Here is a 113,033-nt window from a genome sequence, read left to right on the forward strand (position 1 = left end):
CGCCAACGACGCCGCCCAGTTCGCCGAGCTGGACACCCTCGCCGAGCTGACGGAGCGGGCGTGGGCGTACGACGTCCAGGTGATGGTGGAGGGCCCCGGCCACATCCCGCTGCACCTGGTGCGGGAGAACGTGGAGCGCCAGCAGGAGCTGTGCAAGGGTGCCCCGTTCTACACGCTCGGCCCCCTCGTCACGGACATCGCCCCGGCGTACGACCACATCACCTCGGCCATCGGCGCCACCGAGATCGCCCGCTACGGCACCGCGATGCTCTGCTACGTCACGCCCAAGGAGCATCTGGGCCTGCCGAACCGGGACGACGTGAAGACGGGCGTGATCACCTACAAGATCGCCGCGCACGCCGCCGACGTCGCCAAGGGCCACCCCGGCGCCCGCGACCGCGACGACGCGCTGTCCAAGGCGCGCTTCGAGTTCCGCTGGCGCGACCAGTTCGGCCTCGGCCTGGACCCCCAGCTCGCCGAGGAGTACCACGACGAGACGCTGCCGGCCGAGCCCGCCAAGACCGCCCACTTCTGCTCGATGTGCGGTCCGAAGTTCTGCTCCATGCGCATCAGCCAGGACATCCGCAGCGAGTTCGGCGGCGCGTCCGAGCAGGCGCGGATCGCCGAGGCTGGCATGGCCGCCAAGTCCGCGGAGTTCCGGGCCGCGGGCGGGTCCGTGTACCTGCCGGAGCCGAGCCTGCGCCGGCCTGAGGGGGACGCGGTGCTCGCGAGGGACTGAGCGGTCCGTGCCGCTTCGCTGGCCGGCCTGCCCTGGGCGTGCTCCCGGATGGCGTCGCCCCGACCGCGGTCGTCCCCAGCATCTCCTCCTTCGCCGCACGTGCCGCTGCGGGCCGGGCGGCTCGAGTGACGAGGTCCGGCCGTGCCTCCTGCACAGGTGTCCGCAGACGGCGTGGCGTCCCCGGGCGTCGCGTTCCGGCTCCGGATGTCCGGGGCCGCTCCTAGGCTCGGTGCATGAGCGCGCACCACGCCGACGACGGCCTCCCCACCCCCGTCTCCACCCTCGCCGAGGATCCACCGGTGGGCGGGCGACAGGCGCCGCCGAGTGGCGTCGTCGTGGGCGAGGACGGGCGAGCCCGCCCGCCGTGGGCGGCACGGGATCCGCTGCTGCGGGAGTACTACGACACGGAGTGGGGCCTGCCCGTCATGGACGACCAGGGCCTGTTCGAGCGCCTCGTGCTCGAGGCGTTCCAGTCGGGCCTGAGCTGGCGGACCGTCCTGGCCAAGCGGCCGCGGTTCCGGGAGGTGTTCGCGGGCTTCGACCCGGACGCCGTCGCGGCGTTCGGGGACGCGGAGGTCGAGGCGCTGCTGGCGGACCCCGGCATCATCCGGAACCGGCGCAAGATCGAGGCCGCGGTCGCGAACGCACAAGCCGTCGTCGAGATGCGCGGCGAGCGGTTCGCCCCGCTGCACCCGGGCTCCCCCGGCGCGGGCCCCGCCTGGCACGGCGACGGCGACCGGCCGGCCACCGGCCTGCCGGGGCTGGTCTGGGCTCACCAGCCTGCCGCGACCCCCCGGCCGGAGACGGTGGCGCAGGTCCCCTCGGCCTCGGACGAGTCGCGCGCGCTCGCGAGGGCGCTGAAGGCGCACGGCTGCCGCTTCGTGGGACCGACCACGTGCTTCGCCCTGATGGAGGCCGCCGGGATCGTGGACACCCACCTTCTCGGCTCGTGGCGAAGAGGGGCGTCCGGGATCTGGGAGTGAACGGGGGCCTCCGGCAGGATGGGGAGCTCAACGCAGGACGTCCACACGAAAGGGTGACGACTGATGACCACCACCTCCGCCTCTCAGGGCTACCGCACGATCAACCCGGCCACCGGGGAGCTGCTGAAGTCCTTCGACAACGCCACGGATCAGCAGATCGCCGACGCCCTCGACGCGTCGCAGGCCGCCTACGAGCAGTGGTCCCAGAAGTCGGTGGCCGAGCGCGCCGCCGTCGTGAAGCGGATCTCCGAGCTGCTGGCCGAGCGCTCCAAGGACATCGCCGCGCTGATCACCATGGAGATGGGCAAGTCCCTCGGCGCTGCAGTCGGCGAGGTGCGCTACGGCGCCCAGATCTTCGGGTACTACGCGGACGAGGCCGAGGAGCTGCTCGCGGACCAGCCGATCAAGCAGTTCTCCGGGCAGGAGGCGTTCGTCCAGCGGCTGCCGATCGGCCCGCTGCTGGGGATCATGCCGTGGAACTTCCCGGTGTATCAGGTGGCCCGATTCGTGGCGCCGAACCTCGTGCTCGGCAACACCATCCTGCTCAAGCACGCCGAGATCAACCCGCAGGTGGCGCAGCTGCTGGAAGAGCTCTTCACCGAGGCCGGACTGCCGGAGGGCGTCTACCAGAACCTGTTCGCCACCCACGACCAGATCTCCACGATCATCGCCGATCCGCGCGTGCAGGGCGTGTCCCTCACCGGTTCGGAGCGGGCCGGCGCCGCCGTCGCCGAGCAGGCCGGCCGGCACCTCAAGAAGGTCGTCCTCGAGCTCGGCGGCTCCGATCCGTACATCGTGCTCTCCGCACCGGACGCCCGCGCCGCCGCCCGCGACGCACTGGCCACCCGGCTGGGCAACTGGGGCCAGGCCTGCAACTCGAACAAGCGCATGATCGTCATGGAGGACCTCTACGACGACTTCGTGGACGAGCTGGTCCAGCGCTCCTCGGCGATGAAGCCCGGTGACCCGACCTCGCGCGACGCCGACGTCTACGGCCCGCTGTCCTCCGAGTCCGCGGCCGACGGGCTCGCCGAGCAGATCGCCGCGGCCAAGGAGGCCGGCGCCACCGTCCACGTGGGCGGCGAGCGCGTCTCCGCCCCCGAGGGCGAGGGCTTCTACGTCTCCCCGGCCGTGATCACGGACGTGGACCAGGAGAACCCCGCCTACTCGCAGGAGCTGTTCGGCATGGCCTCCGTGGTCTACAAGGTGTCCTCGGCCGAGGAGGCCGTGGCCCTGGCCAACGACTCGCAGTACGGTCTCGGCGGCGCCGTGTTCTCCACGGACCTGGACGAGGCCAAGCGCGTGGCCGACCAGCTCGAGGTGGGCATGGCGAACGTGAACCTCGCCTCCGCCGCCGGTGCGAACCTGCCGTTCGGCGGCGTGAAGCGCTCGGGCTTCGGCCGCGAGCTCGGCCCCCTGGCCCTGGACGAGTTCGCCAACAAGCGCCTGTACGCGGTGCAGGGCCCGCTGGAGGGCTGACCCCGGGTCGGCCGGACGGGTCCCCCGCTCCGGCCGACCCGCCGGCCGCCTGAGGCACACCGAGTGGTCACGACATGCCGTCACCGGAGTCCGGTGGCGGCATGTCGTGACCACTCTGCTCGTTCGGGCCTGCTCGTCGGCCCCTCAGCCGCGCAGCGGGACGGTCGCCAGCACCTCGTGCAGCGGCCCGCCGGAGCGGCCCTCGCCGAGCCGGGACGCCACGACCTCGACCTCGTCGGCGGTCCACTGCGGCCCGCGGTACACCGTGAGCGCGTGCACGGCCTCGGCCAGCAGGACGGTGGCCGGTGCCGGCGGACGGGGCTCGCCCCGCCTCCGACCCCGAGGTCGGGGCGCGGCGCCCGAGACCCGCGCCACGGTGAGGTGGGCACGCCGGCGGTCCCGGCCGTCGTCGTCGGCGAGCCAGGGCTCCGCCAGGAGCGCGCCGAGCTGCCGGACCTGCCCGCCCACCCCCACCCAGAGTGTGCGGTGGGAGAACTCCCCCGCCCCGGCCAGGTGCAGGTCCAGCGGGGCGTGTCCCGCCGCGATGCGGCCGGCGTCGGCGACGACGCCGTCCACGGCCCCGGCGGGCACTTCCGGGTGGAACGCCAGCGTCAGGTGCCGCTGCTCCGGCTCGGTCCAGCGCAGCGCGCGTCCGGCTGGGTCCCGGACGCCGTCGAGGGCCGGCTCGAGGTGGTCGAGCGCGGCCCTCGGCGGACGGATCGCGAGGAAGAGCCTCACACCTGCGTGTGCGGATCCGCGGCGGCTGCGGTCGAGCCCCCGGCGGCGTTCCGCGTCATGGCGGCCGGGGCCACGTCCGGGTGCGGCTCGCGGCCGGCCACGATGTCGATCGCGCCGGTGAACTCGGCGTCGATCCGCCGCTGCACCCGGCGCGAGCGCTGGGTCACGAGGGACACCACCACACCCACCACGAGGGCGGCGACGAAGCCCGGCAGCAGCTCGTACAGGCCGAACCACTCCCACGTCTCGGCACTGGCCTCGGACCAGACCCAGGCGACGGCGGCACCGGTGACCATGGCGGCCATCGCCCCCCACGAGGTGAACCGCGGCCAGTACAGGGCGAGCAGGATCACGGGGCCGAAGGCGGCACCGAAGCCGGCCCACGCGAAGGAGACGAGCTCGAGCACGGAGGAGTCCGGGTTGAGGGCGAGCAGACCCGCCACGAGCGCCACCACCAGTACGCCGATGCGGCCGAGCCACAGGGTGAACCTCGGGGACCCGGTGCGCCCGCGCAGCATGTAGAGGTCCTCCACCAGGGCGGAGGAGCACACGATCAGCTGCGAGGAGAGCGTGGACATGATCGCGGCGAGGACGGCGGCCAGCACCAGGCCGGCCACGAACGGGTGGAACAGGATCGAGGCCAGCACGAGGAATACGGTCTCCGGGTCCTCGAGCGTGGTGCCGGGGTTGGCCTGGAAGTAGGCGATGCCCACAAGGGCCACCATCACGGCGCCGAACACGGACAGCGCCATCCAGCCGATGCCGACGCGCCGGGCGACGGCCGCGTCGTGCGGGGTGCGCAGGGCCATGAAGCGGACGATGATGTGCGGCTGGCCGAAGTAGCCCAGGCCCCAGGCGAGGGAGGACAGGACGCCGATCAGTGTCGCGTTCTCGAACATCGAGAAGTGGTTCACTCCGCCGCCGGCGGCGTCGGCGGCGCGGATGCCCTCGACGACGGCGTCCCAGCCGCCCATGGTCAGGACCACCACGATGGGCACGAGCAGCAGGGAGAGGAACATGAGGATGCCCTGGGCCACGTCCGTCAGCGAGGCGCCGAGGAAGCCGCCGAACAGGGTGTAGAGCACCGTGATGCCCGCGACCACCACCATGCCGGTGAGGTAGTTGATGCTGATGCCCTGGGCGTAGAAGGAGTCGGGACCGAACGTGGACTCGACGAACTTGCCGCCGGCCACCATGCCCGATGAGACGTAGAAGGTGAAGAACACGAGGATGATCAGGCCGGCCACGATCCGCAGGACGTGGGTGCGGTCCTGGAACCGGTGCTCCAGGAAGGACGGGATGGTGATCGAGTCGCCCGCGATTTCCGTGTAGGCGCGCAGACGCGGGGCCACGACCTTCCAGTTGACCCACGCGCCCACGGTCAGGCCGACGGCCATCCAGCCCTCGACGAGCCCGGAGGCGTAGATCGCCCCGGGCAGGCCCATCAGCAGCCAGCCGGACATGTCCGAGGCGCCGGCGGACAGGGCCGCCACGGACGGCTTCATGTCGCGGCCCGCGAGCATGTAGTCGTCCAGGTCCGCGTTCTTGCGGGCGGCGTAGAGGCCGATCGCGATCATCGCCGCGAAGTAGAGCCCGATCGCCACGATCAGGAAGGAGGTGTTCTGGTCCATGCGGACCAGGGAACCACACCGGACCGCCGTTCGCCGCCGACCACTAGGCTGGTCCGCGACATGACGCAGACTCCTCCGCCCGCGGCCGCGCCCTCCCCGGAGGCCGGCGCCGCTCCCGCCATCACCTTCCCCGAGCACCTGCCGGTCGCCGAGCGCCGCGACGAGATCATGGCGGCGGTCCGCGATCACCAGGTGGTGATCGTGGCCGGCGAGACCGGCTCCGGCAAGACCACCCAGCTGCCCAAGATGCTGCTGGCCCTCGGCCTGGGCGAGGCCGGCGTGATCGGCCACACCCAGCCCCGGCGCCTGGCCGCGCGCTCGGTGGCCGAGCGCATCGCCGAGGAGCTGGGCCAGGGCATCGGCGAGACCGTCGGCTACCAGGTGCGGTTCACGGCGGAGACCTCGAGGGCCACGCGCGTGAAGGTGATGACGGACGGCATCCTGCTGGCCGAGATCCCCCACGACCCGGACCTGCGGCGCTACTCGGCGATCATCATCGACGAGGCCCACGAGCGCAGCCTCAACATCGACTTCCTCCTGGGCTACCTCAAGCGGCTGCTCCCCCGCCGCCCGGACCTCAAGGTGATCATCACCTCGGCCACCATCGACCCGGAGCGCTTCGCCCGGCACTTCGGCCGGCCCCTGGCCGAGGGTGAGGAGCACGCGGACGCGGTGGAGGCCGACGACGGCGGCCGCGTGGTGCCCGCCCCGATCATCGAGGTCTCCGGGCGCACCTACCCCGTGGAGATCCGCTACCGGCCGCTGACCGCCGAGCCCGAGCCGGATGACCCGGACGACGACGCCGACGACAACGCGGAGACCCGCGACCCGCTCGAGGCCGTCGGGGACGCGGTGCTCGAGCTCGCCGGCGAGGCGCCCGGCGACATCCTGGTGTTCTTCCCGGGCGAGCGGGAGATCCGCGACGCCGCCGACCACCTGGCCGGCGTCGTCGCCTCCTCCCCGCGCCTGGCGGGCACGGAGATCCTGCCGCTGTTCGGCCGGCTGTCCATGGCCGAGCAGCATCGCGTGTTCGGCCGGGCCCAGTCCGGCGTGCGGCGGCGGATCGTGCTGGCCACCAACGTGGCCGAGACCTCGCTGACGGTGCCGGGCATCAGGTACGTGATCGACACGGGCACGGCCCGCATCTCGCGCTACTCGCACCGCACCAAGGTCCAGCGCCTGCCGATCGAGCGGATCTCCCAGGCCAGCGCCAACCAGCGCTCGGGCCGCTCGGGCCGCACGAGCCCGGGCATCGCCATCCGGCTGTACTCGGAGGAGGACTTCCTCTCCCGCCCCGAGTTCACGGACCCGGAGATCCTGCGCACGTCGCTGGCGTCCGTGATCCTGCAGATGCTCTCCCTGGGCGTGGCGGAGACGCCGCGCGAGGTGATGGACTTCCCGTTCGTGCAGCCGCCGGACCGCCGCCAGGTGACCGACGGCGCCGCCACCCTCACCGAGCTCGGCGCGCTCCACGCCGACGGGTCCGGGCCGCGCACGAAGTCCGGGGGCCGCGCGGCGGCCGCGGGCACCATCACGACGATCGGTCGGCGCCTGGCGCGCCTGCCCGTGGACCCCCGCCTGGGCCGCATGATCCTGGAGTCCGGCGAGCGGGGCTGCACGCGCGAGGTCATGGTGCTGGCCGCGGCCCTGACCATCCAGGACCCCCGCGAGCGCCCCACCGAGCAGCGTCAGGCCGCGGACGAGATGCACGCCCGGTTCGCGGACGACCGCTCCGACTTCTCCGCCTACCTCAACCTCTGGCAGTACCTGCGCGAACGGCAGAAGGAGCTCTCCGGCTCCCAGTTCCGCAAGATGTGCCGCCGCGAGCACATCAACTGGCTGCGCGTGCACGAGTGGCAGGACCTGGTCCGCCAGCTGCGCCAGCTCGCCAAGGACGTCGGCGTGTCCGTGCAGGCCGGCCCGGTGGACCCCGTGGGCCAGCACGACGCCGTCCACAAGGCCCTGCTGACGGGCCTGCTCTCCCAGATCGGCGCGTACGACGAGCGCCGGCGGGACTACCAGGGCGCCCGCGGCACCCGGTTCGCGGTGTTCCCCGGCTCGGCGCTGTTCAAGAAGCGCCACCCCTTCGTCATGGCCGCCGAGCTCGTGGAGACCTCCCGGCTGTGGGCGCGCACGGTGGCGCGCGTCGAGCCGGAGTGGCTCGAGGAGGTCGCCGGGGGCCTGGTGACCCGCTCGTACAGCGAGCCGCACTGGTCCCGGAACGCGGGCGCCGCCGTCGCGAAGGAGAAGGTGACGCTGTTCGGGGTGACGATCGTCCCCGAGCGCACCGTGCGGTACGGGCGGATCGACCCGGTGCTCTCCCGCGAGCTGTTCCTGCGCCACGCCCTCGTGGAGGGCGACTGGCGCACCCGCCACCGGTTCTTCGCCCGGAACCGGAAGGCCCTCGAGGAGGTCGACGCCCTCGAGACGCGCCTGCGCCGGCGCGACCTGAGGATCGGGGACGAGGACCTCTACGCGTTCTACGACGCGCGGGTCCCCGCGAACGTGGTCTCCGAGCGGCACTTCGACGCGTGGTGGAAGAAGGCGCGCCACGAGACGCCGGACCTGCTCGACCTGGACGTCGAGTCGCTGCTCACCGAGGACGCGGACCAGCTGGACACGGACGCGTTCCCCACCGCGTTCCGCCACCCGATGTCCGGGGGGGACGTGGACCTGCACCTGGACTACACGTACGACCCCACGGGCGCCTCCGGCACGGACGGCATCACGGTGTCCGTTCCCGTGCTCCTGCTGGGCGAGGTGGACCCGGACCGGTTCGCGTGGCTCGTGCCCGGGCTGCGCGTCGAGCTGGTGACGGCCCTGATCAAGGCCCTCCCGAAGGCCGTGCGCAAGACCCTCGTCCCCGCCCCGGACGTGGCCCGCGCGCTCGTGGCCGACCTCGACTCCCACGCCGATCCGCTGCGGGACGACCTCCCCCAGGCGCTGTCCGCGGCGGTGCGTCGCGTGCGCGGCACCGTGGTCGAACCCGAGCTGTGGCGGCCGCAGGACGTGCCGGACCACCTGCGCATGGACTACCGCGTGGTGGACGCCCGCGGCGCCGTCATGGGCGCCGGGCAGGACCTCGCGGTGCTGCAGACCCGGCTGGCCCAGGCCAACCGCTCGGCGATCGCCGCGCGCCTGGCCGGCGACGACGACCCCGCGAACGCCCGCCCGGGCCCCGCCCGCGGACGCGGCCGGGGCAGGGGTCGCGGTCAGGGGTCCGACGACGCCGGTCGCGCCGCGCCCGCGGCGGCCCCCGCCGCGGGGCCCGGCGGCTTCCGCGAGCGCCACGGGCTGACCTCGTGGTCGGTCGGTGAGGTCCCCCGGAAGATCACCACGGATCCCTCCAGCCGCGGCCCGGCCATCACCGGCTACCCCGCCCTGGTGCCGGAGACCACGCCGGACGGCGCGCCGGCGGCGGGCCTCGTCGTCGCGCGCTCGGCCGAGGACCAGGCCGCGTGGCACCGGGCGGGCGTGATCTCCCTGCTCATGGCCACCCTGCCCAGCACCCACCGCTACGTGGTGGACCACCTGGACAACCGGGAGAAGCTGACCTTCACGCAGAATCCGCACGGGTCGGTCGAGTCGCTCGTGCGGGACAGCACGCACGCGGCCGTGGACCGGCTGGTGGGCCCGGAGCTGCCCTTCACGGAGGCGGAGTTCCGCGCCCTGTTCGACCGGGTCCGCGCGGACCTGATCGACACGGTGTTCGCCGTGACCGCGCTCGTGGCGCAGGTGCTCGGCGGCGCCGCCGAGGTGCGCCGCCGCCTCAAGGGCACCGTGTCCCTCGCGGTGGCCCCGGCGATGTCGGACGTGAAGGCGCACCTCGAGCAGCTCGTCTTCGACGGGTTCGTGGCCGCCACGGGCTGGCAGCAGCTGCAGCACCTGCCCCGCTACGTGCAGGGCATGCTCACGCGGCTGGACCGGCTCGACGCCGGCGGCCACCTCCAGCGCGACGGCCAGGCCATGGCCGTGGTGCAGGGCCTCGAGGACGAGTTCGACGCCGCCGTGGCCGCGCACCGCGCCCGCTTCCCGGACACGCCGGTGCCCGCCGAGCTCGACCGGGTGCGCTGGCTGATCGAGGAGCTGCGGGTGTCCTTCTTCGCCCAGGAGCTGGGCACGGCCGTGTCCGTCTCGGAGAAGCGGGTCCGCCAGGCGCTGCAGCGCGCCGCCGCCGCCCGCTGAGGCGGACGACGGCGGCGGCGGTCGGGGCGGACGGGTCAGGCGGCGGGCACGCGCTCGCCGTGGCCGTCCTCGCGCAGGCCGGCGCGGAGGGCCTCGGCGGCCGCGTCCATCTCGTCCGCCTCCGGGGAGTTGTCCACGCGGGACATGTCGAAGTCGGACATCGAGTTGGACGGCCACACGTGCACGTGCAGGTGCGGGATCTCGTAGCCGGCCACCATCAGGCCGGCGCGGGACGCGCCGAACGCGCGGACCTGGACGCGGCCGATCGCCTGGGCCACCCGGGTCAGATGGGCCACCAGGTCCGGATCGGCGTCCACCCACTGGTCGACCTCCTCCCGGGGCACCACGAGGGTGTGGCCCGTGGCGAGCGGGCCGGCGGAGAGGAACGCCACACAGCGCTCGTCCTGCCACACGAAGCGTGCGGGCAGCTCTCCGGCGATGATCCTGCTGAACACGGTGGCCATGGTCTCCTCCTGGGGGGTGGGGTCGAGGGGGGCGGCTCGGAGCCTCAGCGGCCGCCGGGCTCGGGTCCGGTGGCCACGGGGTTGTCCGGGTCCTGGATCCATGCTGACCACGAACCCGGGTAGAGCGCCACACCGTGGCGACCCGCCGCGGCGAGCGTGAGGATCTGATGGGCCGCGGTGACGCCGGAGCCGCAGTACACGGCGGCGGGGACGTCGTCCGTCAGGCCCACCGCCTCGAAGCGTGCGGCGATCTCGTCCACCGGGCGCAGGCGTCCGTCCGGGCCGACGCTCTCCGCAGTGGGCAGGCTGCGCGCCCCCGGGATGTGGCCGGCCACCGGGTCCAGGGGCTCGACCTCGCCGCAGTAGCGCTCCGCCGCGCGGGCGTCGAGCAGCAGCCCGCCGGCGGCGATCGCCTCGGCTCCGGCGGAGTCCACCACCGGCATGCGCCCCCACGAGGGACGGGCCGTGCCCGGCACGGGGATCACCTCCCCCGGCTGCAGCGGGAGTCCGGCCTCCCGCCACGCGCCGAGGCCGCCGTCGAGCAGGACGGAGTCCCGGATGCCGGCATGGCGCAGCAGCCACCAGGCGCGGGCGGCGGCGAGTCCGCGGTCGTCGTCGTACACCACCACCGTGTCCCCGTCGTCCACGCCCCACAGGCGCACCGACTCCGCGAACTGGTCCGGGGCGGGCAGGGGGTGCCGGCCCTGGCGCGGCCCGGCGTGGCCGGCGAGCTGGTTGGGCAGGGAGACGAAGACGGCGCCGGGCAGGTGGCCGTGGAGGTACTCCTCGTGCCCGGACCCGCCGCCGGCCATCGAGTACCGCACGTCCAGCAGCACGAGACGGCCGGGGTCCTTCCGGGCGTCGAAGGCGGGGGCGGGCTGGCCGGCGTCGGCGTCCGGGCCGGCGGCGAGGCCGAGCCAGCGGGCCAGCACGTCGACGGCGACCAGCGAGGGCGGTTCCGCGGCGGCCGGATCGGGACCGTCACCGGAGGGGTCCGGCTCCACGGCCGCGGGGCCCACGGCCGCACGGGCGGCGCGCTCGGCGGGGTCCTCGACGGGCTCGCGGGAGCCCTCACGCCGGGGGGATGTGTCCGGTCCTGGGGTCTGCACGGGCCCCACCCTACTGGCCGCGTCGGCGGGACGGGGCGCTGATAGCCTGGAGCACCAGGCACCGGGGCCCACGGGTCCCGCACGGCCGACCGCCCCCGGACCCCGCCAGAAGGAGCACCCCAGCGTGAGCAGCCCCTCTCCTGAGGCCGCGGGCTCCCCCGCCCCCCGCGTGCGCAGCACGCGGCAGAAGGCCGCGGTGGACGCGGCGCTGGAGCGGATCGAGGACTTCGTCAGCGCCCAGGAGCTGCATGCTCACCTGAAGGAGGCCGGGGAGCGCGTGTCCCTGGCCACGGTCTACCGGACCCTGCAGCAGCGGCTCGAGGACGGCGATGTGGACACCCTGCGTCGCGAGGACGGCGAGGCCGTGTACCGGCGGTGCGCCGTGGACGCGCACCACCACCACCTGGTGTGCCGCGTGTGCTGGACGGCCGTGGAGGTCACCGCGGACCCGGTCGAGGACTGGGCCGCCCGCGTGGCCGCGGAGCACGGCTTCTCCTCCCCCCGGCACACGGTGGAGGTCACGGGCGTGTGCGCCGACTGCGCCGCGGCCGGCCGGGCCTGAACCCTGCCCTCAGCGGCGGCCCGCCCCGTCCACCGGGTCGTCCAGGAACGGCACGGCGGCCCCCGCGGACGGCGTCGCCGGCCGGTGCAGGGCGCCCCGTCCGTACGCCGTCTCCAGGTGGGCCTCCGTGAGCACCTCCGCGGGGGTCCCGGAGGCCACCACGCGGCCGGCCATCAGCACCACGTGGTCCGCCGCGGCGGCCTCGTCGAGGTCATGGGTGGTGTACACCACGGACACCCCGCGCTCCGGCTCCTCGTGCAGCAGGTGGTCGATCGTCCGCGCGGAGACCAGGTCCAGGCCCGTGACCGGCTCGTCCAGCAGCAGGACGTCGTGCTCCTGGGCGATCCCCTGGGCCACGTAGGCCCGCTGGCGCTGACCGCCGGACAGCTCGTCCAGGTGGCGCCCGGCCAGGTCCGTCACGTCCATCCGGTCCATCGCGGCCTGCACGGCCGCCCGGTCCGCGGCACGCATCCGGCGGAACCAGCCGGTGCTGGGGTAGCGCCCCATGGTGACGACGTCGCGCACCGTGAGCGGCACACCGCGCGGCACCTCCACGGTCTGCATGACGAAGGCCGTGCGCCGGGCGTGCCGTGCGGGCGACTCGCCCCGCACGGTGAGGGTCCCGGCGCTGGGGGGCAGCGTGCCGGCGAGGGCGTGGAGCAGCGTGGACTTGCCGGACCCGTTGGGGCCGATCACGGCCACCAGCCGGCCGGCCGGCAGGGTCAGGTCCGAGGCCGCGACGGCGAGGTGGGTGCCGCGGCGCAGCTCGAGGCCGCGGGCCTCCGCGAGGGGGGCGGCGCCGGGGCCGCCGGTCCGCGGCTCGGCGGGCGGGGCGGGACGGGAGGTCATCGGGGCAGGCCCCCCTCGGCGTCGTGCCCGTGGTGGGCGTGCGGGCCGTCCACGGCGGGCACGGCGCGGACGTGCCGGCCGCGGGCGGCCTGCAGACCCGCGCGGACCAGCAGGACGGTGAAGAAGAGGACGATCGGCACCAGCGCCATGGTGGCCGAGCCGGCGGTCCCCCAGTGGAAGCTCAGCATCAGGCCCACCACCACGGACGCGGCGCCCAGCAGCGCGGCCACGGCCATCATCCGGGGCACGGTGCGGGTGACCAGCGCCGCGGTGGCCGGCGGCCCCACGAGCAGGCCGAACACCAGGACGGTGCCCACGGCCTGGAAGGAGCCGATCACGGCCGCGCCGATCATGACCAGCAGCAGGGTGTGGGTCAGGCGGGGCCGCATGCCCAGCACGCCGGCCTTGGCCTCGGAGAAGCTCAGCGCCAGCAGCGGGCGGTACAGCACGAGCGCCAACAGGACCACCACGACGGCGATCGCGGCCTGCACGCGCAGGCCCTCCGTGCTCACGCCCAGCACGTCGCCGAAGAGGATCGCCGTGAGCGAGCCCGTGTAGGAGTCGGACAGGGAGATGATCACCACGCCCAGGGCCATCATCCCCACGAAGAGCAGTCCGATGGCCGTGTCCTCCTTCAGGGTGGTGGCCCGGTGCACCAGGGAGATGCCGGCCATCATGACGACCGCCGCGACCGCGGCGCCGACGTGGGGACTGCCGCCGAGCACCACCGCGAGGGCGATGCCCGGCAGCACGCCGTGCACGAAGGCGTCGCCGAAGAAGCTCATGCCGCGCAGCACCAGCCAGGTGCCCACCACGGAGCACATCACGGCCGCGATCAGTCCGCCGATCAGGGCGCGCTGCTGGAAGCCCAGCAGGAAGGGGTCGGTCAGCCAGTCCACGGCGGGCTCAGTCCGTCAGCGCGTCGGCGAGCGTGCGGGCGTTGTGGAGCATGGCCTCGGCGTAGTCCGCCTCGGGCGTGCCGGCCGGGCCCACGCCGGACTCGTAGAGCTCGACGACGGCGACGTCCCCGGCCTCGCCGGCCACGGTCTCCACGAGGGCGTTCTGCGAGGCCACGGACGTCACGATCGCATCCACGCCGTCCTCGCGCATGCCGCGGGCCAGGTCCGCGAGCTCCTGCGAGGAGGGCTCGGCGTCCGTGGATCCGCCCGGGATGACCACGCCGGACACCTCGAACCCGTAGGCGTCGGCGAAGTAGCCGTAGGCGTCGTGGTCCGCCACCAGGGTCCGGCGATCCTCGGGGACCTCCGCCAGGATCCGCTGGATCTCGGCGTCCGTGGCGTCCAGCTCCTGCTGGACGGTGCGGCCGCACTCGGCGTACCGCTGCTCGCCGGTGTGCTCGGCCAGGGACTGCCCCATGAGGGCGGCGGCGTCGGCCATGCGGGCGACGTCCATCCACACGTGGGGGTCCAGGGAGCCGTGGTCGTGCCCGGCGTGCTCCTCGGCGGTCTCCCCCTCGTGGTCGTCGTGCGCGCCCGCGCCGAAGGGCAGGGGGTCGAGCTCGGGGGCGACCTCGACCACCTCGGCGCCGTCCTGCTGCGCGTTGGCCAGGGCCGACTCCATGCCGCCCTCGAGGCCGAGGCCGTTGGCGAAGACCAGGCCGGAGCGGACCATCTGGGCCACCTGCTCGGAGGAGGCCGAGAAGTCGTGGGGGTCGTCGCCGGGGCCCATGACGGACACCGCGGCGCCGCCGGCGCACCGGGCCACGCGGTCCAGGACCGCGCCGAGCTGCGTGGTGGCGGCCACCGCCACCACGGGGGCGTCCGCGTCCGCCGCGGAGCCGGCGGGCGCGGAGGATCCGGCCGGCGCCGAGTCGTCCCCCGCCGAGCAGCCGGTGATCGCGAGCACCAGGGCGGCGGAGAGGGCGGCCGGGGCGGCGAGGCGGTGCGGACGGGGCATGGAGGGTCCTCCTGGGGCGGTGCGGCACGGACGCGCTCGCCCGTCAGATGCTAACGATTCTCACTCTAGCACCCGAACCGCACGGCCCCGCCGGAACGGGTCAGCGACTGGGCGTCTGCACCACCGGACCCCCGGACCCGCCCGTCCCGGCGGCGTGCGATCCGGCCACGGAGCGCTGGCGGCGCGGGGACTGGGTGACGTCGTTGATCTCGCCCACCAGCTCCTCCAGCACGTCCTCGAGGAAGAGCACGCCCACCGTGGCGCCGTCGTCCGCGATCACGCGCGCGAGGTGCGAACCGGTGCGCTGCATGAGCGCGAGGGCGTCCTCCACCTCGTCGCCGGTGCGGACGTTGGCGAGCGAGCGGACCCGGGTGACGGGCACCGGCTCCGTGTAGCGGGTGGCGCCCATGGCGAGCACGTCCTTGAGATGCAGGTAGCCGGCATAGCCGCCCTGCGGGTCGTCCACCACGAACCGCGAGTAGCCCGTGCGTCCCACGGCCCACTCCACCTGCTGCGGCGTGACGTCCTCGGGGACGGTCACCACGGCGTCGACCGGCACCATGACGTCGCCGGCGGTGTAGGCGGAGAACTCGAGCGCCGAGTGGAGCACGCCCGACTCGTCCTCGAGGGTGCCCGAGCGCGTGGACTCGGCGACGATGGACTGCACCTCCTCGAGGGTGAACGAGGACGCGACCTCGTCCTTGGGCTCGAACCCGAAGGCGCGCAGCACCAGGTTCGCGATCCAGTTCAGGCTCACGATGATGGGGTGCAGCAGCCGGGAGAGCCACACGAGCGGCTGGGCGAGGAGCATGACGGCACGGTCCGCGAAGGACACCGCGGCGTTCTTCGGCACCATCTCGCCCAAGGTGACGTGCAGGAAGGTCACCACGAGCAGCGCCAGCATGAACGCCACCACGTCCGCGACCGCCACGGACAGCCCGAGGGCCTCCATGGGGACCACCAGCAGGTGGTGCAGCGCGGGCTCGGAGACGTTGAGGATCAGCAGGGAGCACACGGTGATGCCCAGCTGGCACACCGCGAGCATGTCCGAGACGTGCTCCATCGCGAACAGCGCCACGCGGGCCCGCCGGGACCCGGCCTCGGCGCGCGGCTCGATCTGGGAGCGGCGCGCACCCATGACGGCGAACTCGCCCGCCACGAAGAACGCGTTGGCCGCCAGGAGCACGACCAGCCACAGCAGTCCGACGACGTCCTCGCTCATGCGATCGCCTCCTTCCGATCCGCGGGGGCCGGGTCGAAGCGCACGCGCTCCACCCGGCGCCCGTCCATGCGCTCGACCGAGATCCGGCCGCCGTCGACGTCCACGACGTCCCCGACGGCGGGGATCCGGCCGAGCCGGGCCATGACGAAGCCGCCGATGGTCTCGTACGCGCCGTCCTCGGGCACGTCGAGCGTGCCGATCTGGGCGTGCGCCTCGTCCGGTCGCAGGTCCGCCGGCAGGTACCAGCGGCCGGAGGCGGTCTGGAGGACGCCCGGGGTCACCCGGTCGTGCTCGTCGGCCACCTCGCCCACGATCTCCTCGACCACGTCCTCGAGCGTCACGACGCCGGCCGTGCCGCCGTACTCGTCCACCACGATGGCGAGCTGCAGGTTCGCCTCGCGCAGCTCGGCCAGGAGCTGGTCGAGGTGCACGGTCTCGGGGACCCGGATCACCTCGGACTTCAGGGCGCCCGCCGAGAGGTCGGCCCGGCGCTCGAGGGGCACCGCCACGACCTTCTTCAGGTGGACGACGCCCAGGACGTCGTCCGGGGACTCGCCGATCACGGGGAAGCGGGAGTAGCCGGTGCGGCGGGCGAGCTCCACCACCTCGGGCAGCGGCTCGTCCTCCCCCACGGTCTCCATGCGGATGCGGGGGGTCATCACGTCCACCGCGGTGCGCTCGGAGAAGCGCAGGGTGCGGTCCAGGAACGTGGCGGTCTGCTCGTCCAGCGTGCCCATCTGGGCGGAGCGGCGGACCAGGGAGGACAGCTCCTCCGGGCTGCGGGCGCCGGAGATCTCCTCCTTGGCCTCCAGGCCCATGCGGTGCAGCAGGCCGTTGGAGAATCCGTTGAGCACCACGATGGCCGGCTTGAACACGGCCGAGAACAGGAGCATGGGGCGGGCCAGCGCGCGCCCCAGGCGCAGGGGCTCGGCGATCGCCATGTTCTTCGGGATCAGCTCACCGATCAGCATGGACAGCAGCGTCGCCAGCGCCATGGCCAGGACCAGGGAGAGGCTGTCAGCCGCGCCCTCGGACATCCCCCACGTGATGAGCAGGGGGTCGACGAGCCGGCCGATGGCCGGGTCCATCACGTAGCCGGTCAGGAGTGTGGTCAGGGTGATGCCGAGCTGGCACGCGGAGAGCTGCGTGGAGAGGGACTTGAGGCACTTGAGCAGCGGATCCGCACCGCGGTCCCCCGAGTCCACCATGCGCTGCACGGTGGGCACGTCGATCGCGATCATGGAGAACTCCACCATCACGAAGAAGCCCGTGCCCAGGATCAGGAGCAGCCCGACGATCAGCAGGAGCCACTCCACGCGGTGTCACCCCCCGCCGCGCGGCGACGGCCGCACGGGCCGGTCAGGGGACGGGGACTGGAGGGCTCCGATCCGGCCACGTCCGCACGGGCGGACGGGCGATCTGGCACAGCAGTGTCAGCGTGGTCCATAGTCCGGTCAGTATACGGAGGCCCCCGCCTCACCAGGACCGGGAGACCGCCCGCCCCTCCGCGTACCCGGCGGCGGACTGCAGCCCCACCACGGCCCGCTCGCGGAACCCCGCGAGGTCCTCGGCGCCCGCGTAGGCCAGCGAGGAGCGCACGCCGGCGGCGATGGAGTCGACCAGGTCCGCCACCGAGGGTCGGTCCGGGTCCAGGTACATGCGGGCCCCGGACACGCCCTCCTCGAACATCGCCTTGCGGGCGCGCTCGAACGCGTCCTCGTGCCGGGTGCGCTGCTCCACGGCACGGGCCGAGGCCATCCCGAAGCTCTCCTTGTACCGTCGCCCGTCGGAGCCCTGGACCAGGTCCCCCGGGGACTCGAGCGTCCCCGCGAACCAGGACCCGACCATCACCTGGCTCGCCCCGGCCGCGAGCGCGAGCGCCACGTCCCGGGGATGCTTCACGCCGCCGTCGGCCCAGACCCGCGCCCCGAGGCGCCGCGCCTCCGCGGCGCACTCCAGGACGGCGGAGAACTGGGGCCGGCCCACGGCGGTCTGCATGCGCGTGGTGCACATGGCACCGGGGCCCACGCCCACCTTCACGACGTCGGCGCCGGCCGCCACGAGGTCCCGCACCCCCTCCGCGGTCACCACGTTGCCCGCCACCACGGGCACGTCCGGGCCGAGGGCGCGGACCGCCTCGAGCGCGTCGAGCATCCGTCGCTGGTGCCCGTGCGCGGTGTCCACCACGAGCACGTCCACCCCGGCCTCGAGGAGGGCGCGGGCGCGCCCGGTGACGTCCCCGTTGATCCCGATGGCGGCCCCCACCTGCAGACGGCCTCGCGGGTCCACGGCCGGCGCGTCCAGGGCGGCGCGCACGAGCCCGGCGGCCGTGGCGACGCCCACGAGGACGCCGTCCTCCACCACCGGCGCCGCCGCGCAGCGCACCTCGTGCAGGCGGGCATGGGCGAGGCGGGGACCGTCGGGGCCGGCCAGCTCCGCCGGCGTGAGCGTCACCGCGGGCGGACGGAGCACCGAGACGGCGGAGGCGAACCGGTCCACGTCACCGCAGTCCTCGGGGCCCACCACTCCCAGGAGGGCGCCGGCGTCGTCCACCACGCACACCATCCCGTGGGCGCGCCGGTCCACGCGGTGCAGCACGTCCAGGACGGTGGCCTGCGGCCCGACCGTGACGGCGGTGTCCCGGTCGACGGGGGCCGCCTTGACGTCGGACACCACCCCGGTCATCACCTCGAGGGGCAGGTCCTGCGGCAGGACGCCGAGGCCGCCGCGCCGCGCGATCGTCTCCGCCATCCGGCGCCCGGTCACCGCCGTCATGTTCGCGGCCACCACCGGAAGGGAGCCGTGGGTGCCGTCGTCGGGCGCCAGGCGCACGTCCGCGCGGCTGGCCACCTCGGAGCGGGCGGGCACGAGGAACACGTCGTCGTAGGTGAGGTCCACGGTGGGCCGGCTGAGCAGTCGCATGCCGCCAGTCTCGCAGAGCGGCAGGACCCGGGCGTGCCCCGCGTCACAGCGGGCGGCATCCGAGCACCCCCTGAGCCTGCCGCCGACAGGCCCGAACGCCTATGCTGTCCTGAGGCGTTCCCGCGCCCGCGCAGACCCGTGCGCGGACGTGCACCCGCTCGGAGGCCCGGGCGACGGGGCGCGCAGTCCTCGGCGGGGTCGCCACCGCCCGCGGCGGCCCCGCGGCCCATCGCTCACCCAAGGTTCAGGAAGAGGCGTTTCACAGTGCCAGAACTCACGTCCGACCGGCTCTCGCAGGAGTTCCCGGGCAACGAACAGCTCGTCGCCGAGATCTACCGGAAGTACCGCGAGGACAAGGGCGCCGTCGACCGGCAGTGGGCCCAGATCTTCGCCCGCCTCGAGGCCTCGCAGCCGGAGACGGCCCCCGCGGCCCCGGCGAAGAGGGAGGAGACGGCGGCGCCGCAGGCCCCCGCGACGACGTCCCCCGCCGCCCCGGCGAAGGGCACCGGCGGCCCCGTGAAGGAGACCGTCACCGAGCGTCCCGTCGAGCCGGGCGAGCCGAAGGCCGCCAAGAGGTCCGCCGCGCCGAAGTCCGCCGACCCCAAGGCCGCGCGCTCCCACGCCGCCGCCGTGCCCTCCGAGCCGGCCGCCGCGGACGAGGCCGCCGCCGAGGAGAAGAAGGAGAAGGCCACCGTCCTCAAGGGCATGGCCAAGGCGGTCGCCACGAACATGGACGCCTCGCTGTCCATGCCCACGGCCACCACCGTGCGCGACCTGCCGGCCAAGGTGCTGATCGACAACCGCACCGTGATCAACTCCCACCTGGCCCGCACCCGCGGCGGCAAGGTCTCCTTCACCCACCTGATCGGCTACGCCGTGGTGAAGGCCCTCACGGCGATGCCCGCCATGAACACCACGTACGAGGAGCGCGACGGCAAGCCCACCATGGTGGAGCCCGCCCACGTGAACTTCGGCCTGGCCATCGACCTGCCCAAGCCGGACGGCACCCGCGCCCTCGTGGTGCCGAACATCAAGGCCGCCGAGACCCTGTCCTTCCGCGGCTTCTGGGAGGCCTACGACGACCTCGTCAAGCGCGCCCGGGACAACAAGCTCACGATGGACGACTACGCCGGCACCACCGTCTCCCTGACGAACCCGGGCGGCATCGGCACCGTCCACTCCGTGCCGCGCCTGTCCAAGGGCCAGGCCTCCATCATCGGCGTCGGCGCGCTGACCTACCCCGCGGCCTTCCAGGGCGCGGCCGAGACCACGCTGAACGATCTGGCGATCTCCAAGACCATCACGCTGACCTCCACGTACGACCACCGCGTGATCCAGGGCGCCGCCTCCGGCGAGTTCCTGAAGATCGTGCACGGCCTGCTGCTGGGCGAGGGAGACTTCTACGACGAGGTCTTCCGCGACCTGCGCATCCCCTACGAGCCCGTGCGCTGGGCCCAGGACGTGCAGGTCAATCCGGACGAGCAGGTGGGCAAGGTCGCCCGCATCCAGCAGCTCATCCACGCCTACCGCGACCGCGGCCACCTGCTGGCGGACGTGGACCCGCTGGAGTACCGGATGCCCTACCACCCGGACCTCGACATCCGCGAGCACGGCCTGACCCTGTGGGACCTGGACCGCCAGTGGCCCACGGGCGGCTTCGGCGGCGAGACCACGCTGAGCCTGCGCCGGATCCTGGGCGTGCTCCGCGACGCCTACTGCCGCACCGTGGGCATCGAGTACATGCATATCCAGAACCCGGCCGAGCGCGCCTGGTTCCAGGAGAAGCTGGAGCGCCCCTACAACAAGCCGACCCGTGAGGAGCAGCTGCGCGTGCTCGGCCGCCTCAACGCCGCCGAGGCGTTCGAGACGTTCCTGCAGACCAAGTACATCGGTCAGAAGCGCTTCTCCCTCGAGGGCGGCGAGTCCCTGATCCCGCTGCTCGACTCGATCATCGGCGACGCCGCGGACGAGGGCCTCGACGAGGTCACCATCGGCATGGCCCACCGCGGCCGCCTGAACGTGCTGACGAACATCGCCGGCAAGACCTACAGCCAGGTCTTCCGCGAGTTCGAGGGAGCCACCCCCGGCGGCGCCTCCGGCTCCGGCGACGTGAAGTACCACATGGGCACCGAGGGCACGTTCGTGTCCGACGCCGGCAACTCCACGCGGGTGTACCTCGCGGCCAACCCCTCGCACCTCGAGGCCGTGGACCCGGTCCTCGAGGGCGTCACCCGCGCTAAGCAGGACCGCCTGGCGGGCGAGGGCGACGGCGGCGAGTCCTTCCCCGTGCTGCCGATCCTGGTGCACGGCGACGCCGCGTTCGCCGGTCAGGGCGTGGTGACCGAGGTCCTGATGCTCTCGCAGCTGCCCGGCTACCGCACCGGCGGCACGATCCACGTCATCGTGAACAACCAGGTCGGCTTCACCACGTCCCCGGCGGACGCGCGCTCCTCCGTCTACGCCACGGACGTGGCCAAGACGACCCAGTCGCCGATCCTCCACGTCAACGGCGACGACCCCGAGTCGGTGCTGCGCGTGGCGCAGCTGGCGTACGAGTACCGCCAGCGGTTCCACAAGGACATCGTCATCGACCTGATCTGCTACCGCCGCCGCGGGCACAACGAGGGCGACGACCCCTCGATGACCCAGCCGCGCATGTACACGCTGATCGAGCAGAAGCGCTCCACCCGCAAGCTGTACGTCGAGTCCCTGGTGGGCCGCGGCGATATCACGCAGGAGGAGGCGGACTCCGCGCTCAAGGACTACCAGCAGCAGCTGGAGCGCGTCTTCGCGGAGATCCACGCGGCCGAGTCCGGCAAGGGCGAGCAGGGCGGCGGCCTCGAGCCGGCGGCCGCGCGCGACCGCGCGCTCCAGGCCCCGGAGGGCACGGCGATCTCCTCGGAGACCCTGCGCCGGATCGGCGACGCCCACCTCGCCGTGCCGGAGGACTTCACCGTCCACCCCAAGCTGGAGCAGCTCCTCGAGCGCCGCGCCAAGATGGCCGTCGACGGCGGCATCGACTGGGGCTTCGCCGAGCTGGCCGCCTTCGGCTCCCTCCTCATGGAGGGCGTGCCGGTGCGCCTGTCCGGCCAGGACTCGCAGCGCGGCACGTTCACCCAGCGCCACTCGGTGTTCCACGACCGGGTCACGGATCAGACCTGGACCCCGCTCGAGCACCTGTCCGAGGACGAGGCCCCGTTCTGGGTCTACAACTCGCTGCTCTCCGAGTACGCCGCCCTCGGCTTCGAGTACGGCTATTCCGTGGAGCGCTCGGACGCGCTGGTCCTGTGGGAGGCGCAGTTCGGAGACTTCGTCAACGGCGCGCAGACCATGATCGACGAGTTCATCTCCTCGGCCGAGCAGAAGTGGTCGCAGAACTCGTCCGTGGTGCTGCTGCTGCCCCACGGCTACGAGGGCCAGGGTCCGGACCACTCCTCCGCCCGCATCGAGCGCTTCCTGCAGCTGTGCGCCGAGGACAACATGCGCGTGGTGAACCCGTCCAACGGCGCCAACCACTTCCACCTGCTGCGCGAGCAGGCCTACGCCCGTCCGCGCAAGCCGCTGATCGTCTTCACCCCGAAGCAGCTGCTGCGCCTGAAGGCCGCCGCCAACGCGGTGGAGGACTTCACGCAGGGCCGCTTCCAGCCGGTGATCCCGGACGCCTCGGTGCAGGCCTCGGACGTGCAGCGCGTGCTGCTGGTCTCCGGCCGTCTGTACTACGACCTGGCCGCCCGCCGGGACAAGACGGGGGACACCTCGACCGCGATCGTGCGCGTGGAGCAGCTGTACCCGCTGCCCACGGATGAGGTCCGCGAGCAGCTGGCGCAGTACCCCGACGCCGAGGTGCTGTGGGTGCAGGACGAGCCCGCCAACCAGGGTCCGTGGCCCTTCATGGCGCTCAACCTCCTCCCGGAGCTGGACCGCGAGGTTCGCCTCGTGTCCCGCCCGGCGCTCGCGGCCACGTCCGCGGGCACCAAGGGCCGTCACGACCAGGAGCTGGCCACCCTGCTGGACCAGGCGTTCGGCGCCTGACACCGCGGGTGAGGAACGGGTCCGCGGCGGCGGCATGCCGCCGCGGGCCCGGCGCCTCCCGACGAAAGGATTCACCGTGCAGAACCGCCAGATCCGGATCGCCGCCGTCGGCGACCACATCCTGGCCGGGGCGGGCGACCCCCGCGCCGTCGGCTGGTGGGGTCGGGTCCTGGCCCGCACCTCCGCGCCGGACGTGGCCCTCGAGAACTACGTCCTCGCCGTGCCCCACGAGACCACGGAGGAGCTCGGGGCCCGCTGGTGGGGCGAGGCCTCCCGGCGCTTCTCGGAGTCCGGCGAGAACCGCCTCGTGGTGGCCCTCTCCGACGCCGACCTGGACCTCGACGCGTCCTCCAGCGCCCGCTCCCGCCTGAACCTGGCCAACGTGCTGGACACGGCGTCCCAGCGGGGCATCCCCGTGCTGGTGCTCGGCCCGACCCCCTCGCTGGACGAGTCCCGCAACCAGCGCCTGGCCGAGCTCAACGCGGCATACCTGGACGTGGCGGACCGCCGCGGTCAGGTCTACGTGGACGCGTTCACCCCGCTGCGGGACCACGAGCAGTGGCGCGCGGACCTGGCCGCCGGCGGGGGCCTGCCGGGCCAGGCGGGCCACGGGCTGATCGCCTGGCTGGTGCTCCACCGCGGCTGGTACCAGTGGCTCGGCGTGCCCGAGCCGACCGCCTGATGTGACAGAATGGCTCACTGACCATCGTCCGCTTCCCCGGAGAGGAGACGCCCATGAGCAAGCGTGCCCGCAAGCGCCGCGACCGCAAGAAGGGCGGCGCGAACCACGGCAAGCGTCCCAACGCCTGAGCCCCGCTCAGCGTGGCGACACGCCGGGTTCAGCACCCGCAGACACGACGACGGGCCGGTCCCCCCGGGGGGACCGGCCCGTCGTCGCGCGCGGCGTCGGTCAGCCGCGGCGGACGGTGGTGGAGATCTGGGTGATGCGGGTCATGATGGTGGCCCGCAGCTGCGCGGGGGCCTTCTCCTGGCAGGAACGACGCACGGCGGAGCGGATGAGCAGCTCGAGCTCCTGCTGGTGGTGGCAGTCGGGGCACTCGGCCACATGAGCGCGGACCTGCTCGATGTCCTCGGCCGTCAGCGCGCCGTCGAGGTACCGGTAGAGCTGCTCGAGGCGCTCTCCGCCGTCCGAGCAGTCGGGGCAGTCCTGGTCCGTGGTCATCGGCCGGCCTCCTTCGTGGTCTGCTCCTGTGCCGCGCGGCCCTTGGGACCCATGCCGCGCTCCCCCGCGTAGTCCGTCAGCCGCTCCCGCAGCTGCTTGCGGCCGCGGTGCAGCCGGGACATGACGGTGCCGATCGGGATGTCGAGGATCTCAGCGATCTCCTTGTAGGCGTAGCCCTCGACGTCCGCGAAGTACACCGCCAGGCGGAACTCCTCCGGGATCGCCTGGAGGGCCTCCTTCACCTCGGAGTCCGGCAGGTGGTCCAGGGCCTCGGTCTCGGCGGAGCGCAGCCCGGTGGAGGTGTGCTCGGCCGCGCGGGCCATCTGCCAGTCCTCCACCTGGTCCGTGTCCGCCTCGAGGGGCTGGCGCTGCCGCTTGCGGTACAGGTTGATGTACGTGTTCGTGAGGATGCGGTACAGCCACGCCTTGAGGTTCGTGCCCGGCCGGTACTGGTGGAAGGAGGAGTACGCCTTGGTGTACGCCTCCTGGACCAGGTCCTCCGCGTCCTGCGGGTTGCGCGTCATGCGCATGGCCGCCGAGTAGAGCTGGTCCACGAACTCGAGCGCGTCCCGTTCGAACCGGGCCCGACGCTCCGTCTCGCTCTCCCCCTCGACGTCGATGCCGGGCAGGTCGTGCTCAGGGGCGTCCGCGGGCCGGGCGATCTCCGGCATGCTGTTCTGAGTGCTCATCGTCGGCCAGTCTACGGGGGCGGGACGCACGTCCAGCAGGGTCGCCGTCATGGTCGATCCGCCTCCTCCGCTCGGCAGTGCACTGCGTGGCCCGGCGGCCGTCGAGGCCGCCGACGGGGCGTTCCGCCCGCACCGCTCACAGCGCCCGCCTCGTGCCGGGTATTCCCCGCCGTGGCCCCCGGGGACCTCGGTAGGCTGGGCGGATGACCGCGCACCGCACCCCCAGGACGACGCCGGCCGCCGCCTCCCGGCCCGCGCCCGCCGACCCGTGGCCCGCGCCCGCGGCCGCCGGGCCGGTCCGGGGGACCGTGCGGCTGCCCGGCTCGAAGTCCCTGACGAACCGGCTCCTCGTGCTGGCCGCCGTGGCGGACGGCCCGTGCGTGCTGCACGGCGCCCTGGCCTCCCGGGACACCGCGCTGATGCGCGGGGCGCTCGAGGCGCTCGGCGCCCGGTGCGAGGACCGCGCGGACGGAGCCCTCATGGTGACCCCGCTGCCCGTGGGCGAGCCGCTGACGGGCGAGGTCCCTGTGGACTGCGGCCTCGCGGGGACCGTGATGCGGTTCGTGCCGGCCCTGGCGGCGCTGCGGCCCGGCGTCGTGGTGGTGGACGGGGACCCGGGCGCGCGGGTCCGGCCGATGGCCCCGCTGCTGGCGGGCCTGGAGCAGACCGGCACGCGCGTGGAGCACCTGGGCGAGCCCGGATTCCTGCCGGTGCGGCTGACGACCGGCGGCGCGCTCGGGGACACGGCCGCCGTGGACGCCTCGGGCTCCTCCCAGTTCCTCTCCGGCCTGCTGCTCACCGCCGCCCGGCGCCCCGACGGACTCACCGTCCGCCACACGGGCGAGCGCGTGCCCAGCCCAGAGCACGTGGCCATGACCGTGGCGTTCCTGCGCGGACATGGGGTGCGGGTGGACGAGCCCGCCCCGGGCGTGTGGCGGGTGCACCCGGGGCCGGTGCCCGCGTTCGAGGCGCACGTGGAGCCGGACCTGTCCAACGCCGGGCCCTTCCTGGCGGCGGCCGCGGTGACCGGCGGCGAGGTGTCCGTGCCGGACTGGCCCGCGTCGACCACGCAGATCGGGGACCGCTGGCGCCGGATCCTGCCGGCCTTCGGCGCGGAGGTGACCTTCTCCCCCGATCCCGGCGACCCCGCGCGGGGCACGCTGACGGTGACCGGCGGCGTCGACGGCGGGGGCCGCCCCCGGGTAGCCGGCGCCGGGGAGGTGGCGGACACCGCCGAGCTCGCCCCCACGGTGGCCGCGCTCGCGCTGCTGGCGGCGGGGCCCACGCGCCTGAGCGGCATCGGGCACCTGCGGGGGCACGAGACGGACCGGCTCGCCGCGCTGGCCGCCGAGGCGGCGCGGTTCGGGGTGGACGTGGCCGAGGGACCGGACGCCCTGGACTTCCCCGGCACCGCCGCCGGCGGGGCGCCGTCCGCCGCCCAGGCGCACACGTACGAGGACCACCGGATGGCCACCTTCGCCGCCGTCGTGGGGCTGTGCGCCCCCGGCACCACGGTGCGGGACGTGGCCACCACCGCCAAGACCATGCCGGACTTCCCCGCGCTGTGGGAGGGGCTCGTGGCCCCGTCCGCGGGCGCGGCCGACCGAGGAGAGGACGCCTGATGGGACGACGAGTGGACCCCTCGGCCTGGGACGAGTCGGACGTGCGCGTGCGCCCGTCCAAGCGCGGCACCCGGCCGCGCACCAAGGAGCGCCCCAAGCACGCGGACGCGCAGACCGGCCTGGTGACCACGGTGGACCGCGGCCGGTACACCGTGGTGCTGCCCGGGCGCACGGACGCCCCCGTCACCGCCATGCGCGCCCGCGAGCTGCGTCGCACGCCGATCGCCACCGGGGACCGCGTGGACGTGGTCGGCGACCTCTCCGGGGACGAGGGCACCCTGGGCCGGATCGTGCGCGTCCGGGAGCGGGACACCGTGCTGCGCCGCTCCGCCGACGACTCGGACGAGGTGGAGCGCGTGGTGGTGGCCAACGCGGACACCCTCGTGGTGATGGTGGCCGCCGCCAACCCCGAGCCGCGCACCGGCTTCATCGACCGCGCCCTCGTCGCCTGCTACGACGCCGGCATCCACCCCGTCCTGCTGATCACCAAGACGGACCTGCGGGACCCCGCGGACCTCGTGGCCCACTACGAGGCCCTGGACCTCGAGGTGATGACCTCGGGGGCCGCGCGCTTCGAGGCCGCAAGCGGGGACACGGACCTGGACGGCGGACTCGTGGACCGCGTGGCCGACCGCCTGGCCGGGCACACCGCCGCGTTCGTCGGCCCCTCCGGTGTGGGCAAGTCCACGCTGCTCAACGCGCTCACCGGCGCCGAGCGCGCCACGGGCCACGTCAACGCCGTCACCGGCCGCGGCCGCCACACCTCGTCCTCCGCGCTGGCCATGCCGTTGCCCGGTCCCGACGGCGATCCCCTCCCGGACACGTGGGTGATGGACACCCCCGGCATCCGCTCCTTCGGGCTGGGCTGGGTGGAGCCGGACCGCGTGGTGGAGGCGTTCGAGGACCTCGCCGGCGCCCTCGCCGACTGCCCCCGCGGGTGCACCCACCTGGCCGACTCCCCCGGCTGCGGGCTCGACGCATGGGTGACGCAGGGGCACGCCGGCGACGCCGGTCCCGCGCGCCTGGCGTCCCTGCGGCGACTGCTCGGCAACCGCACGGCCGCGGAGGCGGGCGGCTCGGCGTCGTCGGAGGACTGACCGGCCGCGCCCGGTATAGCGTGAGCCCCATGGAGCCCACCGAGCACGCCGAGCCCACGCCCAGCACCGCCCCCGCCGACGACGCCGCCCGCCGCCCCGCCCGCGACCTCACCGAGGACCTGCGGCTGGCGCACATGCTCGCGGACAACGTGGACTCCCTCACGATGGCCCGCTTCAAGGCGCAGGACCTCGAGGTGAGCACGAAGCCGGACCTCACCCCCGTCTCCGACGCCGACCGGGCCGCCGAGGAGTCCATCCGCGGCACCCTGTCCCGCGCACGGGCGCGCGACCGGATCTTGGGCGAGGAGTTCGGCGGGGAGCTCACCCGGTCCGGCCGCCAGTGGGTGGTGGACCCGATCGACGGGACCAAGAACTTCGTGCGGGGCGTGCCGGTGTGGGCCACCCTGATCGCGCTGCTGATCGACGGCGATCCGGTGGTCGGCGTCGTCTCCGCCCCCGCCCTGCACCGCCGGTGGTGGGCCGCGGCGGGCCAGGGCGCGTTCGCGGGGACGTCCCTGACGCGCGCCCAGCGGATCGGGGTCTCGCAGGTGGACCGCGTGGCGGACGCCTCCCTGTCCTTCTCCTCGATCGAGGGATGGCGCGAACGCGGGAACATCCGGGAGTTCCTGCAGCTGACCTCGGACGTGTGGCGGGTGCGCGGGTTCGGCGACTTCTGGTCCTACATGCTCGTGGCGGAGGGCGCGGTGGACGTGGCGTGCGAGCCCGAGCTGGCGCTGCACGACATGGCGGCGCTCGTGCCGATCGTCCGGGAGGCCGGCGGCCGGTTCACCTCCCTCGACGGCGAGGACGGGCCCTTCGGCGGCAATGCCCTGGCCACCAACGGGCTCCTGCACGACGAGGTCCTCGAGCGGCTGACCCCGCGTCGGGGCTGACCCCGTGGCGGCCGAGCGGGCGGGAGCGGGCGAGGTCCCGGCGAGGGGCCCTGCCGTGGTGCCGTGGGTGGCGCTCGGCGGCGCCGCCGGTGCCGCGACCGGCTGGCTGGTGCTGACCGCGGGCGCGGTCCTCGTGGGGCCCTGGATCAGGGGTGGGGACGGCGGCGACTGGTTCCTGGGCGAGGTCCTGCCGCTGCTGCCCCTGGTGGCGGTGAACACGCTCGGCGCGTTCCTGCTCGGCCTGCTGTGGGGCGCGTCCCGGGCGGCCGCGGCGGATCCGTCGCGGCGCACGTGGGATCCGCGGTGGGTGCCCGCCCTGGGCACCGGCTTCCTGGGCTCGTTCACCTCGATCAGCCTGGCGCTGGTGTGGACGGCGGAGGTGCCCACGTGGCTCGGCTCGGGCGGGCTCCGGAGCGGACTCAGCCCGTTCGGGACGGCGGTGGACGTGCTGGTGCACGTCTCCCCCGGGCTGACCGTGCTCGCGGCCATGATCCTGCTCGGCACGGCCGCCGCTGCTGCGGGTCTGAGAACGGGGGCGCGACGGTGAACCTCGTCCCCCTGGTCGTGGTCCTGGTGGCGGTCGGCGGCGCCCTGGGTGCGACCGTCCGGCACATGGTGGACGTCCGCGTGCCTCGCTGCCGCGGCGTGCTGACCGCCAACGTGCTGGCCTGCCTGCTGTCGGGACTGCTGGTCGGCTCCGGGCTGGTCGCGGCCACACCGGTGCTCGGCGCACTGCTGATCTCCGCCGGGGGGTTCACCCTCGGCCTGGGCACGTGGTCCACCGTGGCCGCGCGCGCCGCCGACGCCGTCCTCGCGGGGCGGTGGGCGCGGGCCGCGGCCGTGTGGGGGGCGCACGTGGGCGGGGGCCTCGTGGCGGCCGTCGTGGGCGGCGTGGCCGGCCTCGCGCTGGCGAGGTGATCGGCGGCGGGGGCTCCTGAGCCGCATCCGCGTGCCGAGTGTGCGCCTGCGGGCGGAAAGCGACGCACGCGCGCGCTGCTTTCCGCCCGCTTCAGCACACTCGCCGGGCGCGACCGCGGGCACCTGTGTGCGGGCCGCGGCCGGGCGGGACCGTCAGGCGAAGATGGCCTCCAGGCGCTCGCGCACCTGCGTGGTCACCAGCTCGATCACGTCCAGGGCCTTCAGGTTCTCCTGGACCTGGTCCACGCTCGAGGCCCCGAGGATCACGGTGGAGACATGCGGGTTCGACGCCGTCCACGCCAACGCCAGCTGCGCCGGGGTCACGTCCAGCTCGGCGGCCAGGTCCACGAGCTGACGGACCTTCGCGGTGATCTCCTGGTCGGCGATCGAGTCCTTCACGAAGTCGTAGCCCTCCAGCGCGCCGCGGGAGCCCTCCGGGATGCCGTCCACATACTTGCCGGAGAGGATGCCGGAGGCCAGCGGGCTCCAGGTGGTCAGGCCCAGGCCGATGTCCTCGTAGAGGCGGGCGAACTCCTTCTCCACCTTGGTCCGGTGCAGGAGGTTGTACTGCGGCTGCTCCATCACGGGCTTGTGCAGGTGGTGGCGCTCGGCGATGTTCCAGGCGGCACGGATCTCGTCCGCACTCCACTCGGAGGTGCCCCAGTACAGGGCCTTGCCCTGGCTGATCATGTCGCTCATCGCCCACACGGTCTCCTCGATCGGCGTGTGCGGGTCCGGGCGATGGCAGAACACCAGGTCCACGAAGTCCAGGCCCAGCCGCTCGAGGGAGCCGTCGATGCCCTGCATCAGGTACTTGCGGTTCAGGGTGTTCTTCATGTTCACCATGTCGCCGTTGATGCCCCAGAACAGCTTCGTGGAGACGACGTACTCGTGGCGCTTCCAGCCGAGCTCGGAGATGGCACGGCCCATGATGGACTCGGACTCGCCGCCGGCGTACACCTCGGCGTTGTCGAAGAAGTTGACCCCGCCCTCCTTGGCGGCGGCCAGCTGGTCCTTGGCCAGGCCCACGTCGACCTGGTTGCCGAAGGTCACCCAGGAGCCGAAGCTGAACTGTGAGACCTGGAGGCCGGAGGATCCGAGACGGTTGTAGATCATGTCGCTCATGGCTCCACGCTACTACCGCGGGGCGCCGCCACGGCTGTCATGAGCGCCTCACGCACGACGACGCCCCGGCGCCCTCCGTGAGGAGGGCGCCGGGGCGTCGTCGTGGTGTGGTGAGTGGAGCCGGCGGGAATTGAACCCGCGTCCGATGTGGTGTTGCCAGGTCTTCTCCGGGCGCAGTCTGCTGTGGGTGTTGCTCGGCCCTGTCCGTCCCGCAGACGGGCGGACAACCCGGGCCCAGCCGGATTGATGTCGGCATCACGACCCCCGGCGAGGGTGATGCCCAGTGGCTATCTAGCTGACGCCACGGTCCGGGGCGACAGCGACCCCGGGGTGACGGACTCGATCACTGATCAGGCAGCGAGAGCGAAGTCAGTGCGCTTGGATTCGGCACTTATTGGTGTGCAGAGAGCGTTTGACGAGATGACTCTGCATCCTCGGCCCGCTTCTCCTGTCGCGACTCACATCGTCGAAACCGATCGGCCCCTGGAGGGGTCGACACACTCACTATGAGGTTGTCAATCACCACGGCAGGCGGAGGGCGTGCGCCCGCCGGTCCTGGAACCGGCCCTGCGAGGAGTCCAACCTACCAGAGCCGCGGGCTATTCCCCAGGGGCGGGCCTGCGGCGCGGGCGGCTCAGACGACGCCGGCGCGGCGGTTGCGGATGCGCATGGCGCGCTGGGCCTCGCGGTTGTCCTGCTTCTCCCGGAGCTTGTGGCGCTTGTCGTACTCGCGGTTGCCGCGGGCGACGCCGATCTCCACCTTCACGCGCCCGTTCAGGAAGTACAGGGACAGCGGGACGATGGTCAGACCCGGGTCCTGGATCTGACGGCTGATCTTGACCAGCTCCGCGCGGTGCAGCAGCAGCTTGCGGCGCCGCCGGGCGGCGTGGTTGGTCCACGAGCCGTTGAGGTACTCCGGGATGTAGATCTGCTCGAGCCACAGCTCGTCCCGGTAGAACACGGCGAACCCGTCCACGAGGGACGCCTTGCCCTCGCGCAGCGACTTCACCTCCGTGCCCTGCAGGACCAGGCCGGCCTCGTAGGTGTCGAGGATCGTGTAGTCGTGCCGCGCCTTCTTGTTGTTGGCGATCACCATGCGCTCGCCGGGGGCCGGCTGCTTGGCCGTCTTGTCCTTCGCGTTCTTCCCCATGGTGCTCGCTCCTTCCGTCCTCGATCCGCGCTCAGCACAGGATGCACCATCCTACGCGACGGCCGGCCCGCCCGCGCGGGGAGCGGGGGCGGACCGGCCTCGGTCGACGGCGCGGCGGGAGGCGTCGTCGTGGTGGGCGGGCTCAGGCGAGCGGGGCGCCGGTGAGCGCCCGGACCTGCTCCTCACTGACGCCCGGGGCGCACTCGACGAGCCGCAGGGCGGGCTCCTCCGGGGTGCCGACGACGTCGATCACCGCCAGGTCCGTGATGATCCGGTCCACCACGGCGCGGCCCGTCAGCGGCAGCGTGCACCGCTCGACGATCTTGGGGGTGCCGTCTTTGGAGACGTGGTCCATCATGACGATCACGCGGCCGGCGCCGTGGACGAGGTCCATGGCCCCGCCCATGCCCTTGACCATCTTCCCCGGCACCATCCAGTTGGCCAGGTCACCGGCGGCGGAGACCTCCATGCCGCCGAGGACGGCGACGTCGATCTTCCCGCCGCGGATCATGCCGAAGCTCAGCGCCGAGTCGAAGAAGGACGCCCCCGGGTTCACGGTGACGGTCTCCTTGCCGGCGTTGATCAGGTCCGGGTCCACCTGGTCCTCGGCGGGGTGCGGGCCGGTGCCGAGGATGCCGTTCTCCGACTGGAGCACCACGGTGCGCCCGGCCGGGATGTGGTTGGGGATCAGCGTAGGCATGCCGATGCCGAGGTTCACGTAGGCGCCGTCCGGCAGCTCCTGGGCGGCGCGGGCCGCCATCTGGTCGCGGGTGAGGCCCTGCGGGGCCTCGGCGGTCCGGGTGCTGGTCTGCTCGCTCATCGGGACTCCTCCCCCGCCGCGCGGAAGGAGCGCTTCTCGATCCGCTTCTCGATGTCCGGGCCCACCTCGAGGACCCGGTGGACGAACACGCCGGGCAGGTGCACCTCGTCCGGGTCCAGCTCGCCGGGCTCCACGAGGTGCTCCACCTGGGCGATGCACACGCGGCCCGCCATGGCGGCCGGCGGGGAGAACTGGCGGGTGGCCTTGCGGAACACAAGGTTGCCGTGCCGGTCGCCCTTCCAGGCGTGCACGAGGGAGAAGTCCGTGACGATCGACTCCTCCAGGACGTAGGTCTCCGCCTCGCCGGGCTCGGAGAGGTAGTCGGCGCCCAGGGTGAACTCGGCCGTGGGCTTGGCGGCGGAGGCCTTCGCCACGTTCCCCTCGGCGTCATAGCGCATCGGCAGGCCGCCCTCGGCGACCTGCGTGCCGACACCGGACCGGGTGTAGAACGCGGGGATGCCCGCGCCGCCGGCGCGCAGCTTCTCCGCCAGGGTGCCCTGGGGGACGAGCTCCACCTCGAGCTCGCCCTCCAGGTACTGCCGGGCGAACTCCTTGTTCTCCCCCACGTAGGAGGAGGTCATCTTCCGGATCCGACGGGCGGCGAGCAGCACGCCCAGGCCCCAGCCGTCCACGCCGCAGTTGTTGGAGACCACGGACAGGTCCCCGGCGCCCTGCTCGAGCAGGGCCTCGATGAGCTGGACCGGGTTGCCGGAGAGGCCGAAGCCTCCGACGGCGAGCGAGGCCCCGCGGGGGATGTCCGCGACCGCCTCGGCGGCGGTGGCGACGGTCTTGTCGAGTGCCATGTCCTCGTCCCTTCTTCTGGTGGGGATCAGCGGAAGAGGATGAGGGCCTCGCCCTGACCGCCGCCGCCGCACAGCGAGACCGCGGCGCGTCCGCCGCCGCGGCGATCCAGCTCCAGGGCGGCGTGCAGCGCGAGACGGGCTCCGGAGGCGCCGATGGGGTGGCCGAGGGCGATCGCACCGCCGTGGATGTTCGTCTTCTCGAGCGGGTAGTCCAGATCGCGGAGGGACTGGACGGCCACGGCGCCGAAGGCCTCGTTGATCTCCACGAAGTCGAGGTCGGCCACGTCCCAGCCCTGCTTGCGGAGGGCCTCCTTGACCGCGTCCGCGGGCTGCGAGTGGAGCTGCGAGCTGTCCGGTCCGGCGGTCTGACCCGCGGCGCCGACGGTGGCGAGCACCGGCAGACCCCTCTCCTCGGCGTACGCGCGCGAGGTCACGACGAGGGCGGCGGCGCCGTCCGACAGGGGCGAGGAGTTGCCTGCGGTGATGGTCCCGTCCGCCGTGAAGGCCGGGCGCAGGCCCCCGAGGGACTCGACGGTGGCGTCCGGACGGACGCCCTCGTCCTGGGACACCACGAGGGGCTCACCCTTGCGCTGCGGGATCTCGACGGACGCGATCTCGGCGTCGAAGACACCGTCGGCCTGGGCCTGCGCGGCGCGCTGGTGGGAGGCGGCGGCGACCTCGTCCTGCTCCGCGCGGCTGAGGCCTCGCTCGGCGTTGCCGGACTCGGTCAGCTCGCCCATCGCCTCATGGCTCAGGGTGTCGGTGAGGCCGTCCCACTCCACAGAGTCCAGGAGGGTCGCCTGGCCGTACTTGAAGCCCTTGCGCGCCTTCGGCATCAGGTGCGGGGCGTTCGTCATCGACTCCTGTCCCCCGGCCACCACGACCCGCGCCTCGCCGAGGCGGATGAGGCGGGCGGCATCGGTGACGGCCACGAGGCCGGAGAGGCACACCTTGTTCAGGGTCATGGCGGGGACGTCCCACCCGATGCCGGCGGCGAGCGCGGCCTGACGGGCCGGGTTCTGACCGGCGCCGGCCTGCACGACCTGGCCCAGGTAGACCATGTCCACATCCTCGGCCGGGACGCCGGACCGCTCCAGGGCGTGCCGGATCGCATGGGCGCCGAGCTCCACGGCCTGCAGGCCGGCCTGCTGGCCGAGGAGTCGGGTGAAGGGTGTGCGGGCGCCGCCGACGATGACGGCGTCGGTGGGCTGCGGCTGGGGGGTCGAGGCGGTCATGGCGGTCCTCCTGGGTCGGTGGGCGGCGCACGGGCGCGCCGAGTCACTCACACCCATCCTATGACGACCGTCACAGATCCGACGGTGCGTTGCACCGCGTCGGCCGCGGGTGGACCCATGCGTGGGCGCGTCTCAGCGGGCGGTCCGGTCTGCCGCCGCCCCCAGCCGCCGGATGGAGCCGACGAGCTTCTCCTCGATCAGGGCCCATGCGCGGGCGAGGCGCTTCTCCTGGTCCGGGGCGATCCGGGTGCCGTCGTACGTCACGCGCACCCGGGTGGACTCCTCCGAGACCGGCTCGAGCTCCCACGTCCACAGCTGGCCGCTCGGCGCCTCCCCCAGCCTCCCGGGCTCCCAGGCGATCACGCGGTCCCGCTCGAACCGGTGGACCACGCACTCCACACGGACGCCGTGGGCCAGGTCCATCCGGAACCTGTCCCCCACGCCGCAGATCGGAGCGGGGTCGACGGGCGCGGCGACGTTGGTCCCGCCGTCGATCTCGGGGTGCCGGGCCGGGTCCGCGAGCAGCGCGAACAGGGCGGCCGCGGGGGCGGCCACGGTCTCCTCGGCGCTCACGGGCGGCGGCGTGGCGGGCTTGGTGGTCTCCTCGATCTCGGTCATGGGGCCATCCTGGCCGGTGCCTCCCCCGCAGGGAACCCCCGCCACGGGACCACCCGCCCACGACGACGCCGGCCCGCACCCTCGCGCGGAGGGTGCGGGCCGGCGTCGTGGGCGGCCGAGCCGAGCGCTCAGAGGCCCTTGCCGGAGGGCGAGACCAGGATCTTCACCGCGGTCTCGTTATGGTTGATGAGGGTGTCGAAGCCCTTCTCCACGATCTCGTCCAGGCCGATCCTCCCGGTGATGAACGGCTTCAGGTCCACCTCCCCGGCCTCGACCATGCGCACCGTGTCGGCGTGGTCGTGGGCGTAGGCGATGGTGCCGCGCAGGTCGATCTCCTTCATGACCAGCTTGTGCAGCGCGACCTTCGGCTCGTGCCCCCAGATGGACTCGTTGACGATCACGCCGCCTGGACGCACGGCGTCCAGCAGCAGGTCCAGGACCACGTCTACCGAGGTGCACTCGAAGGCGACGTCCACGCCCCGCCCGTCCGTGAGCTCGCGCACGCGGGCGGCCACGTCGACCTCGCGGGGGTCGAAGGCCTCGTCCACGACGCCCGCGTCCACCACCTTCTGGCGGCGCAGCTCGGAGAGCTCGGAGACGTAGACCGTGAGGCCCTTGCCCTTGAGCACGGCGGCAGTGAGGGCGCCGATGGGGCCCGCACCGCCGATCAGTGCCGTGCCGGAGGTCGGGGAGCCGGCACGCACCCACGCGTGGTGGGCCACGGAGAGGGGCTCGATGAGGGCCGCCTCGTCCAGGGGCACGGAGTCGGCCACCGGGTGGACCCAGCGGCGCTCCACGGCGATCTGCTCGGCGAGGCCGCCGCCGTTGCCGCCGAGGCCGATGAAGTTCATGTCCGGGGCCAGGTTGTACTGCTCGTCGTTCTGGTCCTCCGGGCGGATGATGTAGGGCTCCACCACGACCTTCTGGCCCACCGTGAGGTCCTCCACGCCCTCGCCGAGGGCGGCCACGGTGCCGGACATCTCGTGCCCGAGGGTGACCGGGGCGGAGTCCCCGGAGATCGGGTGGGGGTGGCCGTGCGGCGGGATGAAGATGGGACCCTCGAGGTACTCGTGCAGGTCGGTGCCGCAGATGCCGCACCAGGCGACGTCGATCAGCACCTGGCCGGGTCCGGCCGTGGGCGCCTCGATCTCTTCGATGCGGATGTCCTTCTCACCGTGCCAGCGGGCTGCGCGCATGGTCATGGGGTCTTCCTCCTATGGCGTGGCAACTCTCGTGGGAGAGGACCCGAGCCCTGAGGCGGCCCCGGGACGCCTCCAACCCTACATCCGGCATGTGGGACTCCCGCCCTCATGTCCCCCCGCCGTCGGGCCCACGACGACGCCGGCCCGCACCCTCGCGCGGAGGGTGCGGGCCGGCGTCGTGGGCGGCGGGCAGGCAGGGTCAGCCCTTGTCGGCCTCGGCCTCCGCGGCGGCCTCCTTGGCCTGCTCGGCGCGCCAGCGGATGCCGGCGTCGATGAAGTCGTCGATGGCGCCGTCGAACACGGCGGAGGGGTTGCCCTCCTCGTGGCCCGTGCGCAGGTCCTTGACCATCTGGTACGGGTTCAGCACGTAGGAGCGCATCTGGTCGCCCCAGGAGGCCTTGACGTCGCCGGCCATCTCCTTCTTCTTCGCGTCCTCCTCGGCCTTGCGCTGCAGGAGCAGGCGGGACTGGAGCACGCGGAGGGCGGCGGCGCGGTTCTGGATCTGGGACTTCTCGTTCTGCATGGACACGACGATGCCCGTGGGGATGTGCGTCATGCGCACGGCGGAGTCCGTGGTGTTCACGGACTGGCCGCCGGGGCCCGAGGAGCGGAACACGTCCACCTTGATCTCGTTCTCGGGGATCTCGATGGAGTCGTCCGACTCGATCAGCGGGACCACCTCGACCGCCGCGAAGGAGGTCTGGCGGCGGCCCTGGTTGTCGAAGGGGCTGATGCGGACCAGGCGGTGGGTGCCGGCCTCCACGGACAGGGTGCCGAACGCGAACGGTGCGTTGATCTCGAACGTCGCGGACTTCAGGCCGGCCTCCTCCGCGTAGGAAGTGTCCATGACCTTCGAGGACCAGCCCTTCTGCTCGGCCCAGCGCAGGTACATGCGCATGAGGGTCTCGGCGAAGTCGGCCGCGTCCACGCCGCCGGCACCGGCGCGGATGGTGATGACGGCGTCGCGCTGGTCGTACTCGCCGCTGAGGAGGGTGACCACCTCGAGCTCGTCGAGGGCCTTGCGGATGGAGGTCAGCTCCACGTTCGCGTCGTCCAGCAGGGAGGGCTCGTCCTCCTCGGCGGCCAGCTCCACCATGGTCTCGAGGTCGTCGATGCGGTCCGCGAGCGACTTGATGCGCTTGAGGTCTGCCTGCCGGTGGGAGAGCTTGGACGTGACCTTCTGCGCGGCCTCGGGGTCGTCCCAGAGGTCGGGCGCGGAGGCCTGCGCCTCGAGCTCGGCCACCTCCGCCGTCATCTTCTCGACGTCGGAGACCTGCTCGATGGAGGCCAGGGTGTGGCGCAGAGCGTCGATCTCTGCGGAGAAGTCAGTGTCAGCCATGGTCCGCCCAGCCTACCGCCCTGGGTCCGGGGGCGGCGCGAGGTCCGGAGGGGGCGGGTGAGCCGGCGGGTGAGGTCGCCGGACCGCCGGATGTGCGCGGGACCGCGTCCCGATGACGCGGTCCCGCGCACAGCGTGAGGTCCAACGACGGCGCCGACCGGGTTAGCATCGGCGCATGTCACAGCCCGCCCCCCACATCGTGCGCCGCGGTTCCGGCGCCCCGCTGATCCTCGTGCACGGCATGGGCGTGGACCACCGCCTGCTCCTGCCCCTGGACGCCGCCCTCGAGGCCGCCGGCGGCTGGGAGCGCATCTACCTGGACCTGCCCGGCTTCGGCGGGACCCCCGCCCTGCCCGCCCCCGGCGGCCTGCCGGAGCTGGCGGACTGGCTGGACGCCGCGGTCGGCGACCTGGTGGGCGACGCGCGGTTCGCCCTCCTGGGCAACTCCCTGGGCGGTCTGCTGGTGCGCGAGGTGCTCGCCCGGCGCCAGGGCCAGGTGGCGGGCCTCGCGCTGATCGCCCCCGTGGTGGATCCGGACCCGGAGCAGCGGGACGTGCCCGAGCGCGTGGTACTGGACACGGACGAGGCGCTGCTCGCCGAGCTGGATGAGGACGACGCCGAGCCGTTCCTGGACATGGCCGTCATCCAGACGCGCCCGGTGTGGGAGAACTTCCGCGAGCATGTGCTGCCCGGCGTGCGTGCCCTCGATAAGGACGCGGTGGAGAACCTGGAGAAGGACTATGCGCTGGAGGGCCCGCTGCCCGAGCAGCGGTTCGGCACGTTCGACCGGCCCACGCTGATCGTCACCGGCCGGCAGGACGACAAGGTCGGCTGGAAGGACCAGCTGGCGCTGGCGGAGCACTTCCCGCGCCTGACCCTGGCGATGCTGGACCGCACCGGCCACAACGTGCACCTGGATCAGGAGGCGGCCGTCGGCGCGATGGTGCAGAACTGGGCGGAGGACGCGGCGCGGGAGCTGTGATCGGGGCGGGGGCGGGCCGATGCTCCGGAATGCCGACCGCGCTGACGCCGTTGCCCGACCGGGCGGCACCTGGCCGCCCCGCCCGAGCCCCAGGAGAGCCATGTCCCCGCACTACGAGCACCCCAACGCCCCCGTCTCCGAGGATCCGCGCGCGTTCTGGGAGGCCCGCTACGGCGGGGACCAGGTGTGGTCCGGGAAGGTCAACGCCGCCACGGCCGCGCTGACGGCGGACCTGCCGCCGGGCCGGGCGCTGGACCTGGGCTGCGGCGAGGGCGGTGACGTGATCCACCTGGCCGAGGCCGGCTGGGATGCCACGGGCGTGGACCTCGCCGAGGCCGCGGTGACCCGCGCCCGGCGGGCGGCGCACAAGCGGGGCGTGGCGGAGCGGACCCACTTCATGGCGGCGGACCTGACGGACACGGGCTCCGGCTGGGGCCTTCCCGACGACGCCGGCGCACCCGGGTTCGATCTGGTCACCGCGTCCTTCCTGCAGTCCCCCGTGGCCCTGGACCGCGAGCGGATCCTGCGCCACGCGCTGACCCTGCTGGCTCCGGGCGGGCGCCTGGTGCTGGTGTCCCATGCGGCGCCCCCGCCGTGGGCGCCGGCCGAGTTCGCCGCGCGGGGACACTTCCCCTCCCCTGCGGACGAGCTGACCGTCCTCGGCGTGACCGTGTGCGGCGACGAGCGCTGGGACGTGGCGACCGCCGAGGTGCGGACTCGTGAGGTGACCGGGCCTGACGGTCAGGCGGCGGCCCTGGAGGACACCGTGGTGGTGGTCCGGCGGCGCTGACCCGTCCGCGCTGACCCCACAGAGCCCGCCGACCGGTGCGCCCGGTCAGCGGGTGAGGACCGTCCGCGAACTGCCCTCCGCGCTGACCGGCACGGTGGCGGGGAACAGCCCGGCGGCCCATCCGCCCGACGGCGGGACCAGGGAGACCTGCGCCTCGATCCGCACCACCACGGTGGCGCCGTCCTCGGCCACCCCCGAGGACACGGCAGCGATCCCGGGGACCGCTTCCTGCGCGCCCACGGCGGCCAGGTACTCCCCCACCGAACCCTGGACGGAGGCGGGATCGAGGACGACGCGCGGGTCGGCGTCGAGCTCGAAGGCCAGCTGCTCCGCCCCGGCCAGGGCGGCGCCGTCCGCGAAGGACTGCACCTTCCGCGCCTGGATGAGCACGCCGGTGGCGGCGAACAGGACGAGCAGCAGCGCGACCACCACGGCGGTGAGCCCGATGGTCAGCACGGTGGTCTGGCCGTCGTCGGCGGACGGGCGGATGCGGTGGCGCGGCGGGCAGGAGCCGCAGAGGGGCGCGGACATCAGTACCTCGGCATCCGCGCGCGAGCGCTGGAGTCGACGGTGACCAGGCCCTGGGGCAGCCAGGATCCGGGCACGAGCGGCGGAGTGAGCTCGACGGCCACCCGCACCTCCACCACCTCGCCGGACTCGAGGCTGCCGCACCCGCCGATGTCGCAGGCCAAGGACGCGTCGTACGCATCGGCGGCGACCCCGTAGTCCCCCAGGGTCAGGCGGATCGCGCCCTCCGCCGGACCGGGGCGGCCGCCGTCGGCGGAGACCACGACGCGGGCCGCCTGGTCGGCGGCGGCCACCGCGCCGAAGGCGGCGGCCTGGATCTGCGCAGCGAAGACCATGAGGTAGACCAGCGGCACCAGCAGGATCACGCTGAGCGCCAGGAACTCGACGCTCGCGGATCCGTCCTCGGCGGCCAGGCGCCCGCGCCGCTGACGAGCGTCAGAACCGGTGGGCATGGCCGTGCACCTCCACGGGGATCGGCCCGGGCAGGAAGCCCAGGCCCGGCAGGCTCGTGGACACGGTGACCCGGACCGTCGGGGCGCCGTCGAGGTCGATCGTCTCGGCGCTGACCTGGGCGTCCGCCTGCCCCGGCAGGGCAACGGTCAGGACCTGCCGGGCACGGGCTGCGCCGTCGGCGGGGTCACGGTCCGCGAGCGCCCCGTAGCGGGCGCCGGCGGAGGCGGCATCGATCAGGACGTTGCGGGTGTGGATGACGATGCCGGCCTGCAGCAGGGCCGCGAAGAGCAGCACGATCAGGGCCGTGACGAGCGCGTTCTCGGCGACCACGGACCCCCGCTCGTCGCCCCAGCGGGCACGGGCGGATGGGCCCGGGCGCGCCGGGGCGGCTGCGGAGGTCATGGGCGGCCTCAGCCGGCGCCGTTGACGCGGGCGATGGCGCTGTTGAACATCTCCTGGAGCGCGGGCAGCGCGAGGGCCAGGAGGCCGGCCACCAGCACGGCGGACATCAGGGTGATCATCACCCAGCCCGGGACGTCGCCGCGCTCGTCGCGGACGTCGTCGTGGAGGACGGAGGTCAGGATGGACAGGACGGTGAGGCTGATGCGGTAGAACAAGGGTTCCCCTCCAGGTGTGGCGGCGCGGGGCCGGGAGTGATGGTGTACGGGTCGTCGGGACGGGTGGACTATTCAGTTGTGGGTCTGTGGGCGCCGGCTAGAAGCCGAGACGCATGAGCGAGATGCCGGGGAAGACGGCGAACACCACGGTGAGCGGGAGGATCCCGAACACGAGGGGCACCATCATCTGGATCTCCTTGCGGCCGGCGGCCTCCATCAGCTCGCGACGGCCCATTTCGCGCACGTCCTGCGCCTGGGCGCGGAGCACGTCGGCCAGCGGGGTGCCGCGGTCCAGGGCGATCAGGATGCCGGCGATGAACCGCTCCACCGGAGCGAGCTGGATCCGCCGGCCCATGGCCTTCAGAGCGACGGCGAGGGAGGCCCCGGCGCGCATGTCCGCCAGTGCGGCGGCGAACTCCCGGGCGAGCTCGCCGCGGGCCGTCGTGGCGACCCGTTCCAGGGCGCCGGTGGTGCTCTCCCCCGCGCTGACGGACAGCGCGAAGAGCTCGGCCACGGAGGGGAACTCCGTCAGGATGGAGGCCCGCCGACGGGTGATGGCCCATCCGAGCGCCTGATCCCGCAGCATGTACCCGCCCAGCCCGGCGGCCACCACCAGAGCGGCCGCCGTGAACACGGGCACGGCCCCGGAGACCGCCAGGGTGAGGGCCGCCGCGGTGCCGGCCGCCACCCCCAGGCAGGCCCAGAGGACCTGCTGGGCGTGGTAGTCCACCGGGGTGAGCGGGGACCCCGCGGCCTCGAGCCGCCGGGACAGCGTCTCGCCTGCCGGGCTGAGGTTCTGCAGCAGCCGGGTCGCCGCCCCCAGAGGCGGTCCGAGCAGGCGTCCCCACGCTCCCCAGGGCGAGGTGGCCGCCGCCTCCCCATCCAGGAGTCGCGACGCGGGAACGTGGTGCCGCAGCTGCGGCTCCAGACGCTGCTCCAGGGTGGGGCGCCAGCCCAGGGGCTGGGCGAGGACGATGAGCCACAGGCCCACGCCCAGGAGCGTGCCGAGTCCGAGGCCGACGGCCAGTGCGGCGCTCATGCGAAGACCCTCCGGTCCGGCGGCAGCGAGCCGATGCGCCGCATGATCCGGTAGCACACCGCCGACGTCACGAGCCCCCCGATGAGGACCAGCCCGCCGGCGGCGGAGCGGTACGCCTCGACGGCGACCGGCTGGGTGCCCAGCAGGAGCAGGACGATCCATGGGGCGCAGACGGCCAGTCGGGCGGCGTTGACCGTCCAGGACTGGCGCGCCTCCAGCTCGGAGCGGATGCGGGCATCCTGTCGGAGGAACTCGGAGAGGGTCTGCAGCAGCAGGCCGATGTCTGCGCCACCGACTTCCCGGGTGAGCCGCAGGGACACCACCAGCCGATCCGCCACCGGGTCGGCCATGCGCGCTTTGAGCCTGTCCAGGGCGTCCACGAAACGCGCCCCCGCCCGGTAGTCGCGGGCGAACTCCCGGAACGGCTCCCGCAGCCCCTCCGGACCGCTGTCCCCGAGCTGGATCAGGGCCTCCGGCAGGGTCAGTCCGGCCCGGACCGCCGACCGCACGTGATCGACCGCATCCGGCCAGAGATCGCGCAGGGCCACGCTGCGGCGGGTGGCCTGCCAGGAGAGGATCGTCCACGGCAGCCCCGCGCCGAACACCGCGAAGCACGCGGCGATCGTCCACGTCCGGGTCAGCGCCAGCACGATCAGGCCCATCACCAGCCCGCCCGCGAGCATGGCCGAGACCACCCCTGCCGGAGTCAGCCGGGTGATGCCCGAGCGGGCGATCAGCGTGCTCAGCCGTGAGGGGCCGCGGTCCACGGCGGCCCGCACCGACGGCTCGGACCAGCACGCCCACCAGATCAGGAACAGACCCGCCCCGAGGGCCAGGCCGAGGACCAGGGGCATCAGCGCACCCCCAGGACGTCACGGGGGTCGATGCCCCGGCGCGCGAAGGCCTCGAACTCGAGGCTCGCAGCGGTGTTGAGGACGAGGTCGCCCTCGGTGTCCCTGCGGAAGAGGGCGGAGGTCTCGATGACGCCGTTCTCCACGCGGGATCCGACCGTGAGGACCTCTCGGACACGACGGCGTCCGTCCCGGTCCCGCTCGCAGTGCACCACCACGTCGATGCACGTGGCGACGGTGGGGACCACGAAGTTCCTCGAGATGTTCTCCCCTGCGAGCAGGGGCAGCGTGCAGAGCTTGGTCAGCGCATCGGCGGCGGAGTTCGCGTGGATGGTGCACATCCCGGCCAGTCCGGAGTTCAGCGCGACGAGCATGTCCAGGGCCTCGGCCTCCCGGACCTCGCCCACGATCAGGCGATCCGGGCGCATGCGCAGGGCCTCCTTGACGAGCCGCCGCAGCGGGATCTCCCCGTGGCCCTCGAGATTCGGCTGCCGGCACTGCAGGCCGACGACGTCCCGGACGGGGATCTGCAGCTCGAAGATCTCCTCCACCGTGATGACCCGCTCGCGTGCGCCGATCGAGGCGGCCAGGCAGTTGAGCATCGTGGTCTTGCCGGCCTGGGTGGCACCCGAGACCAGGACGTTCATGCCGGCGTCGACCGCCGCGTCGAGGAATCGGGCCGCGGCGGGCGTGAGGGAGCCGGAGCGCACCAGATCCTCGAGTCGCTGCGCGCGACTCACGAACTTGCGGATGTTCACGCTCCAGTGCCGCCGCGTGATGTCCGGGATGGCCACGTGCAGACGCGAGCCGTCCGGCAGGGCGGCGTCCACGAAGGGCATCGAGAGGTCGAGACGCCGGCCCGAGGACTTGAGCATGAGCTCGACGAGGTCTCGGACGCCCTCCTCGGTCAGGAGGATGCCGGTCAGCTCGGAGCGTCCGGACCGCGCGCAGTACACCTCGTCCGGAGCGTTGATCCAGATCTCCTCGACCGAGGGGTCGTCCATCAGGCGCTGCAGGGGCCCCAGGCCCGCGATCCGGTCGAAGAGCTCCTGCGACGCCCCCTCGGGGTCCTCCAGCCGTGGCAGGGAGCTGACGAGGGACCGGGCCTCGTAGTCCGCCGTGGCCTCGTCGATCAGGGCCCGGACGCGCTCGCCCTCCCGCTGGGGGTCCACCCCCTGTCGACGGACGAGCTCCCGCAGCTCGCCCTCCAGCATGCGCACGGCGTCCATGCACCCTCCTGTGCCCCCATGGGCGCGATCCCTGCGCCCTCACGTGATGCCCCGACCATAACGGCGGCGCACAGCTGGCGGAACACCCCCCTCCCACTCTGTGGACAACAGACGCACAGTGGACGGCGAGGGGGGGTTGTCCACAGCACGAGGTGCCCCCGCGACAGCGGCCGTCCCGGGCCTGCGACCCTGGCCTGGTCCGCCGGACGGCGGGGACCATCTCGCGAGAGGAGTCAGGATGTCCTGGCGGATCCGGGTGTTCGGCCTGGCCGGGCCGCACGACTGGGCCGTGCGCGGGCTGCCCGAGTCGGTGTCCGCCCAGGACGCCGAGGTGCGCCGCCGTCTGGGGTGCGATGCCCTGACCCGCGTCGCCACGCACGGTTCCTGCGTCACCTACGTGGCCCGGCCGGGAACGCGGCGGGGTGCGGCCGTGGAGGCAGCCGGCCCCGAGGTCGGCGTGCTCACATCGGACGGGCCCGACGCCGGCCGGCTCGCCCCCTTGGCCGGGGGCGGGCTCACCGTGGGCCGCGGCGGCAGTCGGCTCGTCCTGGACGACCCGCTCGTCCCGTCCGAGCCGACCCGGATCCTCCTGGAGGCGGACGGGGTGAGGGTGGACCGACCGGGAGTCGGCCACCCCACCCGGTGGACCGCCGAGGAGGGTCTCCGCGTCGGCGGGACGACGCTGTCCCTGGTGCGCGGGTCGTCGGCGCCGCTGCGCCCTCCCGAGGTGCTGATCCCAGCGGAGGTCGAACTGGGCCACGCCCCCGCGGAGCACTCCGCGGTGCTGCCGGTGGTCATGGCGGTCGGCCCCCTCGCGATCGGAGCGGTGCTCGCCGTGACCATGCGCACCTGGCTGTTCCTGCTCTTCGGTCTGGTCTCGGTGCTCGGCGTCGGCGTCATGCTCGGGCTTCAACGGGCCGCCCGCCGGCGTCACAGCGCCCTGCTGGCGGCGCGCGCGGCCGAGGTCGTCACGCGCAGGCGGGACCAGGAGCTCACCCCGGCGACCGTGAGCCGGGCCGTCCGCTCGCGCGCGGCCGATCGGTTCGGCCTCCTCCCGGCGCGGACCGACGCGCCCCCGCCCCTGCTGTGGTGGGGGGAGGGGACGGGGGTGCTGCCCTTCACCCGCAACGAGGAGACCGGCCGCTGGGACGCGTCCGTCGACGTCGCTCAGCCGGGGGCGACACCCTGCCCCGGCGGCTCCGTGGTCACCGTGACCGGCGGGAGCCGACTGATCCAGGCGGCCGGCCGCTGGGCCCTGTTCCAGCTCCTGCGTCACGCGGTGGCCACGGGGACGAGTCTGCGGGTCGCCTCCGGGGATCGTGTCCAGACGTGGTGGGGCCCCTCGGCGCCCGAGGCGAAGACGCTGCTGGAGCTGCCCGACGCCCCGTGGCTCCCCGCGGCCCTGCGGGTGTGGCGCTCGGCCGCCGGCCTCCCCGACCTGCCACCGACCGCCGACACCCCGGGGAGGACGTCGTCCGCCGTCGTGCGGCTGGGCACGGGCGCCCCGGGCGCGCCCGGCGCACGTGACGCGGACGCCCTCGACCTCGACGCACGGGTCCTGCACAGCCCCTCCCAGCGCCTGGACCTGCGGGACCTGCACGCCACCGGGATCAGCCCGTCGACCCTGCACTGGTGGCTGCAGGAGCTGGCCGACGACGTCGCCCGCCTCGGACTCGGCCCGGGCGGCGCCGACGCACTCCCGCTCCGCGTGCCCGACGCGGTGGGCCGTGCCTCCGCCGCCCGCCACGTGCGGGCACACATGACGCCGGACTCGCCCGGCGGCGGTCCGGGCGTCGTCCTGGACCTGGCCGACGACGGCCCGCACGTGCTGATCGCCGGCACCACCGGCTCGGGCAAGTCCGACCTGCTGCTCTCCCTGCTGGTGGGCCTGGCCGCCCACCACGCCCCCGCGGAGCTGTCCTTCGTGCTGCTGGACTTCAAGGGCGGGGCCTCCTTCGGGCCGCTGGCCGGCCTGCCGCACACCATGAGCCTGGAGACCAACCACGTGGGGGCGGCCTCCCTGCGGGCGCTGGACGCCATCAGCGCCGAGCTCCGCCGCCGGGAGGCCCTGTTCGCGCACGCCGGGGTGCCGGACTACCCGGCCTTCCGGGCGGCCAGGCCCGACGAGACGCTGCCGCGGCTCGTCGTCGCGGTGGACGAGCTGCGAATGCTGGTGGACGACCATCCGGCGGCGAACGCGGTGCTGCAGCGCCTCGCCGCCACCGGCCGCTCGCTGGGCTTCCACCTGGTGCTCGCCACCCAGCGGGCGACCGGCGCCGTGAGCTCCGACGTCCGCTCCAACCTGGGCTCCACCCTCGCCCTGCGCACGGCCAGCGAGCAGGAGTCGTGGGACCTGATCGGCGTCGGGGACGCGGCGCGGATCGATCCGGCCGCCCCGGGGACGGTCTGCCTCGCCCGCGGCGGGCGGCCGCTGCTCACCGTGCGGGCCGCCCCCTGGGTGTGTTCGGAGGCCGGCCCCGTGTGGCGACGGTGGACCGACCCCGCGCCGGCCCATGCCACCGGCACCGACTGGGCGCGCGTGGTGGGCGAGCTCGTCGCGGCGTATCGCACGGTGGATCCGATGGTCCCCGCCCCGGTGGTGTCGCCGTCCCTGCCCGCCGTCTTCGCGCCCGACCGCTCCCGCCGGCGGGACGCGGACGTGCTGGCCCTGGTCGACGACGCCGCCCGCGCCCGACATGTGCCCTGGCGCTGGCCCGCGGGCTCCGAGGGCAGCGGGGCCTGGATCATCGAGCCCGCCGGCGGACGCGGGCCGGTGCTCAGCGTGGTCCTCGAGACCGCCGTCCGGGGACCCGGCCCCGTCCTCGTCCTGGACGGCAGCGGCGAGGCGGCCCCCGCCGTCGCCGGCCTGGATCCAGAAGCCGAGCTGCGCGTCCTGCGCCCCGATGCGGACGAGGACGACCTGGGGACGCGGGTCGTCTCAGCCTTGGAGGAGACCGCGCGGGCAGGGGGCACCGCGGTGATCACCGGATGGTCCACGTGGACGGGGGTGCGCGTCGGGGACACCTACCGCTCCCTGGACGAGGAGGTCCACCGGCTCCTGGGCGGCGCTGAGGCACGGTCCCTCCGGGTGGCCGCCGTCGGCGGGCGCGACCTCGCCTCCGCCCGACTGCTGCTGCACCTGCCGCACCGGTTCTTCGTCCCGGCCGGGACCAGCCCCGAGCACCGCCTCGTCTGGCCGCGCCTGACCGAGGTGGAACCGGTGCCGGGGCGCGCCGTGCACGTGCACCCGGACGGGCCCGAGCAGGGCGTGCCCGCCCAGCTCGCCGTGCCGCTCCCGAACCCTGACGGGCGATCAGGGGGTGGCCCCTGCCCGACCGGCGAGTAGTGTGGCGGATGCCGGGACGCCCGGTCCCGGCAATCGTTCGACGAGGGGAAGGACATCATGACGACGCTCCAGAAGGTCACCGTGTTCGGCACCGGCGTGCTGGGCTCGCAGATCATCATGCAGGCCGCGTACCACGGCAAGGACGTGACCGCGTACGACATCACCGACGAGGTCCTGGCGAAACTGCCCGAGCGCTACGAGTGGATGCGCGGCTTCTACCGGCGCGATCTCCCCGACTTCGACGAGGCCCGCTTCGACCGTGCGATCGAGTCGATCACCACCACCTCGGACATCGAGCAGGCCGTGGCCGACGCCGACGTCGTCATCGAGGCCATCCCGGAGGACCTCGACCTCAAGAAGTCCGTGTGGGCCAAGATCGGCGCCGCCGTCCCGGAGCACACGGTGCTGCTGACGAACACCTCTTCCCTGCTGCCCAGCTCCTTCGCCGACGCCACCGGCCACCCTGAGCGCTTCCTGGCGCTGCACTTCGCGAACTTCATCTGGAAGAACAACACCGGCGAGGTCATGGCCACGGCCCAGACCGACCCGAAGTACTTCGACATGGTCCTCGAGTTCTCCGACGAGATCGGCCTGCTGCCGGTGCCGGTGCGCAAGGAGGTGCCGGGCTACGTCCTGAACTCCTTGCTCATCCCGTGGCTCGGCGCGGGCGCCGCCCTGTACGCCAACGAAGTGGCCAACCCGGCGGACATCGACAATGTGTGGCGCACCGCCACGGGCGCACCGCGCGGCCCGTTCGAGGTGTACGACACGGTGGGCTTCAACGTGGCATACCACATCAACAAGAACTCCGACGACCCCACGAAGCGCAAGTTCGCGGAGATCCTCCGGGAGGGCATCGACGCCGGCACCACCGGCATCGGCGCGGGCAAGGGCTTCTACTCCTACGACAAGGACGGCAACAACCTCGGGCCGGTGGAGGACTGGAACATCGAGAACCGCAAGGGCACCCAGGGCTGAGCTTCTCCCGCGGGCGCCGGCGAGGCACCCTCATGCACGACGGCGGCCCGTCACCCCACCGGGGTGGCGGGCCGTGCCGCACCCGGAAGGGCCGTCCACGACACCCGCTGGCGGCCGGTGCGGACCTACGCTATGACCCATGGCACAGATCATCCTCTTCCACCACGCCCGCGGCCTCACCGAGGGCGTACGCGCCCTCGCCGAGCAGATCACCGCCGCCGGCGGCCACACCGTGCACACCCCGGACCTGTTCGACGGACACGTGTTCGCCACCGCCGAGGAGGGCCTGGCGTACGTGGAGCAGATGGGCCGGGACGAGTTCATGACCCGTGCCATGCGGGCCTGCGCCGAGCACAAGGAGGCGTCCGTCGTCGCCGGCATCAGCCTGGGCGTCATGCCCGCGTGGAAGGCCGCGCAGACCGCCCCGGGCTTCCGCGCGTGCATCGCGCTCTCCGCCGCCCTGCCCCTCAACGCGTACGCCCCGCTGTGGCAGCCGCACACCGCCCTGCAGATCCACCTCGCCGCCGAGGACCCGTGGGTCAAGGAGGAGGACCTGCCCGCCGCCCGCGCCTACGCCGCCACGGCCGAGCATCCGGACAACCCCGCCGACCTCTTCGAGTACGCCACGGACCGGCACCTGTTCATGGACTCCTCCACCGAGGACCACGACCCGGAGCTCACCGAGGTGGTCGTCCAGCGGGTCGTCGAGCTGCTGGCCTGAGAGGAGCCCCCGTGTCCGCCCGCCTGCCCCTCGGCATCCTCCTCACGGCCGCCCCGATCCTGATGCTGCCAGTCGTGTCCGTCGTCGGGACCCTGCTGGAGGACGCGCCGGGGGCACAGTCCGCCGCCACGATTCCCCTGGCTGTCCTCGTGCCGCTTCTGGTCTCGGCGGTCGGCGTCCTGCTGGTCCGCGCGGAGCGACGACCGCTGCTGCGGAAACCGCTCGGCTTCACCACGGCGTGCCTCGCCGTCGTCGCCCTGGGCCTGGTGGTGTTCTGCGTCGGCGGCTTCGCCCTCCCGTTCTCCCCCATCGAGCCGGCCGACGCGATCTTCCCCTTCCTCGGCGTCACGGGCACCGGCATGTGGATGGCGTTCCTCGGCGGCCTCGGCGCCGCAGCGGGCGCGCTGGTCATGGCCGTCACGGCGTTCGCCGGGACCCGAGCGGGCCGCACCGCGCGCGCCTGAGCCGTCACACTGTGTCACGCTGACGGCCATGGCCCGCTCCTCCGTCCGCACAGCACTGACCGCCGGTGCGCTGCTCGCCTCCCCCGCGGTCACGCTCCCGGTGCTCCTCACGCTCACGGTGCCGGGCCTGGCCAGCACCGTCCCGGACAGCACCGCCGCCGTCCTGACCTCGACCGTCTTCCTCGTCCTGGCCGTGCTGCTGCTGCCCGCCGCCGGCGTCGCCGTGCTCGCCACCGGGTCCTCCCCGCGGCGCGGGCCCTGGGCCGGCCTCGCGGCCGTCTGCCTGGCGGCGACGGCGGTGGGCCTGCTCGTCGGCTCCCTCACCCCGGAGCCACTCGCGTACGCGGGCGGGTGGCTGGCGCTCGGCGGACTCGCCGCACTCTCGGTCCTGGGCGGATGTCTCCTGATCGGCGGGGCGATCGCCGCCCTGGCGGGCCGCACCGGCTGAAGAGCGGGCCCTCCCCGCCCGCCGCCCGTCACAGGGTTACCTGTGGGTCGCCCGCAGGTGCCGACTCCGCCCGCCTCGAACCGTACTTTTGCCCCGTGGCGGCCGCCCTCCCCGACGGCATACCTTCCGGCGTCAAGAGGAGCGATCCTCCGCCGGTGAGCAGCACTGCGGGCCGGCACCTCCGCCGGCCCCGCCGGCCCGTCCGAAGGGACCCCGCCATGCCGTTCGTGCGCACCTCCCTCCCCCTCGCCGTCGCCGCGCTGGCGATGGGTCTCGTGGCCGTCCTCCTGGGCGTGACCGGCACCGACCTGACGGACCACGCCCTGGCGAGCACCGGCGTCGTGGTGGGCCTGGGCGTGCTGGGCATGCTGCGCCACTGGACGGAGATGGGCCTGGTGCTCATGCTGGGCGCCCCGGCCATGGCGGCCGCCTCCTTCTCGGACCGCTTCCACCCGTCGTGGGCGGCGGGCCTGGTGGCCGTGGTCGTTCTGGCCCACGCGCTGCGCGCGGAGCCGCTGCCCGCCGAGCGCTGACCCCCGCGCCTCCGCCCCGCGCGCGGAGCCCCCGGCCTGACATCACCGCGACGCGGCGTGCCCGTCCTTGCGCGGGTCGGAGCCGCCCGCGTAGCCGCCGCCCGGCAGCCGCAGCACCGCCTGCCCGCCCCCGTAGGTCCGGTCCCCCACCGGCGTGCGCGTCACGGGGTGACCCATCGCCGTCACGGCGTGTGCGACGTCGTCGCCCCAGCCCGCCTCCAGCTTCAGCTCCCCGGAGCCCTCCACGAACCAGCGGGGCGCGTCCAGCGCCTCCTGCACGCTCTGCCCCGCCATCAGCCGGTGCATCACCTGCACGTGCCCCTGCGGCTGCATGGGCCCGCCCATCACGCCGAACGCCGCCACCGGCTCCCCACCCCGGGTGAGGAAGCCGGGGATGATCGTGTTCAGCGGCCGCTTGCCGCCGGCCACCTCGTTGGGATGGCCCGGCTGGAGGGTGAAGCCCGCTCCGCGGTCGTTCAGGGTGATCCCGGTGCCCGGGACCACCAGACCGGAGCCGAAGCCGTAGTAGTTGGACTGGATGAGGGAGACCATCATCCCGTGCCGGTCTCCGACGCTCAGGTACACGGTGCCGCCGGCCGTGGGCGGGCGGGACACCGCGCCCGAGGCCCGCTCCGGGTCCACCCGTGCCGCGAGCGCCGCCACGTGCTCCGGCGCCAGCAGCTCCTCGACGGAGGTGCGCATCCAGGCCGGATCCGCGACCTCCGCATGCAGCACCGCGAGCGCCTGCTTCATGGCCTCCACCTGCAGGTGCACGGTGGCGGGGGCGTCCGGGTCGAGGTCCGCGGCGCCGAGCTCCTCGAGCACGGCGGCGGCCACCAGCGCCGCCAGGCCCTGGCTGTTCGGGGGCACCTCGTACAGCTCGTGCCCGCCCCAGGACGCGGAGACTGGCTCGGTCCACTCGACCTCGTGCGCGGCGAGGTCCTCCGCGGTGAGCAGCCCTCCGCCGGCCGCGGCGTGCGCGGCGATCTGCTCGGCCAGGGCGCCGCGGTAGAAGCTCTCCCCGCCGGTGACCACGATCTCCCGCAGGGTGGCGGCGTGGTCCGGGAGGCGGACCCGCTCCCCCTCGGCCGGGGCGCGGCCGCCGGGCGCGAACGTCGCCCCGAACTCCGGTTGGTCCGCGAGCACCGTGGCGGCCCGCGCCCAGTCCTGCGCCACGATGGTCGGCACGAGCCAGCCCCGCTCGGCGTGGTCCACGGCGGCCTCGCCGAGCCGGGCGAAGGGCAGCCGTCCGAACCGGTCGGACAGCGCCCGCCACCCGGCCACCGCCCCGGGCACCGTCACCGAGTCCCAGCCGCGGCGGGGCATCTCGGTGCGGCCGGCGAAGTGCTCGGGCGTCCACGCGCGCGGGCTGCGGCCGGAAGCGTTGAGGGCGTGCAGGCGCTCCCCGTCCCACACGAGCGCCAGCAGGTCCCCGCCGATCCCGTTGTTCGTGGGCTCCACCACGGTGAGGGCCATGGCCCCGGCCACGGCGGCGTCGGCGGCCGAGCCGCCCTCTCGGAGCACGTCCTGCGCCGCGGTGGCGGCCAGGGGCGAGGAGGAGGCGACGACGTCGTCGCCGTACACGGGGCTGCGGCGGGTGGGATAGCGGTCCATGGGTGCCTCCGGGGACGGGCGGTGCGGGGCCGGCGGAGGCCGGCCGTGGCGCCACCCTACGGCGCGGGGTCCGGGGACCGTCAGCGGGGCGCGCGCCGGGTCCGCAGCGCGGTCAGCGCACCGGCCACGGCCACGAGGACCCCGCCGACGGCGGCGGCGTAGACGTACCCGGCGGCCGGGGACACGGCGTCGATCACCAGGCCCACCGTGGGGGCGCCGAGGGCGGCGCCGGCGGTCATGGCGGAGCCGTAGTAGCCCATCGCCTCGCCGCGCCGCTCCTCCGCCACCAGCAGGGACAGCCGCGACGACGCCGCGGCGAGCGCCGGCGCCGTCAGCAGGCCCGAGGGGATGGAGGCCAGGGCGAGCGGCCACAGCCCGTCCACGAACGCCATCGGCAGCAGGGCCACCGCGAACAGGCCCATGAGCAGCGCCGGAGGCAGCTGGCGGCCCCACGCCCCGTAGAAGAGCCCGCCGATCGCCGAGGCCCCGCACCAGAACGCGTACACCAGTCCCACCGACGCGGCCTGACCGGCCCGTTCGAGCTCGGCCACCATGGTGACCTCCGCGCCCACGAGCCCGATCCCGGCCGCGAACGAGACCAGGAGGACGCCCAGCGCCTCCCGGGTGACCCAGCCGAAGTGGCGCGTCCGCCACAGGCGCCAGCGCTCACCGCGGGTGAGGCGCCCGTCCACGGAGGGGAGGTCGCCGGCGTCGCCGGGGGCGCGGGACGCACCGGCGACGCCGGACCCGTCCGCCGCGATCACCGGCAGCGCGCCGGTGACGATCGGCAGGGCGTCCGTGACCACCGGCATCGCCCCGGTGGCCAGGTCCGGGGCGGCGGTGTCCAGGTGCATCGGGGCGGCGTGCACGGACTGGGCCACGGCCTGCTCGCGGTCCTGCTCCGCGGTGTACGGGTCCTGCGCGGCGGGGTCGTCCGGGGCGAGCTGGGAGGAGCGCGTGGGCGGGTCGAACCACATCAGCAGGACGCCGCCGAGCGCGCCGGAGAGCCCGATGATCGTCAGCCCGAGCGCACTCGACCACGTGGCGGCCACCACCGCGCCCAGGGCCGGACCCATCATGAAGATGGTCTCCGTGATGATCGAGTCCAGCGCGAACGCGGTCTGCCGCTCCGGACCGCGGGTGAGCACCCCCAGGCCCTGGCGGACCACGGAGAAGATCGGGACGGCGAACAGGCCCGCGACGAACACGGCCAGCAGCATCCAGCCGAACGGCAGCCACGGCACGAGCGGCCACACGAGGGCCTCGACCACCACGGAGGGCAGCAGCGCCCGGCGCAGGCCCTTCGCGTCGATCGCCCGGCCGCGCCACGGCGAGCCGCACGCGATGCCCAGCGTCATGGCCGCCGCCGCCAGGCCGGCCTGGCCGTAGCCCAGGCCCAGGGTCACCGCCACGTGCAGGGTGAGCACCACGCCCGCCGCGGTGTGCGGGAACCGCGCGATGAACCCGACGGCCAGCAGGTTCCGGATCCGCGGGTCCCTCAACAGCCGTCCGTACGCTCCGAAGTCCACCGGAGAATCCTAGGCGCTCGGCGTCCGGCGTCCGACCGCGGTCCGAGGTCAGTCCCGGCGGCGGTCCTTCTCCCGGATCAGGTCCAGTCCCACGGCGGTGCCCAGCACCGCGCAGCGCACCACGGGCGGCATGGCCGGGTCGAGGGCGAGGCGGTACCGTGAGAGCCCAGCGAGGGCCTTCATGAACCCGCCCCACTCGGCGGTGGCGCGGGCGATCTCGCGGTCCCCGGCGAGCATGCGGTAGTCGTGGTCCCACAGGTTGCCCTCCACGGTGAAGGCCGTCCCGTCGACGACCTCCACGCTGACGGAGGTGCGGAAGAACGCCACCTCGCGTCGCAGGTTCGCCAGCGGGAGCCCCTCGGCGTCGAGGATCTGCATGCGGTCCCGGCCGAACGTGGCGATGTCCTCGATCCGCAACAGGACGCGCCCGTCGGCCCCGTCCCGGACCACGAAGCTGCGGCTGCCCATCAGCATCCGGCCGAGACCGCCGCCCACGGTCTCGACGACGGCGACCACCTCCCCGTCCGGCCCCAGGACCTGCATGTCGTTGGACATCAGAGAGCTGACCTGCTGGAGGGCGAGGCTGTCCACGGAGGCGAGGAGCCCGGCGTCGAAGGCGTGCATGCGGCCAGTGTGCCGCATGCCACGCCGCGGCCCAGGGTCCGTCCACAGGGGTGACGACACCTCCCCCGTCCGGTATTGTTCATTTTTGAATGAAAGGTGGCGCAGCCACCCACCCGAGACCGCGGCCCCCCGCGCGGCGAGAGGAACACAGAGCATGCAGTTCGGCGTCTTCACCATCGGCGACATCACCACCGACCCCACGGACGGCACCGTCCCCACCGAGCACCAGCGCATCAAGGACACCGTCAGGATCGCCCGGCACGCCGAGCAGGCGGGCTTCGAGGTGTTCGCCACCGGTCAGCACCACAACCCGCCCTTCGTGGCGCCCGGCAACCCGCCCACGCTGCTGTCCTACCTGGCGGCCGTGACGGAGAGGATGACCCTCTCCACCGCCACCACACTGATCACCACCATGGACCCGGTGCGCCTGGCCGAGGACTACGCCTACCTCCAGCACCTGGCGGACGGCCGCGTGGACCTCACCCTGGGCCGCGGCAACACCGGCCCCGTGTACCCCTGGTTCGGCAAGGACATCCGCCAGGGCATCCCGCTGGCGGTGGAGAACTACCACCTCCTGTACCGCCTGTGGCACGAGGAGACCGTGGACTGGTCCGGGAGGTTCCGCACCCCCCTGCAGAACTTCACGCTCACCCCGCAGCCGCTCGACGGCGTCGCGCCCTTCGTGTGGCACGGCTCCATCCGCTCCCCCGAGATCGCCGAGCAGGCCGCGTACTACGGCGACGGCTTCTTCCACAACAACATCTTCTGGAACAAGGAGCACATCATCCAGATGGTGCGCCTCTACCGCCAGCGCTACGAGTACTACGGCCACGGCAAGGCGCACCAGGCCTACGTGGGCCTCGGCGGCCAGGCGTACATGGCCAAGAACTCGCAGGACGCGGTCCGGGAGTTCCGCCCGTACTTCGACAACGCCCCGGTGTACGGCCACGGCCCGTCCCTCGAGGAGTTCACGCGGATGACCCCGCTGACCGTCGGCTCCCCGCAGCAGGTGATCGAGCGCACCCTGTCCTTCCGCGACTGGGTGGGCGACTACCAGCGTCAGATGTTCCTGATCGACCATGCCGGCCTGCCCACGGACACCGTCCTGCGGCAGATCGACCTCTTCGGCGAGGAGGTGCTCCCCGTGCTGCGGAAGGAGTTCGAGACCCTGAAGCCCGCCGACGTCCCCGAGGCCCCGACCCACGCGTCCCTCGTGGAGCGCGCCCGCCGCGGCGAGGCCCCCGTGCCCGGCGGCGCGGAGGGCTCGAAGGCCCACGCCGACCGCCAGGCCGCGCGGGAGCAGAAGGCGGCGCAGGAGTCGGCCGAGGCGGGTGCGTCCCGGTGACCGAGCCCTCCCTCACGTCCCTCCGTCTCGACGCCGGCCCGGCCGGCTCCGCCTTTGAGGCCACCGACCCGTTCACGCCCCAGGCCCGGCACATCGCCGTCGTCTCGGGCGGCATCGGGGAGCCGTCCCAGACGCGCATGCTGGCCGACGCCCTCGCCGATGCCGCCACGGCCGGGCTCTCCGGTCACGGGATCGTCCCCGAGGTGCACACCCTCCCGCTGCGCGAGCTCTCGGTGGACATCGGCCAGGGGATGGTGACCACCGCCAAGAGCGAGCCGTTGCTGGCCGCCCTGCGGCAGGTCGAGCAGGCCGACGCCGTGATCGCGGTGTCGCCGACCTTCAAGGCGTCCTACTCGGGCCTGTTCAAGGCGTTCTTCGATCTCCTGGAGGAGGAGTCCCTGGCGGGCGTGCCGGTGCTGCTCGGCGCCACCGGCGGAACCGCGCGGCACTCGCTGATGATCGACCAGGCGATGCGCCCGCTCTTCGCCTACCTGAAGACCTGGATCGTCCCGACGGCGGTGTTCGCCGCGTCCGACGACTGGGGCGCGGCGGGCGGCCGGCCCGACTCCACCCGCACCACTCCCCTGGACGCCCGCATCCGGGCGGCCGGCGCCGAGCTGGCCGATATCCTGTCCCGGCTCCCCGCCCGCCCCCGCGCCGCCGCCGAGGGCCAGACCGCCGACCTGGAGGTGATCCCCTTTGACCGACTCCTCAACCCCGACGCCTGAGCCCCTCGCCGGACCGGCGAAGGCCGACGCCGGCCGCTGGTACGGCTCCGCCACGGCGGACCACCGCCCCGCGGACGTGGAGAAGCACGCCTGGCGCGCCTACTTCGAGGCCACCCAGATGCTGGAGGAGCTGCTCGAGCGGCGGCTGAAGGCCGAGTGCGGCATGACGCTGCCCGACTACAACCTCCTCCTGCTGCTCACCGAGTCCGAGGAGGGCCGCCTGCGGCTGGGCGAGCTCGCCAGCCGCATGGTCTTCTCACCCTCGCGCGTGACCTACCAGGTGAAGTCACTGGTGGCCCGCGGGCTGATCGAGCGCCGCGCCGCGGAGCGGGACCGCCGCGGCTACGAAGCCGTGCTCACGGACGCGGGCCGCTCGGCCTTCCGCCGCGCGGCCGTGCTCCACGCGCGGCAGGTGGACGAGCTGTTCCTGGACCGCCTGGAGCCCGGCGAGGCCGAGGTGCTCGCCCGGGTGTTCTCGCGGGTGGGGTGCGCCCTCGAGGCGCACTGCTGACCCCGACACCGCGCCCCACATGCCGGAAGGCCCGGTGACCTGTCCTGCACAGGTCACCGGGCCTTCCGGTGTCTCCGCCGGGTGAGTCGGACCGGCGACGGGGGTCGACGCGCGGTCAGCTGACCGGCACGCCCCCGAGGGTGACGACGGCGTCCGTGGGCTCACCGGCGGCGTCCGTCAGCTCGACCTCGATGTGGCCGCCGGCCGGCACCTCGGCCGGGACGTTGATCCACGTCATCGGCTGGCCGTCCGAGTGGAGATGGAGGTGGCCGATCTGCTCGCCGTCCGCGTCGAACGCGGTCACGGCCATGTAGCTGAAGCCGCCCTGGTCCGTGTTCGCCTCCACGCGGGTGCGGAAGTCGATGCCGTCCTCCGGCGCGACGACGAGCGTCTGCTCGGCAGGGGCGGCGGCCTTCTTCTCCGCAGCCGCCTTCTCGGCCTTCGCCTCCGCGGCGGCCTTCTTCTCCGCAGCCGCCTTCTCGGCCTTCGCCTCCGCGGCGGCCTTCTTCTCTGCAACCGCCTCCTTCTCGGCCTTCGCCTCCGCGGCGGCCTCGGCCTTCTCGAGCTCGAGCGCGCGGCGCTCGGACTCGGTCAGGGACACGACGCCGTGCTTGCCCACGGTGGCGGCCTGTGCGGCGGGGGCCTGCACGGGGGTGGTGCCGTCGACCTCGTCGAGGGACTCCACGGGCACGATGATCGTGGACATCTCGTCCGCGTCGCAGCGGACGGCGTTGCCCTCCGCGTCGTAGGTCACCGGCGCCAGGCCGGAGATGATGCCGACCACGCGCTGCTCGGCGTCGTAGACCGCGCCGCCCGAGTCGCCCCGGCGGGTGGTGGCCTCGTCGAGGACGACCTGGTCGGTGTAGACGTCCCCGCAGGTCTCGCCGATGTCGAAGGTCTCGGGCTCGGAGATCGAGTTGGGCTCGCCCAACGGCACGGAGGAGCCGTGGGTGTAGACGGTCTCGCCCGGCTCGACGGTGGCGGTCTCGCGCACGGACCACTCGCCGACCACGTCGACGTCGTCGGCGAGCGCGATCTTCACGGCGTCCACGCCGGAGTCGCCCGGCAGGGCGGCGACGGTGCCGATCACGGTGCCGTCGGCGGACTTGACCGGCGAGCCGATCGTCCACTCGCCGGCGCCGCAGTGGGCGGCGGTGTAGGCGGTGGCGTCGTCGACGATCGTGATGCTGCAGTCGCCGGCGGGCACCGAGAGCGCGGCGCCCTGGGTGAGCGGCGTCGCCGCGAGGGCGGGGCCGGCGCCGGCCACGACCACCACGCCGAGGGCCGCCGTGGCGGACCCGGTCAGGGTTGTCTTCTTCATGGACCTCTTCCTCTGCATCGGTCGGTGATGCCGCCGGCCGAGGACGGCCGGCACTGGACCGGCGTCGGATGCACCCGTCCTTCCCCACTACCGTAGCCGATGGGCCTGTCGCCAGGTCAGGGACGCCGGACGATGATCTCCACCGAATCCGCGCGCTCCGCGAGCAGCGGGAGGTCGGCCAGGAGCATCCGCAGGGTCGCCGTCATGAGGCGCACCCCGGCCGCGTCGGCGTCCCGCCGGGGCATGGCCACGATCTGCAGCTCGACGCCCGAGCCGCCCCCGGCCATCACCGCGCCGGAGGCCGTGCGGGTGGGCACGCCCGAGCCCGGTGCCAGGCCGAGGTTCAGCAGGTTCGGCACGAGGTCCGCCACCTGGGCGATCTCCCGGGCGATCTCCTCGTCCTGGTAGGCCGGCGTCCACTCCTGCTGCTGGGCCAGCGCCCACACCGCGGGGCGGCGGATCACGTAGGTGTGCTCGGCGCCCGCGTCCACGACGACGAGGTCGCACCCCTCGTCCACGGCCGACAGACACGCGCGCGGCAGCCACACGGCCACCGGCCGAGCGATCGGATTCCACGCCGTGAGCGCGGGCACGCTCGTGAACACGGGGAGGGCCTGTCGGCCGTCCCCGGCGCGCATGGTCACCAGCGCCACGTCCGCGGCCTTGTCCCCGTGGGCGACGTCGGCCGCATGCCCGTGCCCGGTGTGGTCGGCACGCTCGTGCACGTCCGCCTCGTCCACGGCCAGCGTCGGGACCACGGCGGCGAACACCCGGATCCCGGCGAGCACGCGGGTCACCTCGGCCTCGTCCGCCGCGCCCGTGGTCAGGCGCTCCATGACGGCGGTCCACCCGGCCGGGCTGGTGCCGTCGTCCTGGTCGAACACGTGCAGCGGATTCGCGGACCCGTCCACGCCGGGGCCGGAGAGGTCGCGGCCCTCCCACGGCACGCCGGCGGTGTCGGCGAGGTTGTCCCCCGCGGTCTTGTCCCGCATGCGGTCCAGGGCGGCGCGGATGTGGCCGGGCAGCTCCCGGGCACCGGGTGCGGTGACCGGGACGGGGGCCTCGTCGTCGTGCGCGGCGGGGCGCGGCTCCGGGGTCACTCGGCCACCGCGAAGGGGTGACGTTCACGCGCCTCCGCCACGGACGCGCCGGCGGCCACCGCGAGCGCCTGCTCCAGGGAGAAGCGGCCGGCGTACAGGGCCTTTCCCATGATGGCGCCCTCGACGCCCTGCGGGACCATGGCCGCGAGCGCGGCGACGTCCTCGAGGGAGGAGATGCCGCCGGAGGCGACCACGGGCTTGTCCGTGGCGTCGCACATCTGCGTGAGCAGCTCGGTGTTCGGACCCTTCAGGGTGCCGTCCTTGGTGACGTCGGTGACCACGTAGCGGGCGCAGCCGGCGGCCTCCAGGCGCTCCAGCACCTCCCACAGGTCGCCGCCCTCCTGGGTCCAGCCGCGGGCGGCCAGGGTGGTGCCGCGCACGTCCAGGCCGACGGCCACGCGGTCCCCGAAGCGCTCGATCACGCGGGCGGTCCACTCCGGGTCCTCGAGGGCCGCGGTGCCGAGGTTCACGCGGGCGGCGCCCATCTCGAGGGCGTGCTCGAGCGAGGCGTCGTCCCGGATGCCGCCGGAGAGCTCCACCTTCACGTCCATGCTGTCCACCACGCGCCGCAGGACGTCCCGGTTGTCCCCGCGGCCGAAGGCGGCGTCCAGGTCCACGAGGTGGATCCACTCGGCGCCGGCGCGCTGCCAATCCATCGCGGCCGAGAGCGGGTCGCCGTAGGAGGTGGCGGAGCCGGCCTCGCCCTGGACGAGGCGGACGGCCTGGCCGTCCTGCACGTCCACGGCGGGCAGCAGCTCGAGGGCTCGGGGGGTGGGGGTCATGGGAGGGGTCCTCTCGGCGGGTCGGGCGGGGGCGGACGCGCGGGGCGTCAGACGGTCAGGAAGGAGGCGGCGATGGCCATGCCGGCGAGCGTCAGGACGATCACGATGCCCCAGAGCGGTGCGTCCTGGGTGCGCAGGGACCACGCGGCCCCGAGGAGGAGGCCGCCGAGGGCGAGGTACAGCACGGACCAGTACGGCATCAGAGGGTCTCCAGCCAGTTGGCCAGCAGCTGCAGGCCGGCGTCCCCGGACTTCTCGGGGTGGAACTGCGTGGCGGAGAGCGGGCCGTTCTCCACGGCGGCGATGAAGTCGGCGCCGTGGTGGGCCCAGGTGACCTGGGGCGGGCGCATGGCGGCGATCGACTGGTCGAACTCCCAGTGCAGCACGCCGTAGGAGTGGACGAAGTAGAACCGCTCGTCCTCGATCCCGGCGAACAGGGCGGATCCCTCGGGCGGGCGGACGGTGTTCCAGCCCATGTGGGGCAGCACGTCCGCCGGCAGCGCCTCCACGAGGCCCGGCCACTCGCCCATGCCCTCGGTGCGCTCGCCGTGCTCCACGCCGGCGTCGAAGAGGATCTGGTGGCCCACGCAGATGCCCAGCACCGGCCGTCCCCCGGCCACGCGCCGCCCGATCCAGCGGGTGCCGCCGACCTCCGTCAGCGCGCGCATCACGGAGGCATAGGCTCCGACGCCGGGCACGAGCAGTCCGTCCGCGCCGAGCACGGCGTCCGGGTCCCGGGTCAGCTGCACCTCCGCTCCGGCGCGCTCCACCGCCCGGACCGCGGAGTGTACGTTGCCCGAGCCGTAGTCCAGCACGGCGACGCGCGGCCGCACCCCCGGGACGCTCGTGGGGGCGGCCATCAGAGGGCGCCCTTGGTGGAGGGCACGTCGGTGACGCGGGGGTCGTCCTCGCACGCCGCGCGCAGGGCGCGGGCGAAGGCCTTGAACTGGGCCTCCACGATGTGGTGCGGATCCCGGCCGCGCACCACGTCCATGTGCAGGCAGATGGCCGCGTGGGACGTGATGGCCTCGAAGACGTGGCGGGTCATGGACCCGGTGAAGTGGCCGCCGATCAGGTGGTACTGCTGCCCGTCCGGCTCGCCCTCGTGCACCAGGTAGGGACGGCCGGACACGTCGACGACGGCACGCGCGAGCGCCTCGTCCAGCGGCACCGAGGCCTCGCCGAAGCGCCGGATGCCCCGCTTGTCCCCGAGTGCCGCCTTGAGCACCTCGCCCAGGGTGATGGCCACGTCCTCCACGGTGTGGTGGACGTCGATGTGGGTGTCCCCGGTGGCGTGGACCGTGAGGTCCATCTGGGAGTGCTTGGCCAGGGCCGTGAGCATGTGGTCGTAGAACGGCACCGAGGTGGAGATGTCCGCGACGCCGGTGCCGTCCAGGTCCAGCTCGACGCGGACGTCGGATTCGCTGGTGGTGCGTTGCATGCGGGCACGGCGTCCGGAGACGATCTCGGCGGGCACGGGTCCTCCTGGGCAGATGGTGCGGGGTGGGCTCGGTCCATCCTAGGCGGGCCGCGGGGGTGCGGGGCGGGCGTGACGCCGTCGCACCCGGGGCTCAGCCGCGCACGACGGCGGCCGGGTCCTCGCGGAGGACCTCGCCGAGGGCGTCGAGGAACGCGGTGGTCTCGTCCTGCGTGCCGGCGGTGACGCGCAGGTGCTCGGGGATGCCCACGTCCCGCACCAGCACCCCGCGCGTGAGGAGGGCCTCCCACACGGCGTGGGCATCCCGGAGGCGGCCGAAGAACACGAAGTTGGAGTCGGACACGGACGGGCTCAGGCCGAGTCGGCGGAGGGTGTCCACGATCCTGTCCCGCTGGGCCTTGATGTCCTCGACGGTCTCCAGCAGCGCGTCGACGTGCTCGAGGGCGGCGATCGCGGTGGCCTGCGTGATGGCGGACAGGTGGTACGGGAGCCGCACCAGCCGCAGGGCGTCCGTCACGGCGGGGTCCGCCGCGAGGTAGCCGAGCCGTGCGCCGGCCAGCGCGAACGCCTTCGACATGGTCCGGGTGACGATCAGCCGCTCGCGGCCGGGCAGCAGGGTGAGGGCGGACGCCGTGCCCTCGAGGGCGAACTCGGCGTAGGCCTCGTCCACCACCACCATGGCACCGTGGCCGCCCTCGGCCTCGTTCCGGGCCTGCGCCGCGTACACGGCCTCGATGGTCTCGAGCCCGAGGGCGGTGCCGGTGGGGTTGTTGGGCGAGGCCAGGAAGACCACGTGGGGGCGGTGGCGGCGGACCTGCTCCGCGGCGTGGTCGGCGGAGAGGGTGTGGTCCGGGGCGCGGCCGCCGTCCACGAAGGCGGTGTCCGTGCCGGCCGCCAGGAGGGGGTACATGGAGTACGAGGGCAGGAAGCTCAGGAGGGTGCGGCCCGGCCCGGCGAACGCCTGCAGGATCTGCTGGAGCACCTCGTTCGAGCCGTTGCCGGCCCAGACCTGGTCCGGAGTGATGCCGTGGCCGAGGTAGACGGCCAGCCGCTCCCGCAGCGCGGTGAACTCCCGGTCCGGATAGCGGTTGAGCCCCCCGGCGACCGTCGCGACCCGTGCGGTGATGGCCTCGGCCACCTGCGGCGGGACCGGATGCGTGTTCTCGTTGGTGTTGAGCATGTACGGCACGTCCAGCTGGGGGGCGCCGTACGGGCTCTGGCCGCGGAGGGACTCACGCAGGGGCAGGGAGCTCAGGTCGGTCATGGCGCCCATCCTAGGAACGGGCCGGGCCGGCTTCCCCCATGCGACGGAACGGGACCCTGCCGGGGACCGGTCAGCGGACCGGGGGCAGGTAGAGCTCCTGGCCGAGCTCGAGCTCGCCCCCCTCGAGGGCGTTGAGCTCACCGATGCGCTCCATGGTGACGTAGGGGTCCACCCCCGGGGCGGCGTCCCGGGCGATGGACCACAGGCTGTCCCCGGGCATCACGGTCACCGTGACCAGGTCCTCGGAGGCGACGTCCGCCGAGACGGCCGGCGGAGACAGCATCACTCCGGCGAAGAACGCCGCCGTGGCGGTCAGGGCCGCCACCGACAGCATGAGGGGCAGCCCGCGGAACAGGAGACGGCCGCGGCGCGTCAGGCGCAGGGGGGCCGACGGGCGCGCCGGAGCGTGGCCGGAGCGGGACCGCCCGAGGAGCCGGGGGGTCCGGGAGAGTGCAGTGGTGACGGGGGTCATGAGCTGTCTGCCTTCCTCCCGCCGCTGCGGGTGTTCGAACATCTGTTCGAGTTCGTTCGAACCCATTTCTAGCACATCGGTTCGAGACTCGCCCAGGAGGGATCGAACATATCTTTGAAGAGCGGTTCGGGGTCCACTAGGGTCGCTCTCACCAGCACATTTCCTGGGGCTGCACCCATGGCACCACCGGAGCCGGACACGTTAAGCCCCCGCCTTCCGAGAGAACGGACCGTCCGCATGGCCTCCTCCGATCAGACCCCGTCCGCCGCCGTGCAGCCCCTGACGGACCGGCAGCGCAGGATCGTGCGCACGATCCAGGAGGCCATCGCGGAGCAGGGCTACCCGCCGTCGATGCGGGAGATCGGCGATGCGGCGGGCCTGGCGTCCCTCTCCTCCGTGACCCATCAGCTGGGCCAGCTGGAGCGCTTCGGCTACCTGCGCCGGGACCCGGGCAGGCCGCGCGCCCTCGAGGTCCTCCTCGACCCGGACGGACGTCCCGCGGGAGAGGCGCCGGTCGCGGCCCCCGTGCCGCTGGTCCCGGCCCGGCACACCGGAGCCGCGGGCGGCGAGTCGGTGGACGTGCCGTGGGTCGGGCGGATCGCGGCCGGCGGGCCGATCCTCGCGGACCAGCAGGTGGAGGAGGTCATGGCCGTCCCGCGCCGGCTGACCGGCGAGGGGGAGCTGTTCATGCTCCGCGTCTCCGGCGACTCCATGGTCGACGCCGCCATCTGTGACGGGGACTGGGTGGTGGTCCGCCGCCAGGACACCGCGGACAACGGTGACATCGTGGCGGCCCTCCTGGACGACGAGTCCACGGTCAAGACGTTCCGCCAGCGCGACGGCCACACCTGGCTGCTGCCGCAGAACACGGCCTACGAGCCGATCCTCGGTGACCACGCGAAGATCATGGGCCGCGTGGTCACCGTGCTCCGCGCGCTCTGAGTCAGGCCTCCTCGGCCAGACGCGCCAGCACGCCGCGGACCACGGCGCGGTCCGTGGTCCGCCAGAAGTCCGGCAGGGCGCTCGTGATGTACCCGCCGTAGCGCTCGGTGGCCAGGCGGGGATCGAGCACGGCCACCACTCCGCGGTCCCCCTGCGCCCGCACCAGACGGCCGGCGCCCTGCGCCATGCGCACGGCCGCGTGGGTGGCGGAGACCCGCATGAAGCCGTTCCCGCCGTGGCGGGCCACGTCCCGGGTGCGGGCCTGGGAGAGGGGATCGTCCGGCCGGGGGAACGGGATGCGGTCGATCACCACGAGCCGCAAGGACGGCCCCGGCACGTCCACGCCCTGCCATAGGCTCATGGTGCCGAACAGGGAGGTGTCCGGCTCCTCCGCGAACTGGCGGACCAGGGCGGAGAGCGTCGCGTCCCCCTGGCACAGCACGGTGCTCCTCTTCCCCAGGCGACGGCGCATCTCGGCCGCCGCGTCCTCGGCGGCGCGGCGGGAGGAGAACAGGCCGAGCGCTCCGCCGTTCGAGGCACGCAGCAGCGCCTCGAGCTCGTCGAGGGACTCCGGGGACGCGGTGCGCCCCGGCTTGGGCAGGTGCCGGGCCACGTAGAGGACGCCCTGGCGGGGGTAGTCGAAGGGCGAGCCGACGTCGAGCGCGGTGTACTTCGGCGCGTCGGGGCCGGCCAGGCCCACGTCCCCGGCCACCGAGTCGAACCGGCGGGCCCCCTGCCCCACCGTGAGGGTGGCGGAGGTGAGCACGGTGGTGGCCTTCCCGAAGAGGCCCTCGCGGAGCTTGCCCGCCACGGAGATCGGGGCCACGTAGAGCTGCGGGGGGTCGGCCTCGTCCCCGGGCTGCCAGCCCACGCCGGGCTCGAAGTGTCCCGGACGGGTGGCCCACAGGACCTCCGGGAAGTCGGCCTCGGGATGCGCCGCGAGCATCCGCTCGGTGACCTCGACGACCTCGAGCAGGCGCGAGCGGGCCATCTGCCGGCCGCCGTCGGCCTCGCCTTCCGTGTCCTTGCCGAGGTCGGAGAAGCACTGCCGCGCCGCGCTCAGCACGGCGGTCAGCGCCCGCTCCTGCGCGTCGTCCGGTCCGCCCTGGATCAGCCCGGAGGGGACCCCCTCGAAGGCGCGGTCCACCCCCGCCGCGGCCTGCACGAGGTCCTCCACGGCCACGGAGGTGTGGCGTCGCAGGGAGGTGGCCGCCCCGTGGACGATCGACCCGGACAGCTGGCCGGTGACGGCGCCGGTGACACGGTCCTGCAGCTCGTGGGCCTCGTCGACGATCACGGCCGAGTACGCGGGCAGCACGGCGAGCCCCTCGAACGCGCTGATGGCGAGCATGGCGTGGTTGGTCACCACCACGTCCGCGTCGGCGGCGTCCGCGCGGGCCCGCTCGGAGAAGCACTCCTCCGCCATGGGGCAGCGCGAGGCGCCGAGGCAGTCCACGGCGGACACGGACACCTGCCGCCACGCGCGGTCGGTCACGGGGATCTCGAGGTCGTCCCGGTCCCCCGTCTCCGTCTCATCGGCCCACGCGCGCAGGTACAGGACCTCCTTGCCGAGCAGCGAGGTGGGCCCCGCGTCCCCGTCGGAGGCCGAGCCGAGCAGGCCGCCGTCGTCGGCGACCTCGAAGAGGGTCTCCTCCCCCTCGTCCCCGGGATAGCCGCCGTCCACCTTGTGGCGGCACAGGTAGTTGGAGCGGCCCTTGACGAGGGCCACCACGGGCTCGCGCGGCAGCTCCCCGGAAAGCGCCTCCACCAGCCGCGGGGCGTCCCGCTTCATGATCTGCGCCTGCAGGGCCAGGGTGGCCGTCGCGACGACGACGGGGTCCTCCTGGTCCATGGCGTGCTGGAGCGCGGGGATCAGGTAGGCCAGCGACTTGCCGGTGCCCGTGCCGGCCTGCACCAGCAGGTGGCGCCGCGACTCCAGCGCGCGCGCCACCTGCAGGACCATCTCGCGTTGACCCGCGCGCTGCTGGCCGCCGGTGGCCTCGACCACCGTGTCCAGCAGGCGCAGGGCCTCCCGTTCCCGGTCCGTGGCCGGCACGGCGTCCCGCGCCGGCTTCGACCCCTCCGCGCTCCCCGTGCCCGTCATGCCGAGGCGGCCTCCGCCACGCCCCCCGGCGCGTCCACGCGGTACTGCTCCAGGTCCGCGGCCACGTCCTGCCGTACGAGCACCGATAGGCGCGTGCCGCCCTCCTCGTACGTCTCGGAGAGGATCTCGGCGTCCACGGAGTGCAGGCGCGAGACCACCTGGCCGGCCGTGAACGGCACGAGCAGCTCCAGGCGGACGTCCGGCCGCGGGATGGTGGCGGCGATCGCCCGCTCGAGCTCGTCGATCCCCTCGCCCGTGCGGGCGGACACCACCACGGTGTGGGGCTCCTTGGAGCGGATGCGGGCGATCACAGCCGGCTCGGCCGCGTCCGCCTTGTTCAGGACGATGATCTCGGGGATACGGTGCGCGTCCACCTCGGCGAGGACGCCGCGGACCGCGGCGATCTGGCCCTCGGGGTCCGGATGGGAGCCGTCCACCACGTGGAGGATGAGGTCCGCGTCCGCGACCTCCTCCAGGGTGGAGCGGAAGGCCTCCACCAGCTGTGTGGGCAGGTTGCGCACGAAGCCCACGGTGTCCGAGAGCGTGTAGCCGATCCCGTCCGGGGTCACGGCCTTGCGCACGGTGGGGTCCAGCGTGGCGAACAGCGCGTTCTGCACCAGGACGCCCGCGTGGGTGAGGCGGTTGAGCAGGGAGGACTTGCCGGCGTTGGTGTACCCGGCGATCGCCACGGAGGGCACGCGGTTGCGGCGCCGGTTGGCCCGCTTGGCCTCGCGCGCCGGCTGCATGCCCGCGATGTCCTTCTTCAGCTTGGCCATGCGCGTGCGGATGCGGCGGCGGTCCAGCTCGATCTTCGTCTCGCCGGGGCCGCGGGAGCCGATGCCCTCACCGCCGGCGGCGCGGCCGCCGGCCTGGCGGGACATGGACTCGCCCCAACCGCGCAGGCGCGGCAGCAGGTACTCGAGCTGGGCGAGCTCCACCTGCGCGCGGCCCTCACGCGAGGTGGCGTGCTGCGCGAAGATGTCCAGGATCAGGGCGGTGCGGTCGATCACCTTCACGCGCACCACGTCCTCGAGCGCGCGGCGCTGGGACGGGGCGAGCTCCGAGTCGACGACCACGGTGTCCGCGCCGGTGAGCGCGACGACCTCCGCGAGCTCCCGGGCCTTGCCCTTGCCCAGGAACGTGGCGGGGTCCGGGGTGGCGCGGCGCTGGATGACGCCGTCGAGCACCTCCGATCCGGCGGTCTCCGCGAGCGCGGCGAGCTCCCGCAGGGAGTTCTCCGCGTCCTCGGCGGAGCCCTCGGTCCAGACACCGGCCAGCACGACGCGCTCGAGACGCAGCTGGCGGTACTCGACCTCGGACATGTCCTCGAGCTCGGTGGACAGGCCCTGCACACGGGTGAGCGAGTGGCGGGCGGCCAGCTCGTCCTGGTCGCCGTCCACCTCGGTGTGAGCGTCCCCGCCTTCGGCCAGGGCCAGGGCTCGGCCCTCGAGGACCGAGCGGTGGCCGGCTCCCTCGCCGTCGAGGCGGTCGCCCCGGCCGTCGCCGTCCTCCGCGTCGGTGCGGAGGCGACGGGCGTCGTCGGCCGCGAGGATGCGGTCGATCACGGCCTGGATCTCGTCCTCGGTCTCGGGCGTGGCGCCGCGGTCGTTCTGGGTGTTCTCAGTCATGGTCTCCTCTGGGCCCGCTCGGTCGGCGGCCCGGTGTAGTCAGGGTAGTGGGTGGGGCAGACCGGATAGGGGTCCGCGGGCGGGCCGGCCACGGCACGCCGGTTCCCGTGAGGCCGGTTCCGGGATCAGCGCTGCGTCATCGGGCAACCTCCCGGACGAAGCGGTGGCATCGGTGGACGCGGCGGAAGCGACGGCGCAGGGCCGTCTCGTCCTCCAGGCGTGCATGCAGGAAGGCCTTCACCGGGACGGAGAGGCCCTCCGGAGTCGTGAACCCCTCCAGCGCCACGGCGTCGTCGAGCGCGTCGTCCGCGTACACGTGCAGGTACACCTGGTCGACGGCGAAGCCCTCTGCGCGGTACCACGCGTGCGCAGCGGCGTCGTCGCGCGTCCAGGCGTCCAGGGTCGTGACCCGCGCGGGCAGGTGCGGCAGCAGGGCGGCCAGGAGGGACCCGGCGATCCCGCGGCCCCGGTGGTCGGGATGGACCGCCACCGTGTCGATCGTCGCCAGGTTCTCCTCCGCGGTCCCGGCGGCGCCGGCCTCCACGTCCAGCACGCCGACGATCGTCCCGGCCTCGTCCTCGGCGACCCACTGGAGGGAGTCCTCGGGGCGGAGGCCGGGCGCCGGCACGGAGTGGGCGGTGCGGACATCGTCGAAGTACGCGCTGTGCAGGAAGGACAGCACGCGGCAGCGGAGCCACGCCTCCTCGTCGGCGGGCGTGCAGGGGCGCACAGTGATGCTCATGGGGGTTCCTCGAATGTTCGTCAGCGGGTCGCGGGCACGCCCAAGGGCGGCTTCCCGACGGGAGCGGGCTGAGACGACGGCGGCCGGAGCAGGTGCTCGACGGCGGGCGACGTCAGACGAACAGCAGGAACATGCGTCCGACTCTACCGGTCAGGGCCCGGCGCGGGAAGGGGATCGCTGTGGGCGGACGCTCCTGCCCCGCTCGTCCCCGTGGCGCGCCCGTCCAGGTGCGTACCCTGCCCCCATGGAGTCCTCGACGCCCACCCCCCTCCCCGACGCCGGACAGTCCCGGCACGTGACCGTCCTCGTCGTCGGGGCCGGCCAGGCCGGACTGTCCGCCGCCTCCCACCTGCAGCGTCGAGGCTTCCTGCCGCTGGGCCCGTCCGTCTTCGCCTCCGCCTCCGCCGACGGCGGCACCGTCCCCGGCACGTTCGCCGTGCTCGACGCCGACGCCGCCCCCGGCGGGGCGTGGCGGCACCGCTGGGACTCGCTCACCATGGGCACCGTCAACCACATCCACGAGCTGCCGGGCCACCCCGTCCCGCCGGCCGACCCCGCAGCGCGGGCGAACCGGGTGCTCCCGGACTACTTCGCCGAGTACGAGCGGATGTTCGACCTGCCGGTCCACCGCCCAGTGACCGTGCACCGGGTCGAGCATGCCGAGGGCGGCGGCTTCCGGGTGCTCGCCGACGGCGGCGACTGGCACGCCGACTGGATCGTCAACGCCACCGGCACCTGGACCTCCCCGCACTGGCCCGCGGTGCCGGGGCAGCGCAGCTTCCGGGGGCGGCAGAGCCACACCCACGACTACCGCGCCAAGGAGGACTTCGCCGCGCGGCGCGTGGTCGTCGTCGGGATGGGCGTCTCGGCCACGCAGCTGCTGGCGGAGATCTCCACCGTCGCCGCGGACACCCTGTGGGCTACCCGGCGGGAGCCGCACTGGATCGACGACCCCGCCCCCGGACGACTGGCCGAGGCGGTGCAGGGCGTGGACGAGCGCACGCGGGCGGGCCTGCCGCCGGCGTCGGTGGTCAGCGCCACCGGGATGTTCCGGGCGCCGTGGGTGCGGGAGGCCGAGGCCCGCGGCGTGATGGTGCGCCGCCCGATGTTCACGGCGGTGGAGCCCGAGGGGGTGCGACTGCCGGACGGGACTCTGTGGCCGGCTGACGACATCCTGTGGTGCGCCGGCTTCCGCCCTGCCATGCGGCACCTGGCGCCCCTGCACCTGCGCACCCCGGACGGGGGCATCGCGGTCGTCGGCGGGCGGTCGGTCGCCGAGCCGCGGCTGTTCCTGATCGGCTACGGGCCCAGCCAGTCCACGGTGGGCGCCAACCGTGCCGGGCGGGACGCGGTGCGCGCGATCCTGGCCGAGCTGCGTCCGCGCCGCTGACTACGATGGCCCGCGTGAGCCAGAACGCCCCCGCCGCATCGCACTACTTCGACGACGATCCCGCCGCCCCGGAACGGCGGCGCACCGTGACGGTGCGCCTGGCCGGGCGCGAGGTGGCCGTGCAGACGGCGAACGGGATCTTCTCCCCCGACGGCGTGGACAAGGGCACCGCCGCTCTGTTCGCCGCGGCCCCCGCGCCGCCGGCCTCCGGGCGCTTCCTCGACGTCGGGGCAGGTTGGGGACCGATCGCCCTCACCCTGGCGCTGCACTCGCCCGAGGCGGAGGTGACCGCCGTCGAGGTCAACGACCGCTCCCTCCAGCTCACGCGGGACAACGCCGCGGACCTGGGGCTGACGAACGTCACGGCGCTGCGTCCCGAGGACGTGCCGGCGGACGCGGAGTTCGACCTGATCTGGTCGAACCCGCCGATCCGGATCGGCAAGGCGGCCCTGCACGAGCTGCTCGAGCGGTGGCTGCCGCGGCTGGCCCCCGGAGGCCAGGCCTGGCTCGTGGTGCAGAAGAACCTCGGCGCCGACTCCCTGCTGCCCTGGATCCAGGGCATGCTCGACGCGCGCGCCCCCGGCGCCTTCACCGCCGGGCGGGCGGACAGCGTCAAGGGGTTCCGGATCCTGAAGGTGGTCCGGACAGACTGACGCGCCGTTTCCCGAACGACGGCGCCGAGGCGGGAGCCGTTTCCCGAACGACGACGTCAGGGGGTCAGGCGATGAGCTCGCCGTCGAAGACCAGCTCGGCCGGGCCCGCCAGGACCACGTGCTCCTCGCCGTCGGCGGCGCGCACGAAGTCGATGCCCAGCACGCCGCCGGGCACCTCCACGAGCCAAGAGTCCGAGCCCTCCGGGCCGGCCCACGCGCGCATGGCCACGGCCACAGCGCACGCCCCGGTGCCGCAGGACTGGGTCTCCCCCACGCCGCGCTCGTGCACGCGCATCCGCACGCGGCCCACGCCCTCGTGGATCAGCGGCTCATGCGCGGCCACGAACTCCACGTTGGTGCCGTGCGGCGGCTCCGGGTCCACGCCGGGGGCGCGGGTGAGGTCCAGGTCCGCGAGCTCGGCCATGGACTGCAGCGGCACCACGGTGTGCGGGTTGCCCAGGGACACGCTCAGCGCCGGGCGAGGATCGGGCAGGCCGGCGGTGAGGACCATGGCGTCCGAGGCCGCGTCCTCCGCCAGCTCGGGTTCGAGGAAGCGCCACGGGCCCATGTCGATCGAGTAGCCACCCTCGTACCGGGTGACGGTCTTGGCTCCGGCCCGGGTGCCGATCGTCAGTGACTGACCGGGGGCGAGGTCCACGAGGCCCTTCTCCACCAGGAAGTGCACGAACACGCGCACCCCGTTGCCGCACATCTCCGCGATCGAGCCGTCCCCGTTGCGGTAGTCCATGAACCACTCGGCCTCGGGGTGCTCGGCCAGGACGGCCTCCCCCTCGGGCAGGTGCACCGAGCGCACGGCGCGGATGACGCCGTCGGCGCCCACGCCCTGGTGACGGTCCGCCACCCGCGCCACGCGCTCCGCGTCCAGCTGGGCGTTGCCGTCCGGGTCCGCGACCAGCACGAAGTCGTTGCCGGTGCCGTGGCCCTTGGTGAAGGGCACGGACGGGCGGTCGTCGGTGGCGGTCTCGGCGCGCGCGGCGGAGGGCTCGGTGCTCATGGGGCTCAGTCTAGGGGCGGGCCCGGCCGCTGCAGGCGCCGCCGTCCGCCGGGTCCTCGGCACCGGATCCCGGCGTCGCCTCGCCCCGCACCACGGCCTCCAGCGCGCGGTCCACGAGGTCGGGGGCGTCCGCGGGCAGCCAGTGCACGCGCGGGTCGGCCCCGAACCACGTCTCCTGACGGCGGGCGAAGCGGCGGGTGGCCACGATGGTCTGCTCGATCGCCGCGGCCTCGGTCACCTCCCCGTCCAGGACGGCGAGCATCTCCCGGTACCCGATGGCGCGCGAGGCCGTCGGCCCCTCCCGCAGGCCGCGCGCCGCCAGCGCCCGGACCTCGTCGGCGAACCCGGCCGCCACCATCGCGTGCACGCGCGCGGCGATCCGCTCGTGCAGGACGGCGCGGTCGATCGTCAGCCCGATCTGCACCGCCGGAGACACGTCCGGATGCGTCCGGCGCTGCGGCATGTAGGTGCTGAACGGTCGCCCCGTCACCCGGTGCACCTCGAGGGCGCGCACCAGGCGACGGGCATCCTGGACCCGCTCCGCGGAGGCCGGGTCGACGTCGGCCAGCTCGGCCCGCAGCGCGGCCTCCCCGCGCTCGGCGAGCTCCCTCTCCAGCCCGGCGCGCACGGCCGGGTCCGTGGGCGGGAAGTCCAACACGTCCAGCGCGGCGCGCACGTACAGCCCCGAGCCGCCCACGAGGATCGGCGTGCGACCCCGGGCGCGGATGTCCGCGAAGCACGCCCGCGCGTCGGCCTGGAACCGGGCCACCGATGCCTCTTCGGTGACGTCCATGACGTCCAGCAGGTGGTGCGCCACGCCCTCGCGCTCGGCGACGGTGGCCTTCGCGGTGCCCACGTCCATGCCCCGGTAGAACTGCAGCGCGTCCGCGTTCACCACCTCGCCGTCCACGCGGTGCGCGAGCGCGACGGCGAGCGCGGACTTGCCGGTCGCCGTCGCCCCCACCACGGCGACGACGGGCGCGCTCCCGGCCGGGTGGGCACGGGAGGCGGGGGCGGGCCCCGGCGTCGCGGTCATGCGGGGTGTCCTCAGGCGCGCGGGCGCAGCGTGGGCATGCCGAGGCTCGTGGCGCCGGCGCCGCTGGGCCCGCCCGGGGACGGCACGCCGCAGGACTCGGCCTGGGCGCGGTCCCACGCGTCGCCGGCGCGGGAGCGGCGCAGGCGGTAGTCTGCGAGGTCCGGGTCGGCGACCGCGAAGTACGGGTGCGCCTCGGTGACGGTGACGGTGACGACGTCGCCCGGGCGGGGCGTGTCGGCCCCGGCCGGCACGGAGAAGTGCACCAGGCGGTTGTCCGGGGCGCGGCCGGCCAGGCGGCCGCGCTCGGCGCCCTTGGACCCGGTGTCGGCGGTGACGAGCAGCTCCTGGCGGGTGCCGACGAGCGTGCGCATCTCCTCTGCGGAGATCCGGTCCTGCAGGGCGACGAGCCGCTCGAACCGCTCCTGCACCACCGCCTTCGGCACCTGGTCCGCCATCTCCCCGGCCGGGGTGCCGGGCCGGATGGAGTACTGGAACGTGAAGGCCGAGGAGAAGCGGGAGGCCTCCACCACGCGCATCGTCTCCTGGAAGTCCTCCTCCGTCTCCCCCGGGAAGCCCACGATGATGTCCGTGGTGATTGCCGCGTGCGGGATGCGCTCGCGGACCTTCTCGAGGATGCCGAGGAACTTGGTCGAGCGGTAGGACCGGCGCATGTCCTTGAGGACCTTGTCCGAGCCCGACTGCAGCGGCATGTGCAGCTGCGGCATGACGTTGGGGGTCTCGGCCATCGCGTCGATGACGTCGTCGGTGAACATGGCCGGGTGGGGGCTGGTGAAGCGCACGCGCTCGAGCCCCTCGATCTGCCCGCAGGCCCGCAGCAGCTTGGCGAAGGCGCCGCGGTCCCCGAACTCCACGCCGTAGCTGTTCACGTTCTGGCCGAGCAGGGTGACCTCCACGGCACCGGCGTCCACGAGGGCCTGGACCTCCGCGAGGATCTCCCCCGGGCGGCGGTCCTTCTCCTTGCCGCGCAGGCTCGGGACGATGCAGAAGGTGCACGTGTTGTTGCAGCCCACGGAGATGGACACCCAGCCGGAGTGGGTGGAGTCCCGCTTGGTGGGCAGCGTGGACGGGAAGACCTCGAGGGACTCCAGGATCTCGATCTCGGCCTCGGCGTTGTGCCGGGAGCGCTCGAGCAGCACGGGCAGGGAGCCGATGTTGTGGGTGCCGAAGACGACGTCCACCCACGGCGCCTTCTTCTGGATGATGGCCTGGTCCTTCTGGGCGAGGCACCCGCCGACGGCGATCTGCATCCCGGGGTGGGCGTCCTTCACGGGGCGCAGGTTGCCGAGGTTGCCGTAGAGCCGGTTGTCCGCGTTCTCCCGCACGGCGCACGTGTTGAACACCACGAGGTCCGGCTGGGCCCCGTCCTCGGCCGGGACGTAGCCCGTGGACTCGAGCAGGCCGGAGATGCGCTCGGAGTCGTGCACGTTCATCTGGCACCCGAAGGTGCGGACCTCGTAGGTGAGGCCGTCGTGGGGGCGAAGGGTGAGATCCGTCAGAGTCACCGCACCATTCTAGGTGTCACCCGTCGAGCTCCCCGAGGACCTCCTTGACGACGCCGAACGCAAGCCCCGGCCCGTAGCCCTTGCGTCCCAGCATCCCCACGAGACGGCGGACGACCTTGTCCCGTTCGGCCCTCCCCTCGGGCCCGTCGGCGGCGGGGGTGGGCCGCCCGCGCATCTTCGCACGGACCAGCTCGCGCGCCGCCTGCCGCTCGTCCTCGGGCTCGATGGTCGCGAGGGCCTCCTCCGCGACGTCCTTGGCCACGCCCTTCTCGTGCAGCTCGCGGGAGATGGCCCGCCGGGACAGGCGCTTGCCACGGGCGCGACTGCGGACCCACACCTCGGCGAAGGCGGCGTCGTCCACCAGGCTGACCTCCTCGAACCGGTCGAGGACCCGCGCGATCAGCTCGGGCTCGGCCTGCCGCTCGGCGAGCTTGCGCTCGAGCTGGCCACGGGAGCGCGGGCCCATGGCCAGCTGGCGCAGGACGACCTCGCGGGCGGCCTCCTCCCTCTCGCGGGGCTCCTCCGGCAGGGGCGCCGGGCCGGGTCGGCGGCTGCGCCGACGGCGGGTCTCACCCTCCGCCGGCTCGTCCCGGGCACCGCCCCCGATCACCCGGGGGGCCGGTTCGGCCGGCGCGGCCTCGGCGGGAGCCCTCCGCGGGGTCCGGGATCCGGCAGAGCCGGTCAGGGCGGTCTCGCCCCGGGGACCGCGCTCCGTGCGCCTCATCCTCTTCCCGGCCGTCCCGGGGACCGTGGTCCACGGCAGGGGCACGGGGCCGGGACCGCCCGTGTCCCCGGCGTCCCGCGGGCGGCGCGCCGGGGCGGGCAGATCGCTCGCCCGGGTCAGGAGGACGCCGAGGTCCGCGGCGGCCGGCGGGGTCTGTTCCTCCGTGGCCGCGGCCTCGGGTTCGACGTCCTCCGTCTCCACCCCGGCCAGGTCGAGCCACAGGCGGGCGACCTCGGAGTCGAGGGCGTCATCGAAGACGGGGCCGGCCGTCCGCACGGCGTCCTGCCGTTCGGACGGACGGCCCCGTCCCCGAGGTCCCGCGCCGGCGGTCATCCGGCCGCGACGTCACCGGCCACGGCCTGCAGGGCCGGGGCCTCGTCCTGCTGCTCGTCCTCTTCGCCGGCCCCGCCGATGCCGAGCTTCGCGAAGATCCGCTGCTCGATCTCGACGGCCAGGTCCGGGTTGTCCTTGAGGAACCGGCGGGCGTTCTCCTTGCCCTGGCCGAGCTGGTCCCCGTCGTACGTGAACCAGGCGCCGGACTTCTTGACGATGCCCTCGTCCACGCCCATGTCGATCAGGCTGCCCTCCTTGGAGATGCCCTCGCCGTAGAGGATGTCGAACTCGGCCTGCTTGAAGGGCGGGGCCATCTTGTTCTTGACGATCTTCACGCGGGTGCGGTTGCCGACCGGGTTGCCGCCCTCCTTGAGGGTCTCGATGCGGCGCACGTCGATGCGGACCGAGGCGTAGAACTTGAGGGCCTTGCCGCCGGTGGTGGTCTCCGGGGAGCCGAAGAACACGCCGATCTTCTCGCGCAGCTGGTTGATGAAGATGGCGGTGGTGTTGGTCTGGTGCAGGCGGCCGGTCACCTTGCGCAGCGCCTGGGACATGAGGCGGGCCTGGAGGCCGACGTGGGAGTCGCCCATCTCGCCCTCGATCTCCGCCCGCGGGGTCAGCGCGGCCACGGAGTCGATGACCACGATGTCCAGCGTGCCCGAGGAGACGAGCATGTCCATGATCTCAAGGGCCTGCTCGCCGGTGTCCGGCTGGCTCACCAGCAGGGCGTCCGTGTCCACGCCGAGCTTGCGGGCGTAGACCGGATCCAGGGCGTGCTCGGCGTCGATGAACGCGGCGATGCCGCCGTTGCGCTGGGCGTTGGCCACCGCGTGCAGGGCCAGGGTGGTCTTGCCGGAGGACTCGGGGCCGTAGATCTCCACCACGCGGCCGCGCGGCAGGCCGCCGATGCCGAGGGCGACGTCCATGGCCACGGAGCCGGTGGGGATGACCTCGACGGGCGCCTGGGTCTGCTCCCCCAGACGCATGACGGAGCCCTTGCCGAACTGCTTGTCGATCTGCGCGAGGGCGGCATCCAGTGCCTTCTCACGATCCGTGGTCGCCTTCTCGGCGGCGGTCGCCTTGCTCATGGTTCACTCCTGGGTCTGATCCGTGCTCGCGCGGGTCCTCCCGCGGCTGCCTGATGTCTGGAGAGTACGGGCCGCGGCGGACACGTTAGGGGTCCCGACGGCCGGGCTGGGGATCGCCGAGTCCTCCCGGCACCTGTGCAGGACTCTACCCCAAGATTCGAACATGTGTTCGAGGTGCGCACTGTCGTCGGCGCCTCGCCCCGTTCAGCGCCGCGGTGGGATGTCCCGCCCGAGACGGCGGGACTCGGGCACGCCGTTGAGGTCGCACATCTCCCGCCACACCTCGCGCGGGTCCGCCCCGGTCGCGAGGGCGTCCGAGGCGGTGGCGTCGAAGCCCGGCAGGTGGAGGGTGTCGGCCATGAGCCCCGCCCGTGCGGGGCCGAACTCCTCCTCCATCAGGCGGCGGAACTCGCTGGCCCTCACGTCCGGGCGGCGAGGGTCCCGACCGGCGGGACGTCGTCGGCCGTCATCTCGGCCGGCACGGTGTCCGGAATCGCCACGCCCTCCTGGTCTGCGAGCCGGTCGGAGACCTCGCGCAGCAGGAAGGACATCGGGATCTCGAGGGCCTCGCAGATGGAGGCGAGCAGCTCTGAGGACGCCTCCTTCTGGCCGCGCTCGACCTCGGACAGGTAGCCGAGGGAGACGCGGGCGTCGTGGGAGACCTCGCGCAGCGTGCGGCCCTGGCGCTGGCGGACGTCGCGGAGGACCTCGCCGATCTCGTGGCGGAGGATGGGCACGGCGCGCTCCTTCAGCTCGGGGGCGGGCTGACGGCGCACGGGCTCGTCGCTCACCCAGCGGGTGACGCCGTTGGCATGGACGGGGTGTCGCATCATGTGTGCTCGGGGCTCCTGGTGCTGGCCGACCGGTCCTGCGGGAGGGTGTCCCCCGCCGGTCCCGGGCGCGCGATGATCTTGACTCGTTCAGGACAACGCACCGGGGGCCGCGGTCATTCCCGCGGGGTTGATCCGTCCGGTCCGTCGTCCCCGCCGTCGTCGGCGAGACGCCGCCGCTCCAGCTCACGCCGGGAGTAGGTGGCCGTGCGGATCCGTTCGGCGTCGTCGAAGCCGGCGCCCACGGCGCCCGCCATCGTGCCCATCGACGTGGACAGCCACACCAGCCGCATCATGTCCGCCCACCCGGCGTCCTCGTTCAGCTGGGCGGAGAGGTACGGCATCGGGATGATGACGGTCGCCACCACGGCGAGCACGGCGAACAGGGCGGCATACAGGGCGGAGCAGGCGAGGCCCACCGTCGCCAGGGTCGAGAGGTTGTCCAGGGCGGGACGCCCGCCGTGCCGCCCGCCGCGGACCCACAGGCCGTTGGTGGTGGTCAGCCAGAGGACCAGCATGATGACCGCCAGCGCGCTCACCCCGGTCAGGCGGGGGGTGGACATCTGGTTCGACAGGCTCCAGATGGAGCCGAAGAACACGCCGTAGGCGCCCGCCGCGCCCGCGGAGGCCACCGCCCACTTCATGCCTCGCGCGAGGCGCAGGGGGCGGTTGGCCGCCACCATGCCCAGCAGGAGTCGCAGCGTGCCTCCAGGGCCCTTGACGAACACCGTGGAGAGATCCGGGTGGCGACCCGATCCGTGGAGCTCCGTGTCCGGCACGGGCGTGATGTGCTCTCGCCCGACCCCCTCCGATGCCTCGCCGTCGGACTCGGACACCTCCATCTCCACGTCCGGCGCGGGCACCGCGTCCATGTACTCCAGCACCCGCACGACCGTCTCCTCGAGCCGCGACCGCGTCCGCAGGACGCCGAGCGCCGGCACGCACACGGAGGCGGCGCGACGTCCGGGCAGCACGTCGGCGAGCACGCCGCGCCCCTCGTCGAACCGTGGCAGGTCGACGACGGCCACGACGGTGTCCCAGTCGTTCTCCTCGGCCAGGCGTGCGGCCTCGCCGTCCAGGACGAGGTGTCCGTCCGCGCTCACGGGGAGCACCTGCCGGCGGGCCTCCACGCTCCATCGGACCTCGTCCTCATGCCGCTCCGCGAGGCGGTCCGGCAGGGTCTCGGCGACCTCCTGGGCCAGCGTCCACGGGACTCCGGGATCGGCGATCAGGCCGACGCGCCGTTCGTCGACGCCGCCGTGACGCCCGGCATCCCGGTCCGACGAGGCGGGGACGGGGTGGGAGGGCACCCGTCAAGCGTAGGGGACCGGCGGATCAGGGGCCAGGAACACCCGCCAGGAGCGCCTCCAGCAGTGTCATGGCGCGCTCCACGGTCCCGCCGCGCACCGCTGCCCGGTCCCCCGCCAGGTGCAGCTCGACGCCGAGCGCTGCACCCTCGTCGTCCTCGCTCAGCTCGGCCGGGGCGGCGAGCGCCCGCAGGGCCGGAGCCAGTGCGGGCGCCACGGCGAGGCCGAGCATCACGGTCCCCACGGAGCGCCCCTGGTGCGGCTCGGGACCGGCCACCCCCGTGGTGGCCACGCCGACGTCGGCGCGCAGGGCCCGCCTCGCGCCCGCGGCCATCTGACGGGCCACCTCCGGGTCCACGGCTCCGCGGGCGGCGAGCAGCTGCGCGTCCACGCCCAGCAGGTCCGCCTTCACATGGTTCTGATAGGCCACGACACCGCCCTGCAGCACGGCGGAGGCGCCGGGGACGTCCGCCAGGGCGGCCGCCACCATCCCCGCGGTGAGGGACTCCGCGGTCGCCACCGTCAGGCCGAGCTCCGTGCCACGCGCGACGACGGCGCGAGCCGCGGCGGACGCGTCGGCCCCGCTCGGGTCGGCCCCACCGCCGGGGCCGGTCACCCCACGCCCCCGTGCGCGGCCAGCCAGTCCCGACGCAGCCGGACCGCGTCCCGCATGTACTCGAGGCCCGTCAGCACGGTCAGCACCGTGGCGGCACCGATCACGGTCCAGCCCAGCCACGGCCACCAGCCGCCCACCACGGGGGTGAGGGGCATGAGGAGGAGGCCGATGCCCACGGCCTGCAGGACGGTCTTGAGCTTGCCGCCCCGGCCGGCCGGCATGACGCCGTACCGGATGACCACGAACCGCATGAGCGTGATGCCCCACTCGCGCACCAGGATCACGGCGGTGACCCACCACCACAGCTCGCCGAGCAGGGAGAAGAGCACCAGCGCGGACCCCGTGAGCAGCTTGTCCGCGATGGGGTCCGCGATCTTGCCGAAGTTCGTCACCAGGCCCCGGGCACGGGCGATGTCCCCGTCGAGCTTGTCCGTGTACATGGCGACGACGAAGAGCACCACCGCGGTCCAGCGCGCCGCGGTGGAGTCGCTCCCCCACGGGCCGCCGGCCCACATCGCCCACACGAAGAACGGCACCATGACGATGCGCAGGCCCGTGAGGACGTTGGGGAGGTTGAACTCGGAGGTCTTCTCCGCCGCGGCAGGAGTGCCCGCGGGGCGGTCGCCTCCCCCGGTCAGCGTCCGGTCAGCTGCCACGCGTCCTCCGATCCCTCGTCGTCGTCCTCATCGTTCCAGCTCCGCGCGGCGGGGCGGGAGTCCAGGTCGTCCCCCACCATGTCGCCCGAGGACCACCGGTCCGGACCATCACCGGCGGTCGGGGCCGTGGCGGCGGGCGCGGCCGGTGCCGCAGGGGCGGCGGCCTGCGAGGGCGGGGTGTCGCCGCTGATGGTGGCCAGCACGTCGGCGAGGTCGTCGGGCTTGACCAGCACGTCCCGGGCCTTGGAGCCCTCGGACGGGCCCACCACGGCTCGGGACTCCATGAGGTCCATGAGCCGGCCCGCCTTGGCGAAGCCCACCCGGAGCTTGCGCTGCAGCATGGACGTGGAGCCGAACTGGGTGGTGACCACGAGCTCGACCGCCTGCAGCAGCAGGTCGAGGTCGTCGCCGATGTCCTCGTCGATGACCTTCTCGGACTTCTCCGGCACCACGTCGTCGCGGTACTGGACCTGCATCTGCGTCTTCACGTGCTCCACGACGGCGTGGATCTCGGACTCGTCGACCCAGGCGCCCTGCACGCGCATGGGCTTGGACTTGCCCATGGGCAGGAACAGCGCGTCGCCCTGGCCGAGGAGCTTCTCCGCCCCGGGCTGGTCGAGGACCACGCGGGAGTCGGTCACCGAGGAGGTGGCGAACGCCATGCGGGAGGGGACGTTGGCCTTGATCAGGCCGGTGACCACGTCCACGGAGGGTCGCTGCGTGGCGAGCACCAGGTGGATGCCGGCGGCACGCGCCAGCTGTGTGATGCGCACGATCGCGTCCTCCACGTCCCGCGGGGCGACCATCATCAGGTCGGCGAGCTCGTCCACGATCACCAGCAGGTACGGGTAGGGGCGCAGCACCCGCTTCGAGTCCGGCGGCAGGGTGACCTGGCCGGCCCGGACGGCGCGGTTGAAGTCGTCCACGTGCTTGAACCCGAAGGCGGCGAGATCGTCGTACCGGGTGTCCATCTCCTTGACCACCCACTGCAGGGCCTCCGCGGCCTTCTTGGGGCTCGTGATGATGGGGGTCACCAGGTGGGGCACGCCCTCGTAGGCGGTGAGCTCCACGCGCTTGGGGTCCACCATGACCATGCGCACCTCGTCCGGCGTCGCGCGCATGAGGATCGAGGTGATCATCGAGTTCACGAAGGAGGACTTGCCCGCGCCGGTGGCACCCGCCACGAGCAGGTGCGGCATCTTGGCCAGGTTCGCGACGACGTACCCGCCCTCCACGTCCTTGCCGACGCCCATGACCATGGGGTGGTCGGTGCGCTGGGCGGCCTGGGAGCGCAGGACGTCGCCGAGGGCGACGACCTCCTTGTCCGTGTTCGGGATCTCGATGCCGATGGCACGCTTGCCCGGGATGGGGCTGAGGATCCGGACCTCGGAGGAGGCCACCGCGTAGGCGATGTTCCTCTCCAGGGCGGTGACCTTCTCCACTTTGGTGCCCGGAGCGACCTCCACCTCGTAGCGGGTCACCGTGGGACCCCGCGAGAAGCCGGTGACCTGCGCGTCCACCTTGAACTCGGTGAACGTGGTGGTCAGGGCGCGGACCACGCGGTCGTTGGACTCGGTGCGCTCCTTCGGCTGCGGGCCCGCCGGCAGCAGGGAGGACTGCGGCAGGTCGTAGATGCCCTCCCCGTCCAGGGTCTCCTGGGCGCTGCGGGCGGGTTCGTGGAAGACCTCCGGGACGGGCTCGGGACGGCTGACCGAGGGCACCGCCGGCGCGGGCTCAGCCTCCTGCTCGGGCTCAGCCGGGGCCGGGGCGGTCGAGGCGGGCGCGGCGGGGGCCGAGGCCTGCGGACGGTCCTCGTCGGACTCGCCTGAGCTCCCGTCGGCGGAGGGCGGCGCCTGGCGCTGCGCGGACTCCCGCACGGAGCGGGCGTGCTCGCGGACCTGCTCGAGCGCACGGTCGGCCGCGGTGGGCCGCCGCACGCCGGGCGGCAGGGCGGGCCCGTCGTCGGCCGGCTGGGCGTCGGCGTCGTCGGCCCGGTCGACGTCGTCGCCGTCCTCGTCCACCCAGGGGTCGAAATCGTCGTCGGGCTCGGGACGGCGGCGGCCGCCGGCGGCGGCCTCGGCGTCGAACACGTCCATCGCGGCCGCGTGCCGCGGGCGGGTGCGGCGCCGGGGCGACGGGGCAGGGAGAATTTCGGTGGGCTGGTCCCCGGCGGCGTGGGATCCGGCCGCGGAGGGGTCCGCCGACGCGGGGGCCTCCTCGATCACGGCCGTGTCGTAGGCGCGGGTCCCGCGGACGGGCGCGGCGGGGGGCTGCTCCCGGTCTCCGCCGCGGCCGAGGAGGCGGGCCAGCAGCCCGGGCCTCCTCTCCCTCCGCGCCGGCGCGATGTGCGCGCCGTGGGCGGTGCGCGGGGTGTCCAGGTAGGACTGGTCGTGGTCCGGGTGGGTGCGTCCCTGCGAGCGGTCCTCGGAGAACAGGTCCAGGTCCTGCTGATCGCCCCGGTGCTCCGCGCCGGAGGCCTCACGACGGGCGCGGCGGGCCTCCGCCCGCTCCTGTCGGCGGCGCTCCGCCCCCTCCGCGTCCTGGCCCGTGAGCCAGACGTAGGCCCCCCGGAGGCGGGACCCGATGGAGCCCACGGGGGTGGCCGTGAGCACCAGCAGGGAGAACACCGCCAGCGCGAGCATCAGGATCCACACCGGCACCGCCGTCAGGAGGGAGGCCAGGGGGACGGTGGCGAAGTAGCCCACCATGCCGCCGGCGCGCAGGACGTCCTCGAACGCCGCGGCCGCCGAGGGCAGGCCGCCCACCAGGTGGGCGATGCCGCTGCCGGCCACGGTGGCCAGCAGCAGGCCGATCACGATGCGCCCGTTGTCCCGGTGGCGGGTCGGATGGCGGAAGCAGCGGACCGCGACCACGGTCAGCACGACCGGCACGAGCAGGGCGAACCAGCCGACGGTGCCGCCGACCACGGAGTGGACCACGCGCCCCACCGCCGTGTCCCGCAGTCCCCACCACTCGATCGCGGCGACGAGCGCGGCGATCAGGATCAGGAGGAGCCCGGTGCCGTCCCGGCGGTCCTCCCGCGGGATGCGCACGTCGGGTCCGGCCTTGCGCACGGCGGCGCCCACGGGGGTGGCCAGGGCCATCCACGCCGTGCGCAGGGCGCGCACGAACGCGGGCTGCTGATCGCGGTCGGAGGTGGCGGCGGACGCGCCCTTCCCGGAGGAGCCCTTCACGGACCGGGCGGAACCGGACCGGGGCTTCGACGAGGAGGACGACGACCGCGCGGGGGAAGTACGGGTCGCCATGGATCCAACGTACCGTGCGCCCCGGACACGGTGGGCACGGGGGCGGGGCGTGCGCGGCCCGGCCGGAGGCACACGACCGGTCAGAACCGGATGCCGGCCTCCGCGAGGTCGGCGCGGATGGCGTCGAGCTCCGCCGCCGTGGCGCGGACGAGCGGCAGGCGCACCGTGTCCGTGGGGATGACGCCCTGGGCGGCGAGGACGGCCTTCGAGGCGACCGCGCCCTGGACATGGCCCATGATGCCGCGCTGCACGGGGTCGAGGGCGTAGTGCGCGGACCGGGCCGCGGCGAGGTCGCCAGCGTGGACGGCGTCCACGAGCTCGCGGTACAGGCCGGGGGCCACGTGGGCGGCCACGGACACGACGCCGACGGCGCCCAGGGCCATGAGCGGCAGGGTGGCGCCGTCGTCGCCCGAGTACAGCTGGAGGTCCGTGTGGGCCAGCACCGTGGTGGTGGACTGCAGGTCGCCCTTGGCGTCCTTGAGGGCCACGATGTTCTCGTGCGCCGCGAGCGCGATCAGGGTCTTCGGCTCGATCGGCATGACGGAGCGGCCGGGGATGTCGTACACCATCACGGGCAGCCCGGCCGCGTCGGCGATCGCCTCGAAGTGGGCGCGGATGCCGGCCTGGTTGGGCTTGTTGTAGTACGGGGTGACGATCAGCAGGCCGTCGACGCCGGTCTCGGCGGCCCGGCGGGAGAGCTCCACGGAGTGGGCCGTGTCGTTCGTGCCGGTGCCCGCGATCACCTTCGCCCGGTCCCCCACCGCCTCCACCACCGTGCGGAACATGGCGAGGTTCTCCTCGTCCGTGAGCGTGGAGGTCTCGCCCGTGGTGCCGGTGACCACGAGGCCGTCCGCACCGCCGTCCACGAGGTGCCGGGCCAGGGCCGCGGCCGCCTCCAGATCGACGGCGCCGTCCCGGTCCATCGGCGTCACCATGGCGGGCACGACGGTGCCGAAGGGCAGGTCGGACGGGTTCACGGGTCCAGGCGCGGCAGTCATGGGGCACACCCTACCTGCGAGGATGGTCCCGTCCCCGTGTGCGGCGGGCCTGCGACGCCGGGCGTCCCCACACGTCGCGACCCGCCCCCGGCCCTCCGTCCCGCCGCGCCCGGCGCGGCCCCGTCCCCCGAGGTTTCCATGCCCGTCCTCCCCCACCGGCTGACCGGGGTCGACGCCGCCCGCGGCGTCGCCCTGCTGGGGCTCGCCGCCGTCCACGTGACCGATCCGGCGACCGCGGCGGGCCACCCCGATCCGCTGCACCTCGTGTTCTCCGGCGGCGCGGCCGCCCTGTTCGTGACGCTCGCCGGCGTGGGCCTGGCCCTCGCCGCGGGCGGCCCCGAGCCCGTGCCGGCCGCCGCGGCCGCCGTGCTGCGCCGCCGCACACTCCGCCGTGCCGGAGTGCTGTTCGTGCTCGGGCTGGCGTGCGGGGCGCTGGGCACCCCGGTCGCCGTGATCCTGTGCCACTACGCGCTCCTCTTCCTCCTCGCCCTGCCGCTGCTGCGGCTGCGCGGCGGGGCGCTCGCAGCCCTCGCGGGGGCCTGGCTGGTCCTGGGGCCGGTGCTCGTCTTCGGGCTGCGGGCCGCCGGTCAGGCGATGCTCGGCCGGGAGGAGTTCCTGCAGGGGGCGCGCCTGTGGACCTCCCCCGCCCCGACGGATCTGGCCACCCCCGCCCTGCTGCTCACCGACCTCCTGGTGACCGGCTACTACCCGGTCCTGTCCTGGGGCGCCTTCCTGGTGGCCGGCCTGGCGATCGGGCGGCTGGACCTGCGCGCCCCGCGGACGGCTGCTCTCCTGGCCGTGGGGGGCGTCGGGGCGGGGGCGGCGGCCCTCGGGGTCGGGGCGGCCGTGCGCGGGGCGGACGGCGTGGTGGCGCGGATCGCGGCGGCGACGGGCGCCGCCCCGGAGGAGCTGGACACGACCCTGCTCACGGGCGAGCACCGGCTGGCGTGGCTCATCCCCGACCCGCTGTGGCTGGCGCTCGCGACCCCGCACGGCGGGTCCCCGCTCGAGGCCGTCCGGGCGCTGGGCTGGGCCGTGGCCGTGCTGGGCCTCTGCCTGCTGCTGTCCCGTCGGCGCGGACGCGCGCCGGGCGCCGGGGTGCTGCCCGGCGTCGGGCGCCTCTCCCTGACCCTCTACGTGGGGCACCTCGTGCTGCTGGGGGCGCTCATGGCCGCCGGTGTCCCGTTCCGCGGACTCGCCGCGGCGGCCGTGCTGTGGATGCTCTTCCTCGCGGCCGGGTGGGCGGCGGCGCGCACGGGCGCGGACGGACCCCTCGAGTCGGGCATGCGCTCGCTCGTGCGCCGGGGGGAGGACGCGCGCCCCGGCGTCGCCCCGGGCCCGCACTGAGCGCGGCCCCGGGGCGTCAGCGGGCCCGGTGCAGGCGGACGGCCTCGCGGGCCGCGGCGCGGGCCCTCGTGCGGTCCCCTGCGGCCGCGTAGGCCAGGGAGAGGCGGTAGCGGGCGCGCCAGTCCCGGGGCGCGGCGCGGACGGCGTCGGCGAACCCCGCGAACTGGGCGTCGGCGGCGGCACGGTCGATCCGCCCGCCGGGCGAGCGCGGCAGGTCGTCCTCGGGGAGTCCCCCCTCGGCCTCGAGGATCGCCGCGAGGCGCTCCGTCTGCAGGCCGAACAGCAGCTCGCGGCCGATCAGTGCCAGGCCGAGCGCCACCACCACGATGACGGACACACCGATGACGACGGGCAGCGCGCCGCCCGCCCCGATCAGGGCGACGGCCGCGCGGACCACGAAGAACGCGAAGAACAGCGTGAGCAGCACGACGAACGCCACCCACAGCTTGGAGCGCAGGGTCGCCCCGGCGGCCGGGGAGGCGGGCACGGTGCCGGCGTCGTCGGCGCGGTCAGTCGAGCTCAAGGACGCCGTCCAGACCGTAGGTGAGCCCCGGGCGCGAGGCCACGGTGCGCAGGCCGAGGACCACGCCGGGCATGTAGGCGCCGCGGTCGAAGGCGTCGTGGCGGACGGTCAGCTGCTCGCCGGGCCCGCCCATCAGCACCTCCTGGTGGGCCTCGAGGCCGCGCAGGCGCACCGCGTGCACGTGGACCCCGTTCACGACGGCGCCGCGCGCCCCGTCCGGGTCCCGCTCGGTGGCGTCCGGGGACGGGTCCACGCCGGCGGCGGCCCGGGCGTCCCCGATCATCTCGGCGGTGCGGACCGCGGTGCCCGAGGGGGCGTCCAGCTTGGCGGGGTGGTGCAGCTCGACCACCTCCACGGACTCGAACCAGCGGGCGGCCTTCGCCGCGAACGCGGAGGCCAGCACGGAGCCCACCGAGAAGTTCGGGGCGATCAGCACGCCCACCCCGGGGTGCTCGGCCAGCTGCGCCTCGAGGGCCCGGCGGCGCTCGGCACCCCAGCCGGAGGTGCCCACCACCGCGTGGAGGCCGTGCTCCACCGCGAAGGCCACGTTGTCCGGGGAGGCGTCCGGGACGGTGAGGTCCAGGAGGTGCGTGGCACCGGCGTCGAGCACGGCCTGCAGCGGGTCCCGCGAGCCCAGCTCGGCGACCAGCTCGAGCCCGGCGGCCTCGCGCACGGCGGGCACGGCGTGGCGGCCCATCTTGCCGCCGGCGCCCAGGATCGCCACGCGCGGCACGGCGTCCGCGGGCGCGGGGGTGGTGGGGGTGGTCTCGCTCATGTGCTCAGCCTACGCGCGTGGGCGGCTCAGGCCGGGGCCACGACGACGCGGGCCCGCTCCCCCTCGGCCAGGCGGGCGGCCACCGCGCGGACCTGCGCGGCGTCCACGGCGCGCACCCGCGCGAGGGAGGCGGACAGGTCCACGAACTCCCCCGTGACCAGCTCGGCCCGGCCCAGCCGGGACATGCGCGCGCCGGTGGACTCCATGCCGAGCACGGTGCCGCCGCAGATCTGCCCGTGCGCGCGCTCGAGCTCCTCGCCGGTGACCTCCTCCACCGCCATGCGCTCGAACTCGGCCGTCATGAGCGCGGCCACCTCGTCCACGCGCTCGGGCTGGCACCCGGCGTAGAGCCCGTAGTAGCCGGCGTCGGAGTAGCCGGCGGAGAACGCGTACGTCGAGTACGCCAGTCCGCGCTTCTCGCGGACCTCCTGGAACAGGCGGGAGGACATGCCGCCGCCGAGCACGGACATCATGACCCCGAGCGCGAACCGGTCCGGGTCCGTGGTGGACAGGGAGCGCCCGCCGACGATCACGTTGGCCTGCTCCACCGCCTTCTCCACCGTGTGGACGCCCGGGCGCACGCGGGCCGCGGCGGCCGCGGCGGTGTCCACGGTCCGGCGGGGCGCGGGAACCGCGCCCCGCCGCAGGTCCCAGCCCGACTGCTGGAGGGCGGAGAGCACGAGGCGGCAGACGTCGTCGTGGTCCAGGTGGCCGGCGGCCGTGATGACCAGCTCGTCCGGGCGGTACCAGCGCCGGTAGTGGTCCATGACATGCTCGCGCGTGACGGCGCGGATGGTCTCCGGGGTGCCGCCGATCGGCCGGCCCAGCGGGTGCCCGTCCAGCACGACGCCGGCCAGCTCCTCGTGGGCCACGTCCACCGGGTCGTCGGCGTCCATCGCGAGCTCCTCGAGGATGACCCCGCGCTCGGTCTCGAGCTCGTCCGGGTCGATCAGGGAGGAGGTGACCATGTCCGTCAGCACGTCCACGGCCATGGGCAGGTCCTCGTCCAGGACGCGCGCGTGGTAGACCGTGGACTCCTTGGCCGTGCCGGCGTTGGACTCGCCGCCCACCCGGTCGAACGCCACGGCGATGTCCATGGCGCTGCGCGTGGGCGTGCCCTTGAACAGCAGGTGCTCGAGGAAGTGGGTGGCGCCGTACCCCTCGGGCGACTCGTCCCGGGAGCCCACGGCCACCCAGTAGCCGATGGTCACGGAGCGCTGGTCCGGCATGGACTCGGTGAGCACGCGCACCCCGCCGGGCAGCACGGAGCGGCGCACCTCGGACCCGCTCTCGGCGGCGAGCACGCCCTCGAAGTCCAGCGGGATCTCTCGGAGCACAGTCATGCCCGCCATTGTGTCAGCAGCGGAGCACCCGGTTGACTCCACCCCATGAGGCCCGACCGCCCCGGCTCCGCGTCCGCCCGCCCGTCCCGACCCGTCCTCGCCCTCCTGATCCTGCTCGGTGGCCTGCTCATCTTCCTGACCCAGGGGCTGGTACCGCTCGTCGTCGACGACGGCCTGGCCGCCGTCCACTCACCCGCCGACGTGGTTCCCCGGGCGGATCCGGTCTCTCTCGGCGGCCCCGTCGGCTGGACGGTCGCCATGGCCGTCCTCATGCTGCCCCGCCGGCGCGCGCACCCGCTGACCAGCACGCTCGTCGGCCTGGCCGCCTACGTCGCCGGCCTGGCCCTGGCCTTGATGGCGCTGGACGAGTCGACCCGCACGGGCGGATGGGGGTTCGGCTGGGACGTCGCGTTCTTCGTGCTCATGCTCACGGGCGTCTGGGTGCCCGCCCTCGTCGTGAGTCCGGCCCTGGCTCTGCTCACACGCCGCCGCTGAACCGACGACGGCGCCCCGCCCCTCACGCGGAGGGACGGGGCGCCGTACGGTGCCGGGCGGGTGGGGCCGCCGCGGCGGGCGGGATCAGGCCTCGAGGCCCGAGGACTCCAGCGCGTCGGCCGTCTCGGCCTGGGCGGCGTCGTCGTCCGCCACCACCGGGGCGAGCGACAGCTTGCCGCGGTCGTCGATCTTGGTGATCTCCACCTGGACCTTCTGGCCCACGCCGAGCACGTCCTCGACGTCCTCCACGCGCTGGCCCTCGTTGAGCTTGCGCAGCTCCGAGATGTGCAGGAGGCCGTCCTTGCCCGGGGTGAGCGAGACGAACGCGCCGAACGAGGTCAGCTTCACCACGGTGCCGAGGTAGCGCTCGCCGACCTCGGGGACCTGCGGGTTGGCGATCGCGTTCACGGCGGAGCGCGCGGCCTCGGCCGAGGCGCCGTCGGTGGCGCCGATCAGCACGGTGCCGTCGTCCTCGATGGTGATGTCCGCGCCCGTGTCGTCCTGGATCTGGTTGATCATGGCGCCCTTGGGGCCGATGACCGCGCCGATCTTGTCCACCGGGATGCGCACGGAGATGATCCGCGGCGCGGTGGGGGCGAGCTCGTCCGGCTGGTCGATCGCGGCCTCGAGGACCGAGAGGATGTGCAGCCGGGCCTCGCGGGCCTGGGTCAGCGCACCGGCCAGCACGGAGGCGGGGATGCCGTCCAGCTTGGTGTCCAGCTGGATGGCGGTGACGAACTCGGACGTGCCGGCCACCTTGAAGTCCATGTCGCCGAACGCGTCCTCGGCGCCGAGGATGTCGGTCAGCGCCGCGTACTGGGTCTGGCCGTCCACCTCGGCGGAGACCAGGCCCATGGCGATGCCGGCCACGTGGGCGCGCAGCGGCACGCCCGCGTTCAGGAGGGACAGGGTGGAGGCGCACACGGAGCCCATCGACGTGGAGCCGTTGGAGCCGAGGGCCTCGGAGACCTGGCGGATCGCGTAGGGGAACTCCTCACGCGAGGGCAGCACGGGCACCAGGGCGCGCTCGGCGAGGGCGCCGTGGCCGATCTCGCGGCGCTTCGGGGAGCCCACGCGGCCGGTCTCGCCCGTGGAGTAGGGCGGGAAGTTGTAGTGGTGCATGTACCGCTTGGACTCCGTGGGGGCCAGCGAGTCGATCTGCTGCTCCATCTTGAGCATGTTGAGCGTGGTCACGCCCATGATCTGGGTCTCGCCGCGCTCGAAGATCGCGGAGCCGTGCACGCGCGGCAGCACCTCGACCTCGGCGGTCAGCTTGCGGATGTCCGTCAGGCCGCGGCCGTCGATGCGCACCTGGTCCTTGAGGATGCGGCGGCGCACGATCTGCTTGGTCAGGGAGCCGTAGGCCTTGGCGATCTCGCCGCGACGCTCCGCGAACTCCTTGCCCTCGCCCGCGAGCTCCTCGATGACCTCGAGGTGGTACGCGTCCGAGGCGGCCTCGCGCTCCTGCTTATCGCCGATCGAGAAGATCTCGGTCAGACGGTCCGTGGCGAGCTTCTCCACCGCCGCGTAGGCGTCATCCTCGTAGTCCGTGAAGACGGGCACCTCCACCGGGTCCTTGCCGGCGCGGGACACCAGGTCCGCCTGCGCCTCGCACAGGGTGCGGATGAAGGGCTTGGCGGCCTCGAGGCCCTCGGCCACGACCTCCTCGGTGGGGGCCTGGGCGCCGCGGTCCTTGATCAGCTCCCACGCGTTGTCGCCCGCCTCGGCCTCGACCATCATGATCGCGACGTCGTCGCCCACCACGCGGCCGGCCACGGCCATGTTGAACACGGCGTCCTCGAGCTGGGAGTGCTTCGGGAAGGCGACCCACTGGCGCTGGCCGGAGCCGTCGTCGATCAGGGCCATGCGCACGCCGCCGATGGGGCCGGAGAACGGCAGGCCGGAGAGCTGCGTGGACAGCGAGGCGGCGTTGATGGCCACCGTGTCGTAGATCTCGTCCGGGGCGATCGAGGTGACGGTCACGACGACCTGGACCTCGTTGCGGATCCCCTTGGTGAAGGCCGGGCGCAGCGGACGGTCGATCAGGCGGCACGTCAGGATGGCGTCCGTGGACGGCCGGCCCTCGCGGCGGAAGAAGGAGCCGGGGATGCGGCCGGCGGCGTACATGCGCTCCTCGACGTCCACCGTCAGGGGGAAGAAGTCGAAGCCCTCGCGGGGGCTCTTGCCCACCGTGGTGGCGGACAGCATCGACGTCTCCTCGTCGATGTACACCATGGCGGCGCCGGCGGCCTGCTGGGCGAGGCGGCCGGTCTCGAAGCGGACGGTGCGGGTGCCGTGGCGGCCGTTGTCGATGACGGCTTCGGCGAACGTGATCTCAGGACCTTCCATGGGGTCCCTCCTTTTCAGACAGGACCGACCCGCGTGCGAGGCCGTCGACCTGGTCTTCGATCGAGGCCCTCGGACGGCCCCGCGCATGGCGGGGCTCCGGGAGCCACTGTCGAGGACCGCGATCCGACGGGGCGGGGCGATCGGCGTGCCCGCGCGGACGGCGTCCGGCGCGGAACGGGTGTTCGGTGGTGGACGCGCCGCCGGGAGCAGCGCGCCTTCCTCCAGGGTAACGACCGGAGGCGGGGAAGACGAAGGGCGGCGCCCCGCGGGGATCACTCCCCGCCGTGGGCGCCGCCCTCCGGCCGGCTCACTTGCGCAGGCCGAGGCGCTCGATCAGCGAGCGGTAGCGCTCGATGTCGGTGTCCTTGAGGTAGCCCAGCATGCGACGACGACGACCGACCATGGCCATCAGACCGCGGCGGGTGTGGTGGTCGTGCTTGTGCTCCTTGAGGTGCTCGGTCAGGTCCTTGATGCGACGCGACAGGACCGCGATCTGCACCTCGGGGGAGCCGGTGTCGCCCTCGTGGGTGGCGTACTCCTTGATGATCTGCTGCTTCACAGCGGGATCCAGGGCCATGGCAGGCCTCCTTCTCTGTGGTACCGCGAACACGGGCCGCGCACACCCCGCAGGGCGCACGACGGGGCCTCTCCACCGCGGACTGCAGCGAGGCCTGAGGGGTGATCCTATCAGCTGAGCCGGATTCATCCCTGCGGGGGAGGCCGATCTCCCCGGGCCGTCCCTAGTCTGTGTGCGTGACCACGACGCCTCCCCCGCCGCCGGCATCCCCGGCCGCCTTCCCCACGCCCGCCCCCTCCCCCGCGCCCTGGCCCGCACCGGCCTCCGCCCCCGCCGCGCCCCTGGACCTGCCGCTGATCGGCCACACCTACCCGGAGCTGATGCGCACGCCGCGCGCCCGCTGGTGGAACCCGCTGGCGTCCCTCGGGATGGTCGTGGCCGGCGTCACCGCGGTGTCGGTCCTGCTCCTGGTGCCCATGGCGCTCGTGCTGTTCGCCCAGCTGGATCCGGAGGAGCTGTGGTCCGAGGCCGGCCCCTCCGAGGCCGCCTTCGAGCTGGCGTTCTTCTCCGCGCCCATGGTGCTGCTCAACAACCTGCTGCTGGCCGCGCTGATCGGGGTGGCGCTGCTCGCCGTCCTGGTGGCGCACCCGGTGCAGGCCCGCTTCCTGCACTCCGTGGAGGGGCGGGTGCGCTGGCGCTGGCTGCTGCGCGCCCACCTGGTGCTGCTCCCGCTGTTCGTCGTGTACATCCTGGGGGCGTGGCTGCTCGACGGCGCCCGCGTCCTGCCCCGCGCCGAGGACTGGGTGTGGCTGCTGGTGATGGCCTTCCTGCTGACACCCTTCCAGGCCGCCGGCGAGGAGTACCTCTTCCGCGGCTGGGTGATGCTGGCGATCGGCGCATGGATCCGCCGCCCCGTGGTGACCGTGGCGGTCTCCGCCGTGGTGTCCGCCGTGGCCTTCGCCCTGGCCCACGGCTCTCTGGACCCGTGGATCCTCCTGGACCTGGCCGTCTTCGCGGTGGCCGCGGTGATCCTCACGTGGCGCACGGGCGGCCTCGAGGCGGCCGTGGCCCTGCACGTGGTGAACAACGTCGTGATCATCGTGTTCGGCTCGCTCACCGGCCTGGACAAGGAGAGCTACGTGACGGACTCCGCCCAGGGCGACCCGTTCGCCACGGCGCTCTCCGCGGCCGTGGTCACGCTCGCCACCGTGCTGCTGATCTGGCAGGCCAAGCGGGCCGGCGTCGAGCGCACGGTGCCCGCCGCGGTGGGCGCGCGCCCCTGAGCCCGCGTCAGGGCCGGGCGGCCCGCCACGCCACGGTCACATAGGGCAGGGCGATCCGCTCGTCCGCCCCGTGGCCGAGGTGCTCGTGGAGATACCAGGCCAGGTTCGCCGTCATCCGGGCGCGGACCTGCTCGTCCGCCCGCAGCCAGGACGCGCGGGAGGCCATGAGGGCGTGCAGCCCGGCCGGCGTCGTGGTGTCCTGCCACGACCAGGCGGCGTGCTCCTCCGTCCCGAAGGGCACGGCGAACCGGCGGCGCTCCGGGTGCACGGCGTGCACGTCCCCGGCGTGCATGATCCGGGTGAGCCGGTGCACCCACGGCACCGTGACGTCGAGCTGGTTCCACACCGCCGCCAGGCGTCCGCCCGGGCGCAGCACCCGGGCGGCCTCCGTGGACGCCGCCCGCGGGTCCATCCAGTGCCAGGCCTGGGCCGCCACCACGACGTCGGCGCCCGCCGCCGGCAGGCCGGTGGCCTCCCCCGTGCCGGGGACGGCGCGGACGCGGCCGCCGGAGCCGGCGACGACCTCGCGCTCCAGGACTGCGCGCATGGGCGAGGAGGGCTCCACCGCTGTCACCGTGCGCACCCGTTCGGCCGGGCACGCCGCCAGCAGGCGGGTGAACAACCCCGTCCCTGCGCCCGTCTCCACGACATCCCGGCCACGGTCGGACTCCCCGCCGGGCATCCCCGCGAGCACCCAGTCCACCGCCTCCGCGGGGTAGGACGGCCGGACGGCGTCGTAGTGCTCCCCCACGGCCGCCCCGCCGAGTCCGAACGCGTTGGGCGCGGCACGGTCCGGCCGGGCGGTGCGGCGCGGCAGGTTCGGGGTCGGCCGGTCCGGGGCGGGCTCAGGCACGGCCGGGCGGCTGCGGCGCGGCGTCCAGGATCGCGCGTGCCTGGTCCACGTCCTGATGCATCTGCGCGACCAGCTTCTCGACGCCCTCGTAGGCCACCATGCCGCGCAGGCGCGCCACGAACTCGACCTCGACCAGCTGGCCGTAGAGGTCGAAGTCCTCCACGCGCTCGACGGGGCGGTCGATCACGTGGGCCTCCACCACACGGGCCACGCCCTCGAACGTGGGGTTGGAGCCGATCGAGACGGCCGCCGGCCAGGCGGTCCCCTCGGCGTCGTGCAGCCAGCCGGCGTACACGCCGTCCGCGGGGATCATGCCCGCCACGTCCGTCTGGAGGTTGGCCGTGGGGAAGCCCAGCTCGCGGCCCCGGGCGAACCCGTGGACCACCTGGCCGGCCACCACGTGGTTGCGGCCGAGCACGTGGGCCGCCTGGGCCACCTCCCCGTCCGCCAGCAGCTCCCGGATCCAGGTCGAGGAGCAGCGGCGCGCGTCGCCGTCGCCGTCCTCCGCGGGCAGGTCGTCCACGGCGGCCACCGCGAAGCCGTGCTCCCGGCCGAGGCGGACCATCTCCGCGAAGTCGCCGGCGTTGTCCTTCCCGAACCGGACGTCCCGGCCCACCACCACGGCGCACGCCCGCAGGCCGCGCACGAACAGGGAGAGGACGAACTCCTCGGGCGTCTGCGCGGCGAAGTCCAGCGTGTAGCGCTGCAGGAACAGCGCGTCGATCCCGGTCTCGGCGAGGAACACCGCGCGCTGCTCGGGGCTGAGGATCTCCTCGTGCGGGGCGTCCGGCTGGTGCACCACCCGGGGGTGCGGGGTGAAGGTCACCGCCACGGACATGGCGTCCTCGGCCCGGGCGAGCTCCACCACGCGCCTCAGCACGGCCCGGTGCCCGCGGTGGACGCCGTCGAAGTTGCCGAGCGCCACGACGGTGCGGGGCAGGTCCGTCGGGACCTCCGTCATCGAGTTCCAGACCTGCATTCAGCGCTCCTCACGGGACGCGGCCGCGTCCGATCGATCCGGACGGTGCGCCAGCAGCCAGGCCAGGCCCACCAGCGGCAGCACGAGCGGCACGTACCCGTAGCCCGCGCCGAAGCGGGACCACACGGTCTCGTCCGCGAACAGTCCCGGGTCCAGGACGGTCCACAGGCCCACGCCCACGACGCCGGCCAGCTCCACCAGCACGGCCGCCAGGGCCACGCGCCACGCGCCGGGCCCCGAGCGGGCCAGGGACAGCGTGGCCACGACGTAGACCACCGCCGCGAACGCGGAGAGCAGGTACGCCACGGGGGCCACGTCGAACTGGCTGAGGATCTGGAACAGGCTGCGGGCGAACGCGGAGAGCGCGAACACGGCGTAGACCATCACGAGGATGCGGCCGAGCCCCTGGTTGCGCGCGGGGCGCGTCGGCGTCGCCGTCGTGCTGGATGCCATCGCGGACTCCTCTCCGTCCTGCCGGGCTGTCCGGCTCACCACTGTCCGTACCAGATGACCTGCATGCGGTGGAGCATGACCACCACCGTGGGGCCGACCACCGCGAGCACGAGGTTCGCCCACCGGGTCCTGTCCGAGGCCGCCCAGAGCACCGCGATCACCGGGACCACGAGCGCCGTGAGCACGTACCCCCAGAACTCCCACACGGGACCGTTCAGGGGGTCTCCCCCCAGCTGGCGGAACGCCCCCACCACACCGTAGACGAGCAGGAACAGCTCCACCGCCGCCACGGACACGATGGAGGCGTCCGCCGGGTGCGTGCGCAGCGCCGTCATGGCCAGGCACACCAGCAGCGAGAGGACCCCCACCGCGGTGCCGGCCCAGAACCAGGTGTCGAGGATCACGACGCCCCTCCCTTCCCCTCGCCCTCCGCGGGCGCGAACACCAGGTGCGGGCGGGCGACGTCCCGTCCTGCACGGCGGCCGTCCTGCAGGAGGGCCACCACGGTGCCGTCCGGAGCGCGGCCGGCCACGAGGTCCGCGGGGGCCTTCCCCGACGACGACGGCGCACCCTCGGCGGGCGCCGCGCCGCCGGTGCCGGTCGGCGCGATCGCGCGGCCGAAGGACAGCTCCCGGGCCTCGTCGGCGGTGAGCTCGCGGACCGGGAAGAGCCCCGCCGCGGCGTCGGAGAGCTCGGTCATCACGAAGCGCTCCGCCAGGGCGTCCAGGCCCACGGCGTCGGCCACGTCGAAGGGGCCCACGGCGGTGCGGCGCAGCGCCGTGAGGTGCCCGCCGGTGTCCAGGGCCTCGCCGAGGTCCCGGGCCAGGGCCCGGATGTACGTGCCGGAGGTGCAGCGGACGGTGACGTCCAGGTCGACGGTGCGGCCGTCGTCGAGCCGCCGGAAGTCCGCCACGTCGAAGGCGTGCACGGTGACCTCCCGGGGGGCCAGCTGCACGTCCTCGCCTGCGCGGACGCGGTCGTACGCCTTCCGCCCGCCCACCTTGACGGCGGACACGGCCGAGGGGACCTGGGAGATGGTGCCCGTCAGCGCGGCGACCTGCTCGGCCACCCGCTCGGGGGTGACGGCGTTCGCCAGGCGGGTGGCGATCACCTCGCCCTCGGCGTCGTCCGTGAGGGTGGACTGCCCCAGCCGGATGGTGGCCGTGTAGGCCTTGTCCGTGCCGGTGATGGCGGTGAGCAGGCGGGTGGCCTTGTTGACCCCCACCACGAGCAGACCCGTGGCCATGGGGTCGAGGGTGCCGGCGTGGCCGACCTTGCGGGTGCCGGCCAGCCTGCGGACCCGCCCGACGACGTCGTGCGAGGTCCACCCGGCCGGCTTGTCGACGAGGACGACCCCCGACGCCTCGGTGCCCGGGGCGTCGGGGGTCGGTCCGTGTGCGGTGCGTGCGGTCATGTCAGCCGTGCCTCACGCCTGCTCGTCGTCGTCCGACGTCCGGTAGGGGTCCGCCTCGCCGGCGTACTGGGCGCCCTCGCGGGCACGGGCCAGCTCGGCGTCCCGCTCCTTGGCGGCGCGCAGCACGTCCTCGAGGTGCGCGGCCGCCTCGGGGACGGTGTCGGGCACGAACTCGAGGGTCGGGACCAGGCGGATGGTGAGCCCACGGCCCACCTCGCGACGCAGCACGCCGCGGTTCTCCTGGATCGCCTCGTGGGCGGCGGCCACGGTGGCCTCGTCCCCGAGGACCGTGTAGTACACGCTCGCATGCTGCAGGTCGTTGGTCACGCGGACCTCCGTCACGGTGACGGGCTCCACGCGGTCGTCCTTCACGGCGCGCCGCAGCGCCTCCGCGACGAGGACCTTGATGCGCTGGGCCAGGCGGCCTGCGCGGGCCGGATCGGCCATGTCAGTCTCCTTCCGTGCCACGCTTCCGGGTCCGCGGGGCGGGGCGCCGTCACCGGCGCCCCGCCCCGTCGTCGGACGCTCAGGCGCGTGGCTTCTCCTGCATCTCGAAGGTCTCGATCACGTCGCCCTCCTTGATGTCGTTGAAGTTGCCGAGGCCGATGCCGCACTCGTAGCCGTCGCGCACCTCGGTGGCGTCGTCCTTGAAGCGGCGCAGGGACTCGATCCTGAGGTTGTCGGCCACCACGCTGCCGTCGCGCACCAGGCGGGCCTGGGCGTTGCGGCGGATGAGGCCCGAGCGCACCAGCGAGCCGGCGATCGCGCCCCACTTGGAGGAGCGGAACACCTCGCGCACCTCGGCCGAGCCCAGCGCGACCTCCTCGTACTCCGGCTTGAGCATGCCCTTGAGGGCGTTCTCGATGTCGTCGATCGCGTCGTAGATGACGGAGTAGAACCGCATGTCCACGCCCTCGCGGTCGGCCAGGTCGGCGACCCGCTCGGCGGGACGCACGTTGAAGCCGATGATGATGGCGTTGTCCACGGTGGCCAGGTTGACGTCGTTCTGGGTGATCGCGCCGACGCCACGGTGGATGACGCGCAGCTGCACCTCGTCCTCGCCGACCTCGATCTTGAGGAGCGAGTCCTCGAGCGCCTCCACCGGACCGGCGGCGTCGCCCTTGATGATGAGGTTGAGCGTGTCGAGCTTGCCCTCGGCCACGGCCTGGTCGAAGTCCTCGAGCGTGATGCGCTTGCGGCGCTTCGCGAGCTGTGCGTTGCGGTCGGCCGCCTCGCGCTTCTCGGCGATCTGACGGGCGGTGCGCTCGTCGTCGGTCACCAGGAACGAGTCGCCGGCGCGCGGCACCGAGGACAGGCCCAGCACCTGGACGGGGCGCGACGGGTCGGCCTCCTCCACGGGGTTGCCGTTCTCGTCGAACATGGCGCGCACGCGGCCGTGGGCGGAGCCCACCACCATCGTGTCGCCCACGCGCAGGGTGCCGGTCTGCACCAGCACGGTGGCGACGGCGCCGCGGCCCTTGTCGAGGTTCGCCTCGATGGCCACGCCGCGGGCGTCCTTGTCCGGGTTCGCCGTCAGCTCGAGGGCCGCGTCCGCCGTCAGCAGGATCGACTCCAGGAGCTGGTCGATGTTGAGGCCGTTGCGGGCGGAGACGTCCACGAACATCGTCTCGCCGCCGTACTCCTCGGGCACGATGCCGTACTCGGTGAGCTGGCCGCGGATCTTGTCCGGCTGCGCGCCGTCCTTGTCGATCTTGTTGACCGCCACGACGATCGGCACGTCCGCCGACTGCGCGTGGTTCAGCGCCTCGACCGTCTGCGGCATGACGCCGTCGTCGGCCGCGACCACGAGGACCGCGATGTCCGTGACCTTCGCACCGCGGGCACGCATGGCGGTGAACGCCTCGTGACCCGGGGTGTCGATGAAGGTCAGGCGGCGCTCCTCGCCCTCGTGCTCCACCGGCACCTGGTAGGCGCCGATGTGCTGGGTGATGCCGCCGGCCTCGCCCGCGATGACGTTGGACTTGCGGATCGCGTCCAGCAGGCGGGTCTTGCCGTGGTCCACGTGGCCCATGACGGTGACCACCGCGGGGCGCGCGACGAGGTCGTCGGCGTCCTCGTTGGCCTCCTCGGCCTCGAGGTCGATGTCGAAGGCCTCCAGGAGCTCCTTGTCCTCGTCCTCCGGGGACACGACCTGGACCTTGTAGCCCAGCTCGTCGCCGAGCAGCTGGAAGGTGTCCTCGTCGAGGGACTGGTTGGCCGAGGCCATCTCGCCCAGGGTGAAGAGGACCTTCACGAGGTCCGCGACGTCCGCGCGGATCTTCTCGGCGAAGTCGGCCAGGGACGCGCCGCGGCGCAGGCGCAGGATCGTGGTGCCGTCGCCCTTGGGGACCTTGACGCCGCCGATCTCACGCGTGTGCTGCTGCTCGAACTCCTGGCGCTTCGCGCGCTTGGACTTGCGCCCCTTGCGCGCGCCGCCGCCGCCGCGGCCGAACGCACCCTGCGCGTTGCCGCGACCGCGGTTCGGACCGCCGCCCGGACGGCCGGGGCCGCCGCCGGGGCCGCCGCCGGGACGGCCGCGACCGCCGCCGCCGCGGCCGGGGGCCGGAGCAGGGGTGATCTGCTTGGGCATCATGCCCGGGTTCGGGCGCGGACCGCCCGCACCCGCGGCCGGACGGGGACCGCCCGGACGGGGGCCACCGGCACCGGCGGCGGGACGGGGACCGCCCGCACCCGCGGCCGGACGGGGACCGCCCGGACGGGGGGCGCGGTCCTCACGGCCCTGGCGCATGCCCTGGGACGGGGCGAACGGGTTGTTGCCCGGACGCGCGCCGCCCGGACGTCCGCCGGGACGGGCGCCCGGACGGGGGCCGCCCTGGCCGCCGGCGGCGCCCTTGGAGGTGAACGGGTTGTTCCCCGGGCGCGGGGCGCCCGGCTTGGCACCGCCCGGCTTCGGGGCGGTTGCGCCGGGCTTGGGGGCGGCGGCCGCCGGCGTGGGCGCGGCGGGACCGGCGGGGCGCGGGGCCTCGGCCTTCGGCTGCGCCGGGGTCTCGGCCTTCGGCTGGGCCGGCGCCGCCGGGGCGGGGGCCGGCTTCTGACCCGGCTTGGGCGCCGCTCCGGGGGTGGGGGTGGCCTTCTGGCCGGGCTTGGGACCCTGGCCGGCCTTCGGGGTGGGGGCCCCGGACTTCGGCGAGCCCTGGCCCGGGCCGCCGGAGGTCGGAGAGCCCTTAGCGGCGCCGGCGTAGGCGCCGCGCAGCTTCTTGACCACGGGGGGCTCGATGGTGGAGGAGGCGGAGGAGACGAACTCCCCCATGTCCTTGAGGGTGCTCAAGGCCTCCTTCGAGGTGATGCCGAGCTCCTTGGCGAGCTCATGGACGCGGACCTTTGCCACGGTTCTCCTGTTCTGGCCTCGCGGGCCGCCGGAGCCGTGGGGCGCCGGTCAGCGCGTCGCGAGACCGTTGACGTCTGTCCAGGCCGTCGCGTCCGCCGTCCGGGCGTGCGCGTCGCGGCCTGCCTGATAGCAGGGGGTGAAGTTCATCGCTGGGCACTCATGCTTCAGTGCTCATCGGGTACGCATCAGATCTCTGACCCGCCTTCATCTGTCGGTCTGTCAGCCGGCGCGGCGTGCTCCGTCCCGCCCGGCCCCTGCGGGGCCTCGTGGGTGGCCTGCGGCTCCGCCATGAGTCCGTCGGGATCCACGGGGCCACGGAAGGCCCGGTGGAACGCACGACGGCGCAGGGCGAGCTGCAGGCACTCCGGTCCGGGGTGCAGCCAGGCACCGCGTCCGGGACGGCGTCGGCTCCGGTCCCAGACGACGGACGGGGGTTCCGTCGACGGGTCCAGCGCCACGCGCACCAGCTCTGTCCGGTCCACCTCGGCTCGGCACCCGACGCAGGTGCGCACGACCGTCCTGGACGTCATGCGTTCAGCCTCCTGCGGGCGCCGGAACGAGAATGGACCTCAGCCATCCTAGCGCGTCCGCCGGTCCGCAGGTCTCAGGACTGCTCGGGCGCGGCCGGGGCGGGGGCTCCGCCCCCCTGCGGGGCGTCGCCCACGATGTCGATGCGCCAGCCGGTCAGGCGGGCGGCCAGGCGGGCGTTCTGCCCCTCCTTGCCGATGGCGAGGGAGAGCTGGTGCTGGGGCACGGTCACGCGGGCGGAGTGCTGGGCCTCGTCCAGGATCTCCACCGACACGGTCCGGGCCGGGGACAGGGCGTGGGCGATCATCTCGGCCGGGTCGTCCGAGTGCTCCACGATGTCGATCTTCTCCCCGCCGAGCTCGGCCATCACGGCCCGCACGCGGGTGCCCATCTCGCCGATCGCCGCGCCCTTGGGGTTCACGCCGGCGCGGGTGGCCCGGACCGCCATCTTGGTGCGGTGTCCGGCCTCGCGGGCCAGGGCGGTGATCTCCACCACCCCCTCGGCGATCTCCGGGACCTCGAGGGCGAACAGGCGGCGCACGAGGTCCGGGTGCGAGCGGGAGAGCGTGACGGAAGGGCCCTTGGGGCCGCGGGTGGCCGAGATGATCACGGCGCGCAGGCGGCGGCCGTGACGGTACTCCTCGCCCGGGACCTGCTCGGGCGGCGGCAGCACCGCCTCGAGGGTGCCGAGGTCCACCTGGACCATGTGCCGGTGGGTGCCCTGCTGGATCACGCCGGAGACGAGCTGGCCCTCGCGGTCCTTGAACTCGCCGAGCACCTTCGCGTCGTCCGCGTCCCGCAGGCGCTGGAAGATGACCTGCCGCGCCGTGGAGGCGGCGATGCGGCCGAAGCCGTTGGGGGTGTCGTCGAACTCGCCCACCCGCGTGCCGTCGTCGTCCACCTCGGGCGCCCACACCGTCACGTGGCCGGTGGCGCGGTCCAGCTCCACGCGGGCGCCGCGGATGGCGCCGGGGGTGCGCTGGTAGGCCATCAGCAGGGCCTGCTCGATGGCCGGCACGAGACGGTCCAGGGGGATGTCCCGCTCCGCGACCAGCATGCGCAGCGCGCTCATGTCGATGTCCAACTCAGGCCTCCGTGTGCTCTGCCGTGTCCGATGCCCCGGAGCCGTCGGCGTCCTGGGCGGTCGACCACTCTACCTGGACCCGTCCGGGGCCGAGCCGGTCGAAGGGCACGTGCTCGGCGGGCAGCACCTTGGGCCGCATCCCCTTCTTGGCGCCGGCCCGGACGGTCTGCAGCTCGACGCCCACCGGCTCCACGGCGAGCACGCGCGCGGTGACGGGCAGCGCCCGGTCGACGCTCACCTCCACGAGGCGGCCCACGGCCCGGGCCCAGTGGCGCGGCTCGGTCAGCGGTCGGTCGACGCCGACCGTGCCCACCTCCAGCACGTACTCCCCCGTGCCGACGCCGGGCACGTGCGCGCCCTGGGCGTCGAGGGCGGCGGAGACCAGTCCGGAGAGCTCGGCGACCTCGTCCAGGCTGAGCCCCTCCGTGCCCTCCGCGCGGTCCAGGAGGACCTCCACGGTGGGCGTGGCCGCGGCGCCCGCCACGCGCACGGACTCCACCACGACGCCCCGGTGCGCGAGGGCGTCCGCGATCAGGGCCTCCAGCTCGGCGGGGGCGGCGGGGGCGGTCTCCGGCGTGCGGTCCATGGATCCTCCAGGCGGGGTCGGGCGGGGCGGGGCGCCGCGGTCCGCGGCACGGCCACTGTACGCGGGCCGGCGCGGGGCGTCAGGCCGCCAGCGGGGCCAGCACGTCCCAGCCCAGGCGTACGATCAGCGCCGCGACCACCGTCAGGAACACGACGCGGATGAAGCCGGCGCCGCGGGCGATCGCCATGCGGGCGCCGACGTAGCCGCCGGTGAGGTTCGCGAGGCCGAGCAGGAGCCCCAGCCCGAGCACCGCGTGGCCGGCGGGGAGGAAGAAGGCCAGCGCCCCGAGGTTGGTGGCGAGGTTCACGATCTTGGCCTTCGCGGAGGCCTGCAGGAAGTCGTAGCCGAGCACCCCCACCAGGCCCAGGATGAGGAACGTGCCCGTGCCGGGGCCGAGGACGCCGTCGTAGAAGCCGACGACGGCGCCCACCGCCAGGGCCCGCACGGCATGGGCGGCACCGGTGTGGCGCAGCCCCTGGGTCAGACCCATCTGCGGCCGCAGGGCCGTGACCAGCAGGACCACCACGAGTGCCACGAGGATGACCGGGCGGATCACCGCGGCGGGGAGCACCGTGGCCACCACCGCGCCGCCCAGGCTGCACACCAGGGCGACGCCGGCCATGGGCAGCGCCGTGCGCAGGTCCGGGCGCACCCGGCGCGTGTACGTGGCCGCGGACACCGCCGTTCCGAAGACGGAGCCCATCTTGTTGGTGGCCAGCGCCTGGACCGGGCTCAGCCCGGGCACCAGGAGCATCACCGGCAGCTGCAGCAGGCCGCCGCCGCCGACCACCGCGTCGATCCAGCCGGCCGCGAACCCCGCGACCAGCACCAGCAGCACGAGGCCGAGGGTGAGCTCGACGGGCCCGAAGAGGTCCATGGCCGGCGGGCGTCCGGGTCAGCCCCGGGGGCGGACGACGGCCAAAACCTCGGCCGCGGCGGAGTCCACGCGGATCGGGCGGGCCTCCCCGGTGGCGCGGTCCTTGAGCTCGAGCTCCCCGTCGGCCAGGCCGCGGCCGACCACCACCGCCGTGGGCACGCCGATCAGCTCGAAGTCCTTGAACTTCACGCCGGGGCTGACCTTCGGGCGGTCGTCCACGAGCACCGTCAGGCCATGGGCCTCCAGCTCGGCGGCCAGCGCGAGCGCGGCCGCCACGCCGTCCTCGCCCTTGGTGGCCACCACCACGTGCACGTCCGCGGGCGCGACCGCGCGGGGCCAGACCAGGCCCTTCTCATCGTGGTAGCGCTCGGCGATCGCGGCCACGGCGCGGGTCACGCCGATGCCGTACGAGCCCATGGTCACCACGACCTGCTTGCCGTTGACGTCGAGGACCTTCAGGTCCAGGGCCTCGGCGTACTTGCGGCCCAGCTGGAAGATGTGGCCCATCTCCATGCCGCGGCGCGCGCGCAGCGGGCCCGAGCCGTCCGGCGCGGGGGCGCCTTCGCGCACCGCGGTGGCCTCCAGGACGCCGTCCCAGTGGAAGTCACGGCCGGCGACGAGGCCGAACACGTGCTGCTGGGGGGCGTTCGCGCCCGTGATCCACACGGTGCCGGGGGCGACGCGCGGGTCCACGAACAACGGCAGGCCGGATACCGAGCCCTCGGCCCCCAGCACGGGGGTGCCCTCCACCGCGCCGGCGGCGCCCGGGCCGATGTAACCCCGGACGAGCGCAGGGTGCTTCGCGAGGTCCTCGGCGGTGGCGGCCTCGAGCGTGGGCTCGCCGATGACGCCGAGGGCCGGACCCACCGACGCCTCGAGGCGCTTGAGGTCCACCTCGCGGTCGCCGGGCACGGCGACGACGAACCGGCGGCGCTCGCCGCCGTCGACGACCGCCGTCAGGACGACGCACTTGAGCGTGTCCGCGGCCTCCCACGCGCGGTCCTCGCGGGGCTGCAGGGAGTTCGCCACGTCCACGAGGGCGGCGATGGTCGTGGAGTCCGGGGTGTCGTTCACCTCAGCGGCCGGCAGGGCCGCCATCTGCTCCTCGGTGAGGGCCTCGGGGGCCACGGTGGTGACGGCCTCCACGTTGGCGCGGTAGCCGCCGTCGGACTCCACGAAGGTGTCCTCGCCGACCTCGGTGGGGTGGAGGAACTCCTCCGAGCGGGAGCCGCCCATGGCGCCGGAGGTCGCCCTCACCGGCACGACCTCGAGGCCGAGGCGCTCGAAGATGCGCAGGTAGGCGGCGCGGTGGGCCTCGTACGCGACGTCGAGGCCGGCGTCGTCCACGGTGAAGGAGTAGGAGTCCTTCATGACGAACTCCCGGCCGCGCAGCAGGCCGGCCCGCGGACGGGCCTCGTCCCGGTACTTCGTCTGGATCTGGTACAGGTACGCGGGCAGGTCCTTGTAGGACGAGTAGAGGTCCTTCACGAGGAGGGTGAACATCTCCTCGTGCGTGGGCGCCAGGAGGTAGTCGTTCTCCTTGCGGTCCTGCAGGCGGAACAGCCCGTCCCCGTACTCGTCCCAGCGGCCGGTGGCCTCGTAGGGCTCGCGGGGCAGCAGCGCCGGGAAGTGGACCTCCTGGCCGCCGATCGCGTCCATCTCCTCGCGGATGACGGCCTCCACCTTCGCGAGCACCTTCAGGCCCAGCGGCAGCCAGGTGTAGATGCCGGGGGCGGCTCGGCGGATGTAGCCCGCGCGCACCAGCAGCCGGTGGCTGGCCACCTCGGCGTCGGCCGGGTCGTCCCGCAGGGTCCGCAGGAACAGGGTGGACATGCGCAGGGGCATGGGTGGGCCTCCTTCGGGCGCCGGGTGGGGTGCGCGGCGGACGTGCGGCCGCGCCGTGGTGGCCCGATCCTATCGGCCGTCAGTACAGGACGGTGGCGAAGGTGCCCCGCTGCTCGAACCCCACCCGCGCGTACGTGCGCAGCGCCGGGGTGTTGAACGCGTTCACGTACAGGCTCACCCGGGGCGCACGGCGGGCGATCAGCCGGACGGCCTCGGCCATGGCGGGCACGGCCAGGCCGCGGCCGCGGTGCCCCGGGTGGAGCCACACGCCCTGGATCTGGGCGCAGCGGGAGGACAGCAGGCCGATGTCCGCCTTGAACAGCACCCCCGAGGTGGGGTCCCCGTCCACGGGGCGGCCCGGGGCGTGCATCACCCGGCCGTCGGCCACCAGGCGCCGGACCCGGTCCCGGTACTGGGCCGCTCCCGTGAGGAACGGGGAGAAGCCGAGCTCCTCCTCGAACATCGCGGCGCTGGCCGGCACGACCGCGTCCAGGTCCTCCGGGGTCGCGGGGACGACGCCGACACGCGGGGCCGCCTCGTCCCGGAGAGGCGCACCCCGCTCCCCCCGCACGAGCAGGGGCTGGTCCTCCCGGACGGCGCGCGGGCGGTGGCCGGCGGCGCGCAGCGCCGCACCGATCGGCAGGACCACCGATGCCGGACCGTACACGGAGGCGAACCGGCGGCGCAGGGCGGCGACGGCGGCCGCGAGGGCCGGGGCGTCGTCGTCGTCCCCGGCCACGGGGACCACGGTGGAGCCCACCCACACGGCGGAGCGCAGCTCACCGGGCCGGGCCGGGTCCTCCGCGCCGAGGAACAGGGTGCCGTCCGCGCCGCCGCGGGGACCGGCCAGGCGGCCGGCCTCGAGGAGGGACTCGACGTAGACGTTGGACACCGGGTCCCGCGCCGCGAGGGCGGCGAGCGCCGCGGTGTCCGCGTCCGTCAGCGGGCGGACGCGGCCGTCCGAGACGGCGCGGACGTCCCGGTCAGTGGACGGAGACCGTCGGGGCACCGGCGGCAGGCGCCTCACCGCCGTCCTCCTGGTGGCCCATCTCGGCCGCGATGCGGCGGGCCTCCTCGACGAGGGTGTCCACGATCTGGTCTTCGGGCACGGTGCGGATGACCTCGCCCTTGACGAAGATCTGCCCCTTGCCGTTGCCGGAGGCCACGCCGAGGTCCGCCTCGCGGGCCTCGCCCGGGCCGTTCACCACGCAGCCCATGACGGCCACGCGCAGCGGGACGGTGACGTCCTTGAGGCCCTCCGTGACCTCCTCCGCCAGGGTGTAGACGTCCACCTGGGCGCGGCCGCACGACGGGCAGGACACGATCTCCAGCTTGCGCTCCCGCAGGTTCAGCGACTGCAGGATCTGCAGGCCGACCTTGATCTCCTCGACCGGCGGGGCGGAGAGGGACACGCGGATGGTGTCCCCGATGCCCTTGCCGAGCAGGTAGCCGAACGCGGTGGCGGACTTGATGGTGCCCTGGAACGCGGGGCCGGCCTCGGTCACGCCGAGGTGCAGCGGCCAGTCGCCCTGCTCCGCCAGCAGCTCGTAGGCGCGGGCCATGATCACCGGGTCGTTGTGCTTCACCGAGATCTTGAAGTCCTGGAAGCCGTGCTCCTCGAACAGCGACGCCTCCCACACGGCCGACTCCACGAGGGCCTCCGGCGTGGCCTTGCCGTGCTTCTGCAGCAGGCGCGGGTCCAGGGACCCGGCGTTGACCCCGATGCGCAGCGACGTGCCGTGCTCGGTGGCCGCCTGCGCGATCTCCTTGACCTTGTCGTCGAACTTCTTGATGTTGCCCGGGTTCACGCGCACCGCGCCGCAGCCGGCCTCGATCGCGGCGAACACGTACTTCGGCTGGAAGTGGATGTCCGCGATCACGGGGATGGTGGACTGCTGCGCGATGATCTTCAGCGCGTCCGCGTCCTTGTCCGTGGGGCAGGCCACGCGGACGATGTCGCAGCCGGCGGCGGTGAGCTCGGCGATCTGCTGGAGGGTGGCGCCGATGTCGTGCGTCTTGGTGGTGGTCATGGACTGCACCGAGACCTGGTGCTGCGAGCCCACGCCCACGCGCCCCACCTGGATCTGCCGGGTGGGCCGGCGGGGGGCCAGCACGGGCGGCGGGGCGGACGGCATTCCAAGGCTCACAGGCACGGGGTGCTCCTCACGAGGGGGTCGAGGCTTCCGGCGCGGCCGCCGGACGTCCCGCCCAGTCTAGGCGCCGGGGGCCACACCCCCACAGGCGGGCCCCCGGCGTCGGTCTCACTGGTAGGACACGAACCAGGGCTTGGGCTCGACCTCGAAGGTCTCCTGGGGGGTGAACGTGGGGGTGTCCTCGTCGATGAAGTTCTTCCAGCCCATGGAGAAGTGCTCCGGCAGCTCCTTGAGGAGCCACTCCCAGGTGTTGAACTTCATTTCGGGATGGCCGTGGCCGTCCGCGTGCAGGACGAACGCGAGCCCCTCGCGGTCCACGATCTGCTCGCGCTGCTCGATCATGGTCAGCCGGAACTGGTGGAGCATGAACACCTTCTCCGGGAGCGACTCGCGGGCCACGAGGTCCGCCAGCCACGCGCTCGTGGCGTTGACCTCGGCGGCGGTGACCTGGCCGATGTCCCGCATGTGCTTCTGGCCCGGTCGCAGACGCCACTCCGGGTCCAGGGCGAGGCCCACATGGGGCTGGACGAGCAGGTCCTCGATGCGCTTGGCCTGGGTGAGGAAGTCCTCGAACCCGGTCTGCAGGTCCAGCACCACGTGGACGCCGGCTTCGCCCGCCCCGGTGACCCACTCCTCCAGCCGCTCCCTGTCCACCGGCCGCGAGTACGCCCCCTGCGGGCCGGGGTCGGCGGTGGCCATGGTGGTGATCATCTCGAACGCCGGCTGCACCGGCTCCTCAGAGAAGGGCTGGTAGGAGGCCGCGAGGTCCTTGGCCCGCTCGATGCTCGCCTGCAGGTCCTGCTCGCCGAGCACGCCCAGCTGGGGCACCCCGGGAGTGCCGTAGAGGGCCACCAGTCGCCGTGCGGGGAACATCTGGCGGCCACCGCCGGGCAGCTCGGCCTGCGCGGGGGTGGGGGTCGCCGTGGCCGTCGGCAGCGGGGAGGTGGACGTGGTGGAGCCCACCGACGTGGAGGGAGCGGAGCCGTCCGACGGGCCCGCCTTCACCGCGGACTCCTCCTGCGCGCCGCAGCCCACGAGCGCGGCGGTCAGGCCGCCCAGGCCCAGCAGGGCCGATCGGCGGGAGAGGGCAGGGACCCGTGGACGCAGGGAAGGCGATGATGACATGAGCCAAACCTATGGCACGCAGGTCACGACTCGGTCACGGTCCGTCATCGGGCGGGCCGCCGGGGCCCGTCGCCCCGTCGCCCCGCCGCGCACTCAGAACAGGCGCACCGGCTCCACCACGTCCGCCACGATCAGCAGCACTCCCATGCCCAGCATGAGCGCACCCACTGCGTACGTCAGCGGCAGCATCACGGCCAGGTCGAACGGCCCCGGATCCGGACGACCCCGCAGGCGCGCCCACCACCGGCGCAGCCCCTCGTAGAGGGCTCCGGCCACGTGGCCGCCGTCCAGCGGGAGCAGCGGTATGAGGTTGAACACCATGAGCGCCACGTTGACCCCCGCCACCAGCGAGAGCATCAGGGCCGCCTTGTCCGCGAGCGCCACGGAGTCCAGGGCGGCGGCCTCCCCGGCGATCCGGCCGACGCCCACTACGGACATTGGCCCGTTCGGGTCCCGCTCAGCGGGGGTCACCACGGCGACGGCGGTGTCCCACAGCCGCTGCGGCAGGACCAGGATCACGTCCGCCACGGCGGCGATCTGCCGGCCCACGGTGGGGACGGCCTCCCACGCCGGCAGTCGCACCGTCTCCTGCTGCGAGCCGAGGCCGATGAACCCGACCGGCTCCGTGCGGACCCCGCCGTCCGCGGCGCGCTCGGGGACGCCCAGGGCGTCCGTCACGGGGCGCTCCGTGAGGCGCGGGGTGAGGGTCGACTCGATGCGCTCCCCCTCCCGCTCCCACGCGATCGGGGTCGGCTGCCCCGCCCGCTCGCGGATCGCGGCGGAGAGCTGGTCCCACGTCCGGATCTCCTGCCCGGCGAAGGACACCACGGTGTCCCCCGGACGCAGACCCGCCTCGTAGGCGGGGGCCACCGGGTCGTCCTCCCGGCAGGCGCCCGGATCCTCCCCGGCGGCCTCACGGGCCTGTCGGTCCGGGGCGGAGACCACGCACCGGTACACCTCGGCCGCCGTCGTGGAGGGCTGGGAGACGCCGAACGCGCTCACCAGGACGCCGGTGAGGGCGAGGGCGATCAGCAGGTTCATGAACGGGCCGCCCAGCATGATCACCACCCGCTGCCACACCGGCAGCTGGATGAACTGCCGGCCCTCGTCGGCGGCCGTCAGCTCGGCGGCCGCCTGGGCCCGGGCGTCGTCGGCCATGCGTCCGGCCCGGGCGAGCACGCCGGTGGACCCGGTGCGCGCCACCGTCCCGCCCTTCGGGGGCGGGAGCATGCCCACCATGGCGACGTAGCCGCCCAGCGGGACCGCCTTGACCCCGTACTCGGTCTCCCCGCGCCGCCACGAGGCCACCGTGGGGCCGAACCCCACCATGTACTGCGTCACGCGCACCCCGAAGGCCTTGGCGGGGACCAGGTGCCCCACCTCGTGGAGGGCGATGGACAGGGCGAGACCGAGGGCGACGACGAGCACGCCGGCCACGGACCAGAGGGCGTCCACGGGGCTCACCAGCGGGCACGCGCGGCGCGGCGGGCCCAGTCCTCGGCGGCCAGCACGGCCTCCACCGTGAGGTCGTCCGGGTCCTGGCCGGCCGCGGCGAGGACGTCCTCGGGCCGGTACTCCCCCAGGACCGCGCGCACGGTCCCGAGGATCCGGTCGAAGCGGATCGCGCCGTCGTGGAAGGCGTCCACGGCCTCCTCGTTGGCGGCGTTGAACACGGCCATGTGCGTGGCCGAGGCGCCGGCGGCCTCCTTGGCCAGCGCGACGGCGGGGAACGCCTCCTCGTCGAGGGGCTCGAAGGTCCAGGTGGCCGCCTGCGTCCAGTCGCAGCCGGGGGCGGCGTCGGGCACACGCTCGGGCCAGCCGAGGCCGAGCGCGATCGGCAGGCGCATGTCCGGCGGGGAGGCCTGCGCGAGGGTGGAGCCGTCCGTGAACTCCACCATGGAGTGGACGACGGACTGGGGGTGGACCACCACGTCGATCCGCTCGAGCGGGACGTCGAAGAGCAGGTGCGCCTCCACCACCTCGAGGGCCTTGTTCACGAGGGACGCCGAGTTGGTGGTCACCACCCGGCCCATGTCCCATGTGGGGTGGGCGAGGGCCTCGGCGGGGGTGACCTCGCGCAGCCGCGCGGGCGAGCACCCGCGGAACGGTCCGCCGGAGGCGGTGAGCACGAGGCGGCGGACCTCCTCCGCGGTGCCGCCGCGCAGGGCCTGGGCGAGCGCGGAGTGCTCCGAGTCCACGGGCACCAGCTGTCCGGGGGCCGCGGCGGCCTTCACGAGGGCGCCGCCCACGATGAGGGACTCCTTGTTGGCCAGGGCGAGCCGGTGGCCGGCGGCGAGCGCGGCGAGGGTGGGGCGCAGGCCGATCGAGCCGGTGATGCCGTTGAGCACGGTGTCCGCGCCGGACCACGCGGCGATCTCCGTGGCCGCCTCGGGGCCGGTGAACACGTGCGGGCGGGGGTCCGGCCGGTCCAGACGTGCGGCGGCGTCGGCCAGGGCGGTGCGCAGCTGCTCCGGCGTGGCCGCGGCCGAGCCGACCGCCTCGACGCCGAACCGCACCGCCTGCTCCGCGAGCAGGGCGGTGTTCGTGCCGCCGGCCAGGGCCACGGCGCGGAACCGCTCCGGGGACCGGGCGATGACGTCCAGGCCCTGGGTGCCGATCGAGCCGGTCGAGCCGATCAGGGCGACGCGGCGGGGCGTCCGATCCGGGTCGGCGTCGGGCGCGGCGGCGTGGCGGGGATGCGTGAAGTCGGTGAGGGATCCGTGGGTCACCGGGCCATCATGCCAGCGCGCCCTGGACGCCCGCCGGGGGGCACGGCGGCGGGGACGGCGAGGGCCCGCCGGTCCCGCCGGTGGGGGCGGGACGGGCGGGCCCGTCGTCGGGCGTCCGGTCACGGACGCGCCGGGATCAGTGCTGGACCGGCTTCTCGGCGCCGACGCCGGTGAGCGAGCGCACCTCCATCTCCGCCTGCTTGTCCGGGTCCTCGGCCTCCTTGGAGGTCACGGAGCCCAGCCAGCCGAGGAGGAAGGCCAGCGGGATGGACACGATGCCCGGGTTCTTCAGCGGGAAGAGCGCGAAGTCGGCGCCCGGGATCATGGAGGTCTCCGCCCCGGACATCACCGGGGAGAAGACGATCAGGACGATCGCGGAGATCAGGCCGCCGTACATGGACCACACCGCGCCGCGCGTGGTGAAGCCTTTCCAGAACAGCGAGTACAGGATGGTCGGCAGGTTCGCCGAGGCCGCCACCGCGAAGGCGAGGGCCACGAGGAACGCGACGTTCTGGCCCTGCGCGGCGATGCCGCCGACGATCGCGAGGACGCCGATGACCACCACGGTGATCTTGCCGATGCGGACCTCCTCCTGCGGGGTGAGCGGCTTCTTCGCGATCACCGAGCCGTACACGTCGTGGGCGAAGGACGCCGCCGCCGTGATGGCCAGGCCCGCGACCACCGCGAGGATGGTGGCGAACGCCACCGCGGAGACCAGGCCCAGCAGAATGGAGCCGCCGAGCTCGAAGGCCAGCAGCGGAGCGGCCGAGTTGACGCCGCCGGGAGCCGCGAGGATGCGCTCGGGGCCGATCAGCGCGCCGGCGCCGGTGCCGAGCACGAGGGTGAAGAGGTAGAACGCGCCGATGAGCACGATCGCCCACACCACCGACTTGCGGGCCTCCTTGGCCGTGGGCACGGTGTAGAAGCGCATCAGCACGTGCGGCAGGCCGGCCGTGCCGAGCACGAGGGCCAGGCCGAGGGACAGGAAGTCCAGGCGCGTGGTGAAGTTCTTGCCGTACTGCAGACCGGGCTCGAGGATCGCCTCACCCTTGGGGTGGATGTCCACGGCGGCGCCCAGCATGCCGTTGAAGTCGAAGCCGAACAGCGCCAGCGACCACACGGTCATGACGGCCGCGGCGGCGATCAGCAGGATCGCCTTGATGATCTGGACGTAGGTGGTGCCCTTCATGCCGCCGATCAGCACGTACACGATCATGAGCACGCCGACGACGACGATCACGAGCGCCTGGCCGGCCGCGTCCGTGATGTTGAGCAGGAGGGCCACGAGACCGCCGGCGCCGGCCATCTGGGCCAGCAGGTAGAAGAGGCAGACGGCCATGGTGCCGAAGGCCGCCGCGATGCGCACCGGCCTCTGGCGCAGGCGGAAGGAGAGCACGTCGGCCATGGTGAACCGGCCGGTGTTGCGCAGCAGCTCGGCCACGAGCAGCAGGGCGACGAGCCAGGCCACGAGGAAGCCGATCGAGTACAGGAAGCCGTCGTAGCCGTAGAGGGCGATGGCGCCCACGATGCCGAGGAACGAGGCCGCGGAGAGGTAGTCGCCGGCGATGGCGGTGCCGTTCTGGGTGCCGGAGAAGCCGCGGCCGCCGGCGTAGTAGTCGGCGGAGGAGTTGCTGGTCTTCGACGCGCGGATCACGATCACGAGGGTGACCACCACGAAGGCGACGAAGATGCCGATGTTGACCAGGGGGTTGCCCACCGTGGCCGTGGTCTGGAGCAGGGGCGTCGCGACGTTCATCGGGTGGCCTCCGGGGTCTCGGGGCCGGTGACGGCCTCACGCTCGAGGCGCTCACGCAGCGCGGTGGCGCGGGGGTCGAGGACGCGGTTGGAGAAGCGAACGTAGGCGAAGGTGATGGCGAACGTGGTGACGAACTGGAGCAGCCCGAGCACCAGCCCGAGCGTGATGTTGTCGTACACCCGGATCGCCATGACCTGGGGGAAGAACGCCCCCATGATCACGAACAGCAGGTACCAGACGAAGAACGCGACGGTCATGGGGAAGGCGAAGGAGCGGTGGGTGCGGCGGAGCTCGCCGAACTCCTCGGAGCGCTGTGCGGCGCGGAACTGCTCGGCCGTCGGCGACGACGGCGGAGCGTGCTCGGTGGATGACATGGGTGCCTCCGGTGGGTGGGTGCGGGGACGCCGTGACCGGGATCACAGTGGCGCTCACCACACTCTGGGCCCTCGGGGGACCCGGGGTCAAGCGGAAATGTATACACGTCTCTGCATGACGGCTGTATGACGTTCCGCTCTCACCGTGCCCCGTGCCCTCACGAGGGCGGCGCGTCGCCGATTCGCTCCGCCCGCGCCAGAACCGCCCGCGCC

108 protein-coding genes and 1 other RNA gene (2 of these 109 only partly in view) are annotated in these 113,033 nt (G+C 73.9%); 30 read left to right on the plus strand and 79 right to left on the minus strand.

Annotation, left to right across the window (positions count from 1 at the left end; all coding sequences use genetic code 11):
* From thiC to BJ976_RS07105, 3 genes are all read left to right on the plus strand, one after another.
* Nucleotides 1–739, plus strand: the end of a protein-coding gene (thiC, locus tag BJ976_RS07095) for a phosphomethylpyrimidine synthase ThiC (RefSeq protein ID WP_135028254.1). It extends 1,082 nt beyond the left edge of the window; only the last 739 of its 1,821 coding nucleotides appear in the window; its start codon lies beyond the left edge, outside the window; it ends in the stop codon at nt 737–739.
* 233 nt (nt 740–972) lie between these two features.
* On the plus strand, nt 973–1,722 hold the full coding sequence (locus BJ976_RS07100) for a DNA-3-methyladenine glycosylase I (RefSeq protein ID WP_135028256.1): 750 nt from the start codon (nt 973–975) through the stop codon (nt 1,720–1,722).
* A 63-nt stretch (nt 1,723–1,785) separates the two neighbouring features.
* Nucleotides 1,786–3,201, plus strand: a complete 1,416-nt coding sequence (locus BJ976_RS07105) for an NAD-dependent succinate-semialdehyde dehydrogenase (protein ID WP_135028258.1) — start codon at nt 1,786–1,788, stop codon at nt 3,199–3,201.
* Nucleotides 3,202–3,345: 144 nt separating this feature from the next.
* Here BJ976_RS07105 and BJ976_RS07110 read toward each other — a convergent pair whose 3' ends face one another.
* Together BJ976_RS07110 and putP are read right to left on the minus strand one after the other, a co-directional pair.
* Entirely contained in the window at nt 3,346–3,939 is a 594-nt protein-coding gene (locus tag BJ976_RS07110) for a 2'-5' RNA ligase family protein (protein ID WP_135028260.1), read from the minus strand.
* Nucleotides 3,936–5,570 (minus strand): sodium/proline symporter PutP, encoded by a 1,635-nt coding sequence (putP, locus tag BJ976_RS07115; RefSeq protein WP_135028262.1) that lies wholly within the window; start codon nt 5,568–5,570, stop codon nt 3,936–3,938. Before putP ends, BJ976_RS07110 begins: the two co-directional genes overlap by 4 nt.
* A gap of 60 nt (nt 5,571–5,630) precedes the next feature.
* Here putP and hrpA point away from each other — a divergent pair, with 60 nt between their 5' ends.
* A complete protein-coding gene (gene hrpA, locus BJ976_RS07120) occupies nt 5,631–9,755 on the plus strand; it encodes an ATP-dependent RNA helicase HrpA (RefSeq protein ID WP_135028264.1) in 4,125 nt (1,374 codons plus the stop codon).
* 35 nt (nt 9,756–9,790) lie between these two features.
* Here hrpA and BJ976_RS07125 read toward each other — a convergent pair whose 3' ends face one another.
* Nucleotides 9,791–10,219 (minus strand): HIT family protein, encoded by a 429-nt coding sequence (locus tag BJ976_RS07125; protein WP_135028266.1) that lies wholly within the window; start codon nt 10,217–10,219, stop codon nt 9,791–9,793.
* A 44-nt stretch (nt 10,220–10,263) separates the two neighbouring features.
* Nucleotides 10,264–11,328 carry a sulfurtransferase gene (locus tag BJ976_RS07130; protein WP_135028268.1) on the minus strand — a complete coding sequence of 355 codons (1,065 nt, stop codon included), beginning with the start codon at nt 11,326–11,328 and terminating at the stop codon, nt 10,264–10,266.
* 124 nt (nt 11,329–11,452) lie between these two features.
* On the opposite strand from BJ976_RS07130, the gene BJ976_RS07135 reads away from it, so the two are divergent.
* Complete coding sequence (locus BJ976_RS07135) at nt 11,453–11,890, plus strand: Fur family transcriptional regulator (protein WP_135028270.1); 438 nt, start codon at nt 11,453–11,455, stop codon at nt 11,888–11,890.
* A 9-nt stretch (nt 11,891–11,899) separates the two neighbouring features.
* Here the strand turns inward: BJ976_RS07135 and BJ976_RS07140 are convergent, their stop codons facing one another.
* The 6 genes from BJ976_RS07140 to guaB1 form a co-directional block, all read right to left on the minus strand.
* Nucleotides 11,900–12,739, minus strand: coding sequence for a metal ABC transporter ATP-binding protein (locus tag BJ976_RS07140; protein WP_135028272.1), 840 nt, complete (start codon nt 12,737–12,739; stop codon nt 11,900–11,902).
* A complete protein-coding gene (gene aztB / locus BJ976_RS07145; RefSeq protein ID WP_135028274.1) occupies nt 12,736–13,638 on the minus strand; it encodes a zinc ABC transporter permease AztB in 903 nt (300 codons plus the stop codon). The genes BJ976_RS07140 and aztB overlap by 4 nt, the downstream gene beginning before the upstream one ends.
* A gap of 7 nt (nt 13,639–13,645) precedes the next feature.
* Complete coding sequence (locus BJ976_RS07150; RefSeq protein ID WP_135028276.1) at nt 13,646–14,656, minus strand: metal ABC transporter substrate-binding protein; 1,011 nt, start codon at nt 14,654–14,656, stop codon at nt 13,646–13,648.
* Nucleotides 14,657–14,756: 100 nt separating this feature from the next.
* Complete coding sequence (locus BJ976_RS07155) at nt 14,757–15,878, minus strand: hemolysin family protein (protein WP_135028278.1); 1,122 nt, start codon at nt 15,876–15,878, stop codon at nt 14,757–14,759.
* On the minus strand, nt 15,875–17,194 hold the full coding sequence (locus BJ976_RS07160; RefSeq protein WP_135028280.1) for a hemolysin family protein: 1,320 nt from the start codon (nt 17,192–17,194) through the stop codon (nt 15,875–15,877). Before BJ976_RS07160 ends, BJ976_RS07155 begins: the two co-directional genes overlap by 4 nt.
* 160 nt (nt 17,195–17,354) lie before the next feature.
* Nucleotides 17,355–18,800, minus strand: a complete 1,446-nt coding sequence (guaB1, locus tag BJ976_RS07165) for a GMP reductase (protein WP_135028282.1) — start codon at nt 18,798–18,800, stop codon at nt 17,355–17,357.
* 264 nt (nt 18,801–19,064) lie between these two features.
* On the opposite strand from guaB1, the gene BJ976_RS07170 reads away from it, so the two are divergent.
* The 3 genes from BJ976_RS07170 (at nt 19,065) to BJ976_RS12245 (ending at nt 23,642) form a co-directional block, all read left to right on the plus strand.
* Nucleotides 19,065–22,832: a multifunctional oxoglutarate decarboxylase/oxoglutarate dehydrogenase thiamine pyrophosphate-binding subunit/dihydrolipoyllysine-residue succinyltransferase subunit gene (locus tag BJ976_RS07170; RefSeq protein ID WP_135028284.1), complete on the plus strand. Its 3,768-nt coding sequence runs from the start codon at nt 19,065–19,067 to the stop codon at nt 22,830–22,832.
* A gap of 76 nt (nt 22,833–22,908) precedes the next feature.
* Nucleotides 22,909–23,514: a GDSL-type esterase/lipase family protein gene (locus tag BJ976_RS07175; RefSeq protein WP_135028285.1), complete on the plus strand. Its 606-nt coding sequence runs from the start codon at nt 22,909–22,911 to the stop codon at nt 23,512–23,514.
* Between the two features lie 53 nt (nt 23,515–23,567).
* A complete protein-coding gene (locus BJ976_RS12245; RefSeq protein WP_096498094.1) occupies nt 23,568–23,642 on the plus strand; it encodes a 50S ribosomal protein bL37 in 75 nt (24 codons plus the stop codon).
* A 100-nt stretch (nt 23,643–23,742) separates the two neighbouring features.
* Here the strand turns inward: BJ976_RS12245 and rsrA are convergent, their stop codons facing one another.
* Both rsrA and BJ976_RS07185 read right to left on the minus strand, forming a co-directional pair.
* Complete coding sequence (gene rsrA, locus BJ976_RS07180) at nt 23,743–24,015, minus strand: mycothiol system anti-sigma-R factor (protein ID WP_135028287.1); 273 nt, start codon at nt 24,013–24,015, stop codon at nt 23,743–23,745.
* On the minus strand, nt 24,012–24,704 hold the full coding sequence (locus BJ976_RS07185) for a sigma-70 family RNA polymerase sigma factor (protein WP_135028289.1): 693 nt from the start codon (nt 24,702–24,704) through the stop codon (nt 24,012–24,014). Before BJ976_RS07185 ends, rsrA begins: the two co-directional genes overlap by 4 nt.
* 203 nt (nt 24,705–24,907) lie before the next feature.
* Here BJ976_RS07185 and aroA point away from each other — a divergent pair, with 203 nt between their 5' ends.
* The 5 genes from aroA to BJ976_RS07210 are packed head-to-tail and all read left to right on the plus strand — an operon-like array spanning nt 24,908 to nt 29,234.
* Nucleotides 24,908–26,326 (plus strand): 3-phosphoshikimate 1-carboxyvinyltransferase, encoded by a 1,419-nt coding sequence (aroA, locus tag BJ976_RS07190; protein WP_135028291.1) that lies wholly within the window; start codon nt 24,908–24,910, stop codon nt 26,324–26,326.
* Complete coding sequence (gene rsgA / locus BJ976_RS07195; protein ID WP_135028293.1) at nt 26,326–27,423, plus strand: ribosome small subunit-dependent GTPase A; 1,098 nt, start codon at nt 26,326–26,328, stop codon at nt 27,421–27,423. The genes aroA and rsgA overlap by 1 nt, the downstream gene beginning before the upstream one ends.
* Before the next feature lie 29 nt (nt 27,424–27,452).
* Nucleotides 27,453–28,316: a histidinol-phosphatase gene (gene hisN, locus BJ976_RS07200; protein ID WP_260399199.1), complete on the plus strand. Its 864-nt coding sequence runs from the start codon at nt 27,453–27,455 to the stop codon at nt 28,314–28,316.
* A 55-nt stretch (nt 28,317–28,371) separates the two neighbouring features.
* Nucleotides 28,372–28,863: a FluC/FEX family fluoride channel gene (locus BJ976_RS07205; protein WP_229667112.1), complete on the plus strand. Its 492-nt coding sequence runs from the start codon at nt 28,372–28,374 to the stop codon at nt 28,861–28,863.
* Nucleotides 28,860–29,234 (plus strand): CrcB family protein, encoded by a 375-nt coding sequence (locus BJ976_RS07210; RefSeq protein WP_229667122.1) that lies wholly within the window; start codon nt 28,860–28,862, stop codon nt 29,232–29,234. Before BJ976_RS07205 ends, BJ976_RS07210 begins: the two co-directional genes overlap by 4 nt.
* A 153-nt stretch (nt 29,235–29,387) precedes the next feature.
* Here the strand turns inward: BJ976_RS07210 and BJ976_RS07215 are convergent, their stop codons facing one another.
* From BJ976_RS07215 to prfB, 9 genes are all read right to left on the minus strand, one after another.
* Entirely contained in the window at nt 29,388–30,359 is a 972-nt protein-coding gene (locus tag BJ976_RS07215) for a potassium channel beta subunit family protein (protein ID WP_229667123.1), read from the minus strand.
* Nucleotides 30,360–30,471: 112 nt separating this feature from the next.
* Nucleotides 30,472–30,843: a transfer-messenger RNA gene (gene ssrA / locus BJ976_RS07220) on the minus strand.
* Between the two features lie 150 nt (nt 30,844–30,993).
* Nucleotides 30,994–31,509 (minus strand): SsrA-binding protein SmpB, encoded by a 516-nt coding sequence (smpB, locus tag BJ976_RS07225; RefSeq protein ID WP_135028295.1) that lies wholly within the window; start codon nt 31,507–31,509, stop codon nt 30,994–30,996.
* Nucleotides 31,510–31,651: 142 nt separating this feature from the next.
* Complete coding sequence (locus tag BJ976_RS07230; RefSeq protein WP_135028297.1) at nt 31,652–32,329, minus strand: CoA transferase subunit B; 678 nt, start codon at nt 32,327–32,329, stop codon at nt 31,652–31,654.
* Entirely contained in the window at nt 32,326–33,132 is an 807-nt protein-coding gene (locus tag BJ976_RS07235; protein ID WP_135028298.1) for a CoA transferase subunit A, read from the minus strand. Before BJ976_RS07235 ends, BJ976_RS07230 begins: the two co-directional genes overlap by 4 nt.
* A 26-nt stretch (nt 33,133–33,158) precedes the next feature.
* Complete coding sequence (locus tag BJ976_RS07240; protein WP_135028300.1) at nt 33,159–34,367, minus strand: acetyl-CoA C-acetyltransferase; 1,209 nt, start codon at nt 34,365–34,367, stop codon at nt 33,159–33,161.
* A gap of 132 nt (nt 34,368–34,499) precedes the next feature.
* On the minus strand, nt 34,500–34,985 hold the full coding sequence (locus BJ976_RS07245; RefSeq protein WP_135028302.1) for an SRPBCC family protein: 486 nt from the start codon (nt 34,983–34,985) through the stop codon (nt 34,500–34,502).
* 128 nt (nt 34,986–35,113) lie between these two features.
* Nucleotides 35,114–36,181 carry a 2,3-butanediol dehydrogenase gene (locus tag BJ976_RS07250; RefSeq protein WP_167736894.1) on the minus strand — a complete coding sequence of 356 codons (1,068 nt, stop codon included), beginning with the start codon at nt 36,179–36,181 and terminating at the stop codon, nt 35,114–35,116.
* Between the two features lie 205 nt (nt 36,182–36,386).
* Complete coding sequence (gene prfB, locus BJ976_RS07255; RefSeq protein WP_135028306.1) at nt 36,387–37,526, minus strand: peptide chain release factor 2; 1,140 nt, start codon at nt 37,524–37,526, stop codon at nt 36,387–36,389.
* A 175-nt stretch (nt 37,527–37,701) separates the two neighbouring features.
* On the opposite strand from prfB, the gene BJ976_RS07260 reads away from it, so the two are divergent.
* A complete protein-coding gene (locus BJ976_RS07260) occupies nt 37,702–38,508 on the plus strand; it encodes an alpha/beta fold hydrolase (protein WP_135028308.1) in 807 nt (268 codons plus the stop codon).
* A gap of 100 nt (nt 38,509–38,608) precedes the next feature.
* Complete coding sequence (locus BJ976_RS07265; RefSeq protein ID WP_135028309.1) at nt 38,609–39,298, plus strand: class I SAM-dependent methyltransferase; 690 nt, start codon at nt 38,609–38,611, stop codon at nt 39,296–39,298.
* A gap of 45 nt (nt 39,299–39,343) precedes the next feature.
* On the opposite strand, the gene BJ976_RS07270 is transcribed toward BJ976_RS07265, so the two are convergent.
* The 7 genes from BJ976_RS07270 to BJ976_RS07300 all read right to left on the minus strand — a co-directional run bounded on the left by BJ976_RS07270 (nt 39,344) and on the right by BJ976_RS07300 (nt 44,015).
* The gene (locus BJ976_RS07270; protein WP_135028310.1) at nt 39,344–39,829 is read right to left on the minus strand and encodes a pilus assembly protein TadG-related protein; all 486 of its coding nucleotides are present in this window, start codon (nt 39,827–39,829) and stop codon (nt 39,344–39,346) included.
* Nucleotides 39,829–40,278, minus strand: a complete 450-nt coding sequence (locus tag BJ976_RS07275) for a hypothetical protein (RefSeq protein WP_135028312.1) — start codon at nt 40,276–40,278, stop codon at nt 39,829–39,831. The genes BJ976_RS07270 and BJ976_RS07275 overlap by 1 nt, the downstream gene beginning before the upstream one ends.
* Nucleotides 40,262–40,681: a TadE/TadG family type IV pilus assembly protein gene (locus BJ976_RS07280; RefSeq protein WP_135028314.1), complete on the minus strand. Its 420-nt coding sequence runs from the start codon at nt 40,679–40,681 to the stop codon at nt 40,262–40,264. Before BJ976_RS07280 ends, BJ976_RS07275 begins: the two co-directional genes overlap by 17 nt.
* An 8-nt stretch (nt 40,682–40,689) precedes the next feature.
* Nucleotides 40,690–40,884: a hypothetical protein gene (locus BJ976_RS07285; protein WP_229667179.1), complete on the minus strand. Its 195-nt coding sequence runs from the start codon at nt 40,882–40,884 to the stop codon at nt 40,690–40,692.
* A 109-nt stretch (nt 40,885–40,993) separates the two neighbouring features.
* Entirely contained in the window at nt 40,994–41,935 is a 942-nt protein-coding gene (locus BJ976_RS07290) for a type II secretion system F family protein (protein ID WP_135028318.1), read from the minus strand.
* Nucleotides 41,932–42,789, minus strand: coding sequence for a type II secretion system F family protein (locus BJ976_RS07295; RefSeq protein WP_135028320.1), 858 nt, complete (start codon nt 42,787–42,789; stop codon nt 41,932–41,934). Before BJ976_RS07295 ends, BJ976_RS07290 begins: the two co-directional genes overlap by 4 nt.
* Nucleotides 42,789–44,015: a TadA family conjugal transfer-associated ATPase gene (locus tag BJ976_RS07300; protein ID WP_135028323.1), complete on the minus strand. Its 1,227-nt coding sequence runs from the start codon at nt 44,013–44,015 to the stop codon at nt 42,789–42,791. Before BJ976_RS07300 ends, BJ976_RS07295 begins: the two co-directional genes overlap by 1 nt.
* 238 nt (nt 44,016–44,253) lie before the next feature.
* Between BJ976_RS07300 and BJ976_RS07305 the strand changes: the two genes are divergently transcribed.
* The 6 genes from BJ976_RS07305 to BJ976_RS07330 all read left to right on the plus strand — a co-directional run bounded on the left by BJ976_RS07305 (nt 44,254) and on the right by BJ976_RS07330 (nt 50,505).
* Nucleotides 44,254–47,361, plus strand: a complete 3,108-nt coding sequence (locus tag BJ976_RS07305; protein ID WP_135028326.1) for an FtsK/SpoIIIE domain-containing protein — start codon at nt 44,254–44,256, stop codon at nt 47,359–47,361.
* A gap of 57 nt (nt 47,362–47,418) precedes the next feature.
* Nucleotides 47,419–48,339, plus strand: a complete 921-nt coding sequence (locus BJ976_RS07310) for a 3-hydroxyacyl-CoA dehydrogenase (RefSeq protein WP_135028328.1) — start codon at nt 47,419–47,421, stop codon at nt 48,337–48,339.
* Nucleotides 48,340–48,478: 139 nt separating this feature from the next.
* Nucleotides 48,479–49,060, plus strand: a complete 582-nt coding sequence (locus BJ976_RS07315; protein ID WP_135028329.1) for a dienelactone hydrolase family protein — start codon at nt 48,479–48,481, stop codon at nt 49,058–49,060.
* Between the two features lie 11 nt (nt 49,061–49,071).
* Nucleotides 49,072–49,524, plus strand: coding sequence for a hypothetical protein (locus tag BJ976_RS07320; RefSeq protein WP_135028331.1), 453 nt, complete (start codon nt 49,072–49,074; stop codon nt 49,522–49,524).
* 28 nt (nt 49,525–49,552) lie between these two features.
* Nucleotides 49,553–49,972, plus strand: coding sequence for a hypothetical protein (locus BJ976_RS07325; protein WP_135028333.1), 420 nt, complete (start codon nt 49,553–49,555; stop codon nt 49,970–49,972).
* A 227-nt stretch (nt 49,973–50,199) separates the two neighbouring features.
* Nucleotides 50,200–50,505 carry a hypothetical protein gene (locus tag BJ976_RS07330; RefSeq protein WP_135028335.1) on the plus strand — a complete coding sequence of 102 codons (306 nt, stop codon included), beginning with the start codon at nt 50,200–50,202 and terminating at the stop codon, nt 50,503–50,505.
* Nucleotides 50,506–50,547: 42 nt separating this feature from the next.
* On the opposite strand, the gene BJ976_RS07335 is transcribed toward BJ976_RS07330, so the two are convergent.
* From BJ976_RS07335 to BJ976_RS07345, 3 genes are all read right to left on the minus strand, one after another.
* Nucleotides 50,548–52,119 carry a gamma-glutamyltransferase family protein gene (locus tag BJ976_RS07335; RefSeq protein WP_135028337.1) on the minus strand — a complete coding sequence of 524 codons (1,572 nt, stop codon included), beginning with the start codon at nt 52,117–52,119 and terminating at the stop codon, nt 50,548–50,550.
* Between the two features lie 80 nt (nt 52,120–52,199).
* The gene (locus BJ976_RS07340) at nt 52,200–53,648 is read right to left on the minus strand and encodes an MFS transporter (RefSeq protein ID WP_135028339.1); all 1,449 of its coding nucleotides are present in this window, start codon (nt 53,646–53,648) and stop codon (nt 52,200–52,202) included.
* A gap of 48 nt (nt 53,649–53,696) precedes the next feature.
* Nucleotides 53,697–54,272 carry an LURP-one-related/scramblase family protein gene (locus BJ976_RS07345; RefSeq protein WP_135028341.1) on the minus strand — a complete coding sequence of 192 codons (576 nt, stop codon included), beginning with the start codon at nt 54,270–54,272 and terminating at the stop codon, nt 53,697–53,699.
* A gap of 154 nt (nt 54,273–54,426) precedes the next feature.
* On the opposite strand from BJ976_RS07345, the gene BJ976_RS07350 reads away from it, so the two are divergent.
* The 3 genes from BJ976_RS07350 to BJ976_RS07360 are packed head-to-tail and all read left to right on the plus strand — an operon-like array spanning nt 54,427 to nt 56,856.
* Complete coding sequence (locus BJ976_RS07350) at nt 54,427–55,617, plus strand: LLM class flavin-dependent oxidoreductase (RefSeq protein ID WP_135028343.1); 1,191 nt, start codon at nt 54,427–54,429, stop codon at nt 55,615–55,617.
* The gene (locus BJ976_RS07355; RefSeq protein WP_135028345.1) at nt 55,614–56,345 is read left to right on the plus strand and encodes a CE1759 family FMN reductase; all 732 of its coding nucleotides are present in this window, start codon (nt 55,614–55,616) and stop codon (nt 56,343–56,345) included. The genes BJ976_RS07350 and BJ976_RS07355 overlap by 4 nt, the downstream gene beginning before the upstream one ends.
* A complete protein-coding gene (locus BJ976_RS07360) occupies nt 56,317–56,856 on the plus strand; it encodes a MarR family winged helix-turn-helix transcriptional regulator (protein ID WP_308421542.1) in 540 nt (179 codons plus the stop codon). Before BJ976_RS07355 ends, BJ976_RS07360 begins: the two co-directional genes overlap by 29 nt.
* A gap of 115 nt (nt 56,857–56,971) precedes the next feature.
* On the opposite strand, the gene BJ976_RS07365 is transcribed toward BJ976_RS07360, so the two are convergent.
* From BJ976_RS07365 to BJ976_RS07400, 8 genes are all read right to left on the minus strand, one after another.
* Complete coding sequence (locus BJ976_RS07365) at nt 56,972–58,177, minus strand: hypothetical protein (protein WP_229667124.1); 1,206 nt, start codon at nt 58,175–58,177, stop codon at nt 56,972–56,974.
* A 116-nt stretch (nt 58,178–58,293) separates the two neighbouring features.
* On the minus strand, nt 58,294–59,277 hold the full coding sequence (locus BJ976_RS07370; RefSeq protein WP_229667125.1) for an SseB family protein: 984 nt from the start codon (nt 59,275–59,277) through the stop codon (nt 58,294–58,296).
* Nucleotides 59,274–60,059: a bifunctional 1-(5-phosphoribosyl)-5-((5-phosphoribosylamino)methylideneamino)imidazole-4-carboxamide isomerase/phosphoribosylanthranilate isomerase PriA gene (priA, locus tag BJ976_RS07375; RefSeq protein ID WP_135028349.1), complete on the minus strand. Its 786-nt coding sequence runs from the start codon at nt 60,057–60,059 to the stop codon at nt 59,274–59,276. Before priA ends, BJ976_RS07370 begins: the two co-directional genes overlap by 4 nt.
* A 47-nt stretch (nt 60,060–60,106) precedes the next feature.
* On the minus strand, nt 60,107–60,259 hold the full coding sequence (locus tag BJ976_RS07380; RefSeq protein WP_167736889.1) for a CG2302 family histidine operon protein: 153 nt from the start codon (nt 60,257–60,259) through the stop codon (nt 60,107–60,109).
* Nucleotides 60,259–60,918 carry an imidazole glycerol phosphate synthase subunit HisH gene (hisH, locus tag BJ976_RS07385; protein WP_135028351.1) on the minus strand — a complete coding sequence of 220 codons (660 nt, stop codon included), beginning with the start codon at nt 60,916–60,918 and terminating at the stop codon, nt 60,259–60,261. Before hisH ends, BJ976_RS07380 begins: the two co-directional genes overlap by 1 nt.
* Nucleotides 60,918–61,499 (minus strand): imidazoleglycerol-phosphate dehydratase HisB, encoded by a 582-nt coding sequence (gene hisB, locus BJ976_RS07390; protein WP_167736895.1) that lies wholly within the window; start codon nt 61,497–61,499, stop codon nt 60,918–60,920. The genes hisH and hisB overlap by 1 nt, the downstream gene beginning before the upstream one ends.
* A 130-nt stretch (nt 61,500–61,629) precedes the next feature.
* A complete protein-coding gene (locus tag BJ976_RS07395; RefSeq protein ID WP_135028355.1) occupies nt 61,630–62,760 on the minus strand; it encodes a histidinol-phosphate transaminase in 1,131 nt (376 codons plus the stop codon).
* Between the two features lie 70 nt (nt 62,761–62,830).
* Entirely contained in the window at nt 62,831–63,232 is a 402-nt protein-coding gene (locus BJ976_RS07400) for a LysM peptidoglycan-binding domain-containing protein (RefSeq protein WP_135028357.1), read from the minus strand.
* A 237-nt stretch (nt 63,233–63,469) separates the two neighbouring features.
* Between BJ976_RS07400 and lexA the strand changes: the two genes are divergently transcribed.
* A complete protein-coding gene (lexA, locus tag BJ976_RS07405) occupies nt 63,470–64,174 on the plus strand; it encodes a transcriptional repressor LexA (RefSeq protein ID WP_135028359.1) in 705 nt (234 codons plus the stop codon).
* Between the two features lies 1 nt (nt 64,175).
* Here the strand turns inward: lexA and BJ976_RS07410 are convergent, their stop codons facing one another.
* From BJ976_RS07410 to BJ976_RS07420, 3 genes are all read right to left on the minus strand, one after another.
* Complete coding sequence (locus BJ976_RS07410) at nt 64,176–66,278, minus strand: ATP-dependent DNA helicase (protein WP_135028361.1); 2,103 nt, start codon at nt 66,276–66,278, stop codon at nt 64,176–64,178.
* On the minus strand, nt 66,275–67,906 hold the full coding sequence (hflX, locus tag BJ976_RS07415) for a GTPase HflX (protein WP_135028362.1): 1,632 nt from the start codon (nt 67,904–67,906) through the stop codon (nt 66,275–66,277). The genes BJ976_RS07410 and hflX overlap by 4 nt, the downstream gene beginning before the upstream one ends.
* A gap of 136 nt (nt 67,907–68,042) precedes the next feature.
* Nucleotides 68,043–68,648, minus strand: a complete 606-nt coding sequence (locus BJ976_RS07420; RefSeq protein ID WP_135028363.1) for a GNAT family N-acetyltransferase — start codon at nt 68,646–68,648, stop codon at nt 68,043–68,045.
* 244 nt (nt 68,649–68,892) lie between these two features.
* Between BJ976_RS07420 and BJ976_RS07425 the strand changes: the two genes are divergently transcribed.
* A complete protein-coding gene (locus BJ976_RS07425) occupies nt 68,893–70,038 on the plus strand; it encodes an NAD(P)-binding domain-containing protein (RefSeq protein WP_135028364.1) in 1,146 nt (381 codons plus the stop codon).
* A 14-nt stretch (nt 70,039–70,052) separates the two neighbouring features.
* Nucleotides 70,053–70,691 carry a class I SAM-dependent methyltransferase gene (locus BJ976_RS07430; protein WP_229667126.1) on the plus strand — a complete coding sequence of 213 codons (639 nt, stop codon included), beginning with the start codon at nt 70,053–70,055 and terminating at the stop codon, nt 70,689–70,691.
* 64 nt (nt 70,692–70,755) lie between these two features.
* Here BJ976_RS07430 and dapF read toward each other — a convergent pair whose 3' ends face one another.
* The 12 genes from dapF to dapA all read right to left on the minus strand — a co-directional run bounded on the left by dapF (nt 70,756) and on the right by dapA (nt 84,083).
* A complete protein-coding gene (dapF, locus tag BJ976_RS07435) occupies nt 70,756–71,706 on the minus strand; it encodes a diaminopimelate epimerase (protein WP_135028366.1) in 951 nt (316 codons plus the stop codon).
* Nucleotides 71,707–71,716: 10 nt separating this feature from the next.
* Nucleotides 71,717–72,742 (minus strand): tRNA (adenosine(37)-N6)-dimethylallyltransferase MiaA, encoded by a 1,026-nt coding sequence (gene miaA / locus BJ976_RS07440; protein WP_135028367.1) that lies wholly within the window; start codon nt 72,740–72,742, stop codon nt 71,717–71,719.
* An 11-nt stretch (nt 72,743–72,753) separates the two neighbouring features.
* On the minus strand, nt 72,754–74,265 hold the full coding sequence (miaB, locus tag BJ976_RS07445; RefSeq protein ID WP_135028369.1) for a tRNA (N6-isopentenyl adenosine(37)-C2)-methylthiotransferase MiaB: 1,512 nt from the start codon (nt 74,263–74,265) through the stop codon (nt 72,754–72,756).
* A gap of 16 nt (nt 74,266–74,281) precedes the next feature.
* Entirely contained in the window at nt 74,282–75,265 is a 984-nt protein-coding gene (locus BJ976_RS07450; RefSeq protein ID WP_229667128.1) for a regulatory protein RecX, read from the minus strand.
* A 53-nt stretch (nt 75,266–75,318) separates the two neighbouring features.
* Entirely contained in the window at nt 75,319–76,410 is a 1,092-nt protein-coding gene (gene recA / locus BJ976_RS07455) for a recombinase RecA (protein WP_135028373.1), read from the minus strand.
* Nucleotides 76,411–76,614: 204 nt separating this feature from the next.
* On the minus strand, nt 76,615–76,833 hold the full coding sequence (locus BJ976_RS07460; protein WP_135028375.1) for a DUF3046 domain-containing protein: 219 nt from the start codon (nt 76,831–76,833) through the stop codon (nt 76,615–76,617).
* Entirely contained in the window at nt 76,830–77,243 is a 414-nt protein-coding gene (locus BJ976_RS07465; protein WP_135028377.1) for a helix-turn-helix domain-containing protein, read from the minus strand. The genes BJ976_RS07460 and BJ976_RS07465 overlap by 4 nt, the downstream gene beginning before the upstream one ends.
* A gap of 113 nt (nt 77,244–77,356) precedes the next feature.
* Nucleotides 77,357–78,550, minus strand: coding sequence for a hypothetical protein (locus BJ976_RS07470; RefSeq protein ID WP_135028379.1), 1,194 nt, complete (start codon nt 78,548–78,550; stop codon nt 77,357–77,359).
* A 25-nt stretch (nt 78,551–78,575) separates the two neighbouring features.
* Nucleotides 78,576–79,163, minus strand: coding sequence for a CinA family protein (locus tag BJ976_RS07475; RefSeq protein ID WP_135028381.1), 588 nt, complete (start codon nt 79,161–79,163; stop codon nt 78,576–78,578).
* Complete coding sequence (pgsA, locus tag BJ976_RS07480; protein ID WP_260399313.1) at nt 79,160–79,801, minus strand: CDP-diacylglycerol--glycerol-3-phosphate 3-phosphatidyltransferase; 642 nt, start codon at nt 79,799–79,801, stop codon at nt 79,160–79,162. Before pgsA ends, BJ976_RS07475 begins: the two co-directional genes overlap by 4 nt.
* Nucleotides 79,798–83,085 carry an FtsK/SpoIIIE family DNA translocase gene (locus BJ976_RS07485; RefSeq protein WP_135028383.1) on the minus strand — a complete coding sequence of 1,096 codons (3,288 nt, stop codon included), beginning with the start codon at nt 83,083–83,085 and terminating at the stop codon, nt 79,798–79,800. The genes pgsA and BJ976_RS07485 overlap by 4 nt, the downstream gene beginning before the upstream one ends.
* Nucleotides 83,086–83,165: 80 nt before the next feature.
* Nucleotides 83,166–84,083, minus strand: coding sequence for a 4-hydroxy-tetrahydrodipicolinate synthase (gene dapA, locus BJ976_RS07490; RefSeq protein WP_135028385.1), 918 nt, complete (start codon nt 84,081–84,083; stop codon nt 83,166–83,168).
* Between the two features lie 138 nt (nt 84,084–84,221).
* Between dapA and BJ976_RS07495 the strand changes: the two genes are divergently transcribed.
* Complete coding sequence (locus tag BJ976_RS07495) at nt 84,222–85,430, plus strand: heparan-alpha-glucosaminide N-acetyltransferase domain-containing protein (RefSeq protein WP_135028387.1); 1,209 nt, start codon at nt 84,222–84,224, stop codon at nt 85,428–85,430.
* A gap of 16 nt (nt 85,431–85,446) precedes the next feature.
* On the opposite strand, the gene BJ976_RS07500 is transcribed toward BJ976_RS07495, so the two are convergent.
* Genes BJ976_RS07500 through BJ976_RS07510 form a run of 3 tightly spaced genes read right to left on the minus strand, consistent with a single transcriptional unit; the run spans nt 85,447 to nt 88,071 of the window.
* Entirely contained in the window at nt 85,447–85,953 is a 507-nt protein-coding gene (locus BJ976_RS07500; protein WP_229667130.1) for a hypothetical protein, read from the minus strand.
* Nucleotides 85,940–86,728: a 4-hydroxy-tetrahydrodipicolinate reductase gene (dapB, locus tag BJ976_RS07505; RefSeq protein ID WP_135028389.1), complete on the minus strand. Its 789-nt coding sequence runs from the start codon at nt 86,726–86,728 to the stop codon at nt 85,940–85,942. Before dapB ends, BJ976_RS07500 begins: the two co-directional genes overlap by 14 nt.
* A gap of 26 nt (nt 86,729–86,754) precedes the next feature.
* A complete protein-coding gene (locus BJ976_RS07510; RefSeq protein WP_135028391.1) occupies nt 86,755–88,071 on the minus strand; it encodes a M16 family metallopeptidase in 1,317 nt (438 codons plus the stop codon).
* 45 nt (nt 88,072–88,116) lie between these two features.
* Between BJ976_RS07510 and BJ976_RS07515 the strand changes: the two genes are divergently transcribed.
* Nucleotides 88,117–88,566, plus strand: a complete 450-nt coding sequence (locus BJ976_RS07515) for a hypothetical protein (RefSeq protein ID WP_135028393.1) — start codon at nt 88,117–88,119, stop codon at nt 88,564–88,566.
* 84 nt (nt 88,567–88,650) lie between these two features.
* Here the strand turns inward: BJ976_RS07515 and BJ976_RS07520 are convergent, their stop codons facing one another.
* Complete coding sequence (locus BJ976_RS07520; RefSeq protein WP_135028395.1) at nt 88,651–90,915, minus strand: polyribonucleotide nucleotidyltransferase; 2,265 nt, start codon at nt 90,913–90,915, stop codon at nt 88,651–88,653.
* A 307-nt stretch (nt 90,916–91,222) separates the two neighbouring features.
* Complete coding sequence (gene rpsO / locus BJ976_RS07525) at nt 91,223–91,492, minus strand: 30S ribosomal protein S15 (RefSeq protein ID WP_070639323.1); 270 nt, start codon at nt 91,490–91,492, stop codon at nt 91,223–91,225.
* A 176-nt stretch (nt 91,493–91,668) separates the two neighbouring features.
* On the opposite strand from rpsO, the gene BJ976_RS07530 reads away from it, so the two are divergent.
* On the plus strand, nt 91,669–92,715 hold the full coding sequence (locus tag BJ976_RS07530) for a CPBP family glutamic-type intramembrane protease (protein WP_229667132.1): 1,047 nt from the start codon (nt 91,669–91,671) through the stop codon (nt 92,713–92,715).
* A 7-nt stretch (nt 92,716–92,722) separates the two neighbouring features.
* Here BJ976_RS07530 and BJ976_RS07535 read toward each other — a convergent pair whose 3' ends face one another.
* The 20 genes from BJ976_RS07535 to BJ976_RS07630 all read right to left on the minus strand — a co-directional run.
* Entirely contained in the window at nt 92,723–93,568 is an 846-nt protein-coding gene (locus BJ976_RS07535; protein WP_135028399.1) for a class I SAM-dependent methyltransferase, read from the minus strand.
* Entirely contained in the window at nt 93,561–94,547 is a 987-nt protein-coding gene (locus BJ976_RS07540; protein WP_135028401.1) for a bifunctional riboflavin kinase/FAD synthetase, read from the minus strand. Before BJ976_RS07540 ends, BJ976_RS07535 begins: the two co-directional genes overlap by 8 nt.
* Entirely contained in the window at nt 94,548–95,000 is a 453-nt protein-coding gene (locus BJ976_RS07545) for a hypothetical protein (RefSeq protein ID WP_135028402.1), read from the minus strand.
* A 35-nt stretch (nt 95,001–95,035) separates the two neighbouring features.
* On the minus strand, nt 95,036–95,404 hold the full coding sequence (locus BJ976_RS07550) for a hypothetical protein (RefSeq protein ID WP_135028404.1): 369 nt from the start codon (nt 95,402–95,404) through the stop codon (nt 95,036–95,038).
* Nucleotides 95,401–96,414: a tRNA pseudouridine(55) synthase TruB gene (truB, locus tag BJ976_RS07555; RefSeq protein WP_135028405.1), complete on the minus strand. Its 1,014-nt coding sequence runs from the start codon at nt 96,412–96,414 to the stop codon at nt 95,401–95,403. Before truB ends, BJ976_RS07550 begins: the two co-directional genes overlap by 4 nt.
* A 12-nt stretch (nt 96,415–96,426) precedes the next feature.
* The gene (gene rbfA, locus BJ976_RS07560) at nt 96,427–96,861 is read right to left on the minus strand and encodes a 30S ribosome-binding factor RbfA (protein ID WP_135028407.1); all 435 of its coding nucleotides are present in this window, start codon (nt 96,859–96,861) and stop codon (nt 96,427–96,429) included.
* Nucleotides 96,862–96,940: 79 nt separating this feature from the next.
* The gene (infB, locus tag BJ976_RS07565) at nt 96,941–99,763 is read right to left on the minus strand and encodes a translation initiation factor IF-2 (RefSeq protein WP_135028409.1); all 2,823 of its coding nucleotides are present in this window, start codon (nt 99,761–99,763) and stop codon (nt 96,941–96,943) included.
* Between the two features lie 185 nt (nt 99,764–99,948).
* Nucleotides 99,949–100,293: a YlxR family protein gene (locus BJ976_RS07570; protein ID WP_135028411.1), complete on the minus strand. Its 345-nt coding sequence runs from the start codon at nt 100,291–100,293 to the stop codon at nt 99,949–99,951.
* A 74-nt stretch (nt 100,294–100,367) separates the two neighbouring features.
* Complete coding sequence (nusA, locus tag BJ976_RS07575) at nt 100,368–101,375, minus strand: transcription termination factor NusA (RefSeq protein WP_135028413.1); 1,008 nt, start codon at nt 101,373–101,375, stop codon at nt 100,368–100,370.
* 1 nt (nt 101,376) lies between these two features.
* Complete coding sequence (rimP, locus tag BJ976_RS07580; RefSeq protein ID WP_135028415.1) at nt 101,377–101,961, minus strand: ribosome maturation factor RimP; 585 nt, start codon at nt 101,959–101,961, stop codon at nt 101,377–101,379.
* Between the two features lie 79 nt (nt 101,962–102,040).
* Complete coding sequence (locus BJ976_RS07585; RefSeq protein ID WP_135028417.1) at nt 102,041–102,838, minus strand: sulfite exporter TauE/SafE family protein; 798 nt, start codon at nt 102,836–102,838, stop codon at nt 102,041–102,043.
* 18 nt (nt 102,839–102,856) lie between these two features.
* Complete coding sequence (locus BJ976_RS07590) at nt 102,857–104,683, minus strand: proline--tRNA ligase (protein WP_135028419.1); 1,827 nt, start codon at nt 104,681–104,683, stop codon at nt 102,857–102,859.
* Nucleotides 104,684–104,762: 79 nt separating this feature from the next.
* On the minus strand, nt 104,763–105,692 hold the full coding sequence (locus BJ976_RS07595) for a GNAT family N-acetyltransferase (RefSeq protein ID WP_135028559.1): 930 nt from the start codon (nt 105,690–105,692) through the stop codon (nt 104,763–104,765).
* Nucleotides 105,667–106,818 (minus strand): flavodoxin-dependent (E)-4-hydroxy-3-methylbut-2-enyl-diphosphate synthase, encoded by a 1,152-nt coding sequence (gene ispG, locus BJ976_RS07600; protein WP_135028557.1) that lies wholly within the window; start codon nt 106,816–106,818, stop codon nt 105,667–105,669. Before ispG ends, BJ976_RS07595 begins: the two co-directional genes overlap by 26 nt.
* 126 nt (nt 106,819–106,944) lie before the next feature.
* Entirely contained in the window at nt 106,945–107,961 is a 1,017-nt protein-coding gene (locus tag BJ976_RS07605; RefSeq protein ID WP_135028421.1) for a hypothetical protein, read from the minus strand.
* 93 nt (nt 107,962–108,054) lie between these two features.
* Complete coding sequence (locus tag BJ976_RS07610; protein ID WP_135028423.1) at nt 108,055–109,425, minus strand: M50 family metallopeptidase; 1,371 nt, start codon at nt 109,423–109,425, stop codon at nt 108,055–108,057.
* Nucleotides 109,422–110,690, minus strand: a complete 1,269-nt coding sequence (gene dxr, locus BJ976_RS07615; RefSeq protein ID WP_135028425.1) for a 1-deoxy-D-xylulose-5-phosphate reductoisomerase — start codon at nt 110,688–110,690, stop codon at nt 109,422–109,424. The genes BJ976_RS07610 and dxr overlap by 4 nt, the downstream gene beginning before the upstream one ends.
* A 136-nt stretch (nt 110,691–110,826) precedes the next feature.
* Nucleotides 110,827–112,446, minus strand: a complete 1,620-nt coding sequence (locus tag BJ976_RS07620; RefSeq protein ID WP_135028427.1) for a monocarboxylic acid transporter — start codon at nt 112,444–112,446, stop codon at nt 110,827–110,829.
* Nucleotides 112,443–112,820 carry a DUF485 domain-containing protein gene (locus BJ976_RS07625; RefSeq protein ID WP_135028429.1) on the minus strand — a complete coding sequence of 126 codons (378 nt, stop codon included), beginning with the start codon at nt 112,818–112,820 and terminating at the stop codon, nt 112,443–112,445. The genes BJ976_RS07620 and BJ976_RS07625 overlap by 4 nt, the downstream gene beginning before the upstream one ends.
* A 158-nt stretch (nt 112,821–112,978) precedes the next feature.
* Nucleotides 112,979–113,033, minus strand: partial view of an HpcH/HpaI aldolase/citrate lyase family protein gene (locus tag BJ976_RS07630; protein WP_135028431.1) — the 3' portion only. The gene runs 821 nt beyond the window's last position; 55 of the gene's 876 nt are visible here — the last part of the coding sequence; its start codon lies beyond the right edge, outside the window; the stop codon is at nt 112,979–112,981.

Origin of the sequence: Micrococcus flavus, assembly GCF_014204815.1 — a bacterium.
Classification (GTDB): Bacteria; Actinomycetota; Actinomycetes; order Actinomycetales; family Micrococcaceae; genus Micrococcus; species Micrococcus flavus.

Bases quoted from the DNA above. Each gene is read 5' to 3' on its own strand.
- BJ976_RS07100 (WP_135028256.1), top strand. From the start codon at position 973: ATGAGCGCGCACCACGCCGACGACGGCCTCCCCACCCCCGTCTCCACC.
- BJ976_RS07105 (WP_135028258.1), top strand. From the start codon at position 1,786: ATGACCACCACCTCCGCCTCTCAGGGCTACCGCACGATCAACCCGGCC.
- putP (WP_135028262.1), bottom strand. From the start codon at position 5,570: ATGGACCAGAACACCTCCTTCCTGATCGTGGCGATCGGGCTCTACTTC.
- hrpA (WP_135028264.1), top strand. From the start codon at position 5,631: ATGACGCAGACTCCTCCGCCCGCGGCCGCGCCCTCCCCGGAGGCCGGC.
- BJ976_RS07125 (WP_135028266.1), bottom strand. From the start codon at position 10,219: ATGGCCACCGTGTTCAGCAGGATCATCGCCGGAGAGCTGCCCGCACGC.
- BJ976_RS07140 (WP_135028272.1), bottom strand. From the start codon at position 12,739: ATGACCTCCCGTCCCGCCCCGCCCGCCGAGCCGCGGACCGGCGGCCCC.
- BJ976_RS07150 (WP_135028276.1), bottom strand. From the start codon at position 14,656: ATGCCCCGTCCGCACCGCCTCGCCGCCCCGGCCGCCCTCTCCGCCGCC.
- BJ976_RS07155 (WP_135028278.1), bottom strand. From the start codon at position 15,878: ATGAGCGAGGACGTCGTCGGACTGCTGTGGCTGGTCGTGCTCCTGGCG.
- guaB1 (WP_135028282.1), bottom strand. From the start codon at position 18,800: ATGCGACTGCTCAGCCGGCCCACCGTGGACCTCACCTACGACGACGTG.
- rsrA (WP_135028287.1), bottom strand. From the start codon at position 24,015: ATGACCACGGACCAGGACTGCCCCGACTGCTCGGACGGCGGAGAGCGC.
- BJ976_RS07185 (WP_135028289.1), bottom strand. From the start codon at position 24,704: ATGAGCACTCAGAACAGCATGCCGGAGATCGCCCGGCCCGCGGACGCC.
- aroA (WP_135028291.1), top strand. From the start codon at position 24,908: ATGACCGCGCACCGCACCCCCAGGACGACGCCGGCCGCCGCCTCCCGG.
- rsgA (WP_135028293.1), top strand. From the start codon at position 26,326: ATGGGACGACGAGTGGACCCCTCGGCCTGGGACGAGTCGGACGTGCGC.
- hisN (WP_260399199.1), top strand. From the start codon at position 27,453: ATGGAGCCCACCGAGCACGCCGAGCCCACGCCCAGCACCGCCCCCGCC.
- BJ976_RS07215 (WP_229667123.1), bottom strand. From the start codon at position 30,359: ATGAGCGACATGATCTACAACCGTCTCGGATCCTCCGGCCTCCAGGTC.
- smpB (WP_135028295.1), bottom strand. From the start codon at position 31,509: ATGGGGAAGAACGCGAAGGACAAGACGGCCAAGCAGCCGGCCCCCGGC.
- BJ976_RS07230 (WP_135028297.1), bottom strand. From the start codon at position 32,329: ATGAGCGAGCAGACCAGCACCCGGACCGCCGAGGCCCCGCAGGGCCTC.
- BJ976_RS07235 (WP_135028298.1), bottom strand. From the start codon at position 33,132: ATGGCACTCGACAAGACCGTCGCCACCGCCGCCGAGGCGGTCGCGGAC.
- BJ976_RS07240 (WP_135028300.1), bottom strand. From the start codon at position 34,367: ATGACCGCCTCGACCCCCCAGCCGCAGCCCACCGACGCCGTCATCGTC.
- BJ976_RS07245 (WP_135028302.1), bottom strand. From the start codon at position 34,985: ATGACCGAGATCGAGGAGACCACCAAGCCCGCCACGCCGCCGCCCGTG.
- BJ976_RS07250 (WP_167736894.1), bottom strand. From the start codon at position 36,181: ATGCGCGCAGCCCGCTGGCACGGTGAGAAGGACATCCGCATCGAAGAG.
- prfB (WP_135028306.1), bottom strand. From the start codon at position 37,526: ATGGCTGACACTGACTTCTCCGCAGAGATCGACGCTCTGCGCCACACC.
- BJ976_RS07260 (WP_135028308.1), top strand. From the start codon at position 37,702: ATGTCACAGCCCGCCCCCCACATCGTGCGCCGCGGTTCCGGCGCCCCG.
- BJ976_RS07265 (WP_135028309.1), top strand. From the start codon at position 38,609: ATGTCCCCGCACTACGAGCACCCCAACGCCCCCGTCTCCGAGGATCCG.
- BJ976_RS07270 (WP_135028310.1), bottom strand. From the start codon at position 39,829: ATGTCCGCGCCCCTCTGCGGCTCCTGCCCGCCGCGCCACCGCATCCGC.
- BJ976_RS07275 (WP_135028312.1), bottom strand. From the start codon at position 40,278: ATGCCCACCGGTTCTGACGCTCGTCAGCGGCGCGGGCGCCTGGCCGCC.
- BJ976_RS07280 (WP_135028314.1), bottom strand. From the start codon at position 40,681: ATGACCTCCGCAGCCGCCCCGGCGCGCCCGGGCCCATCCGCCCGTGCC.
- BJ976_RS07290 (WP_135028318.1), bottom strand. From the start codon at position 41,935: ATGAGCGCCGCACTGGCCGTCGGCCTCGGACTCGGCACGCTCCTGGGC.
- BJ976_RS07295 (WP_135028320.1), bottom strand. From the start codon at position 42,789: ATGCCCCTGGTCCTCGGCCTGGCCCTCGGGGCGGGTCTGTTCCTGATC.
- BJ976_RS07300 (WP_135028323.1), bottom strand. From the start codon at position 44,015: ATGGACGCCGTGCGCATGCTGGAGGGCGAGCTGCGGGAGCTCGTCCGT.
- BJ976_RS07305 (WP_135028326.1), top strand. From the start codon at position 44,254: ATGTCCTGGCGGATCCGGGTGTTCGGCCTGGCCGGGCCGCACGACTGG.
- BJ976_RS07310 (WP_135028328.1), top strand. From the start codon at position 47,419: ATGACGACGCTCCAGAAGGTCACCGTGTTCGGCACCGGCGTGCTGGGC.
- BJ976_RS07315 (WP_135028329.1), top strand. From the start codon at position 48,479: ATGGCACAGATCATCCTCTTCCACCACGCCCGCGGCCTCACCGAGGGC.
- BJ976_RS07325 (WP_135028333.1), top strand. From the start codon at position 49,553: ATGGCCCGCTCCTCCGTCCGCACAGCACTGACCGCCGGTGCGCTGCTC.
- BJ976_RS07335 (WP_135028337.1), bottom strand. From the start codon at position 52,119: ATGGACCGCTATCCCACCCGCCGCAGCCCCGTGTACGGCGACGACGTC.
- BJ976_RS07345 (WP_135028341.1), bottom strand. From the start codon at position 54,272: ATGCACGCCTTCGACGCCGGGCTCCTCGCCTCCGTGGACAGCCTCGCC.
- BJ976_RS07350 (WP_135028343.1), top strand. From the start codon at position 54,427: ATGCAGTTCGGCGTCTTCACCATCGGCGACATCACCACCGACCCCACG.
- BJ976_RS07365 (WP_229667124.1), bottom strand. From the start codon at position 58,177: ATGAAGAAGACAACCCTGACCGGGTCCGCCACGGCGGCCCTCGGCGTG.
- priA (WP_135028349.1), bottom strand. From the start codon at position 60,059: ATGACCCCCACCCCCCGAGCCCTCGAGCTGCTGCCCGCCGTGGACGTG.
- BJ976_RS07380 (WP_167736889.1), bottom strand. From the start codon at position 60,259: ATGCCGTACTGGTCCGTGCTGTACCTCGCCCTCGGCGGCCTCCTCCTC.
- hisH (WP_135028351.1), bottom strand. From the start codon at position 60,918: ATGGCCGCCCCCACGAGCGTCCCGGGGGTGCGGCCGCGCGTCGCCGTG.
- hisB (WP_167736895.1), bottom strand. From the start codon at position 61,499: ATGCAACGCACCACCAGCGAATCCGACGTCCGCGTCGAGCTGGACCTG.
- BJ976_RS07395 (WP_135028355.1), bottom strand. From the start codon at position 62,760: ATGACCGACCTGAGCTCCCTGCCCCTGCGTGAGTCCCTCCGCGGCCAG.
- BJ976_RS07400 (WP_135028357.1), bottom strand. From the start codon at position 63,232: ATGACCCCCGTCACCACTGCACTCTCCCGGACCCCCCGGCTCCTCGGG.
- lexA (WP_135028359.1), top strand. From the start codon at position 63,470: ATGGCCTCCTCCGATCAGACCCCGTCCGCCGCCGTGCAGCCCCTGACG.
- BJ976_RS07410 (WP_135028361.1), bottom strand. From the start codon at position 66,278: ATGACGGGCACGGGGAGCGCGGAGGGGTCGAAGCCGGCGCGGGACGCC.
- hflX (WP_135028362.1), bottom strand. From the start codon at position 67,906: ATGACTGAGAACACCCAGAACGACCGCGGCGCCACGCCCGAGACCGAG.
- BJ976_RS07420 (WP_135028363.1), bottom strand. From the start codon at position 68,648: ATGAGCATCACTGTGCGCCCCTGCACGCCCGCCGACGAGGAGGCGTGG.
- BJ976_RS07425 (WP_135028364.1), top strand. From the start codon at position 68,893: ATGGAGTCCTCGACGCCCACCCCCCTCCCCGACGCCGGACAGTCCCGG.
- dapF (WP_135028366.1), bottom strand. From the start codon at position 71,706: ATGAGCACCGAGCCCTCCGCCGCGCGCGCCGAGACCGCCACCGACGAC.
- miaA (WP_135028367.1), bottom strand. From the start codon at position 72,742: ATGACCGCGACGCCGGGGCCCGCCCCCGCCTCCCGTGCCCACCCGGCC.
- recA (WP_135028373.1), bottom strand. From the start codon at position 76,410: ATGAGCAAGGCGACCGCCGCCGAGAAGGCGACCACGGATCGTGAGAAG.
- BJ976_RS07465 (WP_135028377.1), bottom strand. From the start codon at position 77,243: ATGATGCGACACCCCGTCCATGCCAACGGCGTCACCCGCTGGGTGAGC.
- BJ976_RS07485 (WP_135028383.1), bottom strand. From the start codon at position 83,085: ATGGCGACCCGTACTTCCCCCGCGCGGTCGTCGTCCTCCTCGTCGAAG.
- dapA (WP_135028385.1), bottom strand. From the start codon at position 84,083: ATGACTGCCGCGCCTGGACCCGTGAACCCGTCCGACCTGCCCTTCGGC.
- BJ976_RS07495 (WP_135028387.1), top strand. From the start codon at position 84,222: ATGCCCGTCCTCCCCCACCGGCTGACCGGGGTCGACGCCGCCCGCGGC.
- dapB (WP_135028389.1), bottom strand. From the start codon at position 86,728: ATGAGCGAGACCACCCCCACCACCCCCGCGCCCGCGGACGCCGTGCCG.
- BJ976_RS07510 (WP_135028391.1), bottom strand. From the start codon at position 88,071: ATGACTGTGCTCCGAGAGATCCCGCTGGACTTCGAGGGCGTGCTCGCC.
- BJ976_RS07515 (WP_135028393.1), top strand. From the start codon at position 88,117: ATGAGGCCCGACCGCCCCGGCTCCGCGTCCGCCCGCCCGTCCCGACCC.
- BJ976_RS07520 (WP_135028395.1), bottom strand. From the start codon at position 90,915: ATGGAAGGTCCTGAGATCACGTTCGCCGAAGCCGTCATCGACAACGGC.
- rpsO (WP_070639323.1), bottom strand. From the start codon at position 91,492: ATGGCCCTGGATCCCGCTGTGAAGCAGCAGATCATCAAGGAGTACGCC.
- BJ976_RS07540 (WP_135028401.1), bottom strand. From the start codon at position 94,547: ATGCAGGTCTGGAACTCGATGACGGAGGTCCCGACGGACCTGCCCCGC.
- BJ976_RS07545 (WP_135028402.1), bottom strand. From the start codon at position 95,000: ATGGCATCCAGCACGACGGCGACGCCGACGCGCCCCGCGCGCAACCAG.
- truB (WP_135028405.1), bottom strand. From the start codon at position 96,414: ATGACCGCACGCACCGCACACGGACCGACCCCCGACGCCCCGGGCACC.
- rbfA (WP_135028407.1), bottom strand. From the start codon at position 96,861: ATGGCCGATCCGGCCCGCGCAGGCCGCCTGGCCCAGCGCATCAAGGTC.
- BJ976_RS07570 (WP_135028411.1), bottom strand. From the start codon at position 100,293: ATGACGTCCAGGACGGTCGTGCGCACCTGCGTCGGGTGCCGAGCCGAG.
- rimP (WP_135028415.1), bottom strand. From the start codon at position 101,961: ATGGACCGCACGCCGGAGACCGCCCCCGCCGCCCCCGCCGAGCTGGAG.
- BJ976_RS07585 (WP_135028417.1), bottom strand. From the start codon at position 102,838: ATGGACCTCTTCGGGCCCGTCGAGCTCACCCTCGGCCTCGTGCTGCTG.
- BJ976_RS07590 (WP_135028419.1), bottom strand. From the start codon at position 104,683: ATGCCCCTGCGCATGTCCACCCTGTTCCTGCGGACCCTGCGGGACGAC.
- ispG (WP_135028557.1), bottom strand. From the start codon at position 106,818: ATGCCGTCCGCCCCGCCGCCCGTGCTGGCCCCCCGCCGGCCCACCCGG.
- BJ976_RS07605 (WP_135028421.1), bottom strand. From the start codon at position 107,961: ATGTCATCATCGCCTTCCCTGCGTCCACGGGTCCCTGCCCTCTCCCGC.
- BJ976_RS07620 (WP_135028427.1), bottom strand. From the start codon at position 112,446: ATGAACGTCGCGACGCCCCTGCTCCAGACCACGGCCACGGTGGGCAAC.
- BJ976_RS07625 (WP_135028429.1), bottom strand. From the start codon at position 112,820: ATGTCATCCACCGAGCACGCTCCGCCGTCGTCGCCGACGGCCGAGCAG.